Origin of the sequence: Photobacterium sp. SKA34 (assembly GCF_000153325.1) — a bacterium.
GTDB lineage: Bacteria > Pseudomonadota > Gammaproteobacteria > Enterobacterales > Vibrionaceae > Photobacterium.
This window is the reverse complement of the sequence record NZ_AAOU01000019.1, coordinates 1-100,340: the sequence shown is the minus strand read 5'-3', so window position 1 is coordinate 100,340 and position 100,340 is coordinate 1. Positions and strand designations below refer to the sequence as shown.

The following is a 100,340-nucleotide window of genomic DNA, read 5'->3' as shown; positions in this document are numbered from 1 at the left end:
AACAATACGCATTCTTCCTTCCATTTTGACGATGTAGTTTAATTAAATATGAAATCAAATAATCAAACCATAATAACCGCTATAGCAATTGCTATTATCGGAGCATTAATTCTTAGCCTTATTCCTACTCTTCCTTCTTCTATTAGCTTTGCTTTAGGTGCTATCGCTGTCGGTGCTGCACTTTACTTCATGCAAACACCTAAAGAAGTTACCCCTATCGATAATACTGAAACCTCTCAAAACAGCAAAACCCTTTATGTTGGTAACCTTCCTTATCGCGCTAATGAGACCGATGTTAAAAATCTATTCGCTGAGCATGGCGATGTTTTTGCTGTACGCCTAATGAAGGATAAACGTACAGGCAAGCGAAGAGGCTTTGGCTTTGTTGTGATGAGTAGCCTAGATGCTGATAGTGCTATCGAGCAATTAAACAATAAAGAATATGGTCAACGTACATTAAAAGTACGTGAAGCTAATGAGCCTAAAAACGCGGATACGGATATTTTAGAGACTGAATAGTACCCAGATCTATCTGACGTAAACTTTTATTCAGCGCCGCTACACTTTCTGTAGCGGCGCTGCTGTATGTAAGGTTTATGATTTCATTATGGCGTTGTTTTTCTTGTTCAGATAATCCTAACAAGGACGATACGCGTACAGCTATCGCTTTACCTGAGTCCACAATACTCACTTCATTATTAAGAACGGCTTTTATTTCTTCTTTAATTAGTGGGAAGTGTGTACAGCCTAAAATAATACTATCTACTTGCTGTTGCCATGGCGCTAAAATTTCACTGAGCTCATGAAGAGAAATAGCTTCCCCACGTAGCTTTTGCTCCGCCATTTCTACTAATCGGGTTGAACCGATCATTTTTACTTCGCAATCACTGGCAAATTGGTTAATTAACTGCTGCGTATACTCGCGTTTAACGGTTGCTGGTGTTGCTAATAAACCAATCACTTTGGTTTGACTTAATTTAGCCGCAGGTTTAATTGCAGGAACAACGCCAACAATTGGTATATTGAGATTTTGACGTAGAGTCGGTAATACAATGGTACTTGCGGTATTACACGCGATAACAACTAAGTCTGCTTGATACTGTTCAACTAATGTCGAGACAATATGGTTGGTACGTTCGATAAGGACATTATCGGGTAATTCACCATACGGGAAAGCTGCGTTATCGAAGGCATAGATATATTGCACTTGCGGTAAAAGATCGTAGATTTCTTTATAAACAGATAAACCACCTACACCAGAATCAAAAATAACAATCTTTTTCACTCGTACCATACCTAATAAACATTACTCACCTTATGATACTGCGATCTTCAGCTCTCGCAAACAGCCCTGTTAGTTAACTGATACCGCTGATAATAAAATCGCTCAATTATGTCTATATTTTTCCATGTAATATCTAGAGAGCGTTGGAAAAACGGCGCATCAACCACAAAGGTTTGTACTAAATCTTTCCCGTTATGTGCAAGCTTTATTAAAAAGGCCGCTGTATTAGCGGCCTTATCTCTAAGATTTTCGATTAAAATTGGTAATTAATTGAAGTATAGAATGTACGCTCAGGCATTGGATAACCTTTAGCTGTTTCATATTTCTCATTAAACATATTAGATACACGCCCTTTTAATGCTAATTTGGGCTGTAACCAATAAGTCATCGCTAAATCCCACGTATTATAACTTGGCAATATTTGAGTATTATTGCTATCAGAGTAGCTTTTACCGTGATATTGATATGTAACTGCAGTATCTAGCATACCTATACTTGCTGAACCGACCCATTTAAAAGAGAATTTATCTCTACTAGGTAATAGCTTACCATTTTGTGATCTTGGGTCTTTGAAATCGAAATTTAATTCATGGGAAACCAGTCCTGTATCAAAGTCTGCTTCAAATTCTATGCCCTTTATTTTGCTTTCACCTTTAACGTTTTTCCATGTCCCTTTTGAATCATTAATACCGTTTTGATACGTTATCAGATCATCTATTCTCATATGATACGCAGTTGCGGATAATGAAACTAACTCATAATCAGCATGTAATGATAACTCTGAGTTTTTAGAAGATTCAGGTCTTAAGTTTGGATTACCTTCAAAAATTGACGCATTACTATATAAATGAAATAAATTAGGGGCTTTAAATGCAGTTCCGTACGACCCTCTAAGCTGAATATTATCATTGAGATACCATCCACCAGCGATATTATAAGTCGTATTACTACCATATTGCTGATTATCATCTAAACGAACACTTGTTTCTAAAGACACATGATTATAATTAAATAAACCAACGCCGTATAAACCAGTATTATTCCGAGAGTTTGTTGTATTTGATTGGAGTTCAGTCCAAGCTTCATTTCGCCAATCAACACCGCCCACAATATTTAAAATTTCATTTAATTTGTATGCATTAGACCATTGAATATTTTTTTGGCTAAACTTTTCATGGACCTGTGCATATAGATTTAAAGGGTTAAGCACATCATAAGCTTGATTTTTTTGATGTTGATAATCTAACTTTATTGCTGATTTATAATTGTTTAAATCAAGATCTAAACCTGCACTATAATCAAATAGCTCAGATTCAGCAGTAGCATACCCGTGAGATCTAAAAAATGAACTATCATATTGATAATGATTTTTATACCAGCGTGTTGACAGAAAACCTTTCAAAATGTCATTAAAGCTATGATGGTATGCGATCATCCCGTTACGGCTATCAAAGCCATGTTTATCACTATCGTTAACACCAATCACAGGATGAACATTGTAACCTTCATCATCTTCATAAGCGGCAGCTAGTTGCAGCAAACCATTTTCACCAACTTTATACGCGCCTGATGCACTTGCCTCTTGATAGTTATTACTACCAATACCTACATTCAACTTCGTTTTTGATGGTGAATCGACATCAGCCAATGTAATAATATTGATTACACCGCCAATCGCTTCAGAGCCATAAAGCGCAGCACGGGCACCACGGGTAAATTCAATACGCTCAACTTGAGTTAACGGTATTTGGTTAAAATCAACATTCCCTGTCGCGGCCTTAGCCATACGAATACCATCAACTAGCACAAGTACTTGATCAGAGTTAGTACCTCTCACCCGAATGCTAGCCAACTGGCCTCGACCACCATTTTGAGTAATTTGCACACCCGGTAGTAAGCTAATCACATCTGTGAGTGTTTTAGCTTGTATATTATCGATATCTTGACGGGTCACGATATTAAATGGAGCAAGTACTGAAGTCACTGGTTGTTCAAACCGGTTGGCAGTAACCACCATCACATCATCGGTTTGGGTGTTATCTTCTGCAGCTATGATAGAAAAAGAGGGAAAATACACCGACGTTATCGCCAGTGCTAAAAATGTTTTTTTCATTTGAGGATCCTAAGTCGCGTATATAACAAAGCAAAAGTGCTTTACCGCTGGTTGGTATTCGGACTTAAGAGCAAGACCTGAAGAAGGTCACCTAGGCATCAACTTCCCATCTTAACAACACATCATTTACTATCTATTGATAAAACATATTGTTAAAACAGTGTTTGGAATACATCCGTGTGCGTTCGTTCTCTATTACCGCTGCGCGTCAGTTACGGATTTTCACCGTATTCCCGTACCACTCCTTGGTTAACCAGCGCAGAGCAGATGCTAGTGATGTATCGCTTTTATGTCTAGTTTTGTTTGCTATTAGTTATAAATAATTCACTTTAATAAGAACATTTATTCCCTGAAGACTGGACATCACGGTGCAATGCAATAAAATCTGCGGTCTTATTTTGAGCAGTCGAGGCATACACTATGACATCTACCATCCTTAACACCGCTGATTATCAGCAACAGTTGGATGAAAAGACAGAGCGTATTCAAAACATTTGTGCTGATTTTGATACCCCTGAACTCGAGGTGTTTGCCTCTCCTGCAGAGCATTACCGTATGCGTGCAGAATTCCGTGTTTGGCATGAGGGTGAAGATCTTTTCTATATCATGTTTAACCAAGAAACACGTGAAAAATACCGTGTTGATCAATTTCCTGCGGCAAGTCGTTTGATCAATGATTTGATGCCGATGCTGGTTGATGCAATCAAACCCATTAAAGCGCTACGTCATAAATTATTCCAAGTCGATTTCTTATCAACCCTTAGTGGAGAAATCCTTGTTTCTATGCTTTATCACCGTCAACTTGATGATGAGTGGACAGCAGAAGCTAAGCAGCTAAAACAGCGCCTAAATGATGAAGGCTTTAAGCTAAATCTTATTGGCCGTGCTCGTAAGATGAAAATCGTACTGGATCAAGACTATGTTATCGAACAGCTAAAAGTGCACGATCGCACCCTAACCTACAAGCAAGTTGAAAACAGCTTTACCCAACCTAACGGTGAAGTTGCACAAAAGATGCTTGAATGGGCCGTTGACTGCACTCAAGACAGCAAGGGTGATTTACTTGAACTTTACTGTGGTAACGGTAACTTTTCACTGGCGCTAGCACAAAACTTCGAACGTGTGTTAGCAACAGAGTTAGCAAAGCCATCTGTAGATTCTGCGCAATACAACATTGCGGTTAATAACATTGATAACGTGCAAATCATTCGCATGTCTGCAGAAGATTTTACTGATGCTATGGAAGGTAAGCGTGAATTCCGCCGCTTAAAAGATCAAAATGTGGATCTTCAAAGCTACAATTGCAACACGATCTTTGTCGATCCTCCACGATCGGGAATGGATGAGGGAACTTGCCGTATGGTGCAAGGCTATGAGCGTATCATGTACATCTCTTGTAACCCTGAAACACTCAAAGAGAATTTAGACATCCTGTGTCAAACACACAAGATCACCCGCTTTGCCTTATTTGATCAATTCCCATATACCCATCATATGGAAGCTGGCGTATTACTTGTACGTAAATAATATTACCAAGTAACACTTAATAAAAAAGGCGCTGAATGCGCCTTTTTTATTCTAGGTATTAATGAAATTATTTCGCTTCAGCTTCTGGCTTGGCTTTTTTATTCATTGCACCCATTTTGTAACTCACCCAGAATAGCAGTGCTAGTGCAATCATTAATGGCAGGAAGTTCGAACCCATTTCTGGCACTGCTGCACGAAGAAATGCTGAGTAACCAAATGCACCAACAAAGAAACATGCCGTTGCAATCGCAGGCGTACCTTCTGTCATTGGTTTACGTAGGTATTCTTGGTAGAGACAGTACGCTGCCAATACAAATGCAAGCACAGGGAAAATAGAGAATGCCACGCTGCTTGACGTTAATACTGCTAATGTTGCGTTACCGCATACACCTGCTAATAATGATAGAACTAGAGTTTTACGTTCTGCTTTAACTTGTTGCTTGTCCATATCCTTCACCACAAAATCGAAATAAGGTTATAGTTTTTGCCTGAGCTCTCGACGCTCACGCTCTTTTCGGTACCAGTAAGCACCCTTTGCAATCATTCTTAATTGCATAATCAATCTTTCTGCATGCTCAGCACGAGCATGACTATCCAGATCTAACGCTTCTGCCCCTGAACTAAAGACTAAAGTAACGGACGCCTCTGCTTGGGTATACGCTTCTTCGTGCGTCACCCCTGTTTTGGCCTCAAGATACTCACTTAGTTCAGCCACAAAGTGTTGTATTTCACGAACAACAGCAGCACGAAATGCTGTTGATGTGCCTGAACGTTCACGTAATAGTAAACGAAAGACATTAGGACTACTTTCGATAAACTCCATAAACGTCTCAACCGAGGTGCGAATCACACTCCCTTCGGTCGCAATACGTTGACGCGCTTGTCGCATTAGCTGACGAAGGATCAATCCACCTTCATCCACCATAGTTAAGCCTAATTCGTCCATATCTTTAAAATGACGATAAAACGATGTTGGGGCAATCCCTGCTTCACGAGCAACTTCTCGTAAACTTAAATTAGAAAAACTTCTGTCTGCACTTAACTGGCTAAACGCAGCATCGATAAGCGAGCGACGGGTTTTTTCTTTCTGTTGAGCCCTGATCCCCATGGACATCTGCTTCTCTATAGTTTTCTGATCATAATACGCAACGAAATGAAGATAAACAGTCGCGTAAGAATAACCCTATACTACTGGCTCAACCGCCTTCACGCAAAGCCAGATTAACATCAATTATTCACACACATCACAATCTACTACCTCACCGTTCAGTGTGATTATTTGCATTTATTCTTCCAACTCAACGATAGAGCGTGATCCCTCGCTAGCTCTGACCATCAATTGATTCTCCTATTGATTACAAATCGTTACACTTACGATGCAAAAATGTTACCAATACAAATAGGAATAATGTGATGACGGATACGCAGTGCAGTAATAACAGTCATTTTGATGTGATTATTATTGGTAGTGGCCCCGGCGGTGAAGGTGCTGCTATGGGATTAACTAAAGCCGGTTTCAACGTTGCGATTATTGAACGCGAAGACAGTGTTGGTGGGGGCTGTACGCACTGGGGAACGATTCCATCTAAAGCTCTGCGTCATGCTGTTAGTCGTATTATTGAATTTAATCAAAACCCACTTTATTGCAGAAATAACTCAACACTTCATAGTACCTTTAGCCAAATCCTCGGCCATGCCGAAGTGGTTGTAAATAAACAAACACGGATGCGCCAAGGGTTTTATGACCGTAACCAATGCCAAATCATTCATGGTGAGGCACGCTTTATTGCCAGTCACGATGTTGAAGTAACAAGCACTGACGGTAGCATTGAGCGCTACAGCGCTGATAAATTTATTATTGCGACAGGCTCTCGCCCTTACCATCCTGACGGTGTCGATTTTGATCACTCCCGCGTATATGACAGTGATTCAATTTTACGTTTAGAGCACGATCCTCGCCATATTATTATTTATGGTGCAGGCGTGATTGGTTGTGAATATGCATCTATTTTTCGAGGGCTTGGTGTTAAAGTTGACTTAATTAATACCCGCCAACGTTTGTTGGAATTTCTTGATAATGAAATATCAGACTCCCTGTCTTATCACCTCTGGAACAATGGGGTAATGATACGTAATGATGAGATCTTTGAAGAGATTGAAGGGACTGATGATGGGGTGATCCTACATCTACAATGTGGCAAGAAAATGCGTGCAGATTGTATTTTATATGCCAATGGCCGTACTGGTAATACCGATAAACTCGAGCTCGAACATGTTGGCTTAACCCCTGACTCTCGCGGACAACTCAACGTTAATCGTAGCTATCAAACCGAGGTCGATCATATTTATGCGGTCGGGGATGTGATTGGGTATCCAAGTCTTGCTAGTGCAGCCTATGACCAAGGTCGATTTGCAGCACAAGCGATCAGTAAAGGACAAGCTCAAGGGCAATTGATTGATCATATTCCAACAGGTATTTACACCATTCCTGAAATTAGCTCGGTGGGAAAAACAGAGCAGCAATTAACCGCTGAGAAGGTGCCGTATGAAGTGGGGCGCTCCCAATTTAAACATCTGGCTCGCGCGCAAATTGCAGGCACTGAAGTGGGTAGTTTGAAACTTTTATTCCATCGAGAAACCAAAGAAATTTTAGGTATTCACTGCTTTGGTGAGCGTGCTGCAGAAATTATTCACATCGGACAGGCGATCATGGAGCAAAAAGGCGAAGGTAATACGATTGATTATTTCGTCAATACCACCTTTAACTACCCGACAATGGCAGAAGCTTATCGAGTGGCTGCACTCAATGGTTTAAACCGTTTGTTCTAGCCTTATAGCTAAAAATATCAAGCCAATAAAAAACGGAGCCAATTGGCTCCATTTTTTATGCTACATATCAGTCAGCATTCATCATCCGATCATCCGGCTCTAAAATATCCGCCCAAGGCAGTCCTTCATCACCTAAGGTAATAAAATTTGGATTCTCTAATGTATTACGTTCGTTATAAGACAGCGGCGTTAAATGAGTATTAAGAATACGGCCACCCGCCTCTTCAACAATACACTGAGTTGCTGCAGTATCCCATTCACCCGTAGGTCCTAAGCGTAAGTAACAATCTACCGCGCCTTCTGCCACCAAACATGATTTTAATGCCGCAGAGCCTAAAGGCACAAGTTCATAGTTATAACTCGGATCTAAACGCGATGTGATTGAGCTAATATCTTGACGACGACTGATCGCAACAACAATCGACTTGGTATTCTCTTCATGATGATGAGTTGCAATTTTAACACTTTCACCTTCAGCGGTAATTTTATACGCACCTTTACCAGCATAAGCATAATAAGACACCCCAGAGACAGGCGCATAAACAACCCCCATGATCGGGCGGTTACCTTCAACTAACGCAATGATTGTCGCAAAATCACCACTACCTGCAATAAATTCTTGCGTACCATCTAATGGGTCAACTAACCAATAACGTTTCCATTGGCTACGCTCTGTTAATGGTACGCTAGCATCTTCTTCCGACAACACGGGAATATCAGGCGTTAGTTGTGTCAGTCGCTCCATCACTAACTTATGAGCCGCAAGATCAGCACTTGTCACCGGCGTATTATCATCTTTGATCTGTTTCTCAAACTGACCACGTTGATAGATATCTAAAATCAATTGACCTGATGCTCGAGCGATCTCAACCACATCAGGCAGTAAATGCGAATAGGCCATTGGTTACTCCTTTCGTGCTAATTGCTTCAATGCTAAAAATAATGCGGTAATACTCCGCGCTTCGGCAAAATCAACATGCGTCAGAAGCTCTTCTGCTTGTGCTAATGGCCAACGAATAATATCTAACGGTTCTGGCTCATCACCTTCAAGTTTTTCAGGATACAGATCCTGCCCTAAAAACAATGTCATGCGACTGGAAAAATAAGATGGGGCTAATATTACTTCCTTTAATGGTTGTAGTTGATGGGCACCAAAACCAATTTCTTCTTTTAATTCACGATTGGCCGCTTCAGTAGGTGTTTCCCCTTCATCAATTAAGCCTTTGGGGAAGCCTAATTCATAACGTTCAGTACCTGCCGAATATTCGCGAATCAACAATAAGTCACCTTGTTCCGTCACTGGGACAATCAGCACCGCATGGCGACCACTTGGCTTCATACGTTCATAGGTACGCTCAACACCGTTAGAAAAACGTAAATCCAATGATTCAATTTTAAACAGTCGTGATTGAGCAACAACCTCTGCAGATAAGATTTGAGGTTTATCTTTACTTATCGCCATCTTAAAGCCCTATGTCATGTTATCGCGAAGAAAAATTTTGTTTATGCCTAACCTCATTAAAAGCTAATCACGCAGATAAATAAAGAGGCAGTCTACTTAGACTGCCTCTTACTATTCACTTTGTGATTAATAACCACTCAAATCGCAACGATTAGATAATTACAAACGCCCTGAGTAATTAATTTTGTATTGCCCTTTTGAGTCAGGATCGCCTAACCATTTTAATTGTTGAGACAATTGTTCAGGGAATGTTGCCCCCGGTTTAAACCATCCCGATAGGCTGTAACCATTATTTTTAGCTAAGTTTGCTTTCCAATCACTACTAACATCATCGGATGACTGTGAGGCTTTAGCTAAAATAGCGCCTTCTTGACAACTTAAATCTGCAAAAACAGGGCCGGGGTTAATATTCCCCATTGGCGTTGACGCATTACCTTGCGCCCAAGCCAACGTTGCATTCAAGGTTTTACAATACGGCGCGGCATACACATAATCACGTACAGTAAGTTCAATATTACCTGTAAATGTCAGCGGTACAGGTAATTTGGCATACAGCATGGCATTAGCTGCTGGTACTGAAACTAAGAGTTTTTCAGCAAACGGTCCCGAGGTGCTATAACCTACAATACCACTACCTTGTAGTTGCATATCACTGCCACGGCCAAATCGGACATCAAACGCGAGTTTACCTTTAAAGAGGCTACCCAGTTTCATATCCCATTGAATTTGACCTAAGTTTTGATTTTGCCACACAACTGTATTAGCAGAGCCTTGCCATAAGGTTCCTTGAATACCACTTAATGATAAACCCTGAACTTTTGGTGCTTGTTGCCATGCCCAATTAGCCGGTAAATGATCAATAGTACTGGCAATAAATACCACCCCAAATGTTGCGCCGATAGCGAGTTTAAATTTCACCTTTAACCTCGTCCTAACTGTAATCGGTTTACTTCAACCATACCGTTTTGATCTGTTTTCGAGATATCAATAAATTGCGTTTCAATCCCAAAGTTATCTTGCAGGTAAGACAGCCAATTAAGTAGTGTGTTAAACGGCACAGGCTTTACCCAAACTTGAATCGCATCATTACGCGGTTGCATACGGATCAATTCAATCTTAAAACGTTCCGTCGTTTCATTTACCACTTGGTTAAGCCCTTTGTCACTCACGTTAACCGTACCACCAGCACGTTTAAACGCAGTGATCTTATTTGCCTTACCTTCAACCCAAGATAATAGCTGACGTTCACTTTGAATACGTGTTTGCGCTAATTCAGTCCGTTGGTTTAATGGTTGCCACAATCCCCAATAGAAAATAGCCAACAACAACGCGCTTGCTGCACCAATGACAAGATATTGTTCGCGCTGACTTAATGCTTTCCACCATGCTTTTATTTCTGCCATTATGCTTTTCTCCTTAGCACGACAGCACCACTAACTAAGCCATCTTCTTTGCTTAATTGCCCTTGCTCAACGGTAAAGTCTTTCGTCAATACACTGCGTAATTTCTCAAAATCTTGGAAGTCAGAAGCTGTTGCTTGTAAACGTAGTTCACCCCGCTTTTGATCGTATTTAAGATTAACGACTTTTACACTTGGGGCTTTTGCCAATGCTGGTTTTAGTTCAGATAACCACATTAAGATGCCATTATCTGAACCTTGTCCACCTAAACTTTTCAGTGCCGCATTCATTTGGTTTTTCAAATAACTCTGTGACGGAATACGTTTAAATTGGGGTAACACTTTGCGGAAAATACGTTCACTTTCAGTACGGTACGCTTTGGCTTGATGCTCTAACTGTTGTAACTCCATCACGTGTTCTCCGACTACAGCTACAAGTACTAAACTTGCGGCAATCGCGACTTTACGCCATGGTTTTAAATGCTTACGCCAAGCAGCTTGTGGTTTATAAGCCCCTGATAGTAAATTGACTTTACTTCCCGCAGCCCCTAACGCTAACAGTTGCATTACGAGCTCTGGAGCATGTGCTTGCCAACGCCCACTGACACCTTGAGGTGCTGATGTATAGTGATGTATCACAACTTGACTTGGGTTTGATTCAACATCAGCTACCGCAGATTCAATGGCAGCTTGCTCTGCCTCTTCGTCGCCGTCCTCGTCATCATCACTTGCTGCTAACACAATTGGCGCTTTTTGGGCACTGATCCATGCATCTAACCAGCTCGTTTCCGCACAAACCCCCATAAACTCTGATTGACGGATCAACCATTGCCCTTCGATTTCAGCAGCACTATAACCATCATCAAACAACGGCAAACACAAACAGTCTGGAATAACTTTTTTTAGCTCTAAACCACATTCTTTAAATGCTGATAACCATTGCAGCATCTTTTGATGCTCAATAAGCGCGACCGTTGCTACATCATCTTCCCGATTAAGCAACTGAACATGTAAACTATCAACATCCTGCGCCAATTCTTCTTCTAAGAGATAAGGTAAAACGGCTGTCAATTGGCGGCTACTGCCTGCAGGAATGGCGACTTGTGTTAATAGCATCTCACTGGTAGGTACCAAACCATATACAGGCCGAGTGCCTGCATATTCCACTAGCTGATCTAATTGCGTAATATCAGCTAACTGACCAGATGCAATCACTTCGTTCTGCTGTGGCGACCAGACAAGCCATTGCACCGGCATCTCAGGCCGACTACTCAGTCTTATCGTCAGAAATTCGCTCACGGATTCCTCCATACTGGCGACGTACTACCGTCACCTTGTTATTATCATCTCGTTTAAATAGCGCCACAGATCGTAATCTGGCGCGATCTATTTGTATTTCAGCATCTAATGAAAAATAGTTACTGCTGACCGTTAAGTACTTTTTCTGTTGTTCTTGTTTATTGGCTTGATCGCCTTGTGGTAGCTCTTTCATGAAATCATCAACGCTATCCCACCCTTTACGACGGGCATCGCGATCTTTAATAATTTTCTTTGCAGCATCCAATGAAAGCTCTGGCGAAAATAAGGCTGACAGTAATACAGCCTGCCTTTGAGTGATCGTATTTACGTTTAGTTTAAAATCATCAGTTGGCAATGCACACACACACCCTTTTACTTTCTCATAAATATCAGCGGTAACACCGTTAATCGCACGTAATTCACTGCGATCCGCTAACCAACCATTAGGAGGTAAGTAAGGGGGCTGAAATGCTTCATAAGTGCTGTCTTCACCACCATAGCTTGATTGTACCGTGGTATTCTTATCAATAAATTCCCAGCTAGAATCTGCGATTAGTTCTGCAGAATAATCATCAACACCACTGTCGATCATGATGTTTTGAAAGTAAGTCACCAAAAATGGCTGCTTACTACCATCAGCGACTGGTTGTACAGCACCAAGTGCATTAATATTAAAACAAGCTTGCTTATCAAACATACTACCTGTGACTACCGCACCATCAATAGGATAGGTTTTATCTTCTATTGCCCATGGCTGAGTTAAATCAATAATCTTGCTGTCTTTAAACGTTAAAGCCAGACCTTTTTCGGCTAACGCCTCAACGCCTAAACTGTACCAATACGCCTGCTGATGCTGAATTTGATTCTCAACACGATGAAAATTATGTTGTAAACGCCCTGTCATTTGTACAGCGATCAAGCTCATTAACGCCACCAGCAAGAGCACCACAATTAATGCGACACCGCGCTGTTTTTTCATCATAGTGATTGCTCCGACTCAGCCGGTAATGCAGATTTAGGCACTAGATAAATACGCTCAATTTCACCAAAATCTTTAAGCGTCATCGTCACTTTAATACCTTCTGGTAATTTATTTGCGGTATCCCATTCATCTTGCCATTCTTTATTGGTGAAGAAGGAAAACTGTAATTTAGTCACACCATCTAATAGCACCTTAACCAGTGGTTTTTCACCAATAACATTATCTGGATAATGAAACCAAACACGCTCTAATTGATCGTCAACCACACGATAGCCAACACGAGTAACATCACCGCGCGGAAACATGGCTTGGGGATTTTGCCAGCCCGAACGCACGAACATGATCCCATCACTACTCGAATCCAAAAGGTACTCACCAACTTGTAACACTTTATCGTTTGGATCTTCGCCATTAAGCCTACTTTTACGGGCAACAATTTGACGAAAATCATTATCCATCACAATCGTGGCACGCTGTATTTCTTTTAATCTTTGGTTATGATCTTTTGATTGCGCATCACTACGCATCACGTTATTCATGACTTGATAAGCAGATAAGCTCAACATGGCAAAGACGGCTATCGCAACAAGTACTTCCAGTAACGTAAAACCGCGCTGGCGGGAATGATTAATTAACGACATAAGTCTTTACCGTTATTACCGAATGTTCACGCTGTGGATCGCTTGCTACCGAAATTTCAATTTGGCGTAATAATTTCTGCTGCGTTTTGATACTTTTTACCGTCCAATACCACTCACGATCAGCTAATGTTGATTTACCTGTCTTACTTGAGGTTGGATACTGACCGCTTAAATGTAATTGTGCGAGTTCATTATCAGCCACTATCGCAGCAAAGGTTTTTTCTTCTAAATAGCCCAACGTATTTAAGTGTTGGCTGACCGCTTTCATAATACTCAGCGCAGCAACAGCAAAAATGGCTAATGCAACTAACACTTCTAATAAGGTAAAGCCTTGTTTACTTCTCACGTTTTGTTGCCTGTTCTAAGGTTTCACCTGGCTTAAGCAAGACTAAATTACCCACCTCATCGGCGCTGACTCGCCAAAATTGATTTTCACCGTCGACCTCAAAACTTAGAGTAAACGGCGTGTATTCACCACTGGCCATAACCACAATTTGAGGTTTGATCTTTTTCTTTTCTTCGTCTGACTTTGTAAATAAGTCTTCATCTTTAAACAGTGAATCTGATTTAAAAAGTCGGTCTTTATCTTTCCATGCTCCGCCAATTTCAACCTGAGTTGTAATAGCGTTATCTAACTTCACATCAGTATAAAATTTGGCACCTTCTAACGGTTGCCAGCCATCTTGGGTTAATTGCAAAAAATTATATTGGTGTGGCTCAACACGAATGCCGTAGTCCACACCATTAAGCATTGCATCCTCACCCAATAGTTGGGCGAGGTGATGAAAACGTACAGCTTGCTCTTTTACCTCATCTCGTTTGTTATCCGGTAAAGTTGAAATCACCGCAACTGCGCTGGTTGCGAGTAACACCAGCACCAACATCATTTCAATGAGAGTAAAACCTGCACTACGTTTCATCATAAATACTTATTACTTCTTGTTGTAATCCAACATGTTCCAGTTGCCGATGTCGGTATTCACACCATCACCACCTTCTTGACCATCTGCGCCCAAACTAAAGATATCAATCGCGCCGTGCTCACCTGGTGCCACATAATGGTACTCATAACCCCAAGGATCTTTAGGTAGACGCTTAATGTAACCACCATCACGGTAATTACGTGGCTCAGGAGAAGATGACGGCTTAGTCACCAATGCCTCTAAACCTTGATCGGTTGTTGGATATACGCTGTTATCTAACTTGTACATTTCTAAAGACTGTTCAAGCGCACTAATATCCGTCACAACTTTTTGTTGGTCAGCTTTTTCTTTGTTACCTAATAGATTGGGAACGACTAAACTCGCTAATACGCCCAAAATCACAATTACCACCATTACTTCTAATAGGGTAAAACCACGTTGTTTTTGTTGCATTAAAACCTCCGAAGAAAAACTACATCCCAACCATGTTGTTCAGTTCAATAATTGGCATTAAGGTTGCGATAACAATAAACATTACCACCCCAGCCATAGCGACAATTAATAATGGCTCAAAGACCCCTAGTGCCATATTAACAAGTGATTCAAAATCACGATCTTGGTTATCTGCTGCACGGGTTAGCATTTGCTCTAACTCGCCGCTTCGTTCACCACTCGCGATCATGTGTAGCATCATCGGTGGGAACAATTTTGTTTGCTCAAGGGATACTCGTAGACTTCCCCCTTCACGTACATTATCTGCAGCAGATAAAATTTTCTTATTCACATACGTATTGGTCATGACATCAGAAGCGACCTTCATCCCATCTAGTAATGGAATCGCACTGGATGTACAAATCGATAATGTTCGCGCAAAACGTGAGGTATTTAACCCTCGTGCAACTTTACCAATCACTGGTACATGTAATATGCCGCGATCCCACTTCATACGATACTTTGGCTGCTTCAGGGCTGTTTTAATCAAAGTGATGATTGATATAATCACTATCACGACCACTAATCCCCAATGCTGAACAAAGTTACTTGCAGCCAATAACACTTCCGTAATGGTTGGTAATTGTTGCCCCATTTGTACAAATTGATCGACAATTTTAGGTACAACTGTTGCTAGCAAAAATGCCACCACAGATACCGCGACAAGCGTTAACATTATGGGATAAATCATCGCTTGCTGTAGTTTACTACGCATTTGTTGACGGTTTTCGGTATAGTCTGCCAAACGATTTAAAATCGTATCAAGGTGACCCGATTTTTCCCCCGCCGCCACCATCGCACGAAAGAGTTGGTCAAAAATATGGGGATATTCCGCCATGCTGTCAGCCAAGGTATACCCTTCCACTACCCTTGAACGCACCGCCAATAGAATGTTTTTTAAACGTGGTTTTTCGTTTTGCTCAGCAACCGCCTTGATACATTCTTCTAATGGCATTGACGCTTGTACCAGTGTTGCTAACTGACGCGTGATCAATGCAAGTTCATTTGTACTTATCCCACGTTTAAAGCTGAACGGTTTACGAGTCGTGGTTTTACTGCGACTTTGACCTGAGGTTTGAGTAACCTCTATCGGCACCATGCCTTTTTCACGTAATTGTTGGCGTACTTGACGGGCAGTATCCCCCTCAATCACCCCTTTTTTCTGTCGGCCTTTGGCATCTAAGGCTTTGTATTCAAATGCCGCCATTAACTCTCCTTCGTCACACGCATCACTTCTTCAAGTGTGGTGATCCCTTGACGTACTTTCGCTAAACCATCATCGCGAATACTTGGTGTATATTGACGCACATATTTCTCAATCGCTTGCTCACCCGCCTCACCATGGATCAACTCTTGTACCTGTTCATCCACCAGCAATAGCTCATGAATACCCGTACGACCACGATAACCTTTTTGGTTGCAGTGTTCGCAACCACTTGGGCGATATAATGTCAGTGGTTCAGATTCAGCTAAATTAAATAGCTTTTTCTGCTGGCTATCGGCTTCATAAGGCTGACGACAATCTTTACATAGCGTACGCACTAATCGCTGGGCTAACACCCCAAGCAATGACGATGACACTAAGAAGGGTTCAATCCCCATATCACGTAAACGGGTGATCGCACCGACCGCAGTATTAGTGTGAAGGGTTGATAACACCATATGACCAGTCAGTGATGCTTGAACAGCAATCGCTGCGGTTTCTAAATCACGGATCTCACCAATCATCACCACATCAGGATCTTGACGAAGAATGGCACGTAAACCACGCGCAAACGTCATATCAACTTTGCTGTTAACTTGAGTTTGTCCAATCCCATCAATATCAAATTCAATCGGGTCTTCTACTGTTAAAATATTGCGCTCAGCACTGTTAAGCTCTTGAAGACCTGCATATAAAGTCGTGGATTTACCCGAACCTGTCGGACCGGTGACCAAGATAATACCGTGTGGACGATCGATGATTTTTCTAAATGCTTGGTGATTTTCCGGCGTCATGCCTAAGCTATGCAAATCAAGACGTGTCGCGTTTTTATCTAATAAACGCAGTACTACTCGCTCACCATGAGAAGAAGGCATGGTTGATACACGTACATCAACCGCACGACCACCAATTCGCAGTGAAATACGACCATCTTGAGGAATACGTTTTTCTGCAATATCAAGTTTTGCCATAACCTTAATACGTGAAACAAGCAGCGGTGCCAATTTACGACTTGGCTGTAAAACCTCACTTAACATGCCATCGATACGAAAACGGATCGACAGCACTTTTTCAAAGGTTTCGATGTGAATATCAGATGCACCTTCTTTGATAGCTTCAGCCAACATGGCATTGATCAATTTGATAATAGGTGCATCATCTTCCGATTCCAGCAAATCTTCTGTTTCAGGTAAGTCTTCAGCAAGAGCAAAGAAGTCATCGCTATCAGAGCCCAAATCTTGCATTAACTGGCGTGCTTCTGATGAATCACGTTGGTATGCTTCTGTTAACTTTTGCTCAAACTCACTGTCATTTAATGCGATGGGCGTAAAACAGCAACCTAGCACTCGACGCACTTCAGCAAGTACTGCAGCAGACAGTTGTCCGCTGAAATAGAGTTGCCATCCTTGCTCACCTGCCTCTACCACCACATGATGACGCTTGGCAAAAGAGAAAGGTAATCGAAACGTTACCGTTGATTCTGTTTCTAAAAACCCATCAGCCATTAGCGTTGCTCCAACTGGGAAACAAAGGCACGCACTTCAGCCGGTAAATCCATGTCTTCACCGTATTTTGGTAATACTGGCATATCTGCGTCCATCAAACGCATACCTTGCTCAGCTTGGTATAACTGCTGCGCACGAATATAGTTATACTTACGCTGCGTTAAACCATCAGCACTCATCCCATCACGTAAGATGGTTGGACGAATGAAAACCATGAGATTTGTTTTTTCAGTTTGGTTATTGGTAGAGCGGAATAACGCACCAAGCACAGGAATATCACCTAAAATCGGTACTTTTTGCTCAGACTCAAGGGTCTTCTCTTGCATTAAGCCACCTAGCGCAATCATGTTACCGTCTTTAACCAATACCGATGTGGTTAGCTCTCGCTTATCAAAACGAATATCAACGGCACCATTAGCATCAGCCACTTGCGAGACAACCTGTTCAATCTTCATTTGAACAGAGTCACCTTCGTTGATCTGTGGGGTGACTTTAAGCTGAATACCGACATCCTTTCGCTCAACCGTAGTAAACGGATTATCGTTATTAGAGCCTGTTTGTGAACCAGTAGTCACAGGGACTTCCTGACCGACTGATAAATTCGCTTCTTGGTTATCGAGAACGGTCACGTTTGGTGTCGAAAGTACATTGACGTTACGGTTCTGCTTAATCGCAGTAACAAGTGCCGTCCAATCACCCATTGTGATCGCGGCAGCTGCACCTTTTATCCCCCCCAAAAATGCTGCCATTGGTGCTAAATCACCGCTTTCAGTTGTTTCGTAAGAGTACGGTTTACCATCAGCATCATATCGTGTTTCTGTTTTCGTTCTGTCTTTTGCTGCTTCTTGAGCTGACAATAGTCCGCCAATAGGTGCGCCACTGTTACCAAACTGAATCACACCGCCATCTTGTGAGCCAAATTGAACGCCAAAATTCACACCGTCACCTTCTTGTACTTCTACAATCATGGCTTCGATATGCACTTGTGCACGACGAATATCTAATTGAGAAATAATCGACTCAAGTTTATTCATCACGTCACTTGGCGCGGAAATAATCAGAGAGTTGGTCGCGTCATGAGCAGAAATCATGACTTCATCCTTACTCGATTGACTCACTTGTGGCGTGTTACTTTTATTTGCCGCTTGGATATTTTCAGACACACCTTTTAACACATCAACCATATCGGCAGCTTTGGCGTATTTTAAGTAAATAACGCGACTATTGCCGCTTGCTGCCATCTCTTTGTCAAGCTTATGAATCAAAGCTTTTAAACGTTCACGAACTTTAGGATCGCCTGAAATTAATACTGAGTTGGTACGCTCATCAGCCACCGCTTTCGGGATCAAAAAACCTGGAGTTGATTTCGCATCAGCACTTTTATTTAACGCCTCAACGATACGAACCATCTCAGGTGCCGACGCATTATTCAGCGACACGACGGTCACGTCTTTATTACCAGCACGATCGACACGCTCAATAATATCCGCTAAACGATTAACCACCGCAGCACGACCAGTGATCATAATGATATTGGCAGGATCGTAGTGAACAACATTACCTGCACCCGCATTATCGTTAAGTTGGCGCAATAATGGGGAAAGCTCTCGCACAGACACATTTTTGACTGCGATCACTCGTGTAACCACAGCATCGCCAGGAACATTACTGTCATTCGAGCCCACAACTGGGATCGCAGAGGTTTTGGCATCTTTATCACGAATAACTTTTAGTACGCCATCTTCCATTTCAACAACAGCAAAACCATAGACTTCCAATACGTTGAGGAAGAAACGGTAATATTGATCATCATTAAGAAGATCATAACTACGCACATTTACCTGACCACGAACCGCAGGATCAATAATGATAGTCTTATGTAATGAGCGTCCAACAATATTGATGAACTCTTGAATATCTGTCCCTTTGAAATTGGCACTTAGCTCATCTGCCATTACCGAACTACAAAGCAAGCTACTTGCTAACCATAGGGCACTTTTACCCATTAATTTTTTCACAAAAAACTCCTGCGTTTTCGTCTTTTTTGTCACGCAATGCACTGCTATTATTGCAGCTCAATGTGAATATCATGTACTTGACCGCCGCGTTCAACCGTCAAAGTAAAATCAGTTGCTGAAGAAAGCTCAGCCCAAAGTTTTGCCATCACACTTGGATCAGTCAGGCTATTACCGTTAATCGCTACCGCTAAGTCATTCGCCTTCAGACCAACAGAATCAAATAAAATTCGGTCTTTACCCGGATTCACTCGATACCCCTGTACTTCTCCATCTTTCTTCACTTGAGATAAGCGAATATAGCTAAATAGAGATTGAGGTTGAGCTAAAATTTTCTTTTTGATCTCAGCTAATTTGGAATTGTCGATATTCGGTTTAGTCGCGTTATTCGAAGCTGATTTTTGATTCACTGACTGAGATGATTTAGAAAATTTTAACCCTTCAAGCATTACGGTTTCATCACGACCACTGTTGCTAATAATAACGCGATCGTTATACACCGCTTTTAATGTCACACGGGTACCATCAACAACTTCATTAATACCATAAGTATTCTGCTTACCGTTATTTGTGATCACGGCAAAGGCGGATTGGGGATCACTGCTCGCGACAACCCCAACCAACTTTAAATTCAATCGCGTTTGTGGCGCGTCTTTTTTGACTGTGGCTTCAACGGGCTTTGGCTGCGCGTTATATTGCCCAAATAGATTCATGGACAATAAGTTACCTACATTAATATCAGATCCTGATGTGGCCACTTGTACTGACTTCGCTTGCCAAGGTGCCACTGTCGTTGATGGCGCTAATAACATCCATACCATACGACCAGAAATCCACGCTAAAATAACCACTAGTAGCCACGTTAGTAGTCGTGTAAGTGTACGCTGAGATAGCGGGCGCTTTGTGGTCAAAGCGGGCAGCCATGTAGATACTTGCATAGTGGGAATCCATTCAATGAATATCGGGAGCTATATAACCGTTCCCTATATAAACAAGGGTTATTGTAATCAACTTTTATGATCTCCTTTTAACACTTTGAATGCTATTCATTATTGTAAAAAAGAAGCAAATAACTCAAAAGACTAACGATAATTTGTAATAAATTCTTCGTTGATGATTGAAAACCCCGATTAACATCACCATTTATTAGAAATACGTGATAGCTGACGCTATTAAAACAATGTGATATTTTATCGCCCCTTTGAATAAAGGAACCGTTATGGGTCAAGCGACATCCGAACTAAAACAGGTTCGTCTTGATAAATGGTTATGGGCTGCACGTTTTTATAAGACTCGTTCTGTTGCTCGCGCGATGATTGATGGCGGCAAAGTGCAATATAACGGGCAACGCTCAAAACCAAGTAAAATGGTTGAAGTTGGCGCTGAAGTAAAATTACGCCAAGGTAACGATGAAAAAACCGTTACCATCGAAAAGATCTCTGATACCCGCCGTGGTGCACCGGAAGCACAATTGCTATATCAAGAAACAACACAAAGTATTGAATTACGGGAACGCCATGCACAAATGCGCAAACTCAATGCTTTTGATAGTCCGAGTCCGATCAAACGACCAGATAAAAAACAACGTCGTGACATCATGAGATTCAAAAACATCAATACATCAGAATAAAAGGTTGCCAACCTTTATCAATTCATCACTGGTAATAGCAGAGTGCTTTATATCAAGTAAGCCAAATGCTGAGCCACATGAGTTCATGAAGTACTGGGTATAACGCATTTAGATGCACTACCACATATGATGCAAGGTTGGCACCACAGCTGGAGAGAAAGAGAACATGACACAAGATTTTTTAAACCGTTACCTATTTGATGGCGTTTCAGTACGTGGTGAATTAGTACAGTTAGGTGATACTTACCAACAAATCCTTTCATCAACAGACTACCCAGCGCCGATCAGAACACTACTAGGTGAATTGTTAGTCGCAACTAGCCTCTTAACCGCCACATTAAAATTTGAAGGCTCAATCACCGTACAAGTACAAGGTGATGGTCCTGTTAGTCTTGCTGTTATTAACGGTGACCAAAATCAAAAACTACGCGGTGTGGCTCGTTGGGAAGGTGATATTAAAGAAGGTAGCTCTATCCATGAGCTTATGGGTAAAGGCTACATGGTGATCACGGTTCTTCCTACCAAAGGTGAGCGTTACCAAGGTGTCGTTGGCCTTGAAGGTGATACCATGGCCGAATGTTTAGAGGGTTACTTTAAAAACTCTGAACAGCTAAAAACTCGCATCTGGTTACGTACCGGTGAGTTTGAAGGTCAACCTAAAGCCGCAGGTATGCTATTGCAAGTAATGCCAGATGGTCAGGGCAGTGAAAGCGATTTTGAGCACTTAGAAACAATTACTGATACGGTCAAAGATGACGAGCTATTTAGCTTAGACGCACAGGATCTACTTTACCGTTTATACCACCAAGAAGAAGTAAAAGTATTCGAACCACAAGCAGTCAGCTTTGAATGTAGCTGCTCACGCGATCGTAGTGGTTCAGCTGTTATTAGCCTTCACCCTGATGAGATTGAAAAAATCTTAGCGGAAGACGGAAAAGTGTCACTTCATTGTGATTACTGTGGTGCCGACTATGACTTCGATAGCATTGATATTGCAGCACTTCGTGAAAATGCAGGCAATGCTGACGATAGCAAGGTTCATTAATTCTCGCTCCGTATTAAGCCTGAAATATAATTACAAAGCCGGCATATATGCCGGCTTTCTCATATTAAAAACCAACATTCCAACCAAAACTTGAAAGTGAATCACTAAAAAACGCTTCTTTTTTCACCAGAAATAATAATTCAACCCTCTAGCTTTCTGCTTTAACCGCCCTGTAAACTAAATAAAAACATCTAATTCACACGCCCATTAGCCTTATAAAAGTTGTGGTTATTTTATGATGTATATCCCTGATTTAGCCCGTTATGGTTGCTAGCATGGTTAATAGTTAAACAACATCTTACCCAAGGAGCGCCAATGAGCACAATGTGTGTCGATAATAAGGTTGCAACGAGCATGGATTTGTCCCAATACGGAATACTCAATGTTACAGATGTTATTCGTAATCCTTCTTACGAAATACTATTCGCAGAAGAGACGAAAACAGATTTGAAAGGGTTTGAAAAAGGCATTGTCACCGAGCTCGGTGCGGTTGCTGTTGATACAGGGATATTTACCGGCCGTTCACCACAAGATAAATTTATTGTAAAAGACAACACTACCCAAGATACCTTGTGGTGGTCAGATCAAGGCAAAAACGATAATAAGCCACTTAGCCAACAAGCATGGCATGATCTTAAATCTCTCGTAACAACGCAACTCTCTAACAAGCGTCTTTTTGTGGTAGATGGCTATTGTGGCGCAAATCCTGATACACGTATATGTATTCGGGTGATCACTGAAGTCGCTTGGCAAGCACACTTCGTTAAAAACATGTTTATTCGTCCAACAGAAGCTGAGTTAGAAACATTTGAACCCGACTTCGTGATCATGAATGGCTCAAAGTGTACTAACCCTAAATGGCAAGAGCACGGCATGAATTCAGAGAACTTCACGGTATTTAACCTCTCTGACAAAATACAACTTATTGGTGGTACATGGTATGGCGGCGAGATGAAAAAAGGGATGTTCGCGATGATGAACTACTTTTTACCTCTCAAAGGTATTGCCTCTATGCATTGCTCGGCCAATATAGGAGAAAATGGTGATACCGCTATCTTTTTTGGCTTATCTGGCACAGGTAAAACAACTTTATCGACTGATCCTAAACGGGCATTAATTGGTGATGATGAACATGGCTGGGACGATAACGGTGTGTTTAACTTTGAAGGTGGATGTTATGCAAAAACCATTAACCTTTCAAAAGAAGCTGAACCTGATATCTACCAGGCTATTCGTCGTGATGCGTTACTGGAAAACGTAACAGTACGTAATGATGGTTCTATCGATTTTAATGATAATTCAAAAACAGAAAACACCCGCGTTTCTTACCCAATTTATCATATCGATAATATCGTAAAACCTATCTCAAAAGGTGGTCATGCCAATAAGGTTATTTTCTTATCGGCAGATGCTTTCGGTGTTTTACCTCCGGTATCAAAGCTAACACCCGAGCAAACTAAATATCACTTCTTGTCAGGTTTTACTGCAAAACTCGCGGGAACGGAACGTGGTATTACAGAGCCGACCCCCACCTTCTCTGCGTGTTTTGGGAATGCCTTTTTAACACTTCACCCAACAAAATATGCTGAAGTGTTAGTGAAACGCATGGAAGCAGCGGGAGCTGAAGCCTATTTAGTCAATACAGGCTGGAATGGCACAGGTAAACGTATTTCGATCCAAGATACTCGTGGCATTATTGATGCGATTTTAGATGGCTCGATTGATAGCGCACCAACGAAACAAATTCCTATTTTCAATTTAACCGTGCCGACGGCATTACCTGGTGTCGCCACTGAGATCCTAGATCCTCGTGATACCTATACCGACCCACTGCAATGGGAAAGTAAGGCCAAAGATCTTGCAAGTCGATTTATCGCAAACTTCGATAAATATACCGATACCGCAGAAGGCGAATCTTTAGTCAAAGCAGGCCCGCAGCTCGATTAAGTATCAAACAACCAAGCCCCTATTAATAGGTAATAGGGGCTTTTTTTATATCTCGCATCATTAGGCTAATGTCAGTTCAATAGCCATAGCGTGCCTCAAATCCAACTCACATCTCTTGCCAAGTACTGATATTTACGCCAATCTCATCATATAGATAATAAAATGTGCTAATGGCTTTCAGGAAATGAATTATGCGTTGGGTTGCCAAACTTATTGCTTCTGTATTACTGCTTGGCGGACTGAGTATCGCGGCACTGATCGTATTGCTACAAACCCGCTACGCAACTCCTTTACTCAACCATACCCTCGCCTTTTTCTCCCACTATCAGTTAGCTGAAACACAGTTACACTATGATATAAAACAACCACTACAAATAACGCTTCAACCGCTAACCGTAAAAAAAGCGAATGAAACCTTATTGTCAGTTCACAGTATTACTCTCGAACTTTCATCACGTTCATTACAAACACAGCATCTAACTTTTTCTAACGTCATTATTGATGGGATCGATTTACATCATCAGCAATGGGATAAATTTGAACACCTCCCTGTATTTTCTATTGATCGTTTAGCGATTAATGATCTCTCAATCGCCACTCCAACGATAACAATCAACCGTGCACAGCTTCAAATCGATAATTGGCAATATAGTGATCACCAACAACCATGGTGGCAGCAATTTAGTGGACAGTTTCAATTAAGTGCGCCTCAAATAACATGGCACAATCAAACGCTAGAAAATCTGTTATTAAACGGAACAAAACAGAAACAACAGTGGCAACTGACAGGATTTTCTGGGAAGTGGCAACAAGCGGACTTTAATGGCACAGCAGACTATAACAGTGACACCCAGTTATTCACGTTAGATAAACTCACGCTAATTAACCTTCGCATCCAACAATCACAACCCTTGCTGACATGGTCGCAATGGCTAGCAGATGCCACGCTCGTTCGTCATATCAGGATTAAGCGCGCTGACATTCTAGACAGCAGTATTGAACAACCTAATTGGGCTGCCGATGATATTAATTTGTCATTAGAAAATTGGTCATGGCCTAACAGTTACTGGCAACAAGATAACGCCCATTTATCTGTCAGTGCCAGTAATGCGAAATGGCACGATATCGTATTTGAACAACCGATCGTTGAGCTGAATTTCATGCCGGAAAAGATTAACAGTCAGGGGATTTCGGCTCAGTTGCTCGATGGCTATATAAGTATGGATGGAGAGATTACACCAGATAAAGTTAAACTAAAAAAATTGTTTATCTCAGGTATAAAAGGCTTTCTTCCTCCAAAATGGTTCCATACTGCAAAGACATTGACCTCAAGACTATCAGAGCTAACTATCGATAAGCTTGATATCAATAATATACAGTTAACATCTACAAATACTCAATTACCGTTTCAACTCGCCGGGATATATATTGATGGTAACGATGTGGTAGTAAAGCATCAACATCAATGGGGACTATGGCAAGGTAATCTTGATACTAGTCTAGGCTTTGCCAGCATCAACCAAATTGTTTTTGTCGATCCGATTGTAGAAATGACCAGTTTTAATGGCGATTGGGTCATCGATAAATTTATCTTACCTTTTACTGATGGCATGCTAAAAGCTGACGCGAATATTCAATTAGCGCAACAAGGTCAGCCTTGGTCTCTTTCTATCTCTGGTGATAGTGTTCCCGCCGCTCTCATTTATCGTTGGTTCAAATTACCACTACCATTAAAGGGTAAAATTGACGGAACAATACATGCAAAAGGATTAGCAAGTAATCGCCAAAGCTTCAATTACAGTTTATCTGGGCAAACCGCTCTCACCTTTAGAGATATTCATTTAGATAATATTGCACCAACACAATTACTCGATAACTGGAAAACGAAAGGAAAGTTATTTGGTATGGCATTAGATAACAACAATGAAAACAGCGATAGTCACACCCAAGCTTTAACGCTATCACCACTGAAAACCACCGCAGAAAGAGGGAAAATCACTATCCCAACTTGGCTTGCAAGCAATGATAATTTTAGCCTATCACTCACCAGTCATTGGGATCTGGCGATCCCAAAACAGCAACAACTAGAATGGGTATTAAAGGAAAACTGCCAACAAGTCGATCGTCGTTGGCATGCCGATCAAACAGAAGTGAATTCGTTTTCGACGTGTAGCGGTAAGATCAAATAAGTACCGGTAAAACTAGAAGCAACTTTACCGCCGCTATACACATTCACATCAATGCTGATGCGCCCCTTACGACCTTTCGCTAAGCGATCAATATCACCGCGTAAATCTTCTATGGTGCTCACCGCTTTAGGTCGCTCTGTCACAGGGGCTGAATAACGGATATGGCTATCAACCAAAATGATATTACCTTCTAACCCTCGTTCTTTCAGCAATAACCAAATAAAACCCCAGCCCGCTAAGGTTGCCATGGTAAAAATGCTACCCGCAAACATAAACTCATTAGGGTTTAGATTGGCATTGAACAGCGCACTTACTTCAAAGCGATAACCTGTATATTGGTTGATTTTTATCCCCATTTTATCGCTGATCGGGATCTGTTGTTGCCACAGTGTCTGTAGCTCCTGACACCATTCCGGATGACGCACAACTTCATTCAATGGCTCAAGATGTTTAAGCATTTGTTGGTGACGAACAGGGCCTCGTTCATCACTCAGTTCACCTTCACTGGCAAAGCCATTTTTTAAATAAAACGGGATTGCATCTTCACGAGCGTTACACACCATGCGCTTAGCACCGTCTTGCCTTGCTAGTGATTCTAGGGCCATTAAAATTAAGCCACCTAAACCATGGTGACGTACATCAGGATCAACCGCCATATAACGTACTTGTCCTTCATTATCAGGCGTTAAATATAAACGCCCAATCGCCACCACCTGATCACGATTATTGATGATCATACGATGTTCACTCAGTTCATCATACGCATCTCGTTCAGAGCCTTGCGGCATTTGCCAAGGTTCACGCAACATCCGCCAACGAAAATGGTAATAGCTCGCCAACTGCTCATCTGTTTGAGGCGTCACTAATCGAAACATGAATTCCCTCTCTTTCCATTCTCGGTTTATGGAGTATCTCTGATGGTAATGTGATTTTCTAGACTTGTAGCCAGAACGTCACTGGACCATCGTTATTCAGTGCTACTTGCATATCGGCAGCAAAGATACCCGTTTCAGTTTGAATTTCTTTTACCTTACATTGTTCGACAAAATATTCATAAAGACGTTCAGCATCAACAGGTGCAGCCCCACTCGAAAAACCTGGGCGCATCCCCTTTTTAGTATCTGCCGCTAATGTAAATTGCGATACAACTAATACACTGCCCCCCGCCTGCTGCACGTTTAAATTCATTTTGCCATCGTCATCACTAAAGACACGGTAACCGAGCACTTTATCACGCAGTTTTTGCGCTTTTGCTTCGTCATCATCTTTTTCAACGCCTAACAGCACTAACAAGCCTTTACCTATAGCGCTAATGGTCTGTCCATCTACAGTCACGCTAGCCTCAGTAACTCGTTGGATCAGTGCAATCATTTTTCAACCTCTTTAATAGTCTGCGACGTGTCACCAGATTTTTGCTCTGTCGGTAATGATAACTGATTCGCCTGCTCCCAAAAACCACGCTCACCTAAACTGGCCGTGATCTCTGCGCCCAGTAATACAATGCACCAACATAAATAAATCCAAACAAATAAGATAGGAATTGCAGCTAAGGCGCCGTAAATCATCTGATAAGAATGAAAATGCGCGAGGTAAATCGCAAAACCTTTCTTACTTAGCTCAAATAAAATGCTCGCACTTAAACTACCAATCAGTGCATGACGGAACGTCACTTTACAATTCGGCACTAATAAGTAGAGCAATAAAAATGCCAAACTCGACATAATAGAAGGAAACCAGCGTAAGGACTGCTGTAAAAAGCCGTGTAACGCTTGATGCTCAAGTAATGCCAATGAACCAAGGTAAGAGCTTACTGCAATACTAGAACCTAACAGGATCGGTCCTAACGTTAAAATCATCCAGTAGATTGAAAACGAAATAATCCAACGACGTTTCTTTTTAATTCGCCAGATATAATTTAACGAGGTATCTATTGATGAAATCAACATCATGGCAACGACAAATAAAGCTGCAATACCGACAGCTGTCATTTTGCCAGCATTAGAAACAAACTCATTTAAGTAGGTTTTCACAACCGCGCCAGCCGCTGGTACGAAATTCTCGATCACAAAGTTTTGTAATTGCTCACCAAGTCCTGCGAATACAGGCACTGCTGATAACGCCGAAATAACAACCGTGATAAGCGGCACCAATGATAATAAAGTAACATAAGCCATTGAGCCAGCAGTAACCGTTAAACGGTCATGATTCACTCGCTGGATTAAATACGAAAAATAATCCATCATCAGACGGATTTTGGGAGCTAATTGCAACTTCGCCATTGGTTTGTTGTCAGCCTTATAACTTTGTTCTATTAATCTTATACACATTGTGAAAAGGCTTTCATTTTTTGCCTTCTCTCAACTCTTTATTTGCGTCTTATCAATCAATTCTCTCTTGTTAGAACAAACGTTAAGATTGATTTATTTCAGCGCAGCATGTCTTACAAGGAGCATAACATGCCTTATTTTCTTGCTATTTTACTTAGCGTTAGCTTACTTTCAGGCTGTCAATCAGCCTATTACTCAGCGATGGAGCAAGTCGGCATTCATAAACGTGACATCATGGTCGATCGAGTAGAAGACGCCAACGCGGCACAAAAAGATGCACAACAGCAATTTACCAGTGCGCTTGAAGGGCTTAAAGCATTAAATAATTTCAACGGTGGAGAGTTAGAAGCCGCATACAACGACGTTAATAATCAATACAAAGACAGTGAAGCAGCAGTCTATAAAGTAAAAGATCGTATCGCTGCTATTGAAGATGTGGCTGATGCGTTATTTGATGAATGGAATGACGAACTTGCGCTTTATAAGAGTGCAACATTGAAACGTGATAGTGCAAACAAGCTACGAGCAACCAAAGTACAGTATCAAAAAATGTTATCTGCAATGAAACGTGCTGAACAAAAAATGGAGCCCGTGCTAGATACTTTGCGTGATAACACGTTATACCTTAAGCATAACCTAAATGCTGCCGCCATTGGCTCACTACAAGGTGAATTCAATTCACTGCAACGAGAGATCCAACAAGCGATCCGCGATATGAACAGCGCCATTGCAGAATCTAACCGCTTTATTGGTCATCTAAAGAAATAATCCTACAACAGAGTGAGTCAGCCTCGGTTGGCTCACTATTTTCTTTCAACAGCGCTTTCGCCCTATGTGTTAATACAACACCTCCTATCTCCTCACAGTTTTACATATCACACTATTTTTCAAACCCCAGATACAACAATCCCCCGATTGTTACCAACCGAGGGATTGTTTAATAACTAATGAACTTAATCAGTAATTACTTTGCACGACCTGCACGCTTACGATCGTTTTCAGTAAGAAGTTTCTTACGAATACGGATGTTTTCAGGCGTAACTTCTACTAGCTCATCGTTGTCGATGAATTCTAGTGCTTGCTCAAGTGTGTACTTGATAGCAGGAGAAAGGGTTTGCGCTTCGTCAGTACCAGAAGCACGAACGTTTGTAAGCTGCTTACCTTTCAGACAGTTAACTGTAAGGTCGTTAGAACGGTTATGAATACCGATGATCTGACCTTCGTAAACTTCATCTGCGTGCTCAGAGAATAGACGGCCACGCTCTTGTAGGTTAAACAATGCATAAGTCAGTGCTTTACCTGTTGCGTTAGAAATCAATACACCATTGTTACGTTGACCGATAGTACCGCCCTTGTGAGGGCCATAGTGATCAAACGTATGGTAAAGAAGACCTGAGCCTGAAGTCAGTGTCATGAATTCAGTTTGGAAACCGATAAGACCACGAGAAGGCATCATGAAATCCATGCGAACACGGCCCTTACCATCTGGTGCCATATCCGTTAGCTCACCTTTACGAAGACCGATGTTCTCCATGATACCGCCTTGGTGCTCTTCCACCACGTCGATAGTCACAACTTCAAACGGTTCCATTTGCTTACCATCTTCTTCTTTGATGATAACTTCTGGACGTGATACTGCTAGTTCGTAGCCTTCACGACGCATGTTTTCGATCAGGATAGATAGGTGAAGTTCACCACGGCCTGATACGCGGAATTTATCTGGATCAGCTGTTTCTTCAACACGTAGTGCAACGTTATGTACTAGCTCTTTTTGAAGACGCTCTAGGATGTTACGTGAAGTAACGAACTTACCTTCTTTACCTGCAAACGGAGAGTTGTTTACTTGGAAAGTCATGGTAACTGTTGGTTCATCAACAGAAAGTGGCGTTAATGCTTCAACACAGTTTTGGTCACAAATAGTGTCAGAAATCTTAAGCTCGCCAAGACCTGTGATAGCAATGATGTCACCCGCTTTCGCTTCTTCAACTTCATGACGCTCAAGACCTAGGTAACCTAAAACTGTACCTACTTTACCGTTACGCTTAGAACCATCAGCACTTACGATAGTTACTTGTTGGTTAGCTTTAACAGCACCACGAGTAATACGCGCAACACCGATAACACCCACGTAAGAGCTGTAATCAAGCTGAGAGATTTGCATCTGAAGTGGGCCATCAACGTCTACTGAAGGCGCTGCAACGTTATCAACGATAGATTGGAACAATGGTTCCATGTTCTCGCCAGTTTCGCCTTCTTCTAGAGTAGCCCAACCGTTTAGTGCTGATGCGTAAACCACTTGGAAATCAAGCTGTTCGTCAGTTGCACCAAGGTTGTCAAATAGGTCAAATATTTGATCCATAACCCACTCAGGACGTGCACCTGGACGGTCAATCTTGTTAATTACAACGATTGGCTTAAGACCGTATGCAAACGCTTTTTGCGTTACGAAACGTGTTTGAGGCATAGGGCCGTCAACTGCGTCAACGATAAGCAATACAGAGTCAACCATAGACATGATACGCTCTACTTCACCACCGAAATCGGCGTGTCCAGGGGTATCTACGATGTTGATACGGTAGTCATTCCAATTGATTGCTGTGTTCTTAGCAAGAATGGTAATGCCACGCTCTTTCTCGATATCGTTAGAATCCATCACACGTTCTTCGGCTTCGCCGCGACCCTCTAACGTGCCAGACTGCTGTAGAAGTTTATCAACCAAGGTAGTTTTACCATGGTCAACGTGAGCAATAATTGCGATATTTCTTAATTTATCGATCGATTGATTAGACATTAGTTTCACATTCACTCAGAACATGCAGCATCTTCACTAGAGGCTACTTGATTAAAAAAACGGCTCATAATTTAACAGATTTTACGCTAAAACCCACGAAATATGTGATTTATATCACCAGCTTTTTTATGACCATACTCTGAAGCCGCATTTTTACTCGCTTTTTAGGCTAATTTTATTTTTTTGAACCCTTCTATTTAGGCCATAAATGCCCTCTTAACCTTGCTTTATCGCTCCTTACAGATAAAAACAGCATTAAAGTTACACAGCTCTCATTTAACAATAAAAAAACACTTTTTTAAGGAGATTATGAATTGACAATAATTTTTAACATCGCGATAGTAAGCATGTTCTATTATTGTTAATGACACGCCACCGCACCAAAACAGTGCGACCGTGCATCAAGATAGTGCAAGAATGGATTAATTAAGCTTTAGCAATGCGTAAAAACCGCATTTTTAAAGCTTTAAAAAATTGGCATGGTTTTCGCTTAGGAACATTCAGATCTGCTTATTCTCAAAAATGAGCAACACTAGATTTGCGGCCATGCCCTTATATAACACCGGAGGTTACTCAAGATGTCAGTAGAAAACGTACTAGCGCTGATCCAGGAAAATGAAGTTAAGTTTATTGACCTACGTTTTACCGATACAAAAGGTAAAGAACAGCATATCTCGATCCCATCTCATCAAATTGATGCTGATTTCTTCGAAGAAGGTAAAATGTTTGATGGCTCTTCAGTTGCAGGTTGGAAGGGTATCAACGAATCAGACATGGTAATGATGCCTGACGCGTCAAGCGCGGTACTAGACCCATTCACTGAAGACGCTACGCTTAATATCCGTTGTGATATTTTAGAGCCAGCAACAATGCAAGGTTACGACCGTGATCCCCGCTCTATCGCGAAGCGTGCAGAAGAGTTCATGCGTTCAACAGGTATCGCAGACACGGTTCTTATCGGTCCTGAGCCAGAATTCTTCCTATTTGACGATGTTAAGTTTAACACTGACATGTCTGGCTCTTTCTTCAAAATTGATGATGTAGAAGCGGCATGGAACACAGGTTCTGATTTCGAAGGCGGTAACAAAGGTCACCGTCCTGGCGTTAAAGGCGGTTACTTCCCAGTAGCACCTGTCGATTCATCACAAGACATCCGTTCTGCTATGTGTTTAATCATGGAAGAAATGGGTCTCGTTGTTGAAGCTCACCACCACGAAGTAGCAACAGCAGGTCAAAACGAAATTGCAACACGTTTCAACACGCTAACAACAAAAGCGGATGAAATTCAGATCTACAAGTATGTAGTTCATAACGTTGCACACGCATTTGGTAAAACAGCAACCTTTATGCCTAAGCCACTAGTAGGTGATAACGGTTCTGGTATGCACGTTCACCAATCACTAGCGAAAGACGGTGTAAACCTGTTCTCTGGTGATAAGTACGGCGGCCTTTCTGAAATGGCGCTTTACTACATCGGTGGTATCATCAAGCATGCACGTGCAATCAACGCATTTGCTAACCCTGCAACGAACTCATACAAGCGTCTAGTTCCAGGCTTTGAAGCTCCAGTAATGCTAGCTTACTCTGCACGTAACCGTTCAGCGTCTATCCGTATTCCTGTAGTACCAAGTCCTAAAGCACGTCGTATCGAAGTGCGTTTCGGTGATCCAGCAGCTAACCCATATCTAGCCTTTGCTGCAATGCTAATGGCTGGCCTTGACGGTATCCAGAACAAGATCCACCCAGGCGAAGCGATGGATAAAGACTTGTACGACCTACCAGCAGAAGAAGCGGCTGAAATCCCAACAGTTGCAGAATCGCTACAAGGCGCACTACAAGCACTAAGCGACGACCGTGAGTTCTTAACTTCTGGCGGCGTATTCTCTGATGACTTCATCGATTCTTACATCGCACTGAAATCTCAAGATGTTGAGAAAGTAAACATGACAACTCATCCATTAGAGTTTGAACTTTACTACTCAGTTTAAGTAATCACTTAATTACTAAACATTAAATACTTAGGCCTGCTTCACAAGCGGGCCTTTTTGATCTTGTTGTTAGTCACAAAGCAACGACAATAAAGTCTCTTTTATACCCCGTCCTGTGCTATCAAACTTGGAGTTAATGGATGAAACTCTCTCGTTTTATGAATGTAATACCCTCAACGATTGTGGCTATCATGTGGGTCACATCAATACCGACGCATGCTTCAACTATCTACTCATGGACTGATGACAATGGTGTAGTTCATTTCACCGATAAGCCACAAGTATCTAATGCTAAAACATATGATTTAAGCGTAACGGAAGTCAGCGGCAATATTGAACAAACCGTAAATACTATTGACACTCAAACCACCGATATTACCGTGGTAGAAGAGCCAGCAAAAACCATTACAACCGTCAGTTTAGTCTCGCCAATGCATGAGCAAACCATCCGCAATAACGAAGGTATCATCAATATTCATGCGGTTACCAACAGTAAACTCAACAACCAAACCCAAGCGCAATTGGTCTTAGATGGTATAATAAAGGGTGAGCCTCAAACGAATTTGACATGGCAACTCAGCAACATTGATCGCGGCAGCCATCAGCTACAAATTCAACTAGTTAAAGGCGGCAAGGTTATTGCATCGTCAGACAGTATTACCGTTTATCTGCATCGAGCCACCGTGAAGGCGAACAAGCCAAAGCCAGTACAGCCTCGCTAATCCACAGTTTCACCAATTAACAGTGCCCGATCAGCAATAAACAGGTTACACTCAGATGCACCAATTTGGTGCATTTGACCTAAATAAGCCTATTGATGGTTTAGGTAATCAACAAGGATGCTGATTGTGACTACCGCTTTTACCCCTATAATTATTGATAACCTTGTTACTGCGATCATTTTACTGGATGAGCACTTAACGATTCGTTATGTCAATCCCGCCGCAGAACAACTGTTATCGTCGAGTAAGCGTCGTTTGCTGGGCATTACGTTACCAGAGCTATTACAGTATTCCTCTCTTGATCTCGATTTAATCGCAGCCACACTGTACAGTGGTCAAGGCCTAGCTGATAGTGATCTCGCTTTTGTGATTGATGAACAGCGTCACCTTCTTGCCTTAAATGCCAGCCCTATTTCATGGCAAAAAGAGCTTTTCGTGATGCTGGAGCTTAAACCTATCGATCAGCAACGCCGTATTAGCCAAGAGCTTTCCCAATTAGCTCAGCAGCAAGCTGCAAAAGAATTAGTGCGAGGGTTAGCTCATGAGATAAAAAATCCACTAGGTGGCTTACGAGGTGCTGCACAACTACTTGAAAAAGCGCTACCCGATCCTAGTTATGTCGAATATACCCAAATGATTATTGAGCAAGCCGACCGATTACGTAATTTGGTCGATAGATTATTAGGTCCACAACGCCCAGGCATCAGAAAAACCGATAATATTCATCTCATATTAGAAAAAGTACGTCAGCTGATCATACTGGAAAACGACAGTAATCTTGTAATTGAGCGCGACTACGATCCAAGTCTGCCTGAGATTGATATGGATACCGAACAACTCGAGCAAGCCTTACTCAATATTGTCAGTAACGCCGCTCATGTTCTAAAAAAACAACAAAATGGCGGGATAATTAAACTAAAAACCCGTACAGCCCACCAAGCCTTGATCCAAGGCAAATACACCCGTATCGCCGCGAAAATTGAAATTATCGATAATGGCCCAGGGATCCCAGCAGAGATCCAAGACACCTTGTTCTATCCAATGGTAACCGGTAATGCTGATGGCACAGGATTAGGGCTATCGATCTCGCAAAACTTAATAGACCAACATAACGGCAAAATTGAAGTGATTAGCTGGCCAGGACACACCAACTTTACGATCTATTTACCAATACAATAATAACGATAGGAGAGTAACGTATGAGCAAAGGATTAATTTGGGTTGTTGATGACGACAGCTCTATTCGCTGGGTAATGGAAAAGACACTTATTACCGCTGGCATGAAGTGTGAAACATTTGCTAATGCCGATAGTATACTTGAAGCGCTAGAGCGTAATGTCCCAGATGTATTGGTCTCTGATATTAAAATGCCGGGAACAGATGGCTTAACGTTACTAAAACTCTTACAACAAGATTACCCACTATTACCAGTGATAATCATGACGGCGCATTCAGACTTAGATGCCGCAGTGAACGCCTATCAACGTGGGGCATTTGAATATCTCCCTAAGCCATTTGATATTGATGAAGCAGTGAGTTTAGTTGAGCGCGCGGTTAGTCATAGTCAAGAGCAGAAATGTCAACAGCAACCAGAAACGGAAGTAAAAGCAGTACCAGAAATTATCGGTGAAGCCCCTGCCATGCAGGAAGTTTTCCGTGCTATTGGTCGTCTTTCTCGCTCATCTATTTCGGTGTTGATTAACGGTGAATCCGGCACAGGTAAAGAGCTTGTCGCTCACGCTTTACATCGCCATAGCCCACGCAGTAAAAATGCCTTTATTGCACTGAATATGGCCGCTATTCCCAAAGACTTGATTGAATCAGAACTGTTCGGCCATGAAAAAGGTGCATTTACTGGTGCCAACAGTGTTCGCCAAGGTCGATTTGAACAAGCAAACGGTGGAACACTGTTTCTCGATGAAATCGGTGATATGCCATTAGATATTCAAACGCGTTTACTGCGTGTATTGGCGGATGGGCAGTTTTATCGAGTCGGTGGACATTCCCCCGTTAACGTCGATGTCCGTATTATTGCCGCAACGCACCAAAACCTAGAGCGTCTTGTTGCCAGTGGTGATTTTCGTGAAGATTTATTTCACCGCCTAAACGTTATTCGGGTACATTTACCGTCACTAAAAGATCGCCGCCAAGATATCCCTCAACTCGCACGTCATTTCTTACAACGCGCATCTAACGAGTTAGGCGTAGAAGTTAAAACCCTTCACCCAAATACGACCGAACAGTTAGCATCACTGGATTGGCCTGGTAATGTTCGCCAACTAGAAAATATTTGTCGCTGGCTTACTGTCATGGCAAGCAGCAGTGAGGTCTTACCTAGCGATCTCCCCCCTGAGTTACTCGAAAATAATCAAAACACTTTATCAACTCAGCAAGATAATCAATATTGGCAGCAAGGCTTACAGCAATGGGCAAAGCAAGAATTGCAGCAAGGTAATGAAAACTTATTGGCAGAAGCCCTACCTGAGTTTGAAAAAATCTTGCTAGAGACAGCGCTACAACATAGCCACGGTCATAAACAAGAAGCGGCTCGATTATTAGGCTGGGGAAGAAATACCCTCACCAGAAAGCTCAAAGAGCTGGGTATTAACGACTAACTATCACAACATAACACTGGGTTGCAGGTGAAGGCGGTCACATTTAGCTGCAACAATTATGTTCACGTTATACACTTTGCTTATACTTAACGCTCAGTTTTCATCGGAATAATCATAATGATCAACAAGCATCTTCCTTTGACGGATCTACACCGTCACCTTGATGGCAATATTCGCCCTCAAACTATCCTAGAACTTGGCCATCAATTTAATATGGCGCTACCTGGTCATGATCTAGAAAGCTTACGTCCACACGTTCAGATCGTTGAAGCTGAACCAAGTCTTGTCGCCTTTTTGTCAAAGCTAGACTGGGGCGTTGCAGTATTAGGCGATCTCGATGCTTGTCGTCGTGTCGCTTATGAAAACGTTGAAGATGCCTTGCATGCACAAATTGATTATGCCGAGCTACGTTTCTCACCTTACTACATGGCAATGAAGCATAACTTACCGATTGCGGGTGTAGTTGAAGCCATTGTTGATGGGGTAGAAGCTGGTTGCCGTGACTTTGGCATCAAAGCGAACTTGATCGGTATTATGAGTCGTACCTTTGGTGTTGAGGCTTGTCAGCAAGAGCTTGATGGCTTACTGACTCACAAAGATAAATTGGTCGCTATCGATTTAGCTGGTGATGAATTAGGTCAGCCTGGCACGCAATTTAACGCACACTTTAAACAGGTTCGTGATGCGGGCTTACGTGTAACCGTTCATGCTGGTGAAGCAGCAGGCCCTGAAAGTATGTGGCAAGCAATTAATGAGCTTGGCGCGGTACGTATTGGTCACGGTGTAAAGGCGATTCAAGATCCAAAACTGATGGATTACCTAGTAGAGCATAAAATTGGTATTGAATCGTGCATTACCTCAAATATTCAAACCAGTACCATTAGCAACATCAAAGATCACCCTATCAAACCATTCCTCGAACATGGCATTTTAGCCTGTCTCAATACTGACGATCCTGCCGTTGAAGGTATTGAATTACCTTACGAATATGACGTTGCAGCCCCAGCTGTTGGTTTAAGCCAAGCACAAATCGAACAAGCACAACGCAATGGTTTAGAGATCGCCTTCTTGAGTGAAAGTGAAAAACAAACCCTTCGCGAGATGGCAGCACAACGCAGCTAATCACTCTCGCGATAAAAGTCAGATAACAAAAAAACCCCGTTCCAGCATTGCTCGAATGGGGCTTTTTCATTTAATCCAATAAGATTAAATCACTCGTGAAAACTGCTGTTGACGAGCGCGATCACGTAAGTATTTATCGAAACACATACAAATATTACGGATCAATAAACGTCCCTTCAGCTCAACGAAGATATGTTGCTCATCTACCGATACTAACTCATCATCAATAAAAGTTTTTAAAAGTTCTAAATCTTCAGCAAAATATTGATCAAAATTGATATTAAATTCTGCTTCAATCGCTTTCTTATCAAGCTGGAAATTACAAATGAGGGCTTTGATCACTTCACGACGCAGTAAGTCGTCTGCATCTAGCGAGACCCCCTTACACAGTGCGTTTTGTTTTTCTTCAATATCGCGGTAGTAGTGCTTTAACTCTTTTTGGTTTTGCGCGTAACAATCGCCAATCATAGAAATAGCGGATACACCCATACCTAATAAATCACACTCACCTTGGGTAGTGTAACCTTGGAAATTACGATGCAAAATCCCTTCGCGCTGTGCAATTGCTAATTCATCATCCGGTTTTGCAAAGTGATCCATACCAATAAATTGGTATCCTGCCCCCGTCAACGTCGCAATTGTATTTTGTAAGATACCTAACTTTTCTTTGGCGCTCGGTAATAGCGCTTCGCTGATCTTACGTTGTGCTGCAAACAATTTCGGCATGTGGGCGTAGTTAAACACCGATAAACGTCCCGGATTCATCTCCAGTACTTGCTCTAATGTTTTCGCAAACATTTCACGATTTTGTAGTGGTAAACCATAAATCAAATCAAGGTTCGTTGAACGGAAACCCAACTCACGTGCACGTTCAACCATCGCAAAAATAAACACTTCGTCTTGCTCACGGTTAACCAGTTTTTGCACATCTTTATTGAAATCTTGTACACCGATACTTAAACGATTAAAGCCTTCACTGCGAAGGTGATCAAGAATATCGAGTTCAATTTCACGCGGATCGACTTCTATGCTGATCTCAGCATCATCATCAAAATTAAACACCGCACGTAAGCTATTCATTAAACGACTGATCTGCGCTGCAGTAAGAAACGTGGGCGTACCACCGCCCCAGTGTAGTTGACTCACTTGGCGATCGCCCAATAAGGTCGCACGTTGTTTAATTTCTTGTTCTAGCTTATCCAAGTAATCATCCGCTTTATGCTGATGACGGGTAATAATTTTATTACAGCCACAGTAGTAACAAAGCTTATGACAAAATGGGATATGAATATAAAGCGATAGTTTACGATCTGGGTATTGCTTACATGACATCTCAAATTCAGCAGACGAGAACGCTTCATTAAACTCTAATGCAGTTGGGTAAGAGGTATAACGCGGGCCTGAATAGTTATACTTTTCAATCAGGGCCTGATCCCAAATAATCTGCTCATTTGACATGACATATTTCCAATATTGTAGGGAGAATAAAGAGTTAAACGTGCAATGATAGTAAAACGCCTAACACTTACACTTTATAAGACAATACAGCCATCGCCTAATCAGATTAAACGATGACTGTAATAGTTCAGATCAAGTCATTAAGACTTCGTAGACAGGATGGCATCCAGCTCGACTACAATAGCTTCTTGTAATCGAGTTTCAGCCTTCATTCGCTCCAGATCAAAGCGCATTCGAGCACGTTTCTCTGTTTGTTGACTTGCTTCACCGCGAGGCATATCTTTTACTACCTCATACAGCTCTGTAATAGCTGGATAAGTTGCTGCAAAATCAACACTCTTATCAGCCTGTAGCGCTTCCATCAACTTATACAAACGAATCGCCGCTTCAGACAAATCACATTGTCCTTGCTTGGTGGCTGCGGCAATCACATAAACGCTCTCTAAAATCGTATTATTACGCGTTTCTATCGCCTCTTTTTGCTGTTGTTCAGCACGGGCTAAAAAAACTTTATGGCGTTGATTTTGTTGGTATAGCTTAACAAGTAACGTTCCCGCATAAATACCAAGCGCGGTTACAATTGTGCCACCAATAACAAGCAGAAGCGTCAAATCCTGCAACGGTTACTCCTTACCGAATTTATCTAAATCCATCTTTTCAAATTGATCGAGTAAATCATCATCAGACTTAACCGCTGGGCGGTACTCATCTTCCTCGAACAATTCAACTTCATCTTCTTCCATCAAACCAAGCTGCTTCATAAGCTGCTCAATACGATCAAGTTTTTGGTCGACTTGTTTCTGCAAGCCCGCACCTAACTTTTCACCAGCATCTAAGCGATCAAGAAGAACCATCAGCTGCGCATCATTTTCAAGCATTGCTAATTCTTGCTCTGCTGACATACGACGTTGCTGTTTGGTCATTGGCTTTTTCGGCTCAACGATCAAAGGAATTGGTTTTTTACTACCAAGACGTGGATCTTTTTTCTGCGCGGCATTACGCTGCTTAGTTTCTTCAACGGCAGAATGGCGACTACCAGTTTTTAAGCCTTTACGCTTTTTCGCTTTCTGTCGCTGGCGAGATTCGATCTCTACTTGGTTCGGCGTTTTATCACGGTATACCGCTGGGCCTTCAGAGCCAACCTTACGGCCTCTTTTTTTACGGGTCATTACTGGGTTTTCCTCAGCAAAATCACATCATTTCCAACAAACTCAACTTCTAAGCCATCACGTTGCGCTAAAAAGCGGAACGTATCGCGACTAAAGAAACTAACGTGGGTTGGATCGTTCTTATAATGCCAACGTGTAAACGCTTCGGCATCGGTTGCTAGCTTTGTCATTAATCCTAGCCATCCGCCAGGTTTAATCATACTCAGCAGCAGCCCCCATTCCTTCGCAGGCTGATTAAAATGTTCTATGGCTTCAGTACACGTAACAAAGTCATATTGGCGCGTTAATACACTAGGATCAGGTGCAAAGTATGGATCATAAATCGCCATATTATATCCCATTTCGTCCAACATAATGGAAAGTGTTGGACCGGGACCGCTGCCAAAGTCTAAACCATCTAATGGTCCAGCCAGTAAACGTTCCACTAATGGTATAGCTAAACGACCTAAAAATTGGCGATAACCCATATCTTCTGGATTATTTTGATGTTGATCATAAACGGCTTTTTCTTGCTCTGACGATAACTGAGCCTCAGGATCGGCAAAAATTAACGCACATTGCTGACAACGAAAATAACAGCGATTTTTATCTTCAACAAATACTCCATGCTGCTCACTATGGCACAGTGGACATGGCTGCATGATCACTTCTCCGGTGTTGCCGATTATTAGCAAAATCGGAACTGGTGTAAAATCGAGCGGGCTATTCTATACCCAATCGCGGTCAAGATGTAGTTTTGCCGACAAAATGTGCAAGTTTATCTGTAAATACGATAAAGATAGATAAAAGATCAACAAGTTAACTTGTTTGTAATGCAGATGAAAAAATAGGGGAAAAGAAAAAAGCGATAGGCTTGCACCTATCGCTCTATATGTAAGCCATTGGCTTATATTCTGTCTAGTCATCCTAACTAGCGTGTAACATCCCGGTTAAGCAACGTTCCTTTTGTTATTAGTGCTTTCCTTGCGAACATGTTGTTCGTCATCATCCTGATGAGTTTTGATCTTCCGTGTCCTGTCCATAGCAATTCAACTCGTCCTGAGTTGGCGTTCCATTTCGCTTACTATCATCCTGATAATAATGCCACCATCCTTGTGAGCACGTTATCCTTAACGCACCACTTATTGCGCCGACGTCATGTCGTTGCAAAATCTTATCCGTAAGTGTCTTCCTGACAATCCAATACGCTTCTTGCGTCAACCCTAGTCATCCTAACTAGACGTCCTGTGATCCTTCGAGCTCCTGCTCATGCCATCCTAGCGCTTCCATCCATCGCCGCTCTCCCTGTCGACACGAGATAATTTACAGTAACCAAAAACTGAAACAATGTACCGATATCACATTTTTAAAAACACAAACCACCACAAACAATTAAGTCATTGTTATCAATGGTTATTATATTTTTTATCACAAAGTATCGAGATAAAATACCCCTCACAAATGGCAGATCTCTTACAAGCTGCTGAGCAAATAAGACAGAAGTAAAAAATAGTCTTGCGGAATAATGCATCAAATATATAAAACAATGATTATTAAACAATAAAAAAGCAGCCTAAAGGCTGCTTTTTTCTATTGAAAGAGAACTATATTTAGTGCAAGCCGCCAACATATTGTGACAACGCATTAATTTCATCATCACTTAATTTTGCAGCAACCGAACGCATCATCGCGTTCATATCATTAGCACGAGCACTTGAACGGAACTTTTCAAGTTGAAGTTTTACGTATTCAGCATTTTGACCAGAGATTTTAGGGAATCCGGATAAACTCGTACCATTGCCACGAGGACCATGACACGCAATACATGAAGCAATACCGCGTTCAGTATCACCAAAACGATAAAGTTGTTGAGCGACTTCAATTGATTCTTTTGGGGAGGTATTATCTGAAATAGGCAGGGAAGCATAATATACTGCGATATCTGCGATATCTTGGTTAGAAAGGGCCATGACCATTCCTCCCATAACAGGATTATTACGTCCTTGTTTTCCGCCAGTAACCATTGCCAATTTGTATTCTTTTAATTGCTTTTCAATATATTTAGGATGCTGTCCAGCAAGTTTAGGATACTGCGGCATCAACGCTGCATTGCCGTCCGTACCATGGCAAGCCGCACAAGTGATGGCTTTTGTTTTACCCGCTTCAATATCGCCTGTTTCGGCAAGAACCGAATGACTCGAAAGAAGGGTTAATATTAATATTAATTTCTTCATGACATTCCATTTATAATTATAGGGCTTCCACTACCACAAGTAATGCTCAATTACATAGTATACAATACGATCACAAACCAAGCTCGGTTTAACATATTTTATACATCTTCACATAAAAGCAATCAGTCGACTACATGAAGACTAGACGGAGTTAACAGTGAATCAACCTCTCAACTACAGAAATACAAGTTTTATCACAAGTGCACCAGATATTCGTCACTTGCCGCAAGATGCAGGCGTTGAGATTGCATTTGCTGGTCGCTCTAACGCGGGTAAGTCGAGTGCGCTAAACCGCTTAACCGATCAAAAAGGGTTAGCACGTACTTCAAAAACGCCTGGTCGTACTCAGCTGATCAATATGTTTGAAGTGGTTCAAGGCTGTAATCTTATCGATTTACCGGGTTACGGTTTTGCACAAGTCCCTCTTGAAATGAAATTAAAATGGCAGAAGTCGCTAGGAGAGTACCTTCAACGTCGTGAGTGCTTACAAGGTCTTGTGGTATTGATGGATATCCGTCATCCGATGAAAGATCTTGACCAACAAATGATTAATTGGGCACTTGAAAGCCGTTTACCTGTAATGGTCTTACTAACTAAAGCAGATAAGCTAAAAAGTGGTGCTCGTAAAGCACAGGTGTTAAAAATCCGTCAAATGACTAAAGAGTTAGAAGGTGACGTCCAAGTTGAAGCATTCTCTTCGTTAAAAGGCATTGGCGTCGATCAAGTTCGCCGTAAGTTGGATGAGTGGTACGCACCAGAGTTAGAGCGCCAACGTGTGCTTGCCGGTGGTGATGATGCTTTCCCAGAGCAAGTTGAAGAAGATAACGAGTAAATACGTTGTTTATGTAGCTTTAGGATTAGAGCTATAAAAATTCCCCACCATCACGGTGGGGCAAATTAAGAGAGAAACAGGAGGTATTTTAGTTTTGTAGAACGAACAATAATGATTTCTCCTCTTAACGCAATCCCTTCCCTTTATATGACTAAATTTACATGTTTTTTTGCGACCCCAAACCAGATCTCCTCTAAAAACCGATATAAACATTGGTCAATCCATCCTTACCCAGCGCATTATTTTCTTAACAAAATAACAACACAATTTGTTAATAAACCACGCTCAGTTCTGGAAGTTTATTACAAGCACATTTAATAAAAAAAAAGCAAAAAAAAACCACCCCCAATAGTTTAGGAATGGTTATTTCATGGATTTGTTGAACGGCTAATAATGTCATTAGCACTGACAGCAAATATGAACAAGAAGCTATTTTTAGTATAGCGGCTGTTTTTATTTTTTAAAGTATTTACTCTAAATAATAACAACTAAAAAGAAAATAAAGATAAAAACAGGCCAACAGACAAGCCAAAAAGATCAAACAGACCAATAAACGACCATAATTTGGTTAGTAATTAGCTAAATAGAGAGAAAACTTAAAAGAAATTAATGATGAACAGATAAAAAAGAAAAGTATAAACGGAGAGAAAAAATTTGCTAGCGCACAATAAAAAACGCCCCGGTCCAAAGTGAGACCAGGGCGGCTGAATCAGCCAAATCCAATAACGTGAAACAAAAGGTCTGAAAGATAGAACATCTTACCTCTGTACCCTACACCTGTAACTGTATATCAAACGTGCAGTTTTTGGAACCCCTAAATGTAGTTTTTTTTCACCTTGCTGTAAGTAAATTTTACATATTGGTTTTTATTTATCGCTTATTTTTAACAAAAAAAATAGCCAGCATCGTGCTGACTATTTATTATTACCAATAAATATTAGTGCGCTTGATCCCAGTTATCACCGTAACCAGTATCTGCGATGAGTGGAACATCCAGCATTGCTGCTTGTTCCATTAATGCTTTAACTGATGCTGTTACCGCTTCAAGTGCTGACTCTTTCACTTCAAACACTAATTCATCGTGTACTTGCATTAATAAACGCACGTCACCTTCCGGTTGTTGCTGTACCCAATCATCAACCGCAATCATCGCCAGCTTGATGATATCAGCCGCGGTTCCTTGCATTGGTGCATTGATTGCTGCACGTTCCGCTGCTTTTCGACGTAAACCATTACGTGATTTAATATCTGGTAGATATAGGCGACGGCCAAAGAGAGTTTCAACGTAACCTTGCTCTGAAGCCGCATTACGCGTGCTTTCCATGTATTCTAAAACACCTGGATAACGCTCAAAATACACATTCATGTAGTTTTGCGCTTCATTACGTCCCATATCTAGCTGCTTTGCTAAACCAAACGCACTCATGCCATAGATCAAGCCAAAGTTAATAGCTTTAGCACGACGACGTTGCTCACTGCTAACATTTTCGATATCTAAACTGAGAATTTCAGCAGCCGTTGCTGCGTGGATATCTTTACCGTGACGGAAGGCATCTAATAATGCTTTATCACCGGATAAATGCGCCATGATACGTAATTCAATTTGAGAGTAATCGACCGCTAGGATCTTATAGCCGCTTTGCGCGACAAATGCTTGGCGAATACGACGACCTTCTTCGTTACGTACTGGAATATTCTGCAAATTTGGATCGCTTGACGATAGACGTCCAGTTGCAGTCACGGCCTGATGGTAAGAAGTATGCACTCGACCCGTTGCTGGATTCACCATCTTAGGCAACTTGTCGGTGTAAGTAGATTTCAGTTTTGCAAGTCCACGATATTCTAATAGTAACTTAGGCAATGGGTAATCAAGCGCAAGCTCTTGCAATACTTCTTCATTCGTTGACGGTGTACCAGATGGCGTTTTCTTTAAAACAGGTAATCCCATTTTTTCAAATAAGATCGCTTGAAGCTGTTTTGGCGAGCTTAAATTAAATTCTTGCTCCGCAATTTCAAACGCTTTTTTCTCAATCTCATCGAGTCGAACTGCGATCTCTGTTGATTGTGCGCCAAGCAACATACTGTCGACATAAACACCCGTGCGTTCCATACGTGAAAGTACTGGTACTAATGGCATTTCAATGTTTTCAAAGACATGCTTAAGTTTGTCGTCGGCTTCTACTTTTGGATATAACGTATTGTGCAAACGCAAAGTAATGTCAGCATCTTCAGCTGCATAAGGGCCAGCTTGCTCTAAATCGATTTGATTGAACGTTAGCTGCTTTTTACCTTTACCTGCAACTTCTTCAAAGCTGATATTCTTATGCTCTAAATAACGTAGGGCAAGGCTATCCATATCATGACGCCCAACAACGCTATTAAATACATAAGATTCAAGCATTGTATCGAACACAATACCCTGCATTTCAATGCCATAACGAGCAACAATGCTGGCATCAAACTTAAGGTTTTGACCAATTTTCGCTTGTTTTGGATCTTCAAGTAACGGTTTTAACTGCTCAAGTACCCAATCACGGTCAAGCTGCGCTGGCGCATCAAGGTAATCGTGAGCCAAAGGGACGTAAGCCGCTTTACCTTCTTCAATCGCAAAAGACACACCGACGACATTCGCCGTCATGTAATCTAAACCATCGGTTTCGGTATCAAAGGCAAACGCCTCAGCCGCTTTTAATTGTTCAAGCCATGTTGCAAAGCTTTCTTTATCTAAAACCGTTTCATACCCACTACGATCAATCGTTGGTGCAACGGCTTTTTTTTCAGCTGGCACATCACCTGATTTTTCGTCAGCAACAATACGGCCATCGCTTCCATCAAGCATTTCAGTTAACCAACGACGGAACTGTAACTTACCAAAAAGCTCGGTGAGAACATCTGTATCTGGCACGCCTTTACGGAGTTCATCAGGTGTTACATCTAGCTCAACATCCAATTTGATGGTGGCAAGCTTATATGACATGTAAGCCGCTTCTTTATTATCAATCAGCTTTTTCGCCATGGTTTTTGAACCACGGAAACCGAGAGCAGCAATATCATCTAAATTATCGTATAAGGTATCTAACCCACCGATACCGGTAAGCAATGCTTTTGCTGTTTTCTCACCAACCCCAGGCACACCTGGAATGTTATCCACTTTATCGCCCATCAGAGCAAGGTAGTCGATGATCAACTCGGGACCAATCCCAAACTTATCCACAACACCGGCGGGATCCATCACAACATCAGTCATGGTATTGATCAAAGTAACATTTTGATCCACCAGCTGCGCCATATCTTTATCACCTGTACTGATAAGTACTGGCATACCTTGTTGTGATGCTTGTGTGGATAACGTGCCAATCACATCATCCGCTTCAACTCCAGAGATTGCGATCAATGGTAGCCCCATCGCTTTGATCACCGCATGCAATGGTTCGATCTGACTGCGAAGATCGTCCGGCATCGGTGGACGATTGGCTTTATATTCGGGATACATATCATCACGGAAGGTTTTCCCTTTCGCATCAAAGATCACTGCGATATGTTCGGTTGAAAATTGACGTAACATGCTACGTAGCATGTTTACAACACCATAAATTGCGCCCGTCGGCTCACCGTCAGAATTAGTGAAATTCGGTGCAGCATGGTAAGCGCGATAAAGGTAAGAGGATCCATCAATCAGGATCAATGGATTTTCTGGAATAGTTGCCATAGGGTTATTCTTATATCCAAGCGTTTGTCGTTCAGGTTAGTAGCTCTATTATCGACCATATTAGGCGTTGAGCGACAGGAAAAATGCAATAACCATAGAATGCCACGCCATGTCGCAAGTGTTAACCAATGTTTTATTCTATTATCACTTTTTCTGTGGATAACTTTGTTAGTATTTAATTTACGCCAGTTGATCGTTTTTTGGTTTATTTGACAAATAAGAAACTATCACAAACACAATCAACAACTTAGCTATAAATCTTAATTTCGATCCTCGATCCCTATTTGATCATTAATTGTGGAAAACCTCATAGTGATAAAGCCAAATGCGGTAATAACACCATAAAAATCAGACGATTTGTTTAGTATCAAAACCAAAAATAACTAAATTGCGGTAATTTTAGCCGCTTCTACGCTATTTAATGGCAGAGATGCCTATGAGTAAAAATTTATCTTCGATAAAAAACAAAGCATAGAAAGTTGATCTCTTTTTTATCTTAATAGTGATCAATAAAGACGCTTCGATCGTGGCACAGTAAAACCACACATAAAGACTATGCCATCGTGAATGCAATAGAAAAAATAAACGGCTTAACGATAACTGGTCAATGGAAGATAGGAATAAACTAGGCAGATCTTAAAAAAGAAAAAGCGACGCTACGATGAGTAGCGTCGCTCAGCAGAAGTGGTGTTCGGTTATTAGCCCTACACTAATAACACGCAACCGGAGCTGTAGTACACTGGAAGCAATGTGAGCAATGTCGTGCCATCAAGACGATATGATTATGTTCCACCCTATCGCCTGAGTGCCTGTTAATAATAACCATTCTCACTTGAGATGCAAGTACTTTATTGAGAATAATTGTCATTTAAAAGATATTTTTTAACCAGTGTCTTCACAGCACAAAAAAACCGATCCTAAGATCGGCTTCTTCTTTCACCCTTATCACTAGTAACAAAACTATTGATTAGTCTTTGCAGCCACTAACGTTTGCGGTGATAACGTTGTCAGCTTATCAATTAAGTAATTAAGTAATACGCCATAAATAGGCACAAATAGTCCGAGACTAATAATTAACTTAAAGCTGTAATCTACCAACGCAATTTCCGTCCAATTTGCTGCCATAAAGGGATCGGGACTGTGGTAAAACGCAATACCAAAGAACGCAATGGTATCAATCGCATTACCAAAAATAGTGGAGGCCGTTGGGGCTATCCACCATTGTTTTAATTGGCGTAGGCGGTTGAATACCGACACATCTAAAATTTGCCCTAGCAAGTAGGCCATAAAACTGGCAATCGCAATACGAGCAACAAACAGATTAAATTCCGTTAAATGTCCTAGCCCTTGGTATTCGCCTTGGAAGAACAAGACAGATAATAAATACGATACGAGCAGCGCAGGCATCATGACACGGAAAATAATTTTACGCGCCATTCCAGCCCCAAAAATACGCACAGTAAGATCGGTGGCTAAAAAGATAAACGGAAAAGTAAACGCCCCCCAGGTGGTGTGATAACCAAACACGGTAAAAGGTATTTGCACTAAATAGTTACTCGACGCAATCACGAGTAAATGAAACAGTACTAAATAGCCTAGGGCTTTACTTTGCTGTTGCGGAGTAAAAGAGGGTGAAGCTATAGCATTAGATTGAGATAAAGCAGTCGTCATGTGAGACCTTTTTGTCAATGGGGGGAGGGAACCCAAAAATATATGTTGCTCGCTATTTTATATGCCAACAACAACCAGGTCGGCGATTATACAGAAATTCACTTTGTTGCCTAGCTCTTGATAGATCTCAATCTCAATTTAATAAGCCAGCGACAAATGCCAATGTATCAAGATCATCTTCACTCATCGCCTCTAACCACAATGCACTGCTGTAATGTTCACCTTTAAGCAATAAGCGACAACCTTCAAAATCGACTAACCAAATATGCAGATCAGCACTGCATTCTTTTTCAATCACAGTAGCATCGAGTATCTTTAAAAGTTGTAAAGCAACTAAATCAAAACTATCAAAGTCAAAATCAGGGCTAATAATGGATAAGTAACGTGCATTAAGATCGAGTTGACGAACGCTAAATGGTTGGCTTTCAAGTGGAGTCATTGTCATTCCTTTTTATAACTAGAAAGAGAAATAGCGATTACTCACACCATGATGTAAGTAAGTGTTAATTAAGATTACAAAGATTTAGTACACGCTAGTATTTCGTATTCCATCATGGTCTTATTAGCTCGCTATCAAAGACGTTATCGTGAGTCCCGTCGCGTTAACTTGATGGTCGGTGAAATGAATATTCCACCAAATACGCAAGCTGTTTTGTCGTGGCAAACTCCATAATGGTGTTTCTTAACGCATTCTATACCGAGCTTACCATGAGCTCGGTTTTTTTATATCTATACTAAATTTGCTAGATCGGTATTTTAATGCGGCTCTTCAATTGCCAATAAATGATCACGGATCAAGCCTAAAAAAACCTCTCCGTATTTTTCTAGCTTACGCTGCCCTACTCCATTCACCGCAAGAAAATCGCCATTTGACGTCGGTAATCGCTCTGCCATTTCCATTAAGCTAGCATCGTTAAACACAACATAAGGTGGTAGATCTTCTTCATCAGCAATCGCTTTTCGCAATTTACGTAACTTGGCAAACAATTTTTTATCGTACTGGCGATTCGCGAGTTTATTCACTTTCATGTTACGGGCAATATTATCAAGTCGCGGAACAGCAAGTTCTAAACCAATTTCAGCACGTAATAGTGGGCGAGCTTTTTCTGTTAGTTGAAGCACGGAGTTACGGCTAATATTCTGGGTTAAGTACCCCAAATGAATTAACTGGCGTAATACACTCACCCAATATTCATGACTGTATTCACGCCCAATACCATAAGTACTCAATTTATCATGTCCATGCTCGCGGATACGTTGGTTTTGCATCCCACGGAGCACTTCAACGATATAGGTAATACCGAAGCTTTGGTTAACACGGTAGACACAAGACAAGGCTTTTTGCGCGACTTCGACCGCATTAAAACGCTGCGGCGGATCTAAACACACATCGCAATTACCACATGCCTCATCACGATGCTCACCAAAGTAATGCAACAATACCTGACGACGACAGGTTTGTGCTTCAGCAAAAGCGCCCATCGCATGAAGTTTATGATGCTCGACGTCCTTTTGCTGCCCTTCTTCTTTTTCATCTAAACAACGGCGAAGCCATGCTAAATCTGAAGGATCGTAAAACATTACCGCCTCAGCAGGTAAACCATCACGCCCTGCTCGACCCGTTTCTTGGTAATACGATTCAATGTTACGAGGAATATCAAAATGCACGACATATCGCACATTGGGTTTATTGATCCCCATACCAAAGGCAACAGTGGCAACTACGATATGAATATCATCACGTTGAAACGCCTCTTGAACATTGGCTCGCTCAATATGATCTAACCCCGCATGATAGGCCTCAGCACGTATGCCTTTATCTCGCAGTTTTTCACTGATCTGTTCTACTTTCTTACGACTATTGCAATAAATAATGCCGCACTGCCCACGCATACCTTCAACATAGCGAATAATTTGTGTTAGCGGTTTATGTTTTTCCCACAAAATATAGCGAATATTCGGGCGATCAAAACTGCCTAGATACTCATGAGGAGTCTGCAATCCTAGGCGGCTAACAATATCATGGCGGGTTGTTTCATCTGCCGTTGCAGTTAATGCCATTATCGGTAGGTTTTCAAACGACTGCTTCAATCGTCCTAGTGCGGCATATTCTGGTCTAAAATCATGTCCCCATTGGGAGATACAATGCGCTTCATCAACCGCGACCATCGCCAGCGGTACGTCACGTAAACGATCAATAAAATCATACGTTAATACACGCTCAGGCGAGACATAGACTAGCTTCACCGTCGCGTCTTTCATCGCATCAAACACACTAAGTATCTCATCACGTTCCATCGTCGAATTGATATAGGCGGCAGCAACACCATTAGCTTTAAGCTGATCGACCTGATCTTTCATCAATGAAATAAGCGGTGAAATAACCAGCGTGATCCCTTCTTTTAATAAAGCAGGGATCTGATAACACAATGACTTACCACCACCCGTAGGCATAATCACTAAACAATCTTCGTCACGATTGACGGCATCAATCACATCCAGTTGACCTACACGAAATTGCTGATAACCGAAAATTTCCTGTAAAACAGACTCGCTCGTAGACGCTGATAATACAGAACTGGGTCCATGATGGCAGACGGATGACATGATAAGTCTCTTGGCTAAACGGGGCGTTCATTCTATACCTAAAGCCCCCTTTGATGCGAGGTAGTAACTTGGCAATCAATTAAAAACTCAATGATCTGATTTTCCATCTTCTCTTTATAAATAAAATAAATACTGGTAAATCAAGCAATCTTATTTATATACTGCTTTAGAATAAAAATTAACCAATGTTAGATTTGGAGTTTCATGGAAGATAACAACAATCTCGCTAAACGTGGGATCATTCTCGCTATTTCTGCCTATACCATGTGGGGAATTGCGCCGCTCTACTTTAAATCCATTGCAAGCGTTCCTCCGCTCGAAATACTGAGTCATCGCGTGATTTGGTCGTTTTTCTTCCTTGCACTTATTATTGCATTCAGCCGCCAGTGGGGGCGTGTCAAAACCGTTTTTACTCAACCGAAAACGCTTTTCCTACTCACAATATCTGCATTACTTGTCGGTTGTAATTGGCTTATTTTCATCTGGGCGGTCAATAACAATCACCTTTTAGATGCCAGTTTAGGCTACTACATTAACCCACTATTGAATGTGCTATTAGGCATGCTGTTACTAGGTGAGAGACTACGTCACTTACAGTGGGGGGCCGTTTTAATCGCTGCGGTTGGTGTTATTGCCGAGCTAATTCAATTTGGGTCATTACCTTGGATTGCCTTTGCACTTGCGACCAGCTTTGGGTTTTATGGCCTATTACGAAAAAAAATCAATATTGATGCTCAAACTGGCTTATTTATTGAAACCTTTGTGTTGTTACCGTTAGCCGCTATTTATCTATTTTTTATCAGTAGCAGCCCGACGGCTAACCTGACGGATAATTCCATCGATCTCAATTTACTTTTAGTCGCTGCAGGTATTGTCACTACCTTGCCTTTACTGTGTTTTACTGGTGCCGCAACGAAATTAAAGCTGTCTACCTTAGGTTTTCTACAATATATCGGCCCTAGTTTGATGTTCGTATTAGCGACGTTTATTTATAAAGAGCCGTTTAAATTAGAACATGGCATTACCTTTGGCTGTATTTGGTTAGCGCTGTTGTTATTTAGTATTGATGGGATCCGAACTCATCAGCAATCATCGAATAATAAAAATTAACGGCGAGTTTCTTTACCTTTAGATAATCATTCGACATGTATGATAGAACTCTCATTTTTATTATCTAACTCAATCAAATAAAAGTATAAAATAGCGTTCAGTTAACGACATTACTCCACTCATAAGGATTGACGATGCCAAGGTTTACCTCCGCTACAGCCTTTTTATTGAGTGTTTGTTGTTTTTCATTTCCAGCATTAGCCAATGAAGTTCAACAAGCCTCTGATCATATTGAACCTGAGCCGAGTATTAACCAACAATCACAACAGTTGGTTTCAGGTACAGAGTGGATGATCGCCACAGCCAATGCCTATGCCAGTCAAGCAGGGGCTGATATTTTACGTCAGGGTGGCAGTGCTGTTGATGCAATGATCACCTCGCAGCTAATATTAGGCTTGGTTGAACCACAATCATCCGGGATCGGTGGTGGCGGATTTTTGGTGTATTGGGATAATGACAAGAACCAAATGACGACATTTGATGGTCGAGAAACGGCTCCTTTTGCTGCGACTCCCCGTTTGTTTCAAGACAATCAAGGTCAGCCACTAAAATTCTATGATGCCGTTGTCGGCGGACGATCTGTAGGTACTCCTGGTACAATTAAACTGCTTTGGCGCAGTCATCAGCAATACGGAAAATTACCGTGGAAAACGCTTTTTCTTCCTGCGATAAAATTAGCCAAAGAAGGCTTCATCGTCAGCCCACGGCTTGCTGCAATGGTTGAAAATGATGCGAAAAATCTTAGTCGCTATCCTACAACTAAAGCCTACTTTTTTGACTCACAAGGCAAACCACTTCAAGCAGGAAGTAAGTTAGTTAATAACGCTTATTCAAATACCTTACGTCAAGTGGCTGATTATGGCCCTAAAGCCTTTTATCAAGGCGATATTGCGCGAGATATTGTTAATACCGTACAGAACGCAAAAGGTAATCCTGGGGTGTTAAACACTATGGATCTTGCCAGCTACAGCGTTAAACAACGTGAGCCTATTTGTGCCCCCTACCGTCAGTATCAAATTTGTGGAATGGGGCCACCCAGCTCCGGCGCATTAACCTTGGGGCAAATATTAGCCATGCTTAATCATTATCCATTGGATAAGCTCGGTGCTGATAGCGTCAAAAGTTGGCAGCTAATTGGTGATGCCTCTCGCTTAGCTTTTGCTGATCGCGGTCGCTATATGGCAGATAGTGATTATGTGCCAATGCCTGTCCGTGGCTTACTCGATCCCAACTACCTTGCCGAGCGTGCTAAATTACTCGATGGAAATAAAGCATTAACCCAAGTAAAACCGGGGATACCACCTTGGAATCATGCCCATAACCGTGCCAGTGATGAAGCTATCGAATTGCCCTCCACCAGCCATTTATCGATTGTTGATAAAGAAGGTAATGTAGTCTCACTCACCTCGACGATTGAAAACAGATTTGGTTCACGTTTAATGGTCAGGGGATTTCTACTCAATAATGAATTAACGGACTTTTCATTCCGTAGCCAAATTGATGGTATTCCTGTTGCTAACCGAATTGAACCGGGTAAACGACCTCGCTCGTCAATGACACCCACGATTGTTATGAAAAATAACCAGCCAGTGCTAACCATCGGTTCACCCGGAGGAAGTCAGATCATTGGCTATCTCGCAAAAACCTTGGTTGCGTATATTGATTGGGAGATGGATTTACAACAAGCGATCAACTTACCGAATATGAATAATCGCTTCGGTACCTTTGAACTTGAAAAAAACACGCCCGCGGCAGAGTGGGCGCCAAAACTTGAGAAGCTGGGCTATAAAACTCAAATCAAAGATCTGAATTCAGGTATTCAAGCGATAAGTATTGCGCCAAATCAGCTTATTGGGGCAGCCGATCCTCGTCGAGAAGGTAAAGTGATCAGCCAATAACCGTGCGCTAATACGCAGATAAAAACAAAAAGCCCAGCACTCTAGATGATTGCTGGGCTTTATTTTTAAGTATTACGATCAATCAAGAACGCATGCAATTACATTGGTGTAAGCTTGGCGTACTGAGTCACCAACCACTTAATACCTTCACCATTAAACGCCACTTGCACACGGCTTTGTGCGCCACTGCCTTCAAAGTTAATGATGGTGCCTTCACCAAATTTTGGATGCTCAACACGCTGACCTAGGTTAAAACCTGTCTCATTAAAGTTGTTATTCACCTGTGTTTGGCTAAAACGACCACTGCTTGCCGGACGTGACACTTGCGCTTTCATGCGGACTTCTTCGACGAACTGGTCGGGAATTTCGCGGATAAAACGTGAAGGTTTGTGGAAGTTATCTTTCCCGTATAAACGACGCATTTCAGCATACGTGATATACAGTTTTTGCATTGCACGGGTCATCCCCACGTAACACAAACGACGCTCTTCTTCTAAACGTCCCACTTCCTCTGTGGTACGTGAGCTAGGGAACATCCCCTCTTCTACACCCACCATAAATACCACTGGGAATTCCAGACCTTTGGCGCTGTGCATCGTCATCAGCTGCACCGCATCTTCAAAATCATCCGCCTGACCATCACCCGCTTCTAGTGCCGCATGGGCTAAGAAGGCCGCAAGTGGCGTCATACTTTCAGCTTCTTCTGGGATCTCAAACTGGCGAGTAGCTGTGACCAATTCTTCTAAGTTTTCAATACGCGCTTGGGCTTTTTCGCCTTTTTCTTGCTCGTACATTGCACGTAAACCGGAATGTCGAATGACTTCATCGGTCTGCTGATACATTGGTAAATCTGCGGTATCGTCTTCAAGTGCGTTAATCAGCTCGATGAAACGGCGTAATGAATTAGCCGCACGGCCAGCTAAAACTTGCTCTTCAAGCAAGGCAATACTCGATTGCCACATAGTTAAACCACGATCGCGAGCAACTAAACGAATCGTCTCTAACGTGCGATCGCCCAAACCACGCGTCGGGGTGTTTACCACACGCTCAAACGAGGCATCATCATTACGATTGGAGATTAAGCGCATGTAAGACAACGCATCTTTTATCTCTTGGCGCTCGAAGAATCGCATACCGCCGTAAATTCGATACGGCAACCCAGCTTGAATTAATGCTTCTTCTAATACGCGTGATTGGGCGTTACTACGGTATAAGAAAGCCGTTTCGTTAAGGCTACCACCTTGATCGCGCCATTCTTTGATTTTACCCACCGCAAAACGTGCTTCATCAATCTCGTTAAACGCAGAATAAAGCGAAATCGGCTCACCTTCACCGCCGTCAGTCCAAAGTTTCTTGCCCATACGTTCGTTGTTATTCGCAATCAACTCATTGGCTGCATTTAGAATATTGCCGGTCGAACGGTAGTTTTGCTCAAGGAAAATCGACGATGCACCTTTAAATTCATTTAAGAAACGCTGAATATTTTCGATTTTTGCTCCACGCCAGCCATAAATAGACTGGTCGTCATCACCCACGATCATCACATGGCAATCAGGCCCTGCCATTAAGCGTAACCACGCAAACTGAATGCTGTTGGTATCTTGAAACTCATCAACCAAAATGTGCTTAAAGCGTGCTTGGTAATGTTCACGAATATGCTTGTTATCACGCAATAACTCGTAAGATCGCAGCAATAACTCAGCAAAATCGACCATACCCGCGCGATCGCACGCTTCTTGGTAAGCGGTGTAAATACGCAGCCAAGTTTGCTCTACGGGATCGCTATAGGTTTCAACGTGTTTAGGACGTAAACCTTCATCTTTCTTGGCATTGATATACCAAGCAGCCTGACGAGCAGGCCAATGTTTTTCATCTAGATTCTGAGCTTTGATCAAGCGGCGCAATAAACGCATCTGATCATCAGAATCTAAAATATTAAAATCTTCCGGCAAACGCGCATCAAGGTAGTGAGCACGCAGCATGCGGTGACATAGTCCGTGGAAAGTACCATTCCACATCCCCGCACTTGAGCCGTGCATTAACTCATTAATACGCCCACGCATTTCTGCGGCCGCTTTGTTGGTAAAGGTCACCGACATAATCGAATACGGTGATGCTTGCTCTACCGATAACAACCAAGCAATGCGATGAACCAGCACTCGTGTCTTACCACTACCGGCGCCTGCCAGTACGAGGTGGTTACCCAACGGCGCTGCCACCGCTTCTCTTTGTTTATCATTGAGCCCGTCTAATAGGAGTGAAACGTCCATCGCTATCTACTGGTTATTTATACAATGGTGATGATTATAACAGCACGAAAAAAGATTGCCTCGATATCTTCATCTTTCCTTGCCGCTGAAAATTGATTTAATTTTAATCATTTTTTTCGCAATAAATCTCAGCCTTCCCCTTTCCTATTAAACAGAGCGTTTTAACGCCACATAAAAATCAGCCAACTAAGTTATATCTCAAGAGGATTTCATCATGAACAACGTAAACAAACTTGCACTCGCATCAGTAATGACAGGTCTTATTGCATTAGCAGGTACAGTAGCCTCAACCTCTGCCGTTGCGGACGAAGCAAAAGAAAAATGCTATGGGGTGGCGAAAGCGGGAAAAAATGACTGCGCGACCAAAACCACATCATGCGCAGGCTCTGCCAAAGAAGATGGTCAAAAAGATGCCTTCATTGCCATGCCTAAAGGGCTTTGCGATCGCCTTCATGGTGGTTCAACAGAGTCGGCATAATGAGCTATCCATTATTAACGAATATGGTTGGGGTGGGCTTACGCTCACCTCATCACCAACCGATTATCGAGCAACGTCCGGATATTGGCTGGCTTGAAATTCACAGTGAAAACTATTTCAACCGCCATGCGCCTCAATATCAACAACTGTTAGCCATCATCGAGCATTACCCGATGAGTTGTCATGGTATTGGGCTATCCCTTGGCTCAGTAGATCCGATTAACCGTGAGCATTTAAAGCAACTGAAACAACTCATTGATGTTGTTAATCCTTTTGCGGTTTCAGATCACCTCAGTTGGAGTTCAGTTAACGGTCAATACTTTAACGATTTACTGCCTCTACCTTTTACCGAGCAAGCGCTTGATGTTTTCTGTACGCATGTCGAACAAGTGCAAGATTACCTCAATAGACAATTGTTAATTGAAAACCCATCGAGCTATCTCAGTTTTAAGCACTCAGTTATACCGGAATGGGAGTTTCTAACTGCCGTTCAACAACGCACAGGATGTGGCTTGTTATTAGATTTAAACAATCTTTACGTCAATAGCTTTAACCATCAGTTTGATTGCCAAACTTATTTAGATGCCATCAATCCCGATACGGTAAAAGAGATCCACCTTGCAGGCTTTACGGTGAAACAATTCCCTGAAGGGGAAATATGGATTGATACTCACAGCAAGCCGGTAAGTGAGCCTGTATGGCAACTTTATCGTCAATGGATACAGCAAAATGGTAAGCGTACTCCAACCTTAATAGAGTGGGATGCAGAGTTACCATCATTAGAGATACTCCTTGCTGAAGCGGCTAAAGCGAACGCGTTCCTTCAACGAGAACATCACCATGAAATATGCTGTCAACAATGAACTGCACCAGCTCCAAAGCGCCTTTTCCGATGCGCTGCAATATAAACACAGCGATGCATCTACGACGATAAAAGCCACCACCTTTAGTGCCGAGCAACACCTACAAATTTATCGAAATAATTTTATTTTGAGTTTAACCGATATTCTTTCGGCAACGTATCCCGCTATCCTTGCGATGATCGGCCATGACTGTTTTGTTCAACTGGCGCGGTTACATATACTGCACTTTCCCTTAACGCAAGGCGATGTGAGCCATTACGGTGAAGGGTTTCATCGCACCATTGCAAATAATGAAACCATCAACAAAGCCTTACCGTATTTGTCAGATCTCGCTCAACTCGAATGGTACCGAGATATTGTCAGCCGCATACCGTCACAACCACATGTTTTTCCATTTGAAAAATTACAACACCTTCAAAATTCAGAAAATGCCGATGCCTTTGGACAACACTATTTTCATATTCCTGCGGCAACCTATGTTTTGACCAGCCAGTATAGTGTCGGAGATTTGTGGCATCTTGTAGATAGTGAAAGGCTCAACCATCACGCACCAGAGTTTTCTAGCGCTGATGATCCATTGGCAGCACTTGATATCGATCAACCACAAACCGTGGTTATTCAATTACGTGGAAACGAAATATTAATGCAGGTCGTCTCTTCAGGTCTCAAGGCGTTAATCATTCACAGCCAACAACAAAAATCACTTCAACAAGCCTCTCCACAGATGCTTGAACAACTACCTTTATTATTTGAATATCAACTCACCGACGATATCGTGGAGGCAAACGATGGATAGTTTTATTCGCAGTATCGACCCTTTTTTCTTACGGTTAACTACCCCTTTTATCCCACTTGTGCTGCTCTGTACTCGTCTCTGGGTTGCATGGGTATTTTTTCAATCTGGCATGATCAAATATTCAAGCTGGGACAGCACCTTATATCTTTTTGAATACGAGTATCATGTGCCCTTATTACCATGGCAATGGGCAGCATATATTGGTACTGCGGTTGAAGTGTTTATCCCTATTTTTCTCACATTGGGGCTATTTACTCGACCGATGGCATTCGTACTTTTTGGATTTAACGTCATAGCCGTTATTTCCTATCCAACACTTTGGGAAAAAGGATTTTATGATCACCAACTGTGGGGAATAATGCTACTCACAAATGTGATGTGGGGGGCGGGAAGTCTCTCTTTTGATCATTTCTTTAATCGTGGCAACCTTCATCATTCTGACTAAATATCGTTCAAGGATTAATATGCTATACGTAATAAAAAAGCGACCCATGGTCGCTTTTTTTAAATCTCTAATCCAACAATCTCAAGCAGCTGCGCCAATTGAGTAATTTCTACGTCAGGTAAAATCAACGCTTTCGATTGCTGCTGAATCAATTTTTGCTGATCGTTAAACCAACACACCTGAAAGCCATGCTGTTTCGCACCTTTGACATCGGTAATAAGATGATCACCCACATGTAAAATTGTCGCTGCTGGTAAATTAAGGGTATTAACAGCAAGGTTAAATAAATCAGCCTCAGGTTTTGCCAAACCATCTTTGCCCGCTTGAAACACGTCGACAAAATATGGCGCTAAGCCAATTTTTTCTGCATCAACATTACCATTTGTTAACCCGACTAGCGGTAAATGGTCACTTAATTGTTTTAAAACTCGATGTGTTTCTACAGGAACCTCGACTTGGTTGCGAACCGCCAGTACAGTATCTAACCCCTGCTGCGCTAAAGTTTCTGCCTCTGGCAGACGAAACCCTAGCTGCATTAAACCTATTTTAATGGTTTCATATCGCCACAAACTGACATCATGTTTGAGCATTGGATCTAGCATTGCTAATTGCGATTTAAGCGATGCCCAAACGGTTTTATCAATCATGATACGTGACGGTAAGATCTGCGTTAACCAGTCAAACATTGCTTGTTCAGCACGAACAATCACCGGACGGTTATCGTATAAGGTATCGTCAAGATCAAAAGTTAAGGCTCTAATTGGTGTTAATTGGCGGTAAAAATGCATAATCTCTCAGTATTAATACGTAGCAGTAAATGTTATTTATTACGCTTCTTAGCACGAGGATGTGCCTCATCATACACTTTCGCTAAATGCTGAAAATCCAAATGGGTATAGATTTGGGTTGTCGATAAATTCGCATGACCTAAAAGCTCTTGTACTGCGCGTAAATCACCGCTCGATTCCAACATATGTGTCGCAAAACTATGACGCAGTTTATGGGGGTTAATATGGCTTGATACCGCCTGTTTTTGTCCCCATTCCGCCATTCTTTTCTGCACATTTCGAGTGGAAATACGCGTCCCTAATTTGGATACAAACAATGCTGGCTCTTCTGCTAGAGCAATGTTGTCACGCAACTTCAGCCATTTCGCTACCCACTCACGAGCAAGGCCAGAGAAAGGAACCACACGTTCTTTATCGCCCTTACCAATTACCCGCAAGTCGCCTTTACTTAAGCTGATATGACGCACATCAATCCCAACCAGCTCGGCTAAACGTAACCCAGCACCGTACATCAGTTCCATCATAGCGCGATCACGAATCGCTAATGGGTCATCATCGTTAACATCCAATAATTGATTCATTTCATCCACATCCAAATTCTTGGGTAATGGACGTGCTTTTCGTGGCGCCGCAACACCTTTTGCAGGATTGGCTTTTAAAACATTTTGATGCACTAAAAAATCAAAAAAGCTTCGCAAGGCTGATAAGCGCATCGCAAGGCTGCTCGCCTTTAAGCCATCTCTCATCCCTTTACTGGCGATTTGACGTACCCAACCGGCATCCACTTGCTGCCAATTATCGACGCTCAATTCGACCAATTGTTCAGCAATGCGAGTTAACTGACGCTTATAATTTTGCTGAGTGTGTAAGCTTAACTCACGCTCACTACGTAAATATTCGTAGAAACGTTCAAGTGGTTGTTCCAAGCTACGGGGCAACATATTAGTCAATAACCTCACGGGTATATTGCCAATGATCTATCAAGTAACTAATAGTTATTGCTAACTGTTCAACAAACAAGGTGTCCATTTCAGGTTGAAAGTGTCCACCATCTGCGCTCGCAAAACTCAATACACCATTGGCTGCCGAACGACCTAATGGCAACACAATAAATGATCCTAGCTGTGGCGGATGGGTGTATAACAATTCAGCTTCAGGACGACGTAAGCGGCCTAAATACGGACGATCTTGAGTTAAACGAGAACGATAAAAATCGTTAAATTGGCGACGTTCGAGGTATAACAGCTTATCTTCGCTATCAAACAAACGAAGACAAACGGAAAGATCCAATTGCGCCGCTAAGGCATCAACAATGGTCAGTACCTGATAAATATTATGGCATTGTAATAATTGTACTTGAGTATTAGAAAACAATACTGACAACTCACCACTTTTGGTTGCATTGGCGAGAAGCGTGGCATGTTGTTGCTCAAGTTCGGCGATCCGTAGTCGTAGTCTCTCTAATTGAATATCAACCAAAGAGACAGTACCACGCTCTTGATGAGGGATCCGCACGTCACTCAACCACTCCGATTGACGTGAAAAAAAAGTGGGATTATTGCGCAAGTAAGTTACAACTGCTTGCTCATTCAGCACCTCATTCAAGTCATCCCCTGATGAACAAGTTTGCTGAGAATGTGTTGTCATTGAATAAATTGTCCGTCAAAAACGTGAGCGGCAGGGCCGGTCATAAATAATGGCTTACCTTCACCCGCCCAACGAATATATAAATCACCACCAGGCAAAGAAACTTTTACATTTTCATCCAGCAAACCTTGCGATCGTCCAATCGCAACCGCCGCACAGGCACCGCTACCACAAGCTAGCGTTTCACCCGCACCACGCTCATAAACACGCAAACGCACGTTATTACGATCGATCACTTGCATAAAGCCAGCATTAACACGCTCAGGAAAACGTTCATGAGATTCTAATAACGGGCCTAATGTATCGACATCGGCAGTATCAACATTATCAACCACAGTTACACAGTGCGGATTCCCCATACTTGCAGCGCCACAGAAAAGCGTTTGCTCACCAGCGCGTAAAATATAGGTTTTTTCAGCCTGTTTTGCTTTCATTGGGATCTTGCTCGGTTCAAAAATCGGCCCCCCCATATTCACTGTCACCTGATTATCATTTTCAAGTTTCAGCAGCATTTTTCCCGCTTTGGTACTCACCGAAATATGGTATTTATTGGTTAACCCTTTCATTGAAACAAAACGAGCAAAACAACGGGCACCATTACCGCATTGTTCGACTTCACTGCCATCAGCATTAAAAATACGGTAATGAAAGTCCGTTTCAGGATCATAAGGCGGCTCAACCACTAACAATTGGTCAAAGCCGATACCACGATGTCGATCCGCCAAACGGCGGATCGCATCAGGTGAAAAAAATACATTTTGTGTCACGCAGTCAACAACAACAAAGTCATTGCCTAACCCATGCATTTTGGAAAAGTTAATCTGCATGATGTTCCTTACTTTTTTTCATTTCATCGCAGCCATGATCACTGAATAATCTGTTCTAGTTGCCACAGTTGCGTTAGCGTTTCTCGCTCACGAACAACATGAGCCTGTTCACCGTCGACCATAATTTCAGCCGCACGAGCACGGGTATTGTAGTTCGATGCCATCACAAAGCCATAAGCGCCTGCTGAACGTACCGCTAATAAATCACCTTGCGCTAAACATAAACTGCGATCTTTACCGATAAAGTCACCGGTTTCACAAATAGGTCCAACTAAATCGTAGACATGTGCTTCACCCTGACGCGGGCTAACCGGCACAATGTCTTGCCACGCTGAATATAACGTCGGACGAATTAAATCATTCATTGCTGCATCAACAATGGCGAAGTTTTTATGTTCAGTATGCTTGAGAAACTCAACTTTTGTCAGTAATACACCCGCATTTGCAGCAATGGCGCGTCCTGGCTCAAAAATCAGCTCCAAATCAGGGTAGTTTTCTAATCGCGCGAGTAATGCCGAAGCATAGTCAGAGGGTTGTGGTGGTTGCTCATCATTGTAAGTCACCCCAAGACCGCCGCCCAAATCAAGGTGCTGAATATGAATACCTTCGGCTTTTAACTCATCAACCAACGCCAATAAACGATCGGTGGCATCAATAAACGGAGTAATGTCAGTTAGTTGAGAGCCGATATGACAATCCATACCAACAACCTGTAAATGTGGCAAGCTATGCGCTAGGCGATACACTTCCACCGCGCGATCAAACACAATACCGAACTTATTATCACGTAATCCTGTTGAAATGTAAGGATGCGTTTTCGCATCAACATCAGGGTTAATACGCAATGAAATAGGCGCTGTGACACCTAGCTCTTCAGCAACAGCATTGAGACGCTCTAATTCAGGTTCAGATTCCACATTGAAGCATTTGATCCCAAGCTCTAGTGCACGCTTCATTTCAGCAGCCGTTTTACCGACACCAGAGAACACCACTTTTGCCGGATCACCACCAGCGGCAATCACACGCTCTAATTCACCTTGCGACACAATGTCAAAGCCAGAGCCAAGACGCGCCAGAACATTTAATACCCCAAGATTAGAATTCGCTTTAACGGCATAACAAATTAAATGAGGGTGAGTCGCAACCGCCTCATCAAATGCTTTCCAGTGGCGCTCTAACGTCGCACGTGAATACACATACAAAGGTGTACCGTATTGCTCAGCTAATTGTGCTAATGGCACATTTTCAGCCCATAATTGATTATTTTGCTGGTAGTTAAAGTAATCCAATGTTTTTCTTCCCTGTTAAGTCGCAGCTTTCAATGGCCACACTGTTTAATTCAGTGTTTATTTATTTTTTACTTTGTTTGCTCTTGCTGTGGTGCATCTTTTGGCATGTAGAGGGCACCACTTTGTCCACATCCCGCTAATGTTAGGGTACCTAACACAAAAATTGCTAATAAACCTTTACGCATAATTCAAAGCCAGTGATTATCAAACCAATGCCCTCTATAATCGCACCAAGAACAGGAAAAGCAATAGGACACAATAAGATGAATGACACTGAATTTCACCAATTAGCTGATTTAGCACTAATGCAAATCGAAGAAGGTATCGATGAATCCGGTGCCGACATTGAGCCAGAGACAACGGGTAATGTATTAACACTCGAGTTTGCTAACCGCAGCCAGATCGTAATTAATCGCCAAGAACCATTACATGAGCTCTGGTTAGCCTCAAAATCAGGCGGCTATCATTTCAAATATAATGGCACTGAATGGCGCTGTACCCGCAGTGATGAAGAGCTATTTTCACTACTTAAAAAAGAATGCAGCCTTCATGCTGGTGAAGCGGTTGAATGGTAATTAAGATATTTATTGTCATAACGTACCGATAAAAAAAGCCTTCATTTTCTGAAGGCTTTTTATTGTCATATCAAAACACGGTATTAACTGTTGAGCATCCCAGTTGAATTGGGATCGACATCAGGCTTTGGACGCGGCATTTGACCACTCTTAAATGGCAACACTTGTAATTTACCGTTGTCGCAATGCACGATATCGTAGAACTGAGGTAAATTAAAGTTGATGAAGTTGGTCGCACTAAAACGGTCTTGAGCCGAAGTATAAAAACGATTAACCCCATGTACCATTTCATCTTTATTACCACTACATTGACGATACACTTCCATCTGGTTCGTTTCATCTAAGATATAGATGTTGTAGCCCTGCTCACAATCTTCAAAGAAGAACTGGATCAAACCTTCACTCGCATAAGCATCCACAATTTGTGGTGGATGGGGTTCATCCATCTTACCCATCACAACATGAGGCACTTCACTGACTTTATTCGATGAAATGCAACTATAGAAATCAACCGGGTTTTCTAAGCGTTGAACAGAAACACCTCGACGCTCAAAGAACAAGCCAAAGGTTTCTTCTGAAATGCGGATCGCTTTAAATCGACGTCGCTTTTCTTCTTCAACAGGTTTTAAACGCATTTCAATACATTCAGCAACCAACTGATACACCAAATTACGGATCAAACCACGCATGTGCTTGCTATAACAAAACACATCAACCGCTTCAGGTGGGATCGCATCATGGTGCATCTTCCCAAGCATGGTTTTCAGTGCGTCTAACATCGCGTTATCGCCGCTAAAGTTAAGCGTACGCACTTCATTCCACGAGTTGCGATAAATCAAATCCACACTGCCAACTAAACATTTCTGTTCTGGGCCATAACTGAAAATATCGGTGGTTTTAAAATCAAACCGTACCGAACGGTTTTTCAGCTCATTGGTTGGGTCATTTTCTAAATTAATGAATAACCCTAACTGACGGATCTCACATGGACTCGATAATGCCTGTAAACTTGGATTAGGACGACGAATTGGGAAGGTATTTCGAATATCACTTACCAACTGATAGAGCTTATCTAAATCAAAATCTGCATCACGTACCACGGTATGAAGATGCGTTGATTCCGTTAATAAACCATTAAAATAGCTCCAAGCGACTAACTTAGATAAGTAACGGTTATGTTCAAGAGGCGGTTGCCCCATAATTAACAAGGGATCTATTGGCTGTTTATAGAGATACCAACCAGCAGCATTCGTGCGCCCCTCAGGCACCTGAATAAAGGTAATATTTTCTTCATGTAAATCAGGTGAGATCTGTGGATTAAGTAAGGTAACTTTACCCGGTAATACCTCAAATGCTGCATACAGTTTACGCGCTAAAATACTGATATCTTCAGGACTGATCGCAGAGGTAATATTATTACGACGCGCAAAACGGATTAAGTTACGATAACTTAGCATTAACGCATCTAATAATTCGTTATGTGCCTCTTTAACTTGTGCCACTTTCCAATCACGACGATGATCAAGCTCATTAATCACAGAGTCTGTCCATTGCCACTGCTCAGTTAAGTGTTTGAGAACACGACGACGCCACGGCACAGAGCCTGCACTTGGTTCACGAGATAACTTTTCATGGGTTTTTAAGTAGAAGCAACGACGTACTAAATCAAGACGACGATGATCATCAATTCGCTCAAGATAGCGCGTAACCTTTTCCAACATTAAATAGTACGCATCCATACAATATTCACTTCGATCTTCAGCAAAGAAGCGACGCTTACCATCAAGGCTTAAAAGCTGGGTATGCGGGTATTCCCATGAGTAGGCTTCAAGCAAAATGGCTTTTAGTACTGATTTATATGGTGAATCGATACTTTTATATAACTGCCATAAACTTGAACCGAAATACTCTTCGGCAGGAATACGCGTTAAACCACCAAAATCAATCCACTCATCAAGGTTAATGTAATCTTGATCAATTAAGTACGCCATATATTGGTCATAGCACTCTTCCATTTCTGGCGGCACCATAAACCACAATAATGGCAGCCCAGCCAAACAAACGGCAGAGCGATAAAATTCATCTAATAATAATAAATGCTGGCTAGAACCACAGTTTTCACCGGTCATCGCTTCAGAAAAGTTATGACGGAATCGATTCTCATCAATAAGAAAGAAATTCGCTTCAACCCCTTGCTCCATTGCCCACTGCGACACCAGGCTACACTTGCTATCAAGTGCACTACGTTCTTCTGGTGTTAATGAAGTTCGGATACAAACCCAGATATCAAGATCACTTGTCAGGCTTTGTCCCATTGATGAGGTACTTCCCATGGCATACAAGCCAGTAATTGGGCAGTCATTTATCTCAAGCAACAGGGGGTCGACCGAGAGTTCGGCAGAATGGGCGCAATCGTCAACGAATTGTTGCTGAACATCAGTAACAACAAATTTCGCGATCCCTTGAGATACAGGTTGGTCAAGATAACCCGGTAAAGCAGGGTGATTGTAATGAAGTAAGACAGGCAACAAGTCAAACACTTGTACTGATTGAGCATTCATCGCTAACCGTGCTCGTTCGATACGAAGCTCTGTCAATGAATCTAGCCTGCCTTTCAGCGTCTTAATATAATTTTGCAAATTACTCTTCCAAGAGCTACCAGCGTTGAAGCACCTCAAATATCACCATTAGGAACATTGAGCTGTGTTAAATATGAGCAAAAAACGTGATCAATGTAACACTTTTAGTACCCTTGGTAAAGATAATGCCAAGTCAGGTAATGCGACAATTCTGTGTGATTCATCCTTAAACTATTACCTCAAATTAGTACAATGATGGGTAACCGCTAGTTGCCAGCGAATCATCATTCTATCATTTAAGGCTGATGTGATTAATATCACATTTTTTTAAACTATTAGCAACATAATCGTATGCATATACTCAAATGATTAAGCACATTATCATCCAGACGATGCTAATGGTACGATGTGCTTAATAGAAAATAGAATCTTCATCATGGATCCACAATACTTATGAGTAATCAACTAATCCGTATTGCAACACGTAAAAGCCCACTCGCTATGTGGCAAGCTGAATTCGTAAAAGCAGAGATAGAACAAGCGCATCCAGGCATTTCTGTCGAGCTTGTTCCTATGATCACAAAAGGCGATATCATTTTAGATACTCCGCTGGCTAAGGTAGGTGGTAAGGGGCTATTCGTAAAAGAGCTTGAAGTCGCTATGCTTGAAGGTCGTGCAGATATCGCGGTTCACTCAATGAAAGATGTACCCGTTGAGTTTCCTGAAGGCCTCGGTCTTGTGACCATCTGTGAGCGTGAAGATCCCCGTGACGCGTTTGTCTCAAATAAATACAACAATATTGATGAGCTACCTCAAGGTGCTATTGTTGGTACTTCTAGCTTACGTCGTCAATGTCAATTACGAGCCCAACGCCCTGATCTTATCGTTAACGATCTACGTGGTAACGTTAATACTCGCTTACGTAAGATGGATGAAGGTCAATACGATGCGATTATTCTTGCCTGTGCAGGCCTTAAACGTCTAAAAATGGAAGACCGTATTCGTAGCGAAATTGCACCAGAAGTGAGTTTACCTGCTGTCGGTCAAGGTGCTGTGGGTATTGAGTGTCGTCTAGATGACACACGTGTTCGTCAATTGTTAACAGCTCTAAGTGATCAAGCCACCACAACACGCGTATTGTGTGAGCGTGCAATGAATAACCACTTACAAGGTGGCTGTCAGGTGCCAATTGGTAGTTACGCAGAGCTTGAAGGCGACCAAGTCTGGCTACGCGCATTAGTGGGTGAGCCTGATGGCAGTAAGATTGTACGCGCTGAAATTCGTGGACCAATTGAGCAAGCAGAGCAATTGGGAGAAACTCTCGCAGAGCAACTGCTTAACGATGGTGCTCGCGATATTTTAGACCGTTTATACGGTAACGCGTAATGACAGTGCTGATCACCCGCCCTGCCCCCGATTGTTATCGATTGGCAGAGCAACTTAATGCTGCGGCGATCAGCGCAATAGCTCAACCGCTATTAACCTTAAAAGCGGGTGATGGACTTTCTTCATTATTGCGACAAATCAATGCATTAAAAGCCGGTGATTATATTATTACCGTAAGTCATCATTCGGTAACATTTGCGCACGATTACTTGATATCTCAAGGTGCAGCATGGCCAAAAAACGTGCATTATATAGCTATTGGTCATAAAACTGCCGCAACATTGACAAAATTGAGCGGACAGCGAGTATTATCTCCTGAACACCGCTGTGATAGCGAAGGATTATTAGCCTTACCCGAACTCGCACACATTACGGATCGTAACATCCTTATATTGCGAGGGAATGGCGGCAGAGAATTGATCCATCAAGCATTAACGGCACGCCATGCAGTAGTCAACTATTGCGAAACGTATCAGCGATGTTGGCTTGATCTCGATGGCGAGAAATTAGTGGCACAATGGCAACATCAACAGCTGGATACCCTTGTTATTACCAGTGCTGAACAACTAGTATTTTTAACAACAAGGATCCCAACTCAGCATTTGACTTGGTTTCTCAATTGCCACCTTCTCGTCCCAAGTCAACGAGTGGCCGAGCAAGCAACAACGCTTGGCTTTATGAATATTTCCACCGTGGGCAGTGCCTCCAACCATGCACTCTTCACGTTCCTAAGCAACTTTAGCTAAACGGAATAATTAGGATGACAGACAAATCTAACAACAACACCGCAGCAGAACAGCCAAAGCAGGACAAGCCAACCACGGCAGCAACGTCTACTCCGGCTAAAGAAGCGCCAAAAAAAACAGCCAAAGAACAACCTAAAGCTCCAGCAAAAACAGAGAAATCTGAAAAAAAATCGGGTAGCAAAACAGGTTGGGTTGCGATTGCATTAGTTATTGCTCTCGGTGGTGGGCTTTACTATCACGGTCATCAGCAAGGATTGCAGCAGCAACAACATATTGATGCGCTTCAACAGCAAATTGCTAGCATGAAAGCAGCAATGCAAAACGATCAAAAAGAAACGATTAGCATTATTAATGGTGAATTACGCAGCACTGAAGTTAGCCTAAGCCAACAGCAAAAGTCCATTGCAGCACTGCAGACCACTGTCACAGAGCTTAAAGGCAATCGTCCGAACGATTGGCTATTAGCCGAAGCGGATTACCTAGTGAAAATGGCAGGACGTAAACTCTGGTTAGAACATGATGCCACCAGTGCAACGTTATTGCTTGAGTCTGCCGATCATCGTATCGCAGAACTGAATGATCCAAGCTTGAAGAGCCTACGCCAAGCAATGAGCAATGACATCACGACCTTAAAATCACTGACTAATGTCGACCGTGATGGCATAGTGCTACGCTTAACCAGCCTTGAAAACAGTGTTGATAACTTACCTTTAGCTAATGCTATTTTGCCAAAGGCAGAAGAAGAACCTCAATCACAAACCGTGAGTCAATCGGTGAATGATTGGAGAGATAATTTGATGACATCGTTGAAAAACTTTGGCGAACACTTCATTACTTATCGTAAGCGTGATGGCAATGTTATTCCACTGCTTTCACCACAACAAGATTTCTACTTACAGCAAAATATCAAAAACAAGTTAGAAGTAGCAATTGATGCAGTTTACCGTGAGCAAGGTGATGTTTATAAGATCTCTCTTGATACTGCGAAGAAATGGGCTGAACAATATTACGATATGTCTTCACCGCTAACGCAAAGCTTTATTAAAAGCCTTGATCAATTAGCCCAACAGCAAATCACTGTGAACTACCCAAATAAGCTGCAATCTCAGGCATTAATTACTAAGCTCGTCAATCAAGTGCTACGTAATAAAATGGCGACACTAGGTGATACGCAGGCACAACCTGTAAAGCAGACTAAGCCAACAGCAAAACCTACACCGAAACCAGAAGCGCCAGCAGTAGAAAAAAAACCAGCCCAAGCGAAACTTGAAACAACAGTAACACAACCCGCTAAAACATCTATTAAAGGCGAGAATAACACGACAGTCACTGACAACACGGTAACCACAGTGGAGGCCAAATAATGATTAAATTATTGTTATTGGTATTGGCACTGATCGCCGGTATTATTGTTGGCCCCGAACTCGCAGGCAACCAAGGTTATGTGTTGATCTCAACGGCAAATCAAACCATTGAGATGAGTCTAACCACACTCGTTGTACTAATCGTTGCATTGTTTGCCGTATTCTTATTACTTGAATTTATTCTAAAACGCGTCTTTTCAATCAGTAGTTCAACCCGTGGTTGGTTCAGTGGACGTAAAGTTCGCAAAGCACGTATCCAAACTTCGGCAGGCCTATTAAAAGTAACAGAAGGTGATTGGAAACCCGCTGAAAAGCTATTAACTAAATCAGCTAAATTCAGCGATGCGCCACTTCTTAACTACCTTGCAGCAGCAGAGGCGGCTCAAGGACTAGGTAAAACCGAGCAACGTGATGAGTACTTGAAACAAGCCGCTGAGCTTGATAGCCAAAATCTTGCAGTGGCACTTACCCGTGCCAAGCTTCAAATCCGCCAACAGCAATTTGAACAAGCACTCGCAACATTACAAGAAGTACAACAAGATAATGCACGAAATCCTATCGTGTTAGGTCTACTTCAAGAGTGCTACTTAAAGCTAGAGGATTGGAAATCACTGCTGACATTATTGCCACTGCTAACTAAAGCTGGCGTAATCACCCAAGAAGAAGCGCTAGTCCTTGATGAGCAAGCGCAATGTGGCCAAATGCAACACCTTGGTCAGCAAAATGGTACTGATGGCTTAGTGGGTTACTGGAATAACATGGGGCGTAAAGATAAGCAAAATCCAGCGCTCGTGGCATGCTTCATCAAACAAATGATGGCACGTCATGCAGATAACGATGCTTACCCAATTTTACGTGACGCGCTTAAGAAGAGCCAAGATGAGCGTTTGATCAGCCTTGTACCTCAGCTAAATCTACCCGATCGTCACCCTGCCATTATAAAACTACAAGAGTTATTGCGCCAAGACGGCAATAATGCAGTAACGCACAGTGCATTGGGTCAAATGTTAATGGCTGAAGGTAACTGGCAAGAAGCAAAAGAGCATTTTGAAAGAGCCGTTGCCGTTCGTCCTGATATGGCAGACTACGCTCACTTAGTCGCAACGCTAGAGCAGTTAAATGACAAGCAAGGTGCTGCTGCAGCTTCTCGCCAAGCACTGGAATTAGCACAGCCAAGTAAGCAAGCTTAATTAGCTAAACGACCGAAAAAGCGCCTCTCTCTGGGCGCTTTTTTTTCGCCAAATAAAAGATAAATAACTCTTTTAACAATAAAGTGTTTCAAGGTGTAAACAGCCATTTCAAGGTATATCCAAGCCATTGCTCCAATCGCATAAACACGTTTCAATAGCCGCTCGATTTCCTTAACATTTGGATAACTAAGCTATGGATATGCTTCCTTGGTTAATTGTTTCTGGTATCGTAGTTTCAGTAATTGTATGCGTAATGACCGCAGTACTAATTAAAAACGCTGACTAATACGAAACCAAAAAAAAGCCTCCAATTTGGAGGCTTTTTTATTCTATCGTATTCATCACAATCCAAGCGAGAGTTTTGCTTTCTTCAATTGCTTTTCAAATTTCTTGACTGTTTTCGCCGCTTTCTTTAATTGCTTATTTTTCTTTTTCGCTAGTTTCTTCAGCTTTTTAGCTTGCTTTAACTTTAAACTATCAGGCGCTAATGCTTCTTCTTCGACCACAGCGACCATTTCGATATGGCTTTGCCCTACAGCAGTAGGGGCTGGCAAATTATGCACATTCGGCTTTTTCATTGCCATAATTGGCTGAGGTGCTGGCGGCATCGATAATTTCGCAACACGAGAAGCAGCCTTAACCGCATTGGTTAATCGGCTTGGCTTACACAAATACTCTTTGTCACTTGCGACTCTCGTACAACTTGAACACATGAAATTTGGTTCGCTTACAATCTTACTAATTGTCGCGAACTGATCGGAAATTTCTGCTCGGCGATATTTACACAAGGTCTTAGCCATGAATGCTCCTCTAGCCAACAACGAACCTTTACGTCAACACTAAACGATAATGATTCGTAATACCAGAAAAGCAGTAAGATTTTATTGACCTTATTTGTAACTATTTATTTGTAGCAGCCACTTAGGCTTTCATTGCCGCTTTAACATAAATATCAAATCGGTTCTTTTTAGTTTCAATCGCCATTGACGGCTTAGCTTGAGCAAGAAATTCTGCATAATCGGGACGCTTAACCACTACCCGTTTTGTTGCCAGCGCATAGGCCGGCTCAAACAAACCATCGGCATCTAAATCTGCACCCACTAAGGTTTGAAAAACGCGCATTTCTTTTTTAACTAAAGCAGACTTTTTCTTATGTGGATACATAGGATCAAGATACACCACATCCGGTGCTACAAAATCAGGATCATTGGCTAAATTAGCCAATGCATCATGGCTCGAGGCATGGAGTAATTGCATACGCTCACTTACCCAGCCGCCAATTTCAGGATCAGCTTTTGCACGTGCTAAGCCATCATCTAATAAAGCTGCTACCACAGGATGACGCTCAACCAGCTGAACTTTACAACCAAGTGTTGCCAAGACAAAAGCATCTCGACCAAGACCTGCTGTCGCATCTAATACGGTAGGGCTAATACCACCTTTAAGTCCAACCGCTTTTGCAATCGCTTGACCTCGACCACCACCAAATTTACGACGGTGCGCCACCGCACCGCTAACTAAATCGACAGAAACTGCACCGAGCTTAGGTTCATCAAGCTTACGAAGCTCTAATTGCTCAGCGGTAAGGACTAAAGCAAAGCTGCTATTTTCATCATGGCTTAAGCCCCAACGAGCGGCTAATTGATCTAATTCAGGCTGACGTTCAGGAACTTCACAAACTAAGGCTAGCTGCACAGCAATCTCCGATATAAAAACAATATCTGGGTGTGACATTTCACATCCGATCATAGGGCGCGGATTATAGCACTACAAATCATGCTTTGCTCTGGTATCACACCATCAGATAAGTATAAGATACAACGATAAAAATGAATCTCTCGCATAGTAAAGGACCACCTATGACACCATCCATTCGTATCGACGACTTAGATCGCGATATCCTTAATGCCTTAATGAATGATGCTCGTATTCCTTACGCTGAAATGGCGAAGCGATTTAATGTCAGCCCAGCTACCGTTCACGTTCGAGTAGAAAAGATGCGTGCTGCAGAAATTATTACAGGTACAGAAGTGATCATTAACCCTAAATTATTAGGCTATGACGTTTGCTGTTTTATTGGTATTAATTTGAATGCCGCCCGTGATTATCATTCTGCATTAGCAAAACTGAATGAGCTTGATGAAGTAGTTGAAGCTTATTACACCACAGGGGCTTACAATATTTTTGTCAAATTGATGTGCCATTCCATTGAAGAGCTGCAATACGTGCTCATTGATAAGCTCCAGGCCATTGATGAAGTGCAATCTACTGAAACGCTTATCTCATTACAAAACCCGATCAACCGCAATGTAAAACCGTAGAAAATAGCTTTCAATCGACAATAAAAAAGCGAGCATAATGCTCGCTTTTTAGATCTGGAATATTGCTTACTCAGGCTTTTGCTGTAAACATTCAGCGCGATCTGCAGCATCTTGAGCTAACCACTCCGCGACGCTTTTCGCAAAGTAAGTTAATACCCCATCAGCTCCTGCACGTTTAAAGCACAATAGTGATTCCATGATAGTTTCGCGCTCTTTTAGCCAACCATTTTGAATCGCTGCCATATGCATCGCATACTCACCAGACACTTGGTAAGCATACGTTGGTACTTGTAGCTCACTCTTCACTCGGCGAACTATATCAAGGTATGGCATACCTGGTTTTACCATTACCATATCTGCGCCCTCATTGATGTCCATTGCCACTTCGTGCAAAGCTTCATCACTGTTCGCAGGATCCATTTGGTAAGTTTTCTTATCGCCGCCTTTTAAGTTGCCAGATGAACCGACAGCATCACGGAAGGGGCCATAGTAATTAGACGCATATTTAGCAGAGTAAGCCATGATTTGAGTATTGATATAACCCGCATTTTCCAATGCTTCACGAATCGCACCAATACGCCCATCCATCATGTCAGACGGGGCAACGATATCAGCACCGGCTTCAGCATGAGATAGCGCCTGCTTAATTAAAATATCCGTCGTAATGTCGTTTAATACATAACCTTCATCGTCAATAATACCGTCTTGACCATGAATGGTGAACGGATCTAACGCCACATCAGTGATCACACCAAGCTCAGGCACATGTGCTTTAAGTGCTCTTACTGCAGTTTGTACTAATCCTTCAGAATTATAAGCTTCTTCAGCTAACTCTGATTTAAATTCTTGAGAAACAACAGGGAATAACGCAATAGCAGGAATACCTAGTTTCGCAAGATATGTTGCCTCTTCAAGTAACAAATCAATAGATAAGCGCTCAATACCGGGCATTGAGTCAACCATTTCACGACGATTTTTACCCATCAAAACAAACATCGGATAGATCAAATCATTCACAGATAATTGATTTTCTGACATTAGACGACGACTAAAATCATGCTTACGGATCCGACGCATACGACGACCAGGAAACGCACCTTGAATAGATACTGACACGGCAAACTCCTTGCTAAAAAATAGGGTTAGATAATATCACTCAGACTGACCAATGTGGCCTAAATCGAAAAAAAAGCCTGGCTATTCAACTCTGACTGCGTCATAACTTGCTCCGGTGTTTCACCACGACACTCAGCAATCACCGCGGCAATATGCGGCAAAAACTTTGGTTCATTGCGACTAGATTTTGGCTTCGGACGATAGTCACGAGGTAATAAATATGGACAATCGGTTTCAATCATTAAGCGGTTCGCGGGAATATGACGCACGACTTCACGTAGCTCTTGACCACGACGCTCATCACATACCCATCCCGTAATACCAATGTGTAAATCTAGCACTAAGCATGCTTTTAGCTCTTGCTCTGAGCCAGTAAAACAATGCAGCACAGCCGCAGGTAATTTATTTCGCCAAGGGGTAAGGATTTCAATGAAACGCTCATGCGCATCTCGGCAATGCATAAAAACAGGCAATTGTAACTCAGCCGCTAAGGCTAATTGTGCTTCAAATACTGCTTCTTGTTGTGGACGAGGAGAAAAGTCACGGTTGAAGTCGAGCCCACATTCACCAATCGCTACCACTTCAGGCTCTGCTGCTAGTGCACGAATTTCTGGTAACAAAAGATCGGAGACAGATTTTGCATCATGCGGATGAACGCCAGCGGTTGAGTAACAGCAGTTAGGCCATTGCTGCGCCATTTTTTGCGCTTCAATGCTCTCTTCAATACTGGTGCCCGTAATAATTAAATGCTTCACACCCGCTTCTTGAGCACGCGTGATCACATCCGCACGATCTTTATCAAAACGGTTATTTGTTAAGTTAACACCAATATCTATCATCTGTTTATCCATTCTCTACACAGCACTATGTGTCACTCAGTATATCGAGCAGATCCATTCTGCGCCAAACCCATATTCAAGATATAAAAAAACCGACGATTAAGTCGGTTTTTTTCATCATCACGTAGTACAAAGTACTATTTATTGCTGCTCTTCGTGCTCGCGATCATCCAGCTCTTCATTATCACGTACATAAAAACGTGAGAAGAATAAGCCAACTTCAAACAATAAACACATAGGCACAGCCAACAAGGTCTGAGAAACAATATCAGGCGGTGTTAACATCATACCAACGACAAACGCACCTACGATAATGTAAGGACGTTTACTACGTAGCGATTCTGGATCAGTCGCACCAGTCCAACACAACAGAATAATAGCAACAGGAATTTCAAAAGCGATACCAAACGCCATAAATAGCGATAGGACGAAATCGAGATAGTTCGCAATATCTGTTGCCACCTCCACCCCTTGAGGGGCGACACTGGTGAAGAACTTAAAGACCAACGGAAACACGACGTAATAAGCAAATGCAACACCGGTGTAAAACAGCAATGAGCTGGAAAACAACAACGGCATAATCAGCTTGCGTTCATGCTTGTATAGACCAGGTGCAATAAAGCCCCATACTTGATACAAAATCATTGGTACAGCAATAAACACTGAGGTTACTAAGGTCAGTTTTATCGGTGTAAAGAACGGTGAGGCGACATCTGTTGCGATCATCGTTGCACCAGCAGGCATTCGCTCTACTAATGGTGCAGCTAAGAAGGCATAGATATCATTGGAAAACCATACTAAACATAGAAAAACCACCAGTACACTTATGATAGAACGCAAAAGTCGCGTACGTAGTTCAAGTAAATGACTAAATAGCGGCTGCGTATCTTCGACTTTTGACATAGTGATGTAATTTATTCCTGCTTTTGTGAAGTCGTTGCTGAGGTTTGCTCGTTTTTATCAGCATAGGGACGCTGAACATCTGAAGCCGCTTTTTTAAGCTCATCAACAGAGTCTTGCAATTCAGGCGCTAAGTCCTTCATTCCCATTTGCTCGGCTTTCTTTAAATTGGCTTGCAGTTCCTGAATTTTCAGTTCTTGCGACAATTCATCTTTCACCGAATTTGCCATATTACGAGCAGCACCTATCCACTGCGATACCGTACGAATCGCAACGGGTAGACGTTCTGGCCCCAGTACTACTAATCCCACTACGGAGATCAGTACTAACTCCCAGAACCCGATATCAAACACGTCTTAAACCTGCTCTTTGTCTTTTTGATTAGTTGTCGTCTGATCCGCTGGCTTTTGTTCGTCAGCAATTTTCTGTTGTTCAAAGTCAGCATCGTTGTCTGACTCTTTTTTCGCAGCAGGTGCTGCTGCAGCTGCTTCATCATCGCTGATTGCTTTTTTAAAACCTTTAACTGCAGAACCTAAGTCGCCACCTAGAGTACGAAGTTTTTTTGTCCCGAACAAAAGAACAATGATCAGTGCAATGATTAACAATTGCCAAATACTGATACCACCCATGCTTGTTTTACCTCAGCTTTATGTGGTTAATAACGAAAGTGCGTTTATTAACGCAACTATAAGTATAGGCGAAAGCCTAACCGATTATTTTCGGCAGGTACGCCATCCTAGCAACCAAAATAGAGTTCCTACACCAGCAGATACTGCAGGGTACGTTGCTACTTGATCACCAAAAAGTATTGCAGCACACACCATAAAGGTGGCACCGATACCAAAGTAGAACCTTGCCTGGTTATGAGTACGTCGATTTTCCATAAAGTTATCATAGAGTTTATCAATACGTTGATTCATTACCTTGCCTTGGCGCAAGCTGTCATAAAGTAATTCAGGCAATTCAGGCAATTTTTCAGCCCAAAAAGGTGCTTTACTTTTTATTGCATCAAGAATGCCTTGCGGGCCGACCTGATGTGACATCCAGTTTTCCAAGAACGGCTTGGCTGTTGCCCACAAATCAAGTTGTGGATACAACTGGCGTCCTAAGCCTTCAACATACAGCAAGGTCTTTTGTAACAAGACTAGCTGCGGTTGCACTTCCATATTAAAACGGCGAGCAGTATTAAATAGATTTAACAATACATGGCCGAATGATATTTCACACAGTGGCTTTTCAAAAATAGGCTCGCACACTGTACGAATAGCAAATTCAAACTCATCCACATTGGTATCATGAGGAACCCAGCCAGAATCAACGTGTAATTCTGCAACCTTACGATAATCACGATTAAAGAAAGCCAATAAGTTTTCCGCTAAGTATCGTTTATCTTCTCGGTTAAGTGTCCCTACAATGCCGCAATCTAGCGCAATCCATTGTGGATTTTCCGGATGCTCATAGGAGACAAAAATATTTCCCGGATGCATATCGGCATGGAAAAAGCTGTCACGAAATACCTGAGTAAAAAAGATATTAACTGCATTTTCCGATAATAGTTTTAAATTCGTACCATTGGCTTTCAAGCCTTCAATATTAGAAACTTGAATACCATAGATGCGTTCCATTACAAGAAGATTAACACTACTATAATCAGTATAAACTTCTGGTACATATAAGGTATCATCACCATCAAAGTTACGACGAAGCTGAATACTATTCGCCGCTTCGCGCATTAAATCGAGCTCATCAAGCAAGGTTTTTTCGTATTCGCGAACCACTTCAACAGGACGTAAACGGCGCGCTTCTGGTTGGAGACGAGAAACGATCTCGGCCATCCGGTACATCAGCTTAATATCGGCTTCAATAATCGGCTTAATATCAGGACGAATAACTTTAAAAACAATCTCTTTGCCGTTTTCTTTTAAAGTTGCAGTATGCACTTGAGCAATCGATGCTGACGCTAATGCAACTTCATCAAAATCGTCAAACCACTGCTCTAACGTCCCACCTAAAGATTCCTCAATAGTACGCTTTGCTAATTTGCCATCGAAAGGTTCTACTTGGTCTTGTAATAATGCCAGCTGATCTGCAATGTGCGGCGGAAAAAGATCGCGGCGCGTTGACATCATTTGACCGAACTTGATCCATACAGGGCCGAGTTCTTGCAATGCTAAACGTAAACGCTCACCCAATGGTACATCAGGGTATTCATTTTTGATCCAAAATAGCGATTTACGTAATTTTTTAGGAAGTTCGGTACGTGGATCTGCTGGAATAAAGTCATCTAACCCATAGCGCAGTTGTACTTGGATAATACGGTACAACCGTTTTATTTCTGAGTAACTCATCATTGCCAATTTATCGCTCAAGTAACTGGTTCAAACGGACCTCAAAACGGGCAACATCCGATTTCAAGTCATCCACTTGATCGTAAAAATGCACCATTTCTAAAGGCTGTGGTAATAGTTGCCATTCTTCAGTGATCACTTCCGCTAAATCGCGCTGGCGATTCTTTACCCCTTGGCGAATAAATCGACTCCCCGACTTTACACTACTGGCTAAAGTATGAGCAACTACATCACCCGTGTATTGCGATAATTTTTCTTCTACATCGGGCTTCAAACCACTTAGCAAAGAGGAAAAATGCTGAGCCAATTGTAGATCGCCATCGAGTGCTAACTTATCGGCTTTAATTAATTGCGTTAAGTTAGCTTGTTGGCGTAACTCTGGTAACACCGTGAGGTTTAAAGCTAATTGGCAATCCACCTCGCCTTCAAATCCAGCAAGAACATCAATTTGATGACTGAAAACAAAGTACAAGGTTTTGTTAAATTCATTTAGCGTAACGCTAATGACTTTACCGCGTAAACGAGCAAGACGACGCTGACTATCAGCATCGCCTGTGAGTAATTGATTCAGTGATGTTTCAACCGCACCGGTAACAAGAGCATCTAACGGCATAGAGTCGTCCTCAGAATTTATAACCACGGTGCAAGGCAACAATACCGCCCGTTAAGTTGTAATAACTGGTTTGATCAAATCCGGCTTCATCCATCATACCTTTCAAGGTTTCTTGATCAGGGTGCATGCGAATAGATTCAGCAAGGTAACGATAGCTTTCTGCATCATTGGCAATAATTTCACCCATTTTTGGTAACAGGTGGAATGAATACGCATCGTAAATTTTTGATAATGGCTCTAGTGACGGTTTTGAGAACTCTAACACTAATAAACGACCGCCCGGCTTTAACACGCGATACATTGAACGCAGCGCCTTATCTTTGTCGGTGACGTTGCGTAAACAAAAGCTGATCGTGATACAATCAAAGTAATTATCAGGGAAAGGCAATTCTTCCGCATTAGCTTGAACGTAACCAACGTTACCGACAATACCACTGTCTCGAAGTTTACTACGGCCAACGTTCAACATTGAGTTGTTGATATCAGCAAGAATAACCTGACCCGTTTCGCCTACAATACGTGAGAACTTAGCGGTTAAATCACCCGTACCACCGCCTAAATCAAGCACACGTTGACCTTTGCGTACACCACTGCAGTCAATCGTGAAGCGTTTCCAAACGCGGTGAATGCCCATCGACATTAAGTCATTCATGATGTCGTATTTTGCTGCGACCGAGTGAAAGACCTCAGCAACCATGGTTGCTTTTTCGTCTTTGGCAACGGTACGGAAGCCAAAGTGAGTAGTATCTTGTGTGGTGTCCGTCATGTTCAATCCGTTATATGTACTTATGATGCGCAAAATTCATAGACTTCACTCACCGATAAGCATTAAATTCATTTATTCAACTGGCTTAGTGTACTTGATGGTTGCTCTTTGCTCAAAGTCCTTTACCTCACCATTATGATAAATCACTTTTCGATGCTGCAGTTATATGAGAAAAACCCCGATATTCCATAAGGTTGGATTGCGATTTTTCTGCCAACGTCGAGCTAATATCACGCTTCACTTCGACGCCCAATTGTTTGAAGCTTTCAGCTTGGCGGATCACGTTACCACGCCCAGTCGCCAGTTTATTCATTGCACCTTGATAGCTTTGGTTCGCTTTTTCTAACGATTGTCCCATCGCTTCCATGTCAGTGACAAACAAACGTAATTTGTCATAAAGCTTGCCCGCACGCTCGGCAATTTCTTTGGCATTTTGATTTTGTCGTTCATTACGCCACAAGTTATTAATGGTACGCAGTGCCACCAGCAAGGTCGTTGGACTCACAAGCATGATATTTAAGTCCATCGCATCACGGATTAATGCTGGATCGGCTTCAATTGCAGCTTGGAATGCTGGCTCAACCGGAATGAACATCAAGACATAATCAAGACTTTGAATGCCATGAAGTTGGTGATAATCCTTACGGCTTAACCCTCGCATATGGGCGCGCATCGAGGCAACATGCTCACTCATGGCGAGTTCACGCTCAGCGATAGTGTCAGCATTAAAGCATCGCTCATAGGCCACTAATGACATTTTAGCATCCACCACCACATCTTTTTGTTGGGGTAAATGCACCACAACATCGGGTTGATAACGCTTACCGTCTTCGTTTTCTAAACTGACTTGAGTTTGATATTCATGCCCTTCACGCAATCCTGAGTCAGACAATACCCGCGCCAGCACGACTTCGCCCCAGTTACCTTGGGCTTTGTTGTCCCCTTTTAGGGCTTGAGTTAAGTTAATTGCTTCTTGTGCCATCTGCTCATTAAGCTGTTTTAAGCTATTGATTTGATGCACGAGGGTGTGGCGCTCACGAGACTCTTGCGTAAAGTTATCATTAACCTGCTTTTTGAAGCCTTCAAGTTGCTCTTTGAGGGGACTCAACAAGTTTTCTAAACTCATTTTATTCTGCTCATCCACCGTTCGGGTTTTCTGCTCAAATAAGCGATTAGCTAAACTTTCAAATTGAATACGCAGACGTTCTTCAGCATTTTCTAGTAACTTAATTTTGTCATCTGCTGCTTTTTGCTCTTCAAAATGGCGAGCATCTTGCTCGCGCAGATCAGCTTCAAGCCCCGCGCTGGCTAAACGAGAATTATCAAGCTGCTCAGATAAATACTGCTTTTCATTTTGCAGCGCGTCAAAGTGACGCATTTTTTCTAATGCCGCTGCAAGTCGGCCGTGCATTTGACGAATTTCATGTGTTAATCTGTCACGATCGTCATCTAACTCTTCCAGCTCTTGATTTCTTTCTGCTAGCTGGCTTTGTAATTGCTGCTCACGACTTAATGCTAAACGCGCATCTGATTCGGCTTGTTGCTCGACAAGCTGAAGCATTTGTTCATATCGACCTTTATACCAGAATGCCGTGATCACACTGGTAACGGTGGCACCTAACAATGTTGCTAATGCGGTAATAACTCCACCACTTAACCATTCTGCCATAGTAAATTCTCTATCTTCCTGACGAATTATTCTCGTTAATAAGGCTAAGAGGATACTGGATAAATGTCCAGCTAACGAAGAACAACTTAAACAATAAATAATGGATATAAGCGTTTTTGTTTGCACTCGATCACAGGCTATATCATCACTCGCTATTCACCTTTATAACCATCTCATACACTGCGTTACCGTCTTACATTTTTAACAAGGATAGTAATGAACGAACGTCTCGCTTTAGGGTATGGCATTGCCGCTGTTTTACTTTGGTCTACTGTCGCCACCGCATTTAAGATTACCTTAGCTTATTTTTCACCCGTTCAAATGATGGTGGTTGCCAGTGGCGTGTCTGCTCTCGCCCTTATAGCTATAGCTGCCTATAAAAAAACACTCCACCTGCTTAAGTCGACTTTTCTTCAACGTCCGCTTTACTACTTATTACTCGGATTTATCAATCCTTTCGCCTATTACTTAGTGTTATTTAAAGCCTATGACTTATTACCCGCCTCACAAGCTCAACCCATCAATTACAGTTGGGCAATCACTCTGACTTTAATGGCAGCACTTTTCTTAGGACACAAAATTCAGCGTAAAGATTGGATAGCTTGTTTGCTGGGATATGGCGGTGTGGTGGTGATTGCGACTCAAGGTAATATTGCCGCCTTGAATTTCACCAGTCCGTTAGGCGTAGCGTTAGCGCTATTTTCGACACTGTTATGGGCGGGCTATTGGATTTTAAATACCAAAAACAAAGCCGATCCTATCTTAGGTTTATTACTGGGCTTTTTAGTCTCACTGCCATTTTCTATCGGCTTAAGTTTATATCTCGGTGGTTGGCAACACGCACCTTGGCAAGGCTGGGCAGCAGTAACTTATGTCGGTTTATTTGAAATGGGGATCACCTTTGTGTTGTGGCTTAATGCACTACGTTTAACCCGTAATACTGCTAAAATCAGTAACCTGATTTTTATCTCGCCTTTTATCTCTTTATTATTGCTCGCCACGATTATAGGTGAAACGATTCATCCCTCAACATTGATCGGCTTAATACTAATAATCTGTGGTTTAGTGATCCAACAATGGCGAACAAAAAAAAGTGCTATCGTTGAATAGCTAGATTTAACCAAAAAAAAAGCCTGTCGTCTGACAGGCTTTTTCATTACATCATCTTATTCATTAGCAGCAACTGAAATAGGATGCCAACGACGGCCAACTTTAGACATCAAAATCAATAGCCCAGGCATTAGTAACCACATTTGTAAGGTCATTAGCATTGGTGCTGATAAATCTAATCGTTGGGTTAAGCTCACCATGACACCAGCACCACTCATTTGAAATAACCCTAATAATGCTGCTGCGGTTCCTGCACGATCGCCAAATGGTGCTAATGCTTTTCCTGCTGCAGAGCCTAATACAAAAGCAAAACCAAATGAACAAATGAAGATTGGCACCATAAATGCCCATGCTTGCTGTAATTGGCTTAAAGACAACATTAACCCACCAGCAAACAATAATGTAATAAGTCCTGTACGAAGTGTACGACGAGTACCAAAACGATCCATAAACTTAGGCGCAACCATACAAGCAGTAATGTTCAATACCGCATTGATCCCAAACCATACCGTAAACTGATGCATGTCCTGACCAAGGTGATTCATTAACCACATAGGAGCAGAAGTTACATAAGCTAAAATGACTGCCATTGCGAACATGCAAAGTGAAGCATGGTATAAAAAGGTCGGCTCGCGAAGTACTGACCAGTAACGGCTAATACTAATCATTGAACCAGAAACATCAGAGTTTGCAGGGCGCGTTTCTTTAAACACAACCATAATAAAGAGTCCTGCAACGACCGCAAATCCTGCCATGAAACTAAAGTTTGAACGCCAGCCAAAATGATAAGTAAGCCAAGTGCCTAAAAGAGGAGCTAACGCAGGAATAAAACAAATCGCACCATTTAAGTAACTGATCATACGACCACTTTTTTCAGCGCCAAAGCTATCACGAACCGTAGCAAAAGCTGCAACGGAGGTAGCACATGCACCAAAACCTTGAAGCAAACGGGCGAGCAATAATAAATCTAAACTCTGGGCTAAATAAGCCATCGTTGAGCTAAAGCCATAAATCACGATGCCGCCTAAAGCAATAGGTCGACGACCAATACGATCGGCTAATGGCCCAGCCAGTAACTGGCCTAATCCCATGCTAAACATAAACCATGTCACTGTATCCTGCACATGAGTTGGATCGACAGAAAACGTACTCGCCATTGCAGGTAAAGCCGGTAGATAGATATCAATAGCTAAAGGACTGAACAACACGAGTGTGATCAATAAAGCCACTTGTATTTTACTATTTATATTTGGGCTCACACGGTTCTCCAACGTATATAAAATTTGTGAGAGTTTAATCATCCTATGGTATGAATGGAAATGATGTATAGTCATCACTACTATTCCAAAAAGGAAAATCATATGAATATTGAGAGGTTAGCTCGCTTAGATCTCAATTTATTAGTCTGTTTTAAAGTACTAGTAGAGGAACTTAATGTCACACGAACCGCGCACCGGCTTTGTTTAAGTCAATCAGCCGTTAGTAAATCCTTGGCTAAATTACGCACTCAATTTAATGATCCTTTGTTCACTCGAAACTCACATGGTTTATCACCAACCCCAAAGACAATATTTCTCAAACCCAAACTCGATTTACTGATCAATCAATTAGAGTTATTAACTCAGCCGGAAGACTTCTCTCCACATGACAGTGAATATCGTTTTCAAATTGCAGCAGTTGAAAGCGTATACCCCTTAATTCTGCCCCATTTTTTACCTGTAATCTTTCAGCAAGCACCGAGTGTAACCATCAGTACTCATGCTTGGACAGAGCAAACATTCCAAATGATACAAAGGGGCGAAATTGATTTAGGCCTAACAGGAAAAGACATTGACATCAATGATGCGAAGCTCACCATGCTCCCGCCTGATGATATTTTCCAACAAGAGATTTATCGAGACCATCAAATGTGTATCATTCGAAAAGACCATCCAATTTTAAGAAAAAGTTGGAATTTAGAGGCATATTTATCATTACGTCATGTACAAGTGCGTTGTGATGGCAATGATCGCTGGTTACTTGATTACCGCCTTGCTGATATGGGTTATGACCGAGACATTGCTGTTACCGTTCCTGATTTTAATAGCGCAGCGAGCTTATGTTCTTACACTGATTTTATATTTACAGCTCCGAATCACTTTGTAAAACTCGCAGCAAAGCAGTCAGATATGGTGGTATTACCCTTACCATTAGAATTTCCCCCCATGGCCTACACCCTGTTTTGGCATAGAGACAGAGAAAATGATCAAGCACTGACTTGGTTAAGAAACATGATCACCCAAAAAACCAATCATCTTCGCTAATCACATTTGACACGCAACAAACAAAGGCAATTACTGCCTCTAAAAGATTTTGCGCAAGTCTACGGTGTTATAAAGCCAAATAAAAATGCTTTATTTTCAATACCGCTTTTCCAAATTGGAATCCACCAGCTAACGATGAATCACTAAAATAAAAGCAACAATGAGATAAATAGCCTGTCAATTATCATAGCGGCAATTGAAGCGAGCCGCCAAACAAGCTAACGTAACAATATTAAACCTGAATCGCTGATACCATGGTGATTGGGGTGAATTTGATCTAACCACCTTCTAAAGGTGGTTTCTTGACAAGGAACCAGACATGCAAGCAGTTATCGCACAACGTATTGAGCAGATCCGTCAATGGCTTGAAGCACAGCAACTCGATGCCTTACTGATCCCTCATGAAGATGAATATCTTGGTGAGTACATTCCCGATCATAATGAACGCCTTCATTGGTTAACCGGATTTACCGGTTCGGCAGGTGCCGCCGTGATCACTCGTGATCGTGCTGCAATGTTTGTTGATGGTCGCTATGTTGTGCAAGTTCGCAAGCAAGTACCTGGTGATGTATTTGAATATTGTCATTTGATCGAGCAACCACCAGTACACTGGGTGTTAGAAAATCTAGCAGCAGGGAGCAAAGTGGCGATCGATAACCGTCTACACAGTGCAGCATGGCTAAAAAATGTCACGACAACCCTTGATGGTGAGCTAGAGCTAGTATCAGTTAACGAAAACCCAATTGATGAACTGTGGCTAGATCGTCCAGCACCAAAGCTGTCGGATGCGGAGTTAATGGGTCTAGAGTATGTCGGTCAATCAAGCGAAGAAAAGCGTGAACAAATTGCCGCACTGCTAAAAAAACAAAAAGCTGATGCTGCCTTTTTAAGTCAGCTTGATAGCATTGCTTGGTTACTAAATGTCCGTGGCGATGATGTTCACTGTCTACCCGTTCTGTTGTCAGCTGCCGTAATCCACAGCGATGCGTCTGTTGATTTCTATATCGATCACCACCGCCTACCAGAAGGTTTTGCAACGCACGTAGGTAACGGCGTCAATATCCGCGAGCCAGAGCAACTCGCCGCAGGGTTAGCTGCGCTTTCAGGTAAACGTGTACAGTTTGATTCAGCGAACAGTAATGCATGGGCGGCTCAGCAACTGACTGATGCTGGCGCACAACTTATTGAAGCAGCTAATCCAACGTTGCTACCAAAAGCCGCTAAAAATACGACTGAAATAAATGGCATGAAAGCGTGTCATATTCGTGATGGTGTCGCAATTTCTAAATTCCTAGCATGGGTAGATAATCAAGTTGCGAGTGGGAATCTACTTAATGAAGCAGAGCTTTCCGATCAACTTTGGCAATTCCGTCAGCAAGATCCAAGCTGTCGTGACGTGAGCTTCGATACAATTTCAGCTTCTGCTGGTAATGCCGCAATGTGCCACTATAACCACATTGATCAACCACAGCCTGGTAAACTTCAAATGGATACGGTTTACTTAGTCGATTCAGGCGGTCAATATCCTGATGGTACGACCGATATCACCCGTACTATCGCTATCGGTAACCCAGGTAATGAAGTAAAACAAGCTTTCACATTAGTATTAAAAGGTCATATTTCATTGGCTTCGGCACGTTTCCCGAAAGGCACAACAGGCTCACAGCTCGACGCACTCGCGCGACAGCATCTATGGGCTCATGGCTTCGATTATGATCATGGTACAGGTCACGGAGTCGGTCACTTCTTAAGTGTTCATGAAGGTCCTCAGCGTATTTCTAAAGTGGCTAACCCAACCGCGCTGCTGCCGGGCATGGTGTTATCTAACGAGCCTGGTTATTACCGTGCGGACGCGTTCGGTATTCGTATCGAAAACCTTGAGCTGGTCGTCGATATTGAAACTCAAGGCGACATGAACGTCATGGGCTTTGAATCATTAACACGTGCGCCAATTGATAAGCGTTTGATCGATCCTGCACTACTAACCGACGTAGAGCTTGCATGGCTTAACAACTATCACCAAACCGTGTTTAACGTGATCAGCCTATCGCTGACTGGTAGTGATCTAGAGTGGCTAACACAAGCGACATCACCACTAAGCCGCTAACTCTGAGATAAGAAAAAGAAAAGCCAGTACGCATCACGTACTGGCTTTTTATTATCCAGAATAGGCGGGATGCCAATCTTTCCACACCACTTCAAATCCCTGTTGCTTGACCGCTGTAGCGACATCTGCGACCGAACGTTCATCACTGATTGCAAACTGTTCTAGCTCTGGCGTGTCATCGGCGTATCCGCCCGGTTGGGTTTTAGAGCCCGCCGACATACTGGTGATCCCCAAAGGCAATACATTATCGCGAAAATGCGGTGATTCTCGAGTGGATAACGACAGCTCTACTTCAGGATTAAACAGTCGATAAGCACAAATCAATTGCACAAGTTGGCGATCCGTCATCACCGATTTAGGGTCTAATCCACCAGTACAGGGTCTTAAACGTGGAAATGAAATCGAATAGCGGCTTTGCCAATAGGTACGCTCAAGATAGGCCAAATGACTGGCAACAAAAAAACAATCCGTGCGCCATTCTTCCATGCCGATCAAAGCACCAATCCCAATCTTGTCTATTCCAGCTTTTGCTAACCGATCAGGTGTCGCTAAGCGGTATTCAAAATTGGTTTTATTGCCTCGTAAATGATGCTTCGCATAGGTTGGCGCATTATAGGTTTCTTGATACACCATCACCGCATCTAAACCAAGTTGTCGCAGCTCTTGATACTCATCTTGCTCAAGTGGCTGTACTTCCATTGCCAAATAACTGAAGTGATCTTTGATTCTAGGAATCGCATCACGAAAGTAATTCATACCTACTTTAGTTTGATGCTCGCCAGTGACCAGTAACACACTATCAAAATTTAGCGCTTTTATTGCCTCACACTCTCGCTCTATTTCTTGCTCACCCAAGGTACGGCGCTTAATGCGATTTTCCATCGAAAAACCACAATAGGTACACGCATTGGCACATAGATTCGAAAGGTATAACGGCACATAAAAACTCATGGTATGACCAAACCGCTGACGCGTTAACATCGCAGAGAGTTGTGCCATTTGCTCTAAGTAAGGTTCAGCCGCGGGTGAAATTAAGGCTTTGAAATCCTCTAGACCCAACGTTGATTTTCCTAAAGCACGCTCAACATCGGTAGCCGTTTTAGCATAAATCGACAAACGGATATCATCCCAATCCATTTGTTGCCAAACATCCACAAAGCTCATGTTGGCTCCTTACTCATTAAGAAATGCCGTTAATGGACTTGATGCAATAGCATGGTTCACCTTACCTGCAAGACCAGCTTCATAGGCCATACGACCACTTTCCACGGCCAATTTAAATGCACGCCCCATTGTAATCGGATCACTTGCCGCTGCGATGGCAGTATTGACCAATACCGCATCAGCCCCCATTTCCATCGCTTCTGCGGCATGAGAAGGTGCACCAATGCCCGCATCCACCACCACAGGTACTTGCGCCTGATCGATAATAATGCGAAGAAAATCGCGAGAAGCGATCCCTTTATTCGAGCCAATCGGCGCACCTAATGGCATCACAGCAGCGCAACCCACATCTTCTAATCGCTTACAAAGCACAGGATCGGCATGACAGTAAGGGAGTACAGTAAACCCTTCTTTTACCAACTGCTCAGCCGCTTTTAGCGTTTCAATCGGATCAGGCATCAGGTATTTCGGATCAGGGTGAATTTCTAATTTTAGCCAATTCGTCCCTAATGCTTCTCTGGCTAACTGCGCTGCAAAGATCGCTTCTTTGGCATTTTTAGCCCCTGACGTATTAGGCAGTAAATTCACTCCAGCTTGGATCAATGGCGCTAAGATATCGTCATCACGCTCAGCAATATTGACCCGCTTTAGTGCCATAGTCACGAGCTCAGAGCCTGTCGCTAAAATCGATTCAGCCATTACATCTCGATTAGCGTACTTACCCGTTCCGGTAAATAATCGCGATGTGAATGTTTTATCTGCAATAGTCAACATATTAACCTCCTGCTATCGCTTGAAATAACGCGATCTGATCACCATCAACAATGACGGTTGTCGGCCACTCACTGGCTGCGACAATACGCTGATTTATCGCGACCGCTGTACCTTGTATGGGTAAATCTAACTGACTAACAAATTGATGAACGGTTTGCTCAGCCTCGCAAGACATAGATTCATCGTTCAGCCAGATAGCTATCATGGTAGCCATTTACACAACCTCCCTTTGATCTTGCTGACCGCATACAGGACAACAAGGAGCAGCATCGATTGATACCTGCTGCCATTTTCCTGTTAAACCATTAAATTGCTGCAGCAAACCAAACCCGACTTCACCAACACCTGCGATAGCTTTAATCGCATTAAGCGCTTGTAACGTGCCAATAGTGCCTACAACAGGTCCCATCACGCCGTTACTACGACAATTTTGATCTTGTGGTGACGCTTCAGCACTTAATGGAAACACACATTGATAACACGGTGAGGTCTGTCGGAAATCAAACGCCAGTAACTGTCCTTGCCAACCTATCGACGCACCGGCAATCAGTGGTGTATGATGCTGATAACAAGCTTGATTGACCGCATAACGGGTAGCCCAGTTATCACTACAATCAAGTACAATATCTGCCTGTTGTACTTCCATCACCAGTTGAAATCCTGCGAGATTAGCTTTTACTGCACGCGTTCGTACCAATGGATTTAATGCTAAAAGCTGATCACAGGCTGCTTGCGCTTTATTGAGTGAAACATCGGTTTCTCGATAAATCACCTGACGCTGCAAGTTCGAACTCTCAACCTCATCATCATCAGCAATCACAAGTAACCCAACACCCGCAGCAGCTAAATACATCACTGCCGCTGAGCCTAAACCACCCGCACCGACGATCAGTACCTTGGCATTATTAAGTGCAAGTTGCCCCTGCTCTCCCATGTCTTCCAGCATGATTTGTCGGTTATATCGAATAAAAGCAGTATCAGAGAGTCTGTCAGTTGTCATACATCACCTCCCGCTCAGATAAACATTGATTGAGTTGTTCGACGGCAATCGCTAGCTCACTTGACTGGGTGATCGCACGCACCACTGCAACGCTACTCACCCCTGTTTTCCAAACGACAGGCACACGCGATAAATCAATTCCCCCTATTGCCACTGTTGGAAACGTATTGCCAACCAATCGTTGATAAAGCTTTAAGCGGTGAACACCTTGCGGTAATGACGGCATTTGCTTGGTTGTGGTTGGGTAAATATGCCCAAGGGCGATATAACTGGGACTAAATGTCATCGCACGTAAGATCTCGTAATACCCATGGGTTGAGATTCCTAAGCGAAGATTCGCTTGTTGAATAGCATTGAGATCAGCGACAGCTAAATCTTCTTGTCCCAAATGCACGCCAAAAGCCCCATGCTCAATAGCAAGTTGCCAATAGTCATTAATAAAGACCTGCGCATTTGCCTGCAGACCTAACACAATAGCATGAGCAATATCTTGCTCTAAGCTTTGTGCATTCGGATCTTTGATCCGCAGTTGAGTCGTTTTAACATCCAATTCAAGTAACTGCTTAACCCATTGAATGGAATCCACCACCGGATATAACTTCAGTTTCTCACTATCAACAGGTGCAAAAGCTTCAACTGGCTGATATTCGAATTGCCAACCAATATCTGACAGTTTTGAAAAATTAGCACAAACGATTTCAGGGAAAGCATCACGCTCGGTTGGCCAAATGCCCATCTGCGTTGACTGGGCATACGCCCTTGCCAGAACTAGAGCATCTTCTAAGGGGTAATCAAGCGCGAGTGCCACCAATAACATCGCTCTCTGTTGAGTCGCATTACCACGCTCAACACTGAAACAACCACGCACTTCACCATCATGATACCAAAGATCAAGATAACCACCGTTAACAGGTAAACCACATACCACAACGTTAGTTCGTTTTAGTATTTGTGCTTTGATCAGCGAAAGATCTACATCAGAAGATACCCATTGATCTTGGAGTACATAATCAATTAGCTGGGTGGAGCAGGCATTTTCAAAGCCCACTCGTTTAACGCAAGAGGGCGTCGATACCTCAATCCATGCTTGGCTTGATGGTATTAACGTGACTTGCTCACCTAACTGATACTCTGCAGCAGAAGCTAATAATGGCTCAATATGCATCACCAGAGACGATAAGACCTTTGGTAAGCTCAAGGTGCTCATTAGCTTTCCTCTTTAGCTAGGTGATATAACTCACTACCTTTAGATCGAAACTCTTGTGCTTTTTGCTGCATGCCTTCAAGTGGATCATCTAATAGCTTGATCGCAATTTCTGGGTCTTCTAATCCCTTCGCGTAATCTCGTACTTCTTGAGAGATCTTCATTGAACAGAATTTAGGTCCACACATTGAACAGAAATGGGCAACTTTGCCTGACTCTTGAGGGAGAGTTTCATCGTGATAGGCTCGCGCCGTTTCAGGGTCAAGGCCGAGATTAAATTGATCTTCCCAACGGAATTCAAAACGCGCTTTAGATAAAGCATTATCGCGCACTTGCGCACCAGGGTGTCCTTTTGCTAAATCGGCGGCATGGGCACACAGTTTATAAGTGATAAGACCGACTTTTACATCGTCTTTATTCGGCAATCCTAAGTGTTCTTTTGGTGTCACATAACAAAGCATTGCACAGCCATACCAACCAATCATCGCAGCACCAATACCAGAAGTTATATGATCATAACCCGGTGCAATGTCTGTAGTCAGTGGGCCTAACGTATAGAATGGCGCTTCATGACAATGCTCTAGCTGCTCTTCCATGTTTTCTTTAATCATGTGCATTGGTACGTGGCCAGGGCCTTCAATCATGACCTGCACATCGTACTCCCATGCAATCTTAGTCAACTCACCTAATGTGCGTAGTTCACTAAACTGGGCTTCATCATTTGCATCGGCCACAGAGCCTGGACGCAAGCCATCACCCAATGATAGTGAAATATCGTATTGAGCACAGATCTCACAAATCTCACGGAAGTGCTGATAGAGGAAACTTTCTTTATGGTGTGCCAAACACCACTTCGCCATGATAGAACCGCCACGCGATACAATACCTGTTACACGTTTCGCCGTCATAGGTACATAACGAAGAAGTACGCCAGCATGGATAGTGAAATAATCCACTCCTTGCTCAGCTTGCTCTAGTAATGTGTCACGGAACACTTCCCAGTTAAGGTTCTCAGCCACGCCATTCACTTTTTCAAGCGCTTGGTACATAGGTACAGTACCAATCGGAACAGGGCTATTACGAATGATCCACTCACGCGTTTCGTGAATATTTCGACCTGTGGATAAATCCATTACCGTATCGCCACCCCAACGTGTCGACCAGACAAGTTTTTCAACTTCTTCTTCAATCGATGAACTCACCGCTGAGTTACCAATATTAGCATTCACTTTGACAAGGAAATTACGGCCAATGATCATTGGCTCAGTTTCTGGATGGTTAATATTGGCAGGAATAATTGCGCGGCCTTCAGCCACTTCTTTACGCACAAACTCAGGCGTAATTTCTTTCGGTAAATTAGCACCAAAGCTCACGCCTGGGTGTTGCTGATTTAATACTTCCTCACGGTATTTCGCGCGCCCCATATTTTCACGGATCGCGATATATTCCATCTCAGGCGTAATAATGCCTTGGCGCGCATAATGTAATTGCGTCACACAACGCCCAGCTTTTGCACAACGAATACGCGCACGTTCCGCAAAACGTAAATCATCAAGCGTCTTATCATCTAAACGTTCATTGGCATACTCAGAGCTTAACCCTTCTAGTAATTCAGTATCGTCACGCTCTGCGATCCATTGCTCACGCACTAGTGGCAAGCCATTATAGATATCGATGTTTTTTTCAGGATCAGTGTAAAAACCAGAAGTGTCGTAAACGCGAATAGGCTCGTTAGGCTCAAAGATAGGATTATCTTTACCGCCACCAACCAAGCTATCAGCTAGAGTAATTTCACGCATAGGAACAAGCACATCAGGACGGCTACCTTGAACATACACTTTCTGTGAGTTCGGGTATGGTTGTGCTGTTAATGATTCAATAAATTGTTTCGCTTCCAGTCTCGCTTGCTTGCGATTCGACATAGCAGTTTCCTTGATTTTTCAATGTAGGGGAAAATGCTTGGCGGATGGGCGTAAACAAGAGGTGTGTACCTAAGTACAGCTATGCAGATGCATACAGTGATCCCTTAAGATATGTAGCAGAAGACATTCTCTCGTTCCCTTCGCAGGTATTAGCCTGATCAGGTTCAACGGATCCCGCAATGCGGTCTCAGCCATATGGCACTCCGACAAGTAGCAATGAGTATAAAGAAGCCGTTATATTGCAACAACCCTTATATAGAGAAAAATAATAAAAAGTGACAGACAACAAAAAGCCCTGCATCTACACGGCTTATTATTACATTGAATATTTTAATCGTTGTTACTGTGAAATTAATACATCACAACCTAGGTGATTAGCTAAAGAGTCACTTAAATCACCAAACAAGTGAAAAGTTGATTTATGGTAACCTGTGATCACTAGAGTCGCATTTATTTCTTTTGCTAAAGCTTCTATATGCTTTGAAACATCACCATCTGCGGTATGTATCGCTTTAACTTTATGAGAAGAAGCTGTAATTAAATCAGATAACTCTTTCATGCGTTTTTTTGCAATCGCATCATGCTCTTCTTGTAGCTCAACTTCCACATCAATAAAACTTACGTTTCCGATCCCCGGCTCAACATAAGCAACATGTAAATCAGCGTGATTTTGCTCTGCTATTACACCAGCTTTCACCATCAATTTATGCGCATTTTTATCTTCAGGATTAACCGCTAATAACACTGTTTGGTAAAGCGACATGTCTAGCCTCCTTGAGCTAAGGCTCATAGTAAATTCATTATTTATAATTATGATGCTATAAATGTAGCTATACAACTAAGTATACCGCTCACTATTTAATATTCATTTGAATCAATGATTGCATTTTTGGAGAGTTCTCACTCCTCTCGCTAGCGATTATCATGAGCGCTTTCTATCATTACTTGAAGATATAAACGAGATCCCAATGAGCCAATATTTATTACTAGGATTCATCGCGCTTGGTGGTGCATTCGGTGCCTGCTCAAGGTACCTAATTTCTGAGCTATGCGTAATGCTATTTGGCCGTGGCTTCCCATACGGTACTTTAACCGTAAACGTGCTAGGCTCCTTAATCATGGGGTTATTGATGTCAGCACTTAATCAAGGAATGATTGAAGCTGCACCATGGCGACCTATTATCGGCTTAGGCTTCCTTGGTGCGCTAACTACGTTCTCTACATTCTCAATGGACAACGTTGTGTTGATGCAACAAGGTGAATTTTTCAAAGCAGGTCTAAATATTTTACTTAACGTTATTGTCAGCATTGCTGCTTGTTATGTTGGCTACCAGCTTATGATGAAAAGTTAATAGATAACCGATATAAAAAACCGCCTGTATGGCGGTTTTTTATATCTAAATTAAACGAATCATCACTTTATACTAATAAATAAGAATGATGATAGATCACCCATTACTCTATATAGATTAAAACAATCTCTGAGTAACTCTCTACCCTATATGTATTTATTAACTATATTTATAATGATTATCTACAGACGAAAAAAAACCTGAATCTTTCGATTCAGGTTTCTCTAATAAAGTGGCGGAGCGGACGGGACTCGAACCCGCGACCCCCGGCGTGACAGGCCGGTATTCTAACCAACTGAACTACCGCTCCACACGGAGATAAAACTTTCGTTTTATCCGATATTCGTAGTTCAAAACGAATATCTTAAATTTAAAGCCTGGCGATGTCCTACTCTCACATGGGGAGACCCCACACTACCATCGGCGCTATTACGTTTCACTACTGAGTTCGGCATGGGATCAGGTGGGTCCATAACGCTATGGTCGCTAAGCAAATTCTGTTTTATTTATTGTCATCGACAATAAATAGCAATCTGGGAAAATCTAACTAGTTGTTCTCTACACGTTCAAGTGTACTTGGAGTCCGTATAAAAACCCCTTGGGTGTTGTATGGTTAAGCCTCACGGGCAATTAGTATCAGTTAGCTCAATGCCTCGCAGCACTTACACACCTGACCTATCAACGTTGTAGTCTTCAACAACCCTTTAGAGACCTTAAAGGTCTAGGGATGACTCATCTTGAGGCTCGCTTCCCGCTTAGATGCTTTCAGCGGTTATCGATTCCGAACTTAGCTACCGGGCAATGCGTCTGGCGACACAACCCGAACACCAGCGGTTCGTCCACTCCGGTCCTCTCGTACTAGGAGCAGCCCCTCTCAATCATCCAACGCCCACGGCAGATAGGGACCGAACTGTCTCACGACGTTCTAAACCCAGCTCGCGTACCACTTTAAATGGCGAACAGCCATACCCTTGGGACCGACTTCAGCCCCAGGATGTGATGAGCCGACATCGAGGTGCCAAACACCGCCGTCGATATGAACTCTTGGGCGGTATCAGCCTGTTATCCCCGGAGTACCTTTTATCCGTGAGCGATGGCCCTTCCATTCAGAACACGGATCACTATGACTGCTTTCGCACTGCTCGATGTCATCTCGCAGTCAGCGGGCTTATGCCATTGCACTAACCTCACGATGTCCGACCGTGATTAGCCCACCTTCGTGCTCCTCCGTTACTCTTTGGGAGGAGACCGCCCCAGTCAAACTACCCACCAGGCACTGTCCGTAACCCCGATAAGGGGCCAACGTTAGAACATCAAGCATACAAGGGTGGTATTTCAAGATTGACTCCACAACCACTGGCGCGGTTGCTTCAACGTCTCCCACCTATCCTACACATGTAGGGTCAATGTTCAGTGCCAAGCTATAGTAAAGGTTCACGGGGTCTTTCCGTCTAGCCGCGGGGACGCAGCATCTTCACTGCGATTTCAATTTCACTGAGTCTCGGGTGGAGACAGCGTGGCCATCATTACGCCATTCGTGCAGGTCGGAACTTACCCGACAAGGAATTTCGCTACCTTAGGACCGTTATAGTTACGGCCGCCGTTTACCGGGGCTTCGATCAAGAGCTTCGACCGAAGTCTAACCCCATCAATTAACCTTCCGGCACCGGGCAGGCGTCACACCGTATACGTCATCTTTCGATTTTGCACAGTGCTGTGTTTTTAATAAACAGTTGCAGCCACCTGGTATCTGCGACTCCCGGCAGCTTAGAGAGCAAGTCTCATCACCGCTAGGAGCGTACCTTCTCCCGAAGTTACGGTACCATTTTGCCTAGTTCCTTCACCCGAGTTCTCTCAAGCGCCTTGGTATTCTCTACCTGATCACCTGTGTCGGTTTGGGGTACGATTTCTTATAATCTGAAGCTTAGAAGCTTTTCCCGGAAGCATGGCATCAATGACTTCAACACCGTAGTGTCTCGACATCGTATCTCAGCCTTAAGATGGTCCGGATTTGCCTAAACCATCAGCCTACATACTTGGACCTGGACAACCGTCGCCAGGCTCACCTAGCCTTCTCCGTCCCTCCATCGCAATTATAAGAAGTACGGGAATATTAACCCGTTTCCCATCGACTACGCCTTTCGGCCTCGCCTTAGGGGTCGACTTACCCTGCCCCGATTAACGTTGGACAGGAACCCTTGATCTTCCGGCGAGGGAGTTTTTCACTCCCTTTATCGTTACTCATGTCAGCATTCGCACTTCTGATACCTCCAGCAAACCTTACGATTCACCTTCAACGGCTTACAGAACGCTCCCCTACCCAATGAAGTAAAACTTCATTGCCGCAGCTTCGGTGTATAGCTTAGCCCCGTTAAATCTTCCGCGCAGGCCGACTCGACCAGTGAGCTATTACGCTTTCTTTAAATGATGGCTGCTTCTAAGCCAACATCCTGGCTGTCTGAGCCTTCCCACATCGTTTCCCACTTAGCTATAACTTTGGGACCTTAGCTGGCGGTCTGGGTTGTTTCCCTCTTCACGACGGACGTTAGCACCCGCCGTGTGTCTCCCGGATAGTACTTACTGGTATTCGGAGTTTGCAAAGGGTTGGTAAGTCGGGATGACCCCCTAGCCTTAACAGTGCTCTACCCCCAGTAGTATTCGTCCGAGGCGCTACCTAAATAGCTTTCGGGGAGAACCAGCTATCTCCGAGTTTGATTGGCCTTTCACCCCTAGCCACAAGTCATCCGCTAATTTTTCAACATTAGTCGGTTCGGTCCTCCAGTAAGTGTTACCTCACCTTCAACCTGCCCATGGCTAGATCACTCGGTTTCGGGTCTAATCCTAGCAACTATGACGCCCAGTTAAGACTCGGTTTCCCTACGGCTCCCCTAAACGGTTAACCTTGCTACTAAAATTAAGTCGCTGACCCATTATACAAAAGGTACGCAGTCACCTAACAAGTATGCTCCTACTGCTTGTACGTACACGGTTTCAGGTTCTATTTCACTCCCCTCACAGGGGTTCTTTTCGCCTTTCCCTCACGGTACTGGTTCACTATCGGTCAGTCAGGAGTATTTAGCCTTGGAGGATGGTCCCCCCATATTCAAACAGGATATCACGTGTCCCGTCCTACTCGTTTTCACTGATAATGCGTTGTCGGTTACGGGGCTATCACCCTGTATCGCAGAACTTTCCAGAACTTTCACCTAACGCAGAACTAGCTTAAGGGCTAATCCGGTTTCGCTCGCCGCTACTACCGGAATCTCGGTTGATTTCTCTTCCTCGGGGTACTTAGATGTTTCAGTTCCCCCGGTTCGCCTCGTGCTGCTATGTATTCACAACACGATACGTGCTTATGCACGTGGGTTTCCCCATTCGGAAATCCCAGAGTCACCGGTTTTTACTACCTTCTCTGGGCTTATCGCAAGTTAATACGTCCTTCATCGCCTCTGACTGCCAAGGCATCCACCGTGTACGCTTAGTCACTTAACCATACAACCCCAAGAGGTTTCGTATGTTCAAACAACCAAGGTTTGTGTTCAACACTTCGATCAAAAAAGTATTAAACGTTGGTTTTTCGCCGGACTCGATACAAGACACTTGAATGTGTATTGTTTGAGAACTCGTTTTTATCCGAAGATAAAAACATTTTTTAAAATCAATCTATTGATTGAATTTACTAGTCAGCTTTCCAGATTGTTAAAGAACATGTAATCATCGTTAGATAACCACTTTTTAAAGACACTTTATTCAAATGCGTTTAAAGAGTGGTGGAGCTATGCGGGATCGAACCGCAGACCTCCTGCGTGCAAGGCAGGCGCTCTCCCAGCTGAGCTATAACCCCAACGATATAAAAGACTAAACCACCACCTTCTCTGGGAGAGAAAGTGGTGGGTCTGAGTGGACTTGAACCACCGACCTCACCCTTATCAGGGGTGCGCTCTAACCACCTGAGCTACAGACCCAAGTCTTTTTACGTTCTACATTTTAACCAAGCAATCTGTGTGGACACTGCATTAAACAGTAAGTCTTTAGGTAAGGAGGTGATCCAGCCCCAGGTTCCCCTAGGGCTACCTTGTTACGACTTCACCCCAGTCATGAACCACACCGTGGTAAACGCCCTCCCGAAGGTTAAGCTATCTACTTCTGGTGCAGCCCACTCCCATGGTGTGACGGGCGGTGTGTACAAGGCCCGGGAACGTATTCACCGTGACATTCTGATTCACGATTACTAGCGATTCCGACTTCATGGAGTCGAGTTGCAGACTCCAATCCGGACTACGACGTACTTTCTGGGATTCGCTCACTATCGCTAGTTGGCAGCCCTCTGTATACGCCATTGTAGCACGTGTGTAGCCCTACTCGTAAGGGCCATGATGACTTGACGTCGTCCCCACCTTCCTCCGGTTTATCACCGGCAGTCTCCCTGGAGTTCCCACCATTATGTGCTGGCAAACAAGGATAAGGGTTGCGCTCGTTGCGGGACTTAACCCAACATTTCACAACACGAGCTGACGACAGCCATGCAGCACCTGTCTCAGAGTTCCCGAAGGCACCAATCCATCTCTGGAAAGTTCTCTGGATGTCAAGAGTAGGTAAGGTTCTTCGCGTTGCATCGAATTAAACCACATGCTCCACCGCTTGTGCGGGCCCCCGTCAATTCATTTGAGTTTTAATCTTGCGACCGTACTCCCCAGGCGGTCTACTTAACGCGTTAGCTCCGAAAGCCACGGCTCAAGGCCACAACCTCCAAGTAGACATCGTTTACGGCGTGGACTACCAGGGTATCTAATCCTGTTTGCTCCCCACGCTTTCGCATCTGAGTGTCAGTATCTGTCCAGGGGGCCGCCTTCGCCACCGGTATTCCTTC

At 42.6% G+C, this 100,340-nt stretch carries 89 protein-coding genes, 3 tRNA genes, 3 rRNA genes and 2 riboswitches; of the genes, 30 read left to right on the top strand and 65 right to left on the bottom strand.

The window, feature by feature from the left end:
• Nucleotides 1–48: 48 nt before the first annotated feature.
• On the top strand, nucleotides 49–519 hold the full coding sequence (locus SKA34_RS00470) for an RNA-binding protein (protein WP_006643533.1): 471 nt from the start codon (nucleotides 49–51) through the stop codon (nucleotides 517–519).
• Here the strand turns inward: SKA34_RS00470 and murI are convergent.
• Nucleotides 482–1,294 carry a glutamate racemase gene (murI, locus tag SKA34_RS00465; RefSeq protein WP_006643532.1) on the bottom strand — a complete coding sequence of 271 codons (813 nt, stop codon included), beginning with the start codon at nucleotides 1,292–1,294 and terminating at the stop codon, nucleotides 482–484. The two genes, SKA34_RS00470 and murI, sit on opposite strands and share 38 nt — an antisense overlap.
• A 244-nt stretch (nucleotides 1,295–1,538) precedes the next feature.
• Complete coding sequence (gene btuB / locus SKA34_RS00460; protein WP_006643531.1) at nucleotides 1,539–3,398, bottom strand: TonB-dependent vitamin B12 receptor; 1,860 nt, start codon at nucleotides 3,396–3,398, stop codon at nucleotides 1,539–1,541.
• A gap of 31 nt (nucleotides 3,399–3,429) precedes the next feature.
• Nucleotides 3,430–3,671, bottom strand: a riboswitch (cobalamin riboswitch).
• A 147-nt stretch (nucleotides 3,672–3,818) separates the two neighbouring features.
• On the opposite strand from btuB, the gene trmA reads away from it, so the two are divergent.
• The gene (trmA, locus tag SKA34_RS00455) at nucleotides 3,819–4,925 is read left to right on the top strand and encodes a tRNA (uridine(54)-C5)-methyltransferase TrmA (RefSeq protein WP_006643530.1); all 1,107 of its coding nucleotides are present in this window, start codon (nucleotides 3,819–3,821) and stop codon (nucleotides 4,923–4,925) included.
• Between the two features lie 67 nt (nucleotides 4,926–4,992).
• Here trmA and SKA34_RS00450 read toward each other — a convergent pair whose 3' ends face one another.
• Together SKA34_RS00450 and fabR are read right to left on the bottom strand one after the other, a co-directional pair.
• The gene (locus SKA34_RS00450; RefSeq protein WP_006643529.1) at nucleotides 4,993–5,373 is read right to left on the bottom strand and encodes a YijD family membrane protein; all 381 of its coding nucleotides are present in this window, start codon (nucleotides 5,371–5,373) and stop codon (nucleotides 4,993–4,995) included.
• Nucleotides 5,374–5,400: 27 nt separating this feature from the next.
• Entirely contained in the window at nucleotides 5,401–6,033 is a 633-nt protein-coding gene (gene fabR, locus SKA34_RS00445) for an HTH-type transcriptional repressor FabR (RefSeq protein ID WP_005372563.1), read from the bottom strand.
• Nucleotides 6,034–6,338: 305 nt separating this feature from the next.
• Between fabR and sthA the strand changes: the two genes are divergently transcribed.
• A complete protein-coding gene (gene sthA / locus SKA34_RS00440; protein ID WP_006643528.1) occupies nucleotides 6,339–7,754 on the top strand; it encodes a Si-specific NAD(P)(+) transhydrogenase in 1,416 nt (471 codons plus the stop codon).
• 67 nt (nucleotides 7,755–7,821) lie between these two features.
• Here the strand turns inward: sthA and cysQ are convergent, their stop codons facing one another.
• From cysQ to gspC, 14 genes are all read right to left on the bottom strand, one after another.
• On the bottom strand, nucleotides 7,822–8,655 hold the full coding sequence (cysQ, locus tag SKA34_RS00435) for a 3'(2'),5'-bisphosphate nucleotidase CysQ (RefSeq protein ID WP_006643527.1): 834 nt from the start codon (nucleotides 8,653–8,655) through the stop codon (nucleotides 7,822–7,824).
• A 3-nt stretch (nucleotides 8,656–8,658) separates the two neighbouring features.
• Nucleotides 8,659–9,216: an ADP compounds hydrolase NudE gene (nudE, locus tag SKA34_RS00430; RefSeq protein ID WP_006643526.1), complete on the bottom strand. Its 558-nt coding sequence runs from the start codon at nucleotides 9,214–9,216 to the stop codon at nucleotides 8,659–8,661.
• Nucleotides 9,217–9,375: 159 nt separating this feature from the next.
• The gene (locus tag SKA34_RS00425; protein WP_006643525.1) at nucleotides 9,376–10,134 is read right to left on the bottom strand and encodes a type II secretion system protein N; all 759 of its coding nucleotides are present in this window, start codon (nucleotides 10,132–10,134) and stop codon (nucleotides 9,376–9,378) included.
• 2 nt (nucleotides 10,135–10,136) lie between these two features.
• On the bottom strand, nucleotides 10,137–10,619 hold the full coding sequence (locus SKA34_RS00420) for a type II secretion system protein M (RefSeq protein ID WP_006643524.1): 483 nt from the start codon (nucleotides 10,617–10,619) through the stop codon (nucleotides 10,137–10,139).
• A complete protein-coding gene (gene gspL / locus SKA34_RS00415) occupies nucleotides 10,619–11,914 on the bottom strand; it encodes a type II secretion system protein GspL (protein ID WP_232284192.1) in 1,296 nt (431 codons plus the stop codon). The genes SKA34_RS00420 and gspL overlap by 1 nt, the downstream gene beginning before the upstream one ends.
• A complete protein-coding gene (gspK, locus tag SKA34_RS00410; protein ID WP_006643522.1) occupies nucleotides 11,883–12,896 on the bottom strand; it encodes a type II secretion system minor pseudopilin GspK in 1,014 nt (337 codons plus the stop codon). The genes gspL and gspK overlap by 32 nt, the downstream gene beginning before the upstream one ends.
• Entirely contained in the window at nucleotides 12,893–13,537 is a 645-nt protein-coding gene (gspJ, locus tag SKA34_RS00405) for a type II secretion system minor pseudopilin GspJ (protein WP_006643521.1), read from the bottom strand. Before gspJ ends, gspK begins: the two co-directional genes overlap by 4 nt.
• Entirely contained in the window at nucleotides 13,524–13,883 is a 360-nt protein-coding gene (gene gspI / locus SKA34_RS00400; protein WP_006643520.1) for a type II secretion system minor pseudopilin GspI, read from the bottom strand. Before gspI ends, gspJ begins: the two co-directional genes overlap by 14 nt.
• Entirely contained in the window at nucleotides 13,873–14,460 is a 588-nt protein-coding gene (gspH, locus tag SKA34_RS00395; protein ID WP_005372552.1) for a type II secretion system minor pseudopilin GspH, read from the bottom strand. Before gspH ends, gspI begins: the two co-directional genes overlap by 11 nt.
• 9 nt (nucleotides 14,461–14,469) lie before the next feature.
• Complete coding sequence (gene gspG, locus SKA34_RS00390; RefSeq protein ID WP_005372551.1) at nucleotides 14,470–14,913, bottom strand: type II secretion system major pseudopilin GspG; 444 nt, start codon at nucleotides 14,911–14,913, stop codon at nucleotides 14,470–14,472.
• 19 nt (nucleotides 14,914–14,932) lie between these two features.
• The gene (gene gspF / locus SKA34_RS00385) at nucleotides 14,933–16,159 is read right to left on the bottom strand and encodes a type II secretion system inner membrane protein GspF (protein WP_006643519.1); all 1,227 of its coding nucleotides are present in this window, start codon (nucleotides 16,157–16,159) and stop codon (nucleotides 14,933–14,935) included.
• A complete protein-coding gene (gene gspE / locus SKA34_RS00380) occupies nucleotides 16,159–17,661 on the bottom strand; it encodes a type II secretion system ATPase GspE (protein ID WP_006643518.1) in 1,503 nt (500 codons plus the stop codon). Before gspE ends, gspF begins: the two co-directional genes overlap by 1 nt.
• Nucleotides 17,661–19,679 (bottom strand): type II secretion system secretin GspD, encoded by a 2,019-nt coding sequence (gene gspD / locus SKA34_RS00375; RefSeq protein ID WP_006643517.1) that lies wholly within the window; start codon nucleotides 19,677–19,679, stop codon nucleotides 17,661–17,663. The genes gspE and gspD overlap by 1 nt, the downstream gene beginning before the upstream one ends.
• A gap of 47 nt (nucleotides 19,680–19,726) precedes the next feature.
• Entirely contained in the window at nucleotides 19,727–20,614 is an 888-nt protein-coding gene (gspC, locus tag SKA34_RS00370) for a type II secretion system protein GspC (protein ID WP_006643516.1), read from the bottom strand.
• A 281-nt stretch (nucleotides 20,615–20,895) separates the two neighbouring features.
• Between gspC and hslR the strand changes: the two genes are divergently transcribed.
• The 4 genes from hslR to SKA34_RS00350 all read left to right on the top strand — a co-directional run bounded on the left by hslR (nucleotide 20,896) and on the right by SKA34_RS00350 (nucleotide 26,487).
• Nucleotides 20,896–21,306: a ribosome-associated heat shock protein Hsp15 gene (gene hslR, locus SKA34_RS00365; RefSeq protein ID WP_006643515.1), complete on the top strand. Its 411-nt coding sequence runs from the start codon at nucleotides 20,896–20,898 to the stop codon at nucleotides 21,304–21,306.
• Nucleotides 21,307–21,472: 166 nt separating this feature from the next.
• Nucleotides 21,473–22,351 (top strand): Hsp33 family molecular chaperone HslO, encoded by an 879-nt coding sequence (hslO, locus tag SKA34_RS00360; RefSeq protein ID WP_006643514.1) that lies wholly within the window; start codon nucleotides 21,473–21,475, stop codon nucleotides 22,349–22,351.
• A 315-nt stretch (nucleotides 22,352–22,666) separates the two neighbouring features.
• Nucleotides 22,667–24,298, top strand: coding sequence for a phosphoenolpyruvate carboxykinase (ATP) (gene pckA, locus SKA34_RS00355; protein WP_006643513.1), 1,632 nt, complete (start codon nucleotides 22,667–22,669; stop codon nucleotides 24,296–24,298).
• 191 nt (nucleotides 24,299–24,489) lie between these two features.
• Nucleotides 24,490–26,487, top strand: a complete 1,998-nt coding sequence (locus tag SKA34_RS00350) for an AsmA family protein (RefSeq protein WP_006643512.1) — start codon at nucleotides 24,490–24,492, stop codon at nucleotides 26,485–26,487.
• Here SKA34_RS00350 and SKA34_RS00345 read toward each other — a convergent pair.
• The 3 genes from SKA34_RS00345 to SKA34_RS00335 are packed head-to-tail and all read right to left on the bottom strand — an operon-like array spanning nucleotide 26,439 to nucleotide 28,766.
• Complete coding sequence (locus tag SKA34_RS00345; RefSeq protein WP_005372529.1) at nucleotides 26,439–27,362, bottom strand: bifunctional GNAT family N-acetyltransferase/hotdog fold thioesterase; 924 nt, start codon at nucleotides 27,360–27,362, stop codon at nucleotides 26,439–26,441. The two genes, SKA34_RS00350 and SKA34_RS00345, sit on opposite strands and share 49 nt — an antisense overlap.
• A gap of 58 nt (nucleotides 27,363–27,420) precedes the next feature.
• Nucleotides 27,421–27,858, bottom strand: a complete 438-nt coding sequence (dtd, locus tag SKA34_RS00340; protein ID WP_006643511.1) for a D-aminoacyl-tRNA deacylase — start codon at nucleotides 27,856–27,858, stop codon at nucleotides 27,421–27,423.
• Nucleotides 27,855–28,766, bottom strand: coding sequence for a virulence factor BrkB family protein (locus SKA34_RS00335; protein WP_006643510.1), 912 nt, complete (start codon nucleotides 28,764–28,766; stop codon nucleotides 27,855–27,857). The genes dtd and SKA34_RS00335 overlap by 4 nt, the downstream gene beginning before the upstream one ends.
• A 177-nt stretch (nucleotides 28,767–28,943) precedes the next feature.
• On the opposite strand from SKA34_RS00335, the gene SKA34_RS00330 reads away from it, so the two are divergent.
• Complete coding sequence (locus SKA34_RS00330; RefSeq protein WP_006643509.1) at nucleotides 28,944–29,582, top strand: DUF2959 domain-containing protein; 639 nt, start codon at nucleotides 28,944–28,946, stop codon at nucleotides 29,580–29,582.
• A 196-nt stretch (nucleotides 29,583–29,778) separates the two neighbouring features.
• Here SKA34_RS00330 and typA read toward each other — a convergent pair whose 3' ends face one another.
• On the bottom strand, nucleotides 29,779–31,605 hold the full coding sequence (gene typA / locus SKA34_RS00325; protein WP_006643508.1) for a translational GTPase TypA: 1,827 nt from the start codon (nucleotides 31,603–31,605) through the stop codon (nucleotides 29,779–29,781).
• Nucleotides 31,606–32,183: 578 nt separating this feature from the next.
• Between typA and glnA the strand changes: the two genes are divergently transcribed.
• From glnA to add, 5 genes are all read left to right on the top strand, one after another.
• Nucleotides 32,184–33,593, top strand: coding sequence for a glutamate--ammonia ligase (gene glnA, locus SKA34_RS00320; RefSeq protein ID WP_005372511.1), 1,410 nt, complete (start codon nucleotides 32,184–32,186; stop codon nucleotides 33,591–33,593).
• Between the two features lie 140 nt (nucleotides 33,594–33,733).
• Nucleotides 33,734–34,315 carry a DUF4124 domain-containing protein gene (locus tag SKA34_RS00315; RefSeq protein WP_006643507.1) on the top strand — a complete coding sequence of 194 codons (582 nt, stop codon included), beginning with the start codon at nucleotides 33,734–33,736 and terminating at the stop codon, nucleotides 34,313–34,315.
• Nucleotides 34,316–34,441: 126 nt separating this feature from the next.
• Nucleotides 34,442–35,494, top strand: coding sequence for a nitrogen regulation protein NR(II) (glnL, locus tag SKA34_RS00310; RefSeq protein ID WP_006643505.1), 1,053 nt, complete (start codon nucleotides 34,442–34,444; stop codon nucleotides 35,492–35,494).
• A gap of 20 nt (nucleotides 35,495–35,514) precedes the next feature.
• Complete coding sequence (gene glnG, locus SKA34_RS00305; RefSeq protein WP_006643504.1) at nucleotides 35,515–36,930, top strand: nitrogen regulation protein NR(I); 1,416 nt, start codon at nucleotides 35,515–35,517, stop codon at nucleotides 36,928–36,930.
• 117 nt (nucleotides 36,931–37,047) lie between these two features.
• Complete coding sequence (gene add / locus SKA34_RS00300; RefSeq protein ID WP_006643503.1) at nucleotides 37,048–38,052, top strand: adenosine deaminase; 1,005 nt, start codon at nucleotides 37,048–37,050, stop codon at nucleotides 38,050–38,052.
• Between the two features lie 84 nt (nucleotides 38,053–38,136).
• On the opposite strand, the gene hemN is transcribed toward add, so the two are convergent.
• From hemN to SKA34_RS00270, 5 genes are all read right to left on the bottom strand, one after another.
• Nucleotides 38,137–39,510, bottom strand: a complete 1,374-nt coding sequence (gene hemN, locus SKA34_RS00295; protein ID WP_006643502.1) for an oxygen-independent coproporphyrinogen III oxidase — start codon at nucleotides 39,508–39,510, stop codon at nucleotides 38,137–38,139.
• A gap of 140 nt (nucleotides 39,511–39,650) precedes the next feature.
• Nucleotides 39,651–40,130, bottom strand: coding sequence for a DUF2489 domain-containing protein (locus SKA34_RS00290; protein WP_006643501.1), 480 nt, complete (start codon nucleotides 40,128–40,130; stop codon nucleotides 39,651–39,653).
• Between the two features lie 3 nt (nucleotides 40,131–40,133).
• Nucleotides 40,134–40,679 (bottom strand): Der GTPase-activating protein YihI, encoded by a 546-nt coding sequence (gene yihI, locus SKA34_RS00285; RefSeq protein ID WP_006643500.1) that lies wholly within the window; start codon nucleotides 40,677–40,679, stop codon nucleotides 40,134–40,136.
• Nucleotides 40,679–41,320, bottom strand: coding sequence for a class I SAM-dependent methyltransferase (locus tag SKA34_RS00280; protein WP_006643499.1), 642 nt, complete (start codon nucleotides 41,318–41,320; stop codon nucleotides 40,679–40,681). The genes yihI and SKA34_RS00280 overlap by 1 nt, the downstream gene beginning before the upstream one ends.
• Nucleotides 41,321–42,268: 948 nt before the next feature.
• Nucleotides 42,269–42,892, bottom strand: a complete 624-nt coding sequence (locus SKA34_RS00270; RefSeq protein WP_006643498.1) for a cytochrome c — start codon at nucleotides 42,890–42,892, stop codon at nucleotides 42,269–42,271.
• A 157-nt stretch (nucleotides 42,893–43,049) separates the two neighbouring features.
• On the opposite strand from SKA34_RS00270, the gene yihA reads away from it, so the two are divergent.
• Nucleotides 43,050–43,724, top strand: a complete 675-nt coding sequence (gene yihA / locus SKA34_RS00265; protein WP_006643497.1) for a ribosome biogenesis GTP-binding protein YihA/YsxC — start codon at nucleotides 43,050–43,052, stop codon at nucleotides 43,722–43,724.
• A 937-nt stretch (nucleotides 43,725–44,661) separates the two neighbouring features.
• On the opposite strand, the gene polA is transcribed toward yihA, so the two are convergent.
• From polA to recQ, 4 genes are all read right to left on the bottom strand, one after another.
• Complete coding sequence (polA, locus tag SKA34_RS00260; RefSeq protein WP_006643496.1) at nucleotides 44,662–47,433, bottom strand: DNA polymerase I; 2,772 nt, start codon at nucleotides 47,431–47,433, stop codon at nucleotides 44,662–44,664.
• A gap of 960 nt (nucleotides 47,434–48,393) precedes the next feature.
• Complete coding sequence (locus SKA34_RS00255; RefSeq protein ID WP_006643495.1) at nucleotides 48,394–49,104, bottom strand: 7-cyano-7-deazaguanine/7-aminomethyl-7-deazaguanine transporter; 711 nt, start codon at nucleotides 49,102–49,104, stop codon at nucleotides 48,394–48,396.
• A gap of 133 nt (nucleotides 49,105–49,237) precedes the next feature.
• On the bottom strand, nucleotides 49,238–49,543 hold the full coding sequence (locus SKA34_RS00250) for a DUF3630 family protein (protein ID WP_006643494.1): 306 nt from the start codon (nucleotides 49,541–49,543) through the stop codon (nucleotides 49,238–49,240).
• A 317-nt stretch (nucleotides 49,544–49,860) separates the two neighbouring features.
• The gene (gene recQ, locus SKA34_RS00245; protein ID WP_006643493.1) at nucleotides 49,861–51,711 is read right to left on the bottom strand and encodes an ATP-dependent DNA helicase RecQ; all 1,851 of its coding nucleotides are present in this window, start codon (nucleotides 51,709–51,711) and stop codon (nucleotides 49,861–49,863) included.
• Nucleotides 51,712–51,915: 204 nt separating this feature from the next.
• On the opposite strand from recQ, the gene rarD reads away from it, so the two are divergent.
• Nucleotides 51,916–52,821 carry an EamA family transporter RarD gene (gene rarD, locus SKA34_RS00240; protein ID WP_006643492.1) on the top strand — a complete coding sequence of 302 codons (906 nt, stop codon included), beginning with the start codon at nucleotides 51,916–51,918 and terminating at the stop codon, nucleotides 52,819–52,821.
• 134 nt (nucleotides 52,822–52,955) lie between these two features.
• A complete protein-coding gene (gene ggt, locus SKA34_RS00235; RefSeq protein ID WP_006643491.1) occupies nucleotides 52,956–54,719 on the top strand; it encodes a gamma-glutamyltransferase in 1,764 nt (587 codons plus the stop codon).
• A 98-nt stretch (nucleotides 54,720–54,817) separates the two neighbouring features.
• On the opposite strand, the gene uvrD is transcribed toward ggt, so the two are convergent.
• A complete protein-coding gene (gene uvrD / locus SKA34_RS00230; protein ID WP_006643490.1) occupies nucleotides 54,818–56,989 on the bottom strand; it encodes a DNA helicase II in 2,172 nt (723 codons plus the stop codon).
• Nucleotides 56,990–57,203: 214 nt separating this feature from the next.
• Between uvrD and SKA34_RS00225 the strand changes: the two genes are divergently transcribed.
• The 4 genes from SKA34_RS00225 to SKA34_RS00210 are packed head-to-tail and all read left to right on the top strand — an operon-like array spanning nucleotide 57,204 to nucleotide 59,571.
• A complete protein-coding gene (locus tag SKA34_RS00225) occupies nucleotides 57,204–57,467 on the top strand; it encodes a DUF2282 domain-containing protein (protein WP_006643489.1) in 264 nt (87 codons plus the stop codon).
• Nucleotides 57,467–58,330 carry a DUF692 domain-containing protein gene (locus SKA34_RS00220; RefSeq protein WP_006643488.1) on the top strand — a complete coding sequence of 288 codons (864 nt, stop codon included), beginning with the start codon at nucleotides 57,467–57,469 and terminating at the stop codon, nucleotides 58,328–58,330. The genes SKA34_RS00225 and SKA34_RS00220 overlap by 1 nt, the downstream gene beginning before the upstream one ends.
• Nucleotides 58,308–59,126, top strand: a complete 819-nt coding sequence (locus SKA34_RS00215) for a DNA-binding domain-containing protein (protein WP_006643487.1) — start codon at nucleotides 58,308–58,310, stop codon at nucleotides 59,124–59,126. Before SKA34_RS00220 ends, SKA34_RS00215 begins: the two co-directional genes overlap by 23 nt.
• On the top strand, nucleotides 59,119–59,571 hold the full coding sequence (locus tag SKA34_RS00210; protein ID WP_006643486.1) for a DoxX family protein: 453 nt from the start codon (nucleotides 59,119–59,121) through the stop codon (nucleotides 59,569–59,571). Before SKA34_RS00215 ends, SKA34_RS00210 begins: the two co-directional genes overlap by 8 nt.
• 59 nt (nucleotides 59,572–59,630) lie before the next feature.
• Here the strand turns inward: SKA34_RS00210 and yigB are convergent, their stop codons facing one another.
• From yigB to SKA34_RS22695, 6 genes are all read right to left on the bottom strand, one after another.
• A complete protein-coding gene (gene yigB, locus SKA34_RS00205; protein WP_006643485.1) occupies nucleotides 59,631–60,359 on the bottom strand; it encodes a 5-amino-6-(5-phospho-D-ribitylamino)uracil phosphatase YigB in 729 nt (242 codons plus the stop codon).
• Nucleotides 60,360–60,391: 32 nt separating this feature from the next.
• Nucleotides 60,392–61,300, bottom strand: coding sequence for a tyrosine recombinase XerC (xerC, locus tag SKA34_RS00200; RefSeq protein WP_006643484.1), 909 nt, complete (start codon nucleotides 61,298–61,300; stop codon nucleotides 60,392–60,394).
• 1 nt (nucleotide 61,301) lies between these two features.
• The gene (locus SKA34_RS00195) at nucleotides 61,302–62,006 is read right to left on the bottom strand and encodes a DUF484 family protein (RefSeq protein ID WP_006643483.1); all 705 of its coding nucleotides are present in this window, start codon (nucleotides 62,004–62,006) and stop codon (nucleotides 61,302–61,304) included.
• Nucleotides 62,003–62,833, bottom strand: coding sequence for a diaminopimelate epimerase (gene dapF / locus SKA34_RS00190; protein ID WP_006643482.1), 831 nt, complete (start codon nucleotides 62,831–62,833; stop codon nucleotides 62,003–62,005). The genes SKA34_RS00195 and dapF overlap by 4 nt, the downstream gene beginning before the upstream one ends.
• A gap of 38 nt (nucleotides 62,834–62,871) precedes the next feature.
• Nucleotides 62,872–64,122, bottom strand: coding sequence for a diaminopimelate decarboxylase (gene lysA / locus SKA34_RS00185; protein WP_006643481.1), 1,251 nt, complete (start codon nucleotides 64,120–64,122; stop codon nucleotides 62,872–62,874).
• 68 nt (nucleotides 64,123–64,190) lie between these two features.
• Nucleotides 64,191–64,307: a lipoprotein gene (locus tag SKA34_RS22695; RefSeq protein WP_006643480.1), complete on the bottom strand. Its 117-nt coding sequence runs from the start codon at nucleotides 64,305–64,307 to the stop codon at nucleotides 64,191–64,193.
• Between the two features lie 78 nt (nucleotides 64,308–64,385).
• On the opposite strand from SKA34_RS22695, the gene cyaY reads away from it, so the two are divergent.
• A complete protein-coding gene (cyaY, locus tag SKA34_RS00180; protein WP_005372465.1) occupies nucleotides 64,386–64,697 on the top strand; it encodes an iron donor protein CyaY in 312 nt (103 codons plus the stop codon).
• 83 nt (nucleotides 64,698–64,780) lie between these two features.
• On the opposite strand, the gene SKA34_RS00175 is transcribed toward cyaY, so the two are convergent.
• Nucleotides 64,781–67,336 (bottom strand): class I adenylate cyclase, encoded by a 2,556-nt coding sequence (locus SKA34_RS00175; protein WP_006643479.1) that lies wholly within the window; start codon nucleotides 67,334–67,336, stop codon nucleotides 64,781–64,783.
• 393 nt (nucleotides 67,337–67,729) lie between these two features.
• On the opposite strand from SKA34_RS00175, the gene hemC reads away from it, so the two are divergent.
• From hemC to SKA34_RS00155, 4 genes are read left to right on the top strand one after another with little or no spacing between them, the layout of a single operon-like run.
• Complete coding sequence (gene hemC, locus SKA34_RS00170; protein ID WP_006643478.1) at nucleotides 67,730–68,662, top strand: hydroxymethylbilane synthase; 933 nt, start codon at nucleotides 67,730–67,732, stop codon at nucleotides 68,660–68,662.
• Nucleotides 68,662–69,408, top strand: coding sequence for a uroporphyrinogen-III synthase (locus SKA34_RS00165; protein WP_006643477.1), 747 nt, complete (start codon nucleotides 68,662–68,664; stop codon nucleotides 69,406–69,408). Before hemC ends, SKA34_RS00165 begins: the two co-directional genes overlap by 1 nt.
• Nucleotides 69,409–69,422: 14 nt before the next feature.
• Entirely contained in the window at nucleotides 69,423–70,772 is a 1,350-nt protein-coding gene (gene hemX / locus SKA34_RS00160) for a uroporphyrinogen-III C-methyltransferase (protein WP_006643476.1), read from the top strand.
• Nucleotides 70,772–71,962, top strand: coding sequence for a heme biosynthesis protein HemY (locus SKA34_RS00155; protein ID WP_006643475.1), 1,191 nt, complete (start codon nucleotides 70,772–70,774; stop codon nucleotides 71,960–71,962). The genes hemX and SKA34_RS00155 overlap by 1 nt, the downstream gene beginning before the upstream one ends.
• Here the strand turns inward: SKA34_RS00155 and SKA34_RS23245 are convergent.
• The 3 genes from SKA34_RS23245 to SKA34_RS00145 all read right to left on the bottom strand — a co-directional run bounded on the left by SKA34_RS23245 (nucleotide 71,959) and on the right by SKA34_RS00145 (nucleotide 73,657).
• Nucleotides 71,959–72,117, bottom strand: a complete 159-nt coding sequence (locus SKA34_RS23245; RefSeq protein ID WP_198138467.1) for a hypothetical protein — start codon at nucleotides 72,115–72,117, stop codon at nucleotides 71,959–71,961. The two genes, SKA34_RS00155 and SKA34_RS23245, sit on opposite strands and share 4 nt — an antisense overlap.
• Before the next feature lie 186 nt (nucleotides 72,118–72,303).
• Nucleotides 72,304–72,762, bottom strand: a complete 459-nt coding sequence (locus tag SKA34_RS00150; RefSeq protein WP_006643473.1) for a hypothetical protein — start codon at nucleotides 72,760–72,762, stop codon at nucleotides 72,304–72,306.
• 121 nt (nucleotides 72,763–72,883) lie between these two features.
• The gene (locus SKA34_RS00145; RefSeq protein WP_039859418.1) at nucleotides 72,884–73,657 is read right to left on the bottom strand and encodes a class I SAM-dependent methyltransferase; all 774 of its coding nucleotides are present in this window, start codon (nucleotides 73,655–73,657) and stop codon (nucleotides 72,884–72,886) included.
• Nucleotides 73,658–73,821: 164 nt separating this feature from the next.
• On the opposite strand from SKA34_RS00145, the gene asnC reads away from it, so the two are divergent.
• The gene (asnC, locus tag SKA34_RS00140; RefSeq protein ID WP_005372443.1) at nucleotides 73,822–74,283 is read left to right on the top strand and encodes a transcriptional regulator AsnC; all 462 of its coding nucleotides are present in this window, start codon (nucleotides 73,822–73,824) and stop codon (nucleotides 74,281–74,283) included.
• Nucleotides 74,284–74,349: 66 nt separating this feature from the next.
• Here asnC and hemB read toward each other — a convergent pair whose 3' ends face one another.
• The 9 genes from hemB to rmuC form a co-directional block, all read right to left on the bottom strand.
• Nucleotides 74,350–75,399 (bottom strand): porphobilinogen synthase, encoded by a 1,050-nt coding sequence (hemB, locus tag SKA34_RS00135; RefSeq protein WP_006643471.1) that lies wholly within the window; start codon nucleotides 75,397–75,399, stop codon nucleotides 74,350–74,352.
• Nucleotides 75,400–75,458: 59 nt separating this feature from the next.
• The gene (gene tatD / locus SKA34_RS00130; protein WP_039859405.1) at nucleotides 75,459–76,238 is read right to left on the bottom strand and encodes a 3'-5' ssDNA/RNA exonuclease TatD; all 780 of its coding nucleotides are present in this window, start codon (nucleotides 76,236–76,238) and stop codon (nucleotides 75,459–75,461) included.
• 141 nt (nucleotides 76,239–76,379) lie between these two features.
• Nucleotides 76,380–77,141, bottom strand: a complete 762-nt coding sequence (gene tatC, locus SKA34_RS00125) for a Sec-independent protein translocase subunit TatC (RefSeq protein ID WP_006643469.1) — start codon at nucleotides 77,139–77,141, stop codon at nucleotides 76,380–76,382.
• 11 nt (nucleotides 77,142–77,152) lie between these two features.
• Nucleotides 77,153–77,491 (bottom strand): Sec-independent protein translocase protein TatB, encoded by a 339-nt coding sequence (gene tatB / locus SKA34_RS00120; RefSeq protein ID WP_005372435.1) that lies wholly within the window; start codon nucleotides 77,489–77,491, stop codon nucleotides 77,153–77,155.
• A 3-nt stretch (nucleotides 77,492–77,494) separates the two neighbouring features.
• Nucleotides 77,495–77,767: a Sec-independent protein translocase subunit TatA gene (gene tatA, locus SKA34_RS00115; protein WP_006643468.1), complete on the bottom strand. Its 273-nt coding sequence runs from the start codon at nucleotides 77,765–77,767 to the stop codon at nucleotides 77,495–77,497.
• An 84-nt stretch (nucleotides 77,768–77,851) separates the two neighbouring features.
• The gene (gene ubiB / locus SKA34_RS00110; protein ID WP_198138466.1) at nucleotides 77,852–79,489 is read right to left on the bottom strand and encodes a ubiquinone biosynthesis regulatory protein kinase UbiB; all 1,638 of its coding nucleotides are present in this window, start codon (nucleotides 79,487–79,489) and stop codon (nucleotides 77,852–77,854) included.
• Nucleotides 79,490–79,496: 7 nt separating this feature from the next.
• Nucleotides 79,497–80,099, bottom strand: coding sequence for an SCP2 domain-containing protein (locus SKA34_RS00105; RefSeq protein WP_006643466.1), 603 nt, complete (start codon nucleotides 80,097–80,099; stop codon nucleotides 79,497–79,499).
• A 10-nt stretch (nucleotides 80,100–80,109) separates the two neighbouring features.
• Nucleotides 80,110–80,865 (bottom strand): bifunctional demethylmenaquinone methyltransferase/2-methoxy-6-polyprenyl-1,4-benzoquinol methylase UbiE, encoded by a 756-nt coding sequence (gene ubiE, locus SKA34_RS00100; RefSeq protein ID WP_006643465.1) that lies wholly within the window; start codon nucleotides 80,863–80,865, stop codon nucleotides 80,110–80,112.
• A 133-nt stretch (nucleotides 80,866–80,998) separates the two neighbouring features.
• Nucleotides 80,999–82,534, bottom strand: coding sequence for a DNA recombination protein RmuC (gene rmuC / locus SKA34_RS00095; RefSeq protein WP_006643464.1), 1,536 nt, complete (start codon nucleotides 82,532–82,534; stop codon nucleotides 80,999–81,001).
• 216 nt (nucleotides 82,535–82,750) lie between these two features.
• On the opposite strand from rmuC, the gene SKA34_RS00090 reads away from it, so the two are divergent.
• On the top strand, nucleotides 82,751–83,644 hold the full coding sequence (locus SKA34_RS00090; RefSeq protein WP_006643463.1) for a DMT family transporter: 894 nt from the start codon (nucleotides 82,751–82,753) through the stop codon (nucleotides 83,642–83,644).
• 56 nt (nucleotides 83,645–83,700) lie between these two features.
• Here the strand turns inward: SKA34_RS00090 and SKA34_RS00085 are convergent, their stop codons facing one another.
• On the bottom strand, nucleotides 83,701–84,945 hold the full coding sequence (locus SKA34_RS00085) for a multidrug effflux MFS transporter (RefSeq protein ID WP_006643462.1): 1,245 nt from the start codon (nucleotides 84,943–84,945) through the stop codon (nucleotides 83,701–83,703).
• 60 nt (nucleotides 84,946–85,005) lie between these two features.
• On the opposite strand from SKA34_RS00085, the gene SKA34_RS00080 reads away from it, so the two are divergent.
• Both SKA34_RS00080 and SKA34_RS00075 read left to right on the top strand, forming a co-directional pair.
• Nucleotides 85,006–85,947: a LysR substrate-binding domain-containing protein gene (locus tag SKA34_RS00080; RefSeq protein ID WP_006643461.1), complete on the top strand. Its 942-nt coding sequence runs from the start codon at nucleotides 85,006–85,008 to the stop codon at nucleotides 85,945–85,947.
• Nucleotides 85,948–86,266: 319 nt separating this feature from the next.
• The gene (locus SKA34_RS00075) at nucleotides 86,267–88,054 is read left to right on the top strand and encodes an aminopeptidase P family protein (protein ID WP_006643460.1); all 1,788 of its coding nucleotides are present in this window, start codon (nucleotides 86,267–86,269) and stop codon (nucleotides 88,052–88,054) included.
• A 51-nt stretch (nucleotides 88,055–88,105) separates the two neighbouring features.
• Here SKA34_RS00075 and thiH read toward each other — a convergent pair whose 3' ends face one another.
• The 7 genes from thiH to SKA34_RS00040 form a co-directional block, all read right to left on the bottom strand.
• Complete coding sequence (thiH, locus tag SKA34_RS00070) at nucleotides 88,106–89,218, bottom strand: 2-iminoacetate synthase ThiH (protein WP_006643459.1); 1,113 nt, start codon at nucleotides 89,216–89,218, stop codon at nucleotides 88,106–88,108.
• A gap of 9 nt (nucleotides 89,219–89,227) precedes the next feature.
• Nucleotides 89,228–89,992 (bottom strand): thiazole synthase, encoded by a 765-nt coding sequence (locus SKA34_RS00065; protein ID WP_006643458.1) that lies wholly within the window; start codon nucleotides 89,990–89,992, stop codon nucleotides 89,228–89,230.
• A 1-nt stretch (nucleotide 89,993) separates the two neighbouring features.
• Entirely contained in the window at nucleotides 89,994–90,206 is a 213-nt protein-coding gene (gene thiS, locus SKA34_RS00060) for a sulfur carrier protein ThiS (RefSeq protein WP_006643457.1), read from the bottom strand.
• On the bottom strand, nucleotides 90,207–90,992 hold the full coding sequence (locus SKA34_RS00055) for a HesA/MoeB/ThiF family protein (protein ID WP_006643456.1): 786 nt from the start codon (nucleotides 90,990–90,992) through the stop codon (nucleotides 90,207–90,209).
• A complete protein-coding gene (gene thiE, locus SKA34_RS00050; protein WP_006643455.1) occupies nucleotides 90,982–92,199 on the bottom strand; it encodes a thiamine phosphate synthase in 1,218 nt (405 codons plus the stop codon). Before thiE ends, SKA34_RS00055 begins: the two co-directional genes overlap by 11 nt.
• Nucleotides 92,199–94,118, bottom strand: a complete 1,920-nt coding sequence (gene thiC, locus SKA34_RS00045; protein WP_006643454.1) for a phosphomethylpyrimidine synthase ThiC — start codon at nucleotides 94,116–94,118, stop codon at nucleotides 92,199–92,201. Before thiC ends, thiE begins: the two co-directional genes overlap by 1 nt.
• Before the next feature lie 118 nt (nucleotides 94,119–94,236).
• Nucleotides 94,237–94,334, bottom strand: a riboswitch (TPP riboswitch).
• A gap of 124 nt (nucleotides 94,335–94,458) precedes the next feature.
• Complete coding sequence (locus SKA34_RS00040) at nucleotides 94,459–94,881, bottom strand: universal stress protein (RefSeq protein ID WP_006643453.1); 423 nt, start codon at nucleotides 94,879–94,881, stop codon at nucleotides 94,459–94,461.
• Between the two features lie 205 nt (nucleotides 94,882–95,086).
• On the opposite strand from SKA34_RS00040, the gene crcB reads away from it, so the two are divergent.
• Nucleotides 95,087–95,470: a fluoride efflux transporter CrcB gene (crcB, locus tag SKA34_RS00035; protein ID WP_005372395.1), complete on the top strand. Its 384-nt coding sequence runs from the start codon at nucleotides 95,087–95,089 to the stop codon at nucleotides 95,468–95,470.
• Nucleotides 95,471–95,703: 233 nt separating this feature from the next.
• Here the strand turns inward: crcB and SKA34_RS00030 are convergent.
• From SKA34_RS00030 to SKA34_RS00005, 6 genes are all read right to left on the bottom strand, one after another.
• Nucleotides 95,704–95,780, bottom strand: a tRNA-Asp gene (locus SKA34_RS00030).
• Nucleotides 95,781–95,845: 65 nt separating this feature from the next.
• A 5S ribosomal RNA gene (rrf, locus tag SKA34_RS00025) occupies nucleotides 95,846–95,961 on the bottom strand.
• 118 nt (nucleotides 95,962–96,079) lie between these two features.
• A 23S ribosomal RNA gene (locus tag SKA34_RS00020) occupies nucleotides 96,080–98,962 on the bottom strand.
• Nucleotides 98,963–99,238: 276 nt separating this feature from the next.
• Nucleotides 99,239–99,314, bottom strand: a tRNA-Ala gene (locus SKA34_RS00015).
• 44 nt (nucleotides 99,315–99,358) lie between these two features.
• Nucleotides 99,359–99,435 (bottom strand) — tRNA-Ile (locus SKA34_RS00010).
• Between the two features lie 71 nt (nucleotides 99,436–99,506).
• Nucleotides 99,507–100,340: ribosomal RNA gene (locus SKA34_RS00005) — 16S ribosomal RNA — on the bottom strand; the annotation flags it as partial.

Bases quoted from the DNA above. Each gene is read 5' to 3' on its own strand.
- crcB (WP_005372395.1), top strand. From the start codon at position 95,087: ATGAGCCAATATTTATTACTAGGATTCATCGCGCTTGGTGGTGCATTC.
- SKA34_RS00075 (WP_006643460.1), top strand. From the start codon at position 86,267: ATGCAAGCAGTTATCGCACAACGTATTGAGCAGATCCGTCAATGGCTT.
- SKA34_RS00210 (WP_006643486.1), top strand. From the start codon at position 59,119: ATGGATAGTTTTATTCGCAGTATCGACCCTTTTTTCTTACGGTTAACT.
- SKA34_RS00155 (WP_006643475.1), top strand. From the start codon at position 70,772: ATGATTAAATTATTGTTATTGGTATTGGCACTGATCGCCGGTATTATT.
- SKA34_RS00270 (WP_006643498.1), bottom strand. From the start codon at position 42,892: ATGAAGAAATTAATATTAATATTAACCCTTCTTTCGAGTCATTCGGTT.
- SKA34_RS00450 (WP_006643529.1), bottom strand. From the start codon at position 5,373: ATGGACAAGCAACAAGTTAAAGCAGAACGTAAAACTCTAGTTCTATCA.
- btuB (WP_006643531.1), bottom strand. From the start codon at position 3,398: ATGAAAAAAACATTTTTAGCACTGGCGATAACGTCGGTGTATTTTCCC.
- thiE (WP_006643455.1), bottom strand. From the start codon at position 92,199: ATGAGCACCTTGAGCTTACCAAAGGTCTTATCGTCTCTGGTGATGCAT.
- SKA34_RS00420 (WP_006643524.1), bottom strand. From the start codon at position 10,619: ATGGCAGAAATAAAAGCATGGTGGAAAGCATTAAGTCAGCGCGAACAA.
- SKA34_RS00470 (WP_006643533.1), top strand. From the start codon at position 49: ATGAAATCAAATAATCAAACCATAATAACCGCTATAGCAATTGCTATT.
- SKA34_RS00055 (WP_006643456.1), bottom strand. From the start codon at position 90,992: ATGACAACTGACAGACTCTCTGATACTGCTTTTATTCGATATAACCGA.
- rmuC (WP_006643464.1), bottom strand. From the start codon at position 82,534: ATGGCAGAATGGTTAAGTGGTGGAGTTATTACCGCATTAGCAACATTG.
- SKA34_RS00195 (WP_006643483.1), bottom strand. From the start codon at position 62,006: ATGACAACACATTCTCAGCAAACTTGTTCATCAGGGGATGACTTGAAT.
- SKA34_RS00335 (WP_006643510.1), bottom strand. From the start codon at position 28,766: ATGGCGAAGTTGCAATTAGCTCCCAAAATCCGTCTGATGATGGATTAT.
- glnA (WP_005372511.1), top strand. From the start codon at position 32,184: ATGTCAGTAGAAAACGTACTAGCGCTGATCCAGGAAAATGAAGTTAAG.
- cyaY (WP_005372465.1), top strand. From the start codon at position 64,386: ATGAATGACACTGAATTTCACCAATTAGCTGATTTAGCACTAATGCAA.
- gspC (WP_006643516.1), bottom strand. From the start codon at position 20,614: ATGCAAGTATCTACATGGCTGCCCGCTTTGACCACAAAGCGCCCGCTA.
- xerC (WP_006643484.1), bottom strand. From the start codon at position 61,300: ATGTTGCCCCGTAGCTTGGAACAACCACTTGAACGTTTCTACGAATAT.
- recQ (WP_006643493.1), bottom strand. From the start codon at position 51,711: ATGTCATCCGTCTGCCATCATGGACCCAGTTCTGTATTATCAGCGTCT.
- thiH (WP_006643459.1), bottom strand. From the start codon at position 89,218: ATGAGCTTTGTGGATGTTTGGCAACAAATGGATTGGGATGATATCCGT.
- SKA34_RS00165 (WP_006643477.1), top strand. From the start codon at position 68,662: ATGACAGTGCTGATCACCCGCCCTGCCCCCGATTGTTATCGATTGGCA.
- murI (WP_006643532.1), bottom strand. From the start codon at position 1,294: ATGGTACGAGTGAAAAAGATTGTTATTTTTGATTCTGGTGTAGGTGGT.
- uvrD (WP_006643490.1), bottom strand. From the start codon at position 56,989: ATGGACGTTTCACTCCTATTAGACGGGCTCAATGATAAACAAAGAGAA.
- SKA34_RS00345 (WP_005372529.1), bottom strand. From the start codon at position 27,362: ATGTTTCGATTAGTGACGCCTCAAACAGATGAGCAGTTGGCGAGCTAT.
- nudE (WP_006643526.1), bottom strand. From the start codon at position 9,216: ATGGCGATAAGTAAAGATAAACCTCAAATCTTATCTGCAGAGGTTGTT.
- rarD (WP_006643492.1), top strand. From the start codon at position 51,916: ATGGAAGATAACAACAATCTCGCTAAACGTGGGATCATTCTCGCTATT.
- sthA (WP_006643528.1), top strand. From the start codon at position 6,339: ATGACGGATACGCAGTGCAGTAATAACAGTCATTTTGATGTGATTATT.
- gspK (WP_006643522.1), bottom strand. From the start codon at position 12,896: ATGATGAAAAAACAGCGCGGTGTCGCATTAATTGTGGTGCTCTTGCTG.
- gspG (WP_005372551.1), bottom strand. From the start codon at position 14,913: ATGCAACAAAAACAACGTGGTTTTACCCTATTAGAAGTAATGGTGGTA.
- dapF (WP_006643482.1), bottom strand. From the start codon at position 62,833: ATGCAGATTAACTTTTCCAAAATGCATGGGTTAGGCAATGACTTTGTT.
- SKA34_RS00215 (WP_006643487.1), top strand. From the start codon at position 58,308: ATGAAATATGCTGTCAACAATGAACTGCACCAGCTCCAAAGCGCCTTT.
- SKA34_RS00105 (WP_006643466.1), bottom strand. From the start codon at position 80,099: ATGCCGTTAGATGCTCTTGTTACCGGTGCGGTTGAAACATCACTGAAT.
- hemX (WP_006643476.1), top strand. From the start codon at position 69,423: ATGACAGACAAATCTAACAACAACACCGCAGCAGAACAGCCAAAGCAG.
- SKA34_RS00040 (WP_006643453.1), bottom strand. From the start codon at position 94,881: ATGTCGCTTTACCAAACAGTGTTATTAGCGGTTAATCCTGAAGATAAA.
- SKA34_RS00350 (WP_006643512.1), top strand. From the start codon at position 24,490: ATGCGTTGGGTTGCCAAACTTATTGCTTCTGTATTACTGCTTGGCGGA.
- thiC (WP_006643454.1), bottom strand. From the start codon at position 94,118: ATGTCGAATCGCAAGCAAGCGAGACTGGAAGCGAAACAATTTATTGAA.
- SKA34_RS00255 (WP_006643495.1), bottom strand. From the start codon at position 49,104: ATGACGACTGCTTTATCTCAATCTAATGCTATAGCTTCACCCTCTTTT.
- ubiB (WP_198138466.1), bottom strand. From the start codon at position 79,489: ATGATGAGTTACTCAGAAATAAAACGGTTGTACCGTATTATCCAAGTA.
- fabR (WP_005372563.1), bottom strand. From the start codon at position 6,033: ATGGGGATCAGGGCTCAACAGAAAGAAAAAACCCGTCGCTCGCTTATC.
- trmA (WP_006643530.1), top strand. From the start codon at position 3,819: ATGACATCTACCATCCTTAACACCGCTGATTATCAGCAACAGTTGGAT.
- hslR (WP_006643515.1), top strand. From the start codon at position 20,896: ATGGGTCAAGCGACATCCGAACTAAAACAGGTTCGTCTTGATAAATGG.
- dtd (WP_006643511.1), bottom strand. From the start codon at position 27,858: ATGATTGCACTGATCCAACGAGTTACTGAGGCTAGCGTGACTGTAGAT.
- gspF (WP_006643519.1), bottom strand. From the start codon at position 16,159: ATGGCGGCATTTGAATACAAAGCCTTAGATGCCAAAGGCCGACAGAAA.
- asnC (WP_005372443.1), top strand. From the start codon at position 73,822: ATGACACCATCCATTCGTATCGACGACTTAGATCGCGATATCCTTAAT.
- SKA34_RS00065 (WP_006643458.1), bottom strand. From the start codon at position 89,992: ATGTTGACTATTGCAGATAAAACATTCACATCGCGATTATTTACCGGA.
- SKA34_RS00150 (WP_006643473.1), bottom strand. From the start codon at position 72,762: ATGGCTAAGACCTTGTGTAAATATCGCCGAGCAGAAATTTCCGATCAG.
- SKA34_RS00225 (WP_006643489.1), top strand. From the start codon at position 57,204: ATGAACAACGTAAACAAACTTGCACTCGCATCAGTAATGACAGGTCTT.
- SKA34_RS00315 (WP_006643507.1), top strand. From the start codon at position 33,734: ATGAAACTCTCTCGTTTTATGAATGTAATACCCTCAACGATTGTGGCT.
- pckA (WP_006643513.1), top strand. From the start codon at position 22,667: ATGAGCACAATGTGTGTCGATAATAAGGTTGCAACGAGCATGGATTTG.
- SKA34_RS22695 (WP_006643480.1), bottom strand. From the start codon at position 64,307: ATGCGTAAAGGTTTATTAGCAATTTTTGTGTTAGGTACCCTAACATTA.
- SKA34_RS00080 (WP_006643461.1), top strand. From the start codon at position 85,006: ATGAATATTGAGAGGTTAGCTCGCTTAGATCTCAATTTATTAGTCTGT.
- ggt (WP_006643491.1), top strand. From the start codon at position 52,956: ATGCCAAGGTTTACCTCCGCTACAGCCTTTTTATTGAGTGTTTGTTGT.
- SKA34_RS00330 (WP_006643509.1), top strand. From the start codon at position 28,944: ATGCCTTATTTTCTTGCTATTTTACTTAGCGTTAGCTTACTTTCAGGC.
- polA (WP_006643496.1), bottom strand. From the start codon at position 47,433: ATGGCAACTATTCCAGAAAATCCATTGATCCTGATTGATGGATCCTCT.
- yigB (WP_006643485.1), bottom strand. From the start codon at position 60,359: ATGCATTTTTACCGCCAATTAACACCAATTAGAGCCTTAACTTTTGAT.
- glnG (WP_006643504.1), top strand. From the start codon at position 35,515: ATGAGCAAAGGATTAATTTGGGTTGTTGATGACGACAGCTCTATTCGC.
- SKA34_RS00085 (WP_006643462.1), bottom strand. From the start codon at position 84,945: ATGATTAAACTCTCACAAATTTTATATACGTTGGAGAACCGTGTGAGC.
- gspJ (WP_006643521.1), bottom strand. From the start codon at position 13,537: ATGTCGTTAATTAATCATTCCCGCCAGCGCGGTTTTACGTTACTGGAA.
- SKA34_RS00220 (WP_006643488.1), top strand. From the start codon at position 57,467: ATGAGCTATCCATTATTAACGAATATGGTTGGGGTGGGCTTACGCTCA.
- gspH (WP_005372552.1), bottom strand. From the start codon at position 14,460: ATGATGAAACGTAGTGCAGGTTTTACTCTCATTGAAATGATGTTGGTG.
- hemC (WP_006643478.1), top strand. From the start codon at position 67,730: ATGAGTAATCAACTAATCCGTATTGCAACACGTAAAAGCCCACTCGCT.
- gspE (WP_006643518.1), bottom strand. From the start codon at position 17,661: ATGGCTGATGGGTTTTTAGAAACAGAATCAACGGTAACGTTTCGATTA.
- cysQ (WP_006643527.1), bottom strand. From the start codon at position 8,655: ATGGCCTATTCGCATTTACTGCCTGATGTGGTTGAGATCGCTCGAGCA.
- SKA34_RS00280 (WP_006643499.1), bottom strand. From the start codon at position 41,320: ATGCAGCCATGTCCACTGTGCCATAGTGAGCAGCATGGAGTATTTGTT.
- yihI (WP_006643500.1), bottom strand. From the start codon at position 40,679: ATGACCCGTAAAAAAAGAGGCCGTAAGGTTGGCTCTGAAGGCCCAGCG.
- hslO (WP_006643514.1), top strand. From the start codon at position 21,473: ATGACACAAGATTTTTTAAACCGTTACCTATTTGATGGCGTTTCAGTA.
- typA (WP_006643508.1), bottom strand. From the start codon at position 31,605: ATGTCTAATCAATCGATCGATAAATTAAGAAATATCGCAATTATTGCT.
- add (WP_006643503.1), top strand. From the start codon at position 37,048: ATGATCAACAAGCATCTTCCTTTGACGGATCTACACCGTCACCTTGAT.
- SKA34_RS00250 (WP_006643494.1), bottom strand. From the start codon at position 49,543: ATGACTCCACTTGAAAGCCAACCATTTAGCGTTCGTCAACTCGATCTT.
- tatA (WP_006643468.1), bottom strand. From the start codon at position 77,767: ATGGGTGGTATCAGTATTTGGCAATTGTTAATCATTGCACTGATCATT.
- tatC (WP_006643469.1), bottom strand. From the start codon at position 77,141: ATGTCAAAAGTCGAAGATACGCAGCCGCTATTTAGTCATTTACTTGAA.
- ubiE (WP_006643465.1), bottom strand. From the start codon at position 80,865: ATGACGGACACCACACAAGATACTACTCACTTTGGCTTCCGTACCGTT.
- SKA34_RS00090 (WP_006643463.1), top strand. From the start codon at position 82,751: ATGAACGAACGTCTCGCTTTAGGGTATGGCATTGCCGCTGTTTTACTT.
- tatD (WP_039859405.1), bottom strand. From the start codon at position 76,238: ATGATAGATATTGGTGTTAACTTAACAAATAACCGTTTTGATAAAGAT.
- hemN (WP_006643502.1), bottom strand. From the start codon at position 39,510: ATGTCAAATGAGCAGATTATTTGGGATCAGGCCCTGATTGAAAAGTAT.
- thiS (WP_006643457.1), bottom strand. From the start codon at position 90,206: ATGGCTACCATGATAGCTATCTGGCTGAACGATGAATCTATGTCTTGC.